Raw genomic sequence first — 92,193 nt, 5'->3', positions numbered from 1 at the left:
ATGAAAAGAACATTTCAACCAAATAGAAGAAAAAGATCAAAGAAACATGGATTTAGAAATAGAATGAAAACAACAAGCGGTAGAAGAGTGTTAAAAGCTAGAAGACGTAAAGGTAGAAAAAACTTATCTGCGTAATCTTAAAAATAGGGATATCTTATGCAAAAAAAATATAGGATAAAAAAAAATAAAGAATATAAAAATCTATATAAAAGATCTAAAAGGTACTACAATAGAGATTTTATTCTACTTAAAGCAAAAAGTACAAACAATTATCCTAGATTTGGATTTGTTATAACTAAAAAATTTGGTAAAGCAAATAAAAGAAATAAAATTAGAAGAAGAATTAAGGAGATAATAAGATATAATTTAAATGTTTTTGAAAAAAATACAGATTATATTTTTACTCCGAAATATCATGCAATAGATTTAGATTATAGCAAATTAGAATCCTCATTAAAACATATAGTAGAATTGAGCAAGAAAATACAATGAATAAACTAATGATATTTATAATCGGTTTATATAGAAAATATATTTCTCCGATTTTAGGACGAGGAAAGTGTAGATTTACACCAACTTGTTCACAATATGCAATAGAATCATATAAAAAATACAATTTTTTTAAAGCTACATTTATGACTATATGGAGGATAATAAGATGCAACCCATTCAATAAAGGCGGGCATGATCCCGTAAAATAGGAGGACAGATGGAGTTTCTATCTAGTATATTAGGACAGTTTTTCAAATTTGTATATGAATCTGCTGAATCAATGGGTATAGGTGGAGGTAGTTTTTCTACTTATGCTGTATCAATTATTATAATGGGACTAGTATATAAACTTATTACTATTCCAATGACAATTCAATCAGCAAGAAGTTCAAAAAAACAAAGAGAAATGCAGCCTGAACTTGATAAAATTAAACAGAAATATGGATATGATCAACAAATCTATCAAAAAAAATTACAAGAGTTTCAAAAAGAGAATAATATGATGCAAGGCTGTGGGGGTACATGTCTTACACTTATACTACAAATGGTAATAATTTTCGCTTTATATAGAGTTATTCAAGGACCAGAAAAATATTTAACAGGATTTAGTAATATAAATAGAGCATTTTTATGGATTCCCGACTTATCATTAGCGGATCCAACAGGATTTGCATTACCTTTAATTAACTCAGTGTCACAACTAGGTTATCAATTCTTAAATAGAACACCTGCACAATCTCAAAATCAAGTAGGTGGTATGCAGACTATGTTATTTATACTACCAATTATGTTTTTCTTCGTATTTAGAACATTTCCAGCTGGTTTAGTGTTATACTGGTCAGTAGGTAATATAATTGAGATCACAATAAGAGGTGGTATAAGATTATTTAATCTTTTAAAAGTTGCAAGGAGCTAATATGAAATCAATAATAAAATCAGCTAAGACAGTTGATGAAGCTATTGAAATAGGATTAAAAGAAATAGGTCTTACAAGACACGAAGCAGAAATTGAAGTAATTCAAGAGCCTACAAAAGGAATTTTTGGAATTTTCGGTGGAAATGATGCTCTCGTAAAAATTAAAGAAAAAACAAAAATGAAAATCGATATTGATGAAATTTTTGAAGATAGCAAATTGAAATTTGATAATATATCTGTAGAAACTATAGAAGACGATGATATTAAATACGAGGACTTTTATCTTGAATATGATTTAGACGATGAAGATGAAGATAGTGAAGATGAGATAGAAGAGTTAACACCTCATCTCGAAACTGATAATGTGATTAAATCAGATGAATTAGATGAAGATTTCAAGGAATATGAAGAAAAATCCAATGAATATCAAGAAAAATTTGAAGAAGATTTTGAAAATGAATCAAAAGAAGTTGAAAAAGATAAAGAAATAGAAACATATTCTTCAGATAAAGAGGACCTTATAAATACTAGAGATTTAGATTTCTCAGGAGACGCAAATATTGTTGAAGATGAAGATGATATTGAAGAAACAGCTAAAAAAATCAAGAATAATTTAGAAGATATTTTGGTGAAGATGCATATAGATAGTAAAGTATCTTATGAAACTGAAAAAGATAATATAATTAAATTGAATTTGACAGATATTTCTGAAAATGATACTGGAATAGTTATTGGTAGTAAAGGTGAGACATTAAATGCTATTCAATATATATTAAGTTTATTGACAAATAAAAACACTAATAAATATTACAGAGTAACATTGAATGTTGCAAATTACAGGGATAGAAAGAAAAAAACAATTGAAATGAATGCTCAAAAAATAGCATATAAAGTATTAAAGACTAAAAAATCTATAGCATTAAGACCAATGAATTCTTACGAAAGAAGAATCGTACACTATTCTTTACAAAACTATAAAGGAATTGAAACAGTTTCTATAGGGAAATTTCCTAATAGAAAAGTAGTTATAAAATATCAAGAAAAATAAGAGAAGAACTTACCCCCATTATGGATGCTAGCTTTGCATTTTTGGGGGTTTTTAATTAAGAAAAAGAGGAACTTATGGCTGAAAAAACAATTGCAGCTATATCAACAGCTGTGGGTGAAGCAGGAATAGGTATTGTTAGGATGTCCGGTGAAAAATCATTTGATATAGCAAAAAAAGTATTTAAAAATGGAAAAAAGCAAAATATTGAAAAGTTTGAAAACAAAAAATTAAATTATGGCTATATATATGATTCTGATGAAATGGTAGATGAGGTTTTAATAGCGTTTATGAAGGGACCTCATACATATACAAGAGAAGATATCGTAGAGATATATTGTCACGGTGGATATATAGCTGTTAAAAAGGTTCTTGATTTATTAATAAAAAGAGGTGCGTATATTGCAGAAAGAGGAGAATTTACAAAGCGTGCATTCTTAAATGGACGTTTGGATTTATCTCAAGCCGAAGCTGTTATTGATTTAATAGATGCAAGAACAGATAAAGCATATGAGGCTTCCTTATTGCAGTTAAAAGGTAGCGTTGCTTCAAAAGTGAAAGAAATAAAAACAAAGATGTTAGAACTAATGGCGAGAGTTGAGTTTAGTATAAATTTTATGGAAGATTATGAAGATGATTTACCTCTCGAACCTTTATATGAAAAGGCGAATACTTTAATAGATTTATTAAACACCTTAATAGAGTCAGCAAATCAGGGAAAAATTCTAAAAGATGGTATAAAAACAGCTATAATTGGTAAACCAAATGTTGGAAAATCTTCTTTATTAAATGCCTTACTTAAAGAAAATAGAGCTATCGTAACAGATATAGCAGGTACTACACGTGATACAATAGAAGAATCAATTGATCTAGGTGGAGTTTCTATTAATATTATTGACACTGCTGGTATACGAAGTACCGAAGATGTTGTGGAATCAATAGGTGTAGAAAAATCAATTAAAATAGCTAATGAATCAGATTTAGTTATTGCTATTTTTGACTTATCTAAGCCATTTGATGATGAAGATGAGAAAATAATAGAATTGCTTAATAACAAAAAATCAATAATTTTATTAAACAAGGAAGATTTAGATATTAAAGCAGATAGAAAAATTATTTTAGATGCCTTTCCAAACAATAAAATCATAGATATGTCTATATTAAATGATAAAGGCATAAAAGAACTTGAAGATGAAATATTAAATCTATTTTTTGATGGTGAAATTCAAGTTAAAAATACGACTTTGATTACAAATATTAGGCATAGAGATCTACTAATTAAAGCAAGAGATAATATTGTTTCTGCAATAAATGATGTAAAAATGAATATTCCTTTAGATGCAATAGAGATTGATCTGAGAAATGCATTTACACAACTTGGGGAAATAACTGGTGAAACCATTGGAGAAGATGTTTTAGACAAAATATTTAAGGATTTTTGTATTGGAAAATAAATAAGTTAAATATTTAACTAAGTTTTATAAGGGAGATAAAATGGAAATCAAAAAATATAAAGCTGCAGAGGTTGACGTAGTAGTCATCGGTGCGGGTCATTCTGGAATAGAAGCTGCCCTTGCAGCTGCTAGAATGGGCAAAAAAACAATAATGGCAAGCATAAGCTTGGACTCTATAGCTGATCTTCCGTGCAATCCTAATATAGGAGGAACCGGAAAAGGACACTTAGTGCGAGAGATAGATGCACTTGGTGGTGAAATGGCATTAAATATTGATAAAGCATCGATTCAGTCAAAAATGTTAAATACTTCTAAAGGACCAGCAATTCACTCTCTCAGAGTACAAGCAGATAAAAGACTTTATCATGAAGAAATGAAAAAAGTTTTAGAGGCAGAACCAAATTTACAATTAATTGAAACTGAAATAAAGGATATAATAGTAGAAGGTGGAGAAGTAAAAGGTGTAATATCAGTTACTGGAGCTGCATACTATTCAAAAGCAGTAATTGTATGTACGGGGACATATCTTAATGGGCTCATTTTAATGGGAGAATTACAATATTCGTCAGGTCCACATGGCATGAAACCTGCCCTACATCTGTCTTCAAACCTTGAGAAACTAGGATTTAATCTAAGAAGATTTAAGACTGGTACACCTGCTAGAGTTCATAAAAGATCACTAAATCTATCGGTAATGGTGCCACAATATGGAGATGAAAATCCAGTACCGTTTTCATTTATGAATATAGATAAAGATTTTAATTATAAACAAGAATTATGCTATCAAACATATACAACTCCAGAAACACATGAAATTATAAGAAGAGAGTTGCACAAATCACCTATGTATTCAGGGATAATTGAAGGGGTTGGTGGAGATACTGTCCATCTATTGAAGATAAAGTTGTTAGATTCGCAGATAAAGATCAACATATTGTATTTATTGAACCTGAAGGAAAAAAAACAAATGAAATGTATGTTCAAGGCGTATCATCCACTTTACCTGTAGAAGTACAACAAGAATTTTACAAAACAATAGTAGGGCTTGAAAATGTAGAATTTATGCGTCCAGCACATGGAATAGAATATGATTGTTTAGACGCAACAACATTGAAAACAAACCTTGAAAGTCTTCATATTAAAAATTTATTCTTTGCTGGACAAATAAATGGTACATCAGGATATGAAGAAGCAGCAGCACAAGGATTAATGGCTGGTATAAACGCAGTTAGAAATATAGATAATAAAGATCCATTTGTTTTAGATAGATCGGAAGCATATATTGGTGTATTAATTGACGATTTAGTTACAAAAGAGCAAAACGAACCGTATAGAATGATGACTTCAAGAGCAGAATATAGATTAACATTAAGACAAGATAACGCTGATTTAAGATTAACTCAAAAAGGTTATGATTTAGGATTAGTTTCTAAAGAACGATATGATATTATGTTAGAGAAGAAAAATGTTATTGAAAGAGAAATTGAAAGATTAAACGGAATTATAATTACACCAACGGAAGAATCTAATAAAATTTTAAGAAATTTTGGTACAGCAGAAATCAAGACCGCTATTTCGCTGCGTGAGCTCATTAGAAGACCCGAGCTAACATATGATATGCTTGAGATACTTGATCCTCTCAGAGAGCCAATAAAGGCTCCATACAAGTTAGAAATCCAAACTCAGATAAAATATGAGGGATATATCAAAAAACAGAACCAGCAAATTGAGCAATTTAAGAAAATGGAAAATAAAAAATTAGATATTATAAAGGACTATAGAGAAATTGATGGTTTAAAACATGAAGCAATGGAAAAGTTAAATTTAAAGCGTCCAGATTCAGTCGGACAAGCATCTAGAATGCCAGGAGTAACACCAGCAGATATAAATGTAATATTAATTCACTTAGAAGTATTAAGAAGGAAGCAAAATGGAGTACAATAATCTTTTTATTAAAGAAGGCTATAACTTAAATCAAAAACAACAGAATAATTTTGAAAAATTTTATAAACTCTTAAAAGAATGGAACTATAAAATTGATATAACTAAAATTGTAGAACCAGAAGAAGTTTTTATAAAACACTTCTTAGACAGTTTACTTATTACAAAATCAGGAGTTATAGAAAAAAATCAAACTATTATTGATGTTGGAACAGGAGGAGGATTCCCTGGTATTCCCTTAAAATTATTTAATGACAGTCTTTCATTTGTGTTACTAGATAGCTTAAAGAAAAGAATTAATTTTTTAGATGAAGCAGTACAACAACTAGAATTAAAAGATGTAGTACCATTACATGGAAGGGCTGAAGAAATTGCTAGAAAAGATGGAATGAGAGAAGCTTTTGATATAGCTACATCAAGGGCAGTGGCTCCCCTACAGACTTTATTAGAATACTGTCTACCTTTTGTTAAAGTCGGAGGCTACTTTATTGCTATGAAAGGTCCAAACTACAAAGAGGAACTTAAACTTTCTAAAGGAGCTATTAAAATATTAGGAGGTCATTTAGAAAAAGTATTAGAGTATGAATTACCTAATGACTTTGGGGCGAGATCATTGATTATTGTAAAAAAAATCAAAGCCACACCTAATAGATATCCCAGAGCTGGTGGGAAACCAAAATCAAAACCATTAACATAAATAAAAAGCGTCGTAATGTGTGTAAAAACATATTATGGCGTATTTTTTTGGTTCAACAATATCTGTTGGGGGCTAATTAATTGAAATTAGCCTCCCTACTTTTTTGTAACATATTTCACACTTAATTTAATAAATTTTAAAAATAAGTCAATTTTATACGTTTTTAGGCATGGCAAACAAGTCTAAATGGTTATTAAATTTTTAATAGATTATCCCATTAACAATCTTCTTGTCCTAAATACGTCAAAGTTTCGATATCCATATCCTATTCTCTTTAAGACTTTTGTTTTATTATTGTGACCTTCAACATATCCATTTGTATGCTTGAAATCAAAGCTATTGCATATTGGATCAAACCAATTTGTAAATGCTCTTATACAAGCGTTAAATGACTCTAATCATTTAAGTTTTATATGTTCTATCCAAGCTTTAAGCTTTACCCTAAAATTAATTGAATTATTAGTTTTTAATACATAATTGTAAAATGATTCTTTTATTAAGTAGGCATCTTTTATTTTTTCATTTATTTCAAGCATTAAAGATACCTTTGTTATGTCTTTATTGTTATTTAACTTTGAAAAGGGCTTGGTTAAAAGACTTTTACTTCTCTTAAAGTAGATTCTATTTGTTTTTTTCATTGTATTTTGTTGTTGTTTTCGAACATTTTCAAATCCCCATAAGACTTGTCTTATGAAATGATACCTATCTATCACATGAATACTTTTAGGAGATATTAACTTAATCATTCTCCTAACTGTAAATTCTGAAACATGATATTTTTTATAAATATCTTTAATTGTTAAAACTTTTCCAGTTTCAAAAAGAATACTTTGCTTTAATCTAGATGTCATTTGATTCTTTTTTACTTACAAAATTAGGTTTTATTACAAACACTTTTATATTTACGAATTTCATGATATCATTTAATTGCACTTATACACCTCCTAGTTGGTTTCGTTGACTTAATTATAGGATTTTTGGTGGATAAGTGCAATTTTTTTTACAAAAAAATACCTGTTGAAGGAAATCCCCCAACAGATATTGTTGAACCTAAACAATTCAAAATCCTATATTTATCAAAGAATCTAAAAAAATTAAAACAAGAATTGATACACAGGATGATGAAATTACATATTCTTAATAAGGGAGGTTAAATGTAAGTTTATCACTTATTAGTTTTATATAAAAAATTACAGAGGAGAAAATATGGAATTAGTATTACCACAAAATTATATAGAAATTGAACAAGAAGAGATGATGTATTTAGATGGGGGATTAAGCTTATACAAATGGGTTGTAAGTGGTCCAATAAATATAGCTTTTAATGGTTTACTTGGTGGTGGAACGATTAGCTTAATAAAAGGTTATATAGCAAAAAAAGGGAGAACTGTTGTAACAAGAGAGATTTTTAAAGTTGTTTCAAAATGGCTTGGAATAAGAGCAGCTAATTATATATCAGGAACTATAGTTGGAAACTTGTTAAAATATGCAGGTTGGATGAGTGTAGGGGATGTTGTAACTAATTTGTGGGACAGATATGATGTTAATCCAAATAATAATAGAATAAATGCGTTATGGTGAGATATATGAAAATATTTGAAAAAGTATTGTTTTTGTCATTTATCTTACTCTTAGTTGTATCATCTTTCACATTTTTATTTTATAAAAGCCTTGATTTACAAACTAGAAAGATTTTGTTATTAACAAATATAGTATTTGCGATATTATTTTTTATATCTTTGTTAATATTTGAATTGAAAAAAAGATAACGTTTTAAGTATACTTATATATTAAAACTATCATTTAACTTAGATAATTTATAACAAAATCAAAGTACTATAGAGAGATTACAAATTAATATCCATATCTGATTTAGATTTATAAATGATAATTTGATTAATTTAAGTTTTATTCAAATGCGTGGAATAATAAATTATTTTGCTGATGCATATTCAGCATGGCAAAGGGGCAGTAACGAAAATTCTAATGTTTTGTTAAGAGACTATTATCCTAAGAAGACAGATTTATCTAAAATATTTATCAATAAGCTGATTAAAAACTTAATGGAGCTTAATACTAGACCTAGAAAAATATCTAGAATATCAAACTCCATTTTAATTTATTTATGCACGAACTTAGTTTGGTTTAGGTGTCACAATATTATTTGCAATTCATCATTAATAAAAGTTATTAAGGATGTGTCTGATAAATATTACTATCTTATATTGTTTCATATGAAACATTTTCACTTACTCTACAGACACCGAATTTTTTGTTTCATATGAAACAATCGTATATATTTTTGATGAAATGTGTATGTAGAATTTTTTGTTTCATATGAAACTTTAAATACTATTAAAAATATACTTAAAAATATGATATAATTTTTACGAGGTGTTTATGAGAATTATATCAATTTTTAATCAAAAAGGTGGTGTTGGAAAAACAACAACAGTTGTAAATTTAGCAGCAGCACTTGGGAAAAAGAACAAAAAAGTATTAGTAATAAATCTAGACCCACAAGGTAATAGTAGTTCGGGGCTTGGAATAAATAAAATGGAGTTAGATTATACTATATATGATATTTTATTAGAAGAAGAAAAGTTTGTTCCATTAGAAACGTCAGCTAAAAATGTTGAAATTTTACCATCAAACACAGAATTATCTGGATTTGAAATAGAAGCGGTAGGAATTGAACAAAGAGAGAAATTATTAAAAAAAGCAATAAAAAATTATGAGGAGTATGATTTTGTGTTAATAGATTGTCCCCCATCATTAGGATTGCTAAGTATCAATTCACTTATGGCTAGTCACTCGGTACTAATACCTATTCAAAGTGAATACTATGCACTTGAGGGGGTATCTCAGTTAGTAAAAACAATAGAATTAGTTAAAAATAGCTTAAATCCAAACTTAGAGATAGAAGGTGTAGTTATATCAATGTTTGACGGAAGAAACAACTTATCGTTGGATGTTGTTGAGGAGGTAAAAAAATATTTCAAGAATAAAGTGTTTAAGACCATAATTCCTAGAAATATAAGATTGGCGGAAGCACCATCACATGGTTTATCAGTATTGGATTATGATGAAAAATCTAAGGGTGCTGTAGCATATAAGAAATTAGCTAATGAATTAATTAAAAGGATAAGATAATGAGCAAAAGAAAAGGACTAGGACGTGGATTAGGTGCATTAATACCAGATAATCCTAAAAAGGAAGAAAAATTAAATTCGAAGTCAACCAAAAAAGAAAAGCAAACAAATGATGTAGATTTAGAGTTAGTTCAAAACATACTTTTATCAAAAATAGTTCCAAGTGATGATAATCCCAGAAAAAACTTTGATGAAGAAGCATTAAATAGTCTAGCAGAATCCATAAAAATGTATGGAATAATTCAGCCATTAGTTTTGGTAAAAAAAGAAGAGGATAAATATGAAATTGTCGCTGGTGAAAGAAGATATAGAGCGGCAAAGGTATTAAAATTAAAGGAAGTTCCAGCAATAATAAAAGATTTATCTACAAAAGACAAAGATATGATTTCTATGGTTGAAAATATTCAAAGAGAAGATTTAAACCCATATGAAGAAGCTCAGGCATATAGTAATATTATGAATGAATATTCATTAACACAAAGTGAATTAAGTGAAGTTTTAGGAAAAAGTAGGACGTACATTGCAAATATTGTGAGATTATTAACACTTGATGATTTCACAATAAGAGAACTAGAAAATGGTAATATCACGTCATCACAGGGACGAGCACTTTTAACAATATCGGATATTTTTGAAAGAAAAAAATACTTAGATATGTTGATAAAAAAAGAAATAACTGTTAATGAAATTGAAAAAAAATCAAAAAATAAGCAAAAAAACACAAATAAAAAAGATGTATTTGTAAGGGATATAGAAGAAAGACTTAAAGAAGCGTTGGGAACTAGAGTTTTAGTTAAAAAAACTAAAAATAAATGGAAAGTAAATATTGAATTTACATCAGATGATGAAATTGAGTATTTTTTAGATAATTATAAAACGGGAGAATATAATGGATAGTATGCTTTTGTTAATTTTATTAGTTATGACTCTAATAATTTTATTATGTGTATATAAACAGCTTAAAACAAATGATAGGATAAATAGATTAAGTAATAAATATGAAAAAAATAATAGAATTAGACAGAATTATTCATTCAATTCTGAAAATTCAATAGATTCGAGTGATTTTAATATGCTTCTAAGTAGACTAGAAAAAGTTGAAAGAAGTAAACACACACAAAACAGTACTATGAATAAAAATGTATTAGTTAATGAAATTCAAAGTAATTTAGGCGATATAGATGGAAAACTATCTAATGAAATTTTTAAGGTCGATAATAGGCTTGGTAAAAGGATAGATGAAGTAGAAAATTTCTTAGAATCAATCAATAAATCGACAAATTCAAAAATTGATAAATATTATACAGATATTCTTGATGAACTAAATTCAAATGTAAAAGAAATAAAAGATGAGTATAAAAAATTAATAAATAATTTAAATAAAACAAATGTAGCTCAACTTGAAGCTTTTATTAAGGAAAGCGAGGATAAGAGAGAGCGATTGGAAAATGATTTAGAAACTAAGGTAAAAAGAATCGGTGATAAACTAGCATTTACAATACAAAAAATATTTCTTCACAGATATAATGCTCTCGACAATCAAGTTGGAAATCTATCATTTACAATAGTTTTACTTGATCAACTCAATAGTGGTATAATGTTCACGTGTATAAATGGTAGAGAAAGTTCATATACATATTCTAAGATGATAGTTAATGGAAAATCAGATTATGAATTTTCACCAGAAGAAAAAGTTGCGATTGAAAAAGCGATAAAAAATAGGAGGGAAAATGAGATTAGCGATAGTTGATGAATTAAGAGGAAAATTACAAGGTACACATAAAAAAATAGTATTACCGGAAGGTGAAGATATTAGAGTTTTAGAAGCGGCATTTAAGTTAAAAACTGAAGGAATTGTAACCCCAATTTTATTAGGGAATAAAGAAAAAGTTAAAAAGATAGCAAAAGATAATAATATCAATATTGACGATATAGAAATTCTTAATCCTTCAACACATGATAAATTTGAATCATATGTCGATCATTTTGTAGAAATAAGAAAAGGTAAAAATTCAAAAGAAGAAGCTTTAGAAATTATTAAGGATGTAAATTATTTCGGTACAATGATGGTTGAATTAGGTGATGCAGATGGTATGGTATCTGGAGCTATTCACACAACAGGAGATACAGTTAGACCAGCATTACAAATAATTAAAACAAAGCCCGGAGTTTCTAGAACATCTGGAGCTATGATTTTGTTAGGAGATAGAGCTCATAAATATTTATTCGCAGATATTGCAATTAATCCTACATTGGATGCACAACAGTTAGCAGAAGTGGCTGTAGTTTCAGGAAAGACGGCAGAAGTTTTTGGAATTAATCCAAAGATAGCTTTATTATCATTTTCAACAAATGGTTCTGCTAAGACACCAGAATCATTAAAAGTGGCAGAAGCAACAAAAATAGCGAAAGAAATAGCAAAAAAAGAAGAGTTAAACTATAAAATTGATGGTGAAATGCAATTTGACACAGCGATTAAACCGGAAGTTGCTGAGCTTAAATTCCCTGATTCTGAAGTGGCTGGTAGAGCAAATACATTTATATTTCCAGATTTACAATCCGGAAATATTGGGTACAAAATTGCTCAAAGATTAGGTAATTTAGTAGCTGTTGGACCAATTTTACAAGGATTAAACAAGCCTGTTAACGACTTATCTAGAGGTTGTGTAGCTGAAGATATTTATATTACAGCATTAGTTACAGCAGCTCAATCATTATAAAAAGCATTAAAGCTCCCCTAACTAGGGGAGTTATTTTTAAGGAGAAAATATGATAGGTATTATTGGAGCTATGCCCAAAGAAGTTGAAGCAATAAAAAATAAAATGAACAATATAAATACAAAAGTTTTATTTAATCATGAATTTATTTTTGGGGAAATAAAAAATAAAAAGGTAGTTGTTTGTAAAAGTGGAGTAGGAAAAGTCAATGCTAGCGTAACTGCTACTATAATGATAGTAACCTTTAATCCTCAAATTATTGTTAATATAGGAACGGCAGGAGGTCTTGTTGAAAAACAAAATACTCTTGATATTGTGATTTCAAAGGATATTATTCAACATGATTATGACACTTCATATATAGATGGTGAATTAGGTATTGGGATAAGGTCAAGCTCAGACTATCAGTTAAGAAAAATAGTAGAAGAAGCATTTATAGAAAGTGGTTTATCAGCAGATATATATATCGGAGATATTATAAGTGGGGATTTATTTGTAGGAGAAACTGAAAAGATTGTAGAATTGAAAAAGAAGTTTCCAACTGCTATAGCTTGTGAAATGGAAGCAGGGGCAATAGCACAAACCTGTGAAAAATTAGGTGTTCCCTTTATAGTTGTAAGATCATTGTCAGATATAGTTTTTAATGATAATAGTGGAATAGATTTTATGAAGAATGTAGAAATTACTTCAAAAAGAAGTGCTGAAATGGTTAAAAATTTGATTGTAAAGATAAAATAAAAATAGTGCTGATAAAATATATTATCAGCACTATTTTTGTTTTTATTCTATACTTCCATCTTCTTGTGCGATTTTATCTTCTAAATTTTTAATATAATCAGGTTTTTCAGTTAAGTTATAATCTCCATTATAAATATCCATAAATTGAGCACCTGTTATAGTCTCTTTTTCTAGTAAATATTTTGAGATTTCATGAAGTTTATCAATATTTTCTTTTAAAAGTTGATGAGCTTTAGCATGAGCTTCAGCAATAATAGCCATGACTTTACTATCAATTTTATTTTCTGTACCTGATGCAGCGTAAGATTGAGTCGCAGAACCCTTTAGGTATCTTGATGATGATGCTTCAAGTAATACAAAGTCAAATTCATCTTCCATACCATATGTTGCTACCATTGCACGAGCAATTTTTGTTGCTCTTTCTATATCGTTTGATGCACCAGTAGTTTTTATATTAAATACAATTTCTTCAGCAGTTCTACCACCAGTTAAAATTACAAGTTCCTGGAACAAGTCGTCCCTTGATTGTAAGAATTTCTCTTCTTCTTCAACTTGCATAGTATATCCTAAGGCACCAGAAGTACGAGGTATGATAGTTATTTTAGTTACTGGAGCAGTATTTGTTTGAGCTGCAGCAGCAATTGCGTGTCCAACTTCATGGTAAGCAATAATTTCTTTTTCTTTTTGAGTGATAACCATATTTTTTCTTTTGTGTCCAGCAATTACTACTTCAACAGCTTCGATTAAATCTTCTTCTGTTACTATACTTCTGCCTTCTTTTACAGCCCTTAAAGCACCTTCATTTATAATATTTGCAAGTTCGGCACCTGATGCACCAGCGGTCATTTTTGCAACTGTTTTAAGATTTACATCATCATCTATTTTAATTTTTTTAGAATGAACTCTTAAAATAGCTTCTCTACCAGTGATATCTGGTAATTCCACTCTAACTTGCCTATCAAATCTACCAGGTCTTGTAAGAGCAGGATCTAAAATTTCAGGTCTATTAGTTGCAGCTAATATTATTACACCATTAGTAGCATCAAAACCGTCCATTTCATTTAGCAATTGGTTAAGAGTTTGTTCTCTCTCATCATTTCCGCTATAACCGGAGGTATCTCTTCTTTTACCAATAGCATCTATTTCATCTATAAATACGATACATGGAGCTTTTTCATTAGCTTGTTTAAATAAATCTCTAACTTTTGAAGCCCCAAGACCTACAAACATCTCTACAAATTCTGATCCTGAAATTGAAAAGAAAGGTACATTCGCCTCTCCAGCAACAGCTTTTGCAATAAGTGTTTTACCAGTTCCTGGCGGTCCAATCAACAGTACCCCCTTAGGTGTAACAGCACCAATATCAGAATATTTTTTTGGGTTGTGTAAAAAGTCGACAATTTCTTCTAATGATTCTTTCGCCTCGTCTTGCCCAGCAACATCCTTAAAAGTTGCTGAATTTTGAGCTTTAATATATTTTTTCGCATTTGATTTACCAAAACTTAGAGAATTTCCTGACCCACCCATCATATTTCGTGTTAGAAATCTTATTCCAAAGAACATTATAGCCATTGGAATTACCCATTGTAATAAAAATATAATTAATGGATTGGTTGGTTCTACTATTTTAGTAGAAAATTTTGAATTGGCAGATAACAATCTATTTGTAATATCTGGATCTGGCCATCTACCAGATTTATAATTTTCTACATTATCCTTATTTTTTTCTTTCACCTTAAATGTTATCTGGTGTGGTTCCATCTGAACCTCGGTAACTTTACCTTCTTTAAGCATGCTTACAAATTGACTATATTTTACTTCTGTAACAGAGCTATTTCTTATCATAGGTGAAATAACTAGGTTAAAGATTAAAAATATAGCTCCTGCAATTGCATACCAGAACCACAATGGTCTTTTACCGTTCTCATCGTTCTTAAATGACATATTTTTCCCCTTACTTTATAGATTAAAACCATTATATTAAACAAATATATTCAAATAATGTACTTTATATATTATATACCAAATTTAAATAATATTAAAAATATAATTTTTATTGTTTTACAACAAACATTTATTGTAATATACTATAGTATATTGACAGGGGGAAATATGAAAAATATAAATGAAAAAATAGTTTTCGTAGGTGCTAGTAGAACGCCAGTGGGATCTTTTTTGGGAGATCTAAAGACACTAAGAATACAAGAATTGGGTGTAATTGCACTGGATGAAACAATCAAGAGATCAAAATTAAACAAAGAAGATATAGATGAAGTTATAGTTGGAAATGTAATCGGCTCACAAACATCAAGTAACGTGGCAAAAATAATAGCTCTAGACGCAAATTTACCTACTGAAACTACTGCTATGACGGTAAATAGAGTCTGTGGTTCTGGGATGCAATCAATAATAAATGGATCCTCCGATATATTATTAGGTAAAAGAAAAGTAGTTGCTGCAGGTGGAGTAGAATCTCTTTCAAGAGCTCCATATCAATTACCAGAAGAAGCAAGATTTCAAGGATTAAAATTAGGAGATATAAATTTTATCGATACAAATCTTGAAATGCATAGATCACTTTCTGGAGATAACTCAGATATTACACATATGGCAGACACAACAAAAAATTTAATTAAAAAATATAATATTACAAGAGAGCAACAAGATAAGTTTGCTTTTGAAAGTCATAAAAAAGCAAGTGCTTCATTTGAATCTGGAAGATTGAGTAAAGAAATAGTGCCAGTTAAAATAAAACAAAAAAGAGGAGAAGATTTAGTTATTAATAGAGATGGAGATATTAGATTTGATATCTCTTTAGAAAAACTTTCTACTTTAAGACCGGCATTTGAAAAAGATGGCTCAATTACTGCAGGTAATGCATGTAGTCTAAATGATGGAGCGGCATTTACTATATTGACAAGTGAATCTTATGCAAAAGAAAAAAAATTAGAAATATTAGGTACACTACTAGATTATGAAATAGTAGGCGTTGATCCGATAGATATGGGGTTGGCTCCTTTTAAGGCGATAAAAAAATTACTAAAAAGTAATAATTTAGATCTAGAAAAAGATATAGATTTATTAGAAATAAATGAAGCTTTTGCTGGACAAACACTAGCTTGTATAAAAGAGTTAGGAATTGATATGGATACCGAATTTTATAAAAATAAATTTAATGTAAATGGTGGGGCTATAGCTATTGGACATCCACTTGGGATGTCAGGTACAAGATTAGTTGTGACGGCTCTTTACGAATTTAAGAATAGACCAAATGCAAGATATGCCATAGTTTCTGCATGCATTGGTGGAGGTCAAGCTATAGCATTATTATTAGAAAATGGAAATCTTATAAAGTAGGAGTTAAAATGTTTGATAAATTTAAGGGATTTTATCGTTTATCTATAGAAGAAAGAAGAGAAATTTTAAGAAATGAAAATATTGATTTAAATCTAGAAGAGATAGAACTTTCGAGTGAAAATGCAAATGTAATGATAGAAAATTACATTTTTAATTATGATTTGCCGTTGGGAATAGCTTTCAATTTTGAAATTGATGGAGAGAAGATATTGATACCAATGGCAGTCGAGGAGCCTTCTGTTATAGCAGCAGCTAGCAATGGAGCAAAAATATTAGAAAATATTACTACTGAATTAAAGCAAAAAGCTGTTGTTGGTCAGGTGGTAATTGCAAATGTCAAAAATTTTGATAAAACTTTTGAAAAGATAAAAGAGTTAAAAAAATATTTTTTTAATTTAGCTAATAAACATTTTACATCAATGATAAAAAGAGGTGGAGGAATAAAGGATATTTGGTTTAAATCTTTCAAAAAAGAAGGATATATAACTATATATGTTTCTGTAGATACTTGTGATGCAATGGGAGCAAATAGTATCAATACTTTTTTAGAAATTTTAGGTGAAAAAATTTTTGAAAAATTTGATAATAAACCTATTCTAAAAATCCTGTCAAACAATGCAAAAAAATCTGTAGTTAAAGCTTTTACTAAAACTCCAGTTGAAAAACTAGATAAAGATAAAAATATTGCTATAGAGATTGCAAAGAGAATAGAAGAAGCTACAAATTACGCAAACGTCGACCCTTATAGAGCTGTAACTCATAACAAGGGAATAATGAATGGAGTGGACGCTGTTTGTTTAGCAACAGGAAATGACTGGAGAGCTTTAGAAGCCTCTGTACATGCTTTTGCCTCTAGAAATGGACAATATAGGTCATTAACTAGCTGGAAGTATGATAGTAAAACAGAAATGCTAATAGGAGAAATAGAAATTCCGATGCCAGTTGCAACAGTTGGAGGAACACTCTCAGTGAACAATGCATCTAATTGGTCATTAAAATTGATGAAAAATCCAGAAGCTAAAAAATTAGCAAAGATAATGGCAAGTGTTGGTCTTGTTCAAAATTTTGCGGCTCTAAGAGCTTTAGTAACAGACGGTATTCAAAAAGGTCATATGTCGCTTCATGCAAGAAGTGTAGCCAAGCAAGTTGGGGCTAATGAAAATGAAATAGATGAAGTCGTAAATAGACTTAAAAAATCTGTGAAAATAAACGAAAAAAATGCTGAAAAAATTTTAGAAGATATAAGAGGTGAAGATGAACGAAATTAAAGTCGGTATTGATAAAATAAATTTATATATACCTAAAAACTTTGTTGATTTAGCTAAACTAGCCAGACACAGAGGAATCGATCCGGATAAATGGACAAAAGGTATAGGACAAAATAAAATGTCGGTCATTAGTTCAAATGAAGATATAGTGTCAATGGGGATTAATGCATCAAAAAATTTTTTAACAGATGAAGATAAAAAAGAAATTACTCAGATAATTTTTGCTACAGAATCTTCTTTTGATTATTCAAAGGCTGCGGCGACGTACTTGCAAGAATATTTAAATTTGGATGAATTTGTGAGATTTATGAAGTGAAACAAGCCTGCTATTCTGCAACAGCTGCTATTCAAATAGCCTGTGACTACGTAAGATTGAGGCTGGAAAAAAAGTCTTGATTATATCCTCAGATATTTCAAAATATGGAGCCAAATCTTCTGGAGAAGTTACTCAGGGAGCTGGTAGCATTGCAATATTGATTTCTGCAAATCCAAAAATATTAGAAGTGGATAAAGATTCAGTTTCAATTACATTGAATGAATATGATTTTTGGAGACCAGAGAGGGAAAGTTATCCTTTTGTTGATTCAAAATTTTCAGTAGAACTTTATATTAACGTATTTAAAAAATTAGTAAATAAAAAACTTTTATATAATAGACAAGAAATAGAAGAGTTGGAAGGCATATTATTTCATTTGCCATTCTCAAAAATGGGAAAAAAAGCCCTCATTAGTTTAGAAAATGATATTAAAGACGATAAAATAAAAATTCTTTTTAAAAAATGGTATCGACATTACGAACATAGTAAAAAGCTCAGTCAAGAAATAGGTAATTTGTACACTGGTTCATTATATTTATCACTCATATCATCTATAGTACACGATAACATAGATAATGGAAGTAAAATTGGATTCTTTAGCTATGGCTCTGGATGTGTAGCTGAACTATTTACAGGAAAATTAGTAGATGGATATAAAAAGAATATTGATTCAGAAGCTATATTTGATAGAATTGAAAATAGAGTTGAAGTTTCTATTGAAGATTATGATAGAAATTATTTTAATGAAGGTTTAGAAATAGAACTTCGTAAAGGGGATTACGGTTATAAGAGTAAAGATAGTAAAAGAAAATACTTTAGTTTTTAAAAAATAATTTAACAGAAGCGAGCAAAGGTTCGTCTCAATATTTTTTGTTATAGTACTATAATTTTTCCTTATTTTAAGCTTTATTAAAAAAAATAATATAAAGTTTAGAAAATAATGTGTTTTATCATATTAATAATTCTAAAATATAAATTTTATCAAAAGATTGCATAAACAAAAAAAGGAACAAATACAAATAAGGTATTATAGATAATTTCTATAATATACTTATTTTTTTGTACTTTAGTAATTTAAAATATATAATAGAATATATATAAAACAAGATATTAATTGAAAGGAAAATTATGGAAAAGAAAATAATTGACACAATACGAGTTTTATCAGCTGAAATGGTATTAAAAGCAAACTCTGGTCATCAAGGTACTCCAATTGGTGCTGCTCCAATGGGATTTGCACTATATAATGATATTATGAAATACAATCCCAAAAATTCAAAATGGTTTAACAGAGATAGATTTATTTTATCAGCTGGACATGCTTCAGCACTTCAATATTCATTGCTTCATTTATTTGGATTTGATGTAACAATGGATGATATTAAAGATTTTAGGCAACTAAACTCAAGAACACCAGGACACCCAGAATACGGAGACACTGATGGAGTAGAGGTGACGACAGGACCATTGGGACAAGGTATTGCCAATGCAGTAGGATTTGCTATGGCAGAAAAGCATTTGGCTGCAAAATATAATACAGAAGATATCAAAATAATTGATCATTTTACATATGTAATAACGGGTGATGGATGTTTAATGGAGGGTGTTTCAAATGAAGCGTCATCGTTAGCAGGTACATTGGGACTTGGTAAATTAATCATGCTATATGACTCAAATAGAATAACTATTGACGGTACAACAGATATTGCCTTTTCAGAAAATGTAGCAAAAAGATACGAAGCGTTAGGATGGCAAGTAATCGATGTAGAAGATGCGAATGATCTCTGATTCAATTAGACAGGCTATTGAAGAAGCGAAAAAGGAAACAGAAAAACCTACAATAATTGAAATCCATTCAACAATTGGATATGCTTCAAACAAAGCAAATACATCAGAAGTTCATGGTAATCCATTAAAATCTGAAGATATAGAGGATATGAAAAAAACTTTAGGTTATAATGTTAAAGATATGTTTACGGTAGATGAAGATGTAAAAGAATATTTAAGAGATATAATTTCAGAGCATGAAAAATTAGAAGAAGAATGGATTAAATTACTTGAAAAATATAGAGAAAAATATTCCGAAAAATATAAATCATTAATAAATTCAATAAATAATACACAAGATTTATCATTTTTAGATAAAGATGACTTTTATAAATTTGATAAGGAAATGGCAACACGAGCTTCATCAGGAATAGTACTAAATAAAATTGCTAATGAATATGATTCTTTATTTGGTGGATTTGCAGATTTAGCAGGATCAAATAATACGACACTTGAGGGGGAAACATTTTTTTCAAAAGAAAATCCTTCAGGAAAGAATATTCATTATGGAATTAGAGAACATGCAATGGCAGCAATGGCAAATGGTATAAGCTTACATGGAGGACTATTACCATATACAGGTACATTTTTATCGTTTGCAGATTATATGAAACCATCCCTAAGATTATCAGCATTGATGCATCAAAAAGTAGCATATATATTCACACATGATAGTATTGGTTTAGGTGAAGATGGACCAACTCACCAAGCTGTAGATCAATTACCTATGCTTAGAGCGATCCCAAATAGTATCACATTAAGACCAGCTGATGCAAGAGAAACAGCAGCGTCATGGGCATATATTTTAGAGTCAAACTCTAGACCGGTCAATTTAATTTTAACAAGACAAGCTGTACCAAACTTTGAAAATACAGGAAAGAATCTATACAAAGGTGCATATGTACTTAAAGATTTTGGAAACAATCCAGAAATAATATTAATGGGTTCAGGTTCAGAAGTTCAGCTAGCATATGGAGTAGCCGAAAAATTATTCGAAGAAGGAAAATCAGCAAGAGTTGTTTCTGTACCGTCAATCGAACTTTTTGAAGAACAATCAGTTGAATATAAGGAATCAGTATTACCTTCAAATGTGAAAAATAGAGTTGCCATAGAGGCTTCATCAGAAAAATCATGGTATAAATATATTGGAATGGATGGACTACTGATTGGAATGGAAACATTTGGTAAATCAGCACCAGCCGAAGTTACATTCAAATATTTTGGCTTTACGGTAGAAGATATATTAGAAAAAGTAAAAAATAAATTTTAGGAAAAGAAATAGAGAAATAAAATGAGAATGCGATATAAAGCTTTTGCTATGCCTGAACTTAAAGAAAATGATTTAGTTTTTTTTGAACCGGAGGAAAACAAAGGTCAATGGAGTAAAATATTTAAGAATAACAATCCAATACATCTTGAAATAGGGGCTGGATTTGGCAAGTTTATTTTAACAAAAGCTGAAAGGAATCAGAATATAAACTATATCGGAGTAGAATTAGATGAAAAAGTCTTAGTATATGCTGCAAGAGATTTTAAGGAATCAGGCTTAAAAAATATAATAGGGATTAGAAATAAGGCTGAGAATTTAACTAAATACTTTGAAAAAGGAGAAATAAAAAAAATATATTTAAATTTTTCAAATCCATGGCCAAAAAGAAGCCAACATAAAAGAAGATTAACACATCCTCAGTTATTAAATGTTTATAAGAAAATTATCCCAATAGAGGCAGAAATAGTTTTTAAGACAGATCAGAGAACATTCTTTGATGATTCAATTAAATATTTTGAGAGGAATGGTTTTAAAATTCTAGATTTATCATACGATTTAGGTGTAGATGATATTGAAGACCATATTGTTACAGAATATGAAGAAAAATGGAGAGAAAATGGAGATACAATTCATTATTTAAGAGCAAAATTGATTGACGATGCTCAAAGTGAAGTGTTGGAAATTTATAGAAAGTAAAGAAAAAAGCATCTGAGTATAAACTGACGCAAGTTTTTGTTTGTATAATAAAGAATGTAAATATAGCATAACAAAGGGAATGTATATTTACAAATATGTGTTTTTGTAGTAAACTATAGCAAGAAAATTAATATATTATTTTAGAGAGGAGTAAAAATGACTGACAATAAAAAAATAAATAAAAAATTTATTTTAAATACCATCAAGAAATTTACAATTAGTGCCTTAGTTGGTGCAATGTTAATTAATTCAAGTGCATTCACGGTAAATGCCCAAGAATCAAGGGGGGGGTAGATAGACAAGCTACCCAAGGTGGAGAAAACACCAATCAAGGTGATACTGACGTACCAGTACAAAAACCTGATGGAGATGGAAAAGTAGTTTTTGAAAAAGACGGATTTAGATTTGAATTAATAGATGATGTTGAAGCAAATAAAAAAGAGAGATATAACGGGGAATATGTTAGTGAATATCGTCATAAGAGATTGAATATAAGTTATACAGGTGCTGAAAATATTGAAAACGCTACATTAAAATTATCACTTCCTAGAGAAGTATCTAATAAAAAAGAAAATGAAAGTCACTCAAATAATATTGACTTTAGATTGAATAATGTTGAAGATACTAAATCTTATACTAAAGAAAATAATCAGTATATTGAAATAAATCTTAAAAATATAACTTCCAATTATAGCCGTTCAATTCCTTTGGAGTTTAAAACAGATTCATTTGCTAAATTAGTTGAGAACCTAAGAGTAACACTAAGCACGGCAGATGATAAACTTATAGACACTAAAATGCAAGTGGAACAAAAAGGACTGCTTAAATTAACAGAAGCAGATTTAATTAATACTAAACTAGATTTTTATTCTGTAACGAAGAATAAGGGAACAAGAACACTTGGATATCAAGATTTTAATCCAGAAAATCCTACTATAGAAGAACGTAATAATTTTCGTTTAGATTTCAATTCAAGATTTAGAGGTAAAGATGCTCATAAAGGACCGGCATATGTATCTAATATAAGTCCAGAAATAAGATTTCCTTCTGAATTGAAGGAAGTTACAATAGAAGATTTAACATCGAAATATAATACAAAAAAAATAAATGCAACAACATACAATGTAGAATTTTCTAATAAAATAGTTCATAAAAACGATTCTTCAGAATATGAATTAGAATTATTTATCCAAGATATTAAGCACTCAGCAACGGATCCATTAGTTGAAAATCCAGAGCAATTTGTTGATAAGAATATTTTTTTTAATCATCACGCTCCTCCAATTAACAAACAAAAAACACTTAGCATGTCAGCATCGATTTTTGGAGAAACTATAAACTATGAAGATAAATTTTATTGGAAATTCAGAAATACAGGTCTAAAAGAAAACAATAGTATTGGACTCTCTAGAAATTACGCTTATAATGAAATATCATTTCCATCTATAGAAAAACTAAAAAAAGAATATAAAAAAAATCCAGAGATACTATCAGATAGATTCTATGATGAAACAATCATTACTAAAGGTATAAATAATGAACTTACATTTACTGAGATTAAAAGAAAAATTACCATGCCTACAGATAGTGAAAATAAACCACTATTCAAGATAAAAAGTATATCTTTTGTTAACGATGCTAAAGAAAAAATTAAAGATAAAGATATTATTGTAAAAATAAATGATACAGTATTAAATAAATCTACTGAAAAAGAAGCCTTTTATAAAAACACATTGAGTGACGATGTATCGAGTTATACTATTGACATAAAATTTGCAGAACCTATAAATTTAGCTAAATCTGAAAAATGGGAATTTTTTAAATATATTAGAGTGGATTATGATGTAGTCGACATAGATAAAGCTGAACAATTCTTTGAAGATACTACACAAGAATATCCTGTTCAAAAGCAAATGAATTCTCGATTAGAAGTATATAATAACGACAAAAAAAAGCTTTCCGAGACTAGAAAAATAGAACGACATTTAAAAATAAAACCGGGAATTTTACGTGATTTAAGAGCGGCATCGTCCAGTTACAATTATGGTACAACTAGTAAATTATCATTTGATCAGTTGAATCAAACTATACGAATTTCTAAAGATACTTTAAATGTTGATTTTGTACAGACAAGCAGTTTCCTTAATATTAAAGATAAAGAACATTATAAAGGTGAATATAATATTGGTAAAGTAACCATGAAAGCAGAAGTAACACCAGGTATTGAAATTGACTATTCTGAATTCAAGGATGTTGAAGGATTTTCATACGAGAAAACTATTGAAGGTGATAAAACTGTATACACCGCTACATTAACTAATGTAAATGTATATAAAGCGTTTGCTAATGATGATGTTGATGGTAATTTAGTAGGTAAAATTTTAAGAGCACCTATCACTGCTACAGAAGGTGTTTTCAAGGGTAAAAAAGTTTCAACGGTAAATATAAGTATGAAATATAGCGTATTTGTAGAAGATACACCTGAAAAACTTCAAGTTCCCGATACACTAAAAAAAGGTAGCGAATCATCTCTGACATTTACGGGGCAAATTATAATGCCACAAGGACTAAGTGTAGAGCATTCATTCTCGACATCACAAGATGAAAACTACAAAAATACTGATACTGTAGGTTCGGTACTTCACAATGAAGATGTCTATCTAAAAGCATCATTTATTAACCTAGATGGTACAGTACAAGAAAATAAAGGATTTATATTCTTCTTACCAAGAAAAAATGGATATACATTCACTGGCTCTCAGACAAATAAGCATGATGTGTATTTGAAAGAATTGCCACAAAACGATAACTACAATGTGTACTATACAACAGATACACTAAGTGAAAATAGTACGCATGATAACACTACATGGACACAAGTTACCAAGCAAAATGGTGCTGTTAATTTACAAAATATTACAGCAGTTAAACTAGAGCGTAAAAGCCCACTTCCAGCATATACAGTTGATGATATTAAACTTAAAGTATCAACACCTAATGAAGACATTGGATATGATGTAGACTTTAAGTCATATGTAAGCTTGTATGATACAAAAACAAAAGTGGTATCAGCTCCAAATGTATCTACATTTAAGATTGCACCATTAAAAGCAGTTACAACTAATGTTTCGATACCTCAGGGAGAAAATGTAACTGAAGATCCATCACTACCAGAAGGTAAACAAAGAGTAACTGAAGGTCGTGATGGTAATATCCAAACAACAAAACACTACAAACAAAGAAATGGTGTAATAGTTGATGAAGATAATCCAGTGAGAGTAGATGAACCAGTAAGAAGAGATCCAGTTGCTAAAGAAATAGTAAAAGGTACAGGAGTATTACCAACACTTGCCGTAAAAGAAGACTATGTAAATGATGCTACAAACAAAGTAAGTGTAAAAGTTGATGATGCAAATACTCAAAAAACAAGCGTTAAATTCTATAACGAGGCTGGTCAAGTAGTTGACAAAGAAATAAACGCCCTACAATTAAAATATGGGACAACTCTTGATGAATTAAAACAAATGCTTTATGCAAATGATAAAAACACTGGAGATATCGATTTATCACGTGTGACACATACATTTAAGGATGATAACAATCCATTTACTGACAATAAAGCAACAAAAGTTGGAAGTGGATATAGCGTGACATTTAAGATTGTTGATGAGCATATGACCGATAAATTCACAGAACTAACCGTACCATTTGAAGTACTAGAAGCAGATAGAGTATTCTTACCAAAAGAAGATATAGAATTTAATCAAAAAAATGAAACCACTGAAAGAAATCAAGATGGTAATTTAATAACTTATGTAGGTAACATTGAAACCACAAAAAACCCAATCGACTTTAATACAACTTATCAACCAAAAGAAGATTTAACATTTGGTGAAAAGAAGGTATTAGTAGAAGGGAAAACAGGGACTGAAACAATTAAATACCAATACGATGTAAACCCACAAGATGGTTCACTAAGCAATAAGAGAGAACAATCACGTGAAACAGAAGAAAAAGCTAGAGATAAAGTATTTGGTGTAGGTAATGTAGAAAACAAAACTGAAGCAATACCAATGCAAACTATCTACAAAAAGCTATACAAACAAGACGGTACACTAGCAGATGGTATTACTAAAGACGAACTTCCAGAAGACTTAGCATTTGGACAAAGCTATGTGAAAAATGCAGGAAGTGAAGGAACAAAGAAACTTAAAGTAACTTATGACGTAAATCCAAAAACTGGTGAAACTACAAATCCTAGAGAAGAAGTAGTAAGTGAAACTACAAATCATAGAATAGAGTATGTAAACAATCGTCAAATGATTAATGAAACTGACAACTTCTCAACACGCTATGAAGCAGATGATACACTTGACTTCAAACAAGAAAAAACAAAGACTGAAGGTAAAAACCGTATTAACAAATACTATGAAATATATCTAATGGATGATAAAGGTAGTGTATTTAAGCCTGAAGAATCACCAAATAAAAAAGATATAGACGGACTATTCTGAAGTTAAGAAGATTACAATTGAAAATCAAGCTTTAGAACAAAAAGTAGTTGGTGTAGGTAATGTAGAAAATAAAACTGAAGCAATACCAATGCAAACTATCTACAAAAAGCTATACAAACAAGATGGTACACTAGCAGATGGCATTACTAAAGACGAACTTCCAGAAGACTTAGCATTTGGACAAAGCTATGTGAAAAATGAAGGAAGTGAAGGAACAAAGAAAATTAAAGTAACTTATGAAGTAAATCCAAAAACTGGTGAAACTACAAATCCTAGAGAAGAAGTAATAAGTGAAACTACAAATCATAGAATAGAGTATGTAAATAATCGTCAAATGATTAATGAAACTGACAACTTTACAACACGCTATGAAGCAGATGATACACTAGACTTCAAACAAGAAAAAACAAAGACTGAAGGTAAAAACCGTATTAACAAATACTATGAAATATATCTAATGGATGATAAAGGTAGTGTATTTAAGCTTGAAGAATCACCAAATAAAAAAGATATAGACGGACTATCTGAAGTTAAGAAGATTACAATTGAAAATCAAGCTTTAGAAGAAAAAGTAGTTGGTGTAGGTAACATTGAAACCACAAAAAACCCAATCGACTTTAATACAACTTATCAACCAAAAGAAGATTTAGCATTTGGTGAAAAGAAGGTATTAGCAGAAGGGGAACTAGGTACTGAAACAATTAAATATCAATATGATGTAAATCCACAAGATGGTTCACTAAGCAATAAGAGAGAACAATTACGTGAAACAGAAGAAGCTAAAGATAAAGTAATTGGTGTAGGTGCTAAAAAGGTAGAAGAAGTCACACTAAATCACGGACATCAAGAAACTACCGATAATCTATTAGCTAAGGGAGAAAGAAAAGTAATCCAAACTGGTAAAAATGGACTTGTAAAATACACATATAAATATGTGGTAGATCCAAGTACAGGGAAATTTACTGGAAGAGAAGTTCTTGAAAGAGAAGTGTTAGAACAAGCACAAGATGAAGTAGTTGCAGTTGGAACATTTGAATCAAGTAAGGAACAACCAGAAACTCAGGAAACACTTCCTGAAGCTCCTATAGAATCTAAAGGAGAAGGTAATCCACAAAAAGAAACATCAAAAGAAACATCAAAAGAAACATCAAAAGAAACATCAAAAGAATTAAAACCTTCAAAACCAGAAAACCCAGGTACTGGAGATGTAGGAATAGCAGGATCAGTAATAGTTATGGTAGCGGCTGCTGCGGCATATCTAGGACTTAGAAAAAGAAAATAGTTTAAGATAAAGAAGTTGCTTGAGAGTAGATAAAATCTATTCTTAGCAACTTTTTGCTTTTTATATTTTTAGTATTATGGAGAAGAATTTAAGAGTTATCAACATTTAAAATTAGAAATAGAAGAATATATAAAGTGGTACAAAGTATACTTATTAAAATCTATAAATTCATTAATTATTAATTTTTCCAACAATATATAAAGAATTTACCTTACTTTTTGTAAATTTCAATATATTATTATGACTATCTTTATCGTTGTTTAAGACGATTAGAAAATCATTATCCTTAGTTTTTATGATATCAATACCAGCAAGTATAAAAAATAAATTAGGTTGAATATTTTTGCTATTTGTCATCATAAGATAAAGTGAAAAAAGAAGGAAGAAGTATGCTATAATGGACATTCCCATGAACTCGCTTATGACATATATGGTGCTGACATTTGATATTAAAAAAGAAACGGGATCACCATTAAAAACGCTTATCTTATCCCTACTAAAATCACTTTGTTGATATTGATCTTGTTCTAAATACTTATGTTTAAGATAATTTCTCTTAATACTTTTTATAAATGAAAATGCTAAAATACATATAAACATTCCGATAGATAAAGTTATTAAAATCTTAACATTAATACCATAATCTGAATTTTCTAAAAGATTTTTAAGTGTAAAGAGAATAATAGATGGAAACATTGCAGTGATAAAATATGATAATTTGAAGGCGATACTAGTTTTTCTAAACATTATTTTCCTTTCGAGCTATTTTCTAGCTGGGTTTTATTGTATATTATTTGATTATATCACAAAGTACTACATAATTTAATATATTAATAATCAGTTATGTCTGCATTGCTTTTTATAATTCGCTAGCAAATAAAAATAAAAAAATTAAGTAAAACTATTTGAATAAATGTAAAAATCAGTTTATAATTTAATATAATATATGTAAATAAATTAAATTAGACATTGGAGAGTAAAACTTATGAAAGATTATAAAGTTTTGTTATATTATAAATACCAAAATATTGAAAATCCAGAACAATTTAGACAAGAGCATCTTAAGTTTTGTAACAAAATTGGATTAAAAGGAAGAATAATAGTAGGATATGAAGGGATAAATGGTACTGTTTCAGGTACTATTGAACAAACTGAAAAGTACAAGGATTATGTACATTCTCTAGAAGGTTTTGAAGATCTATGGTTCAAAGAGGATGAAACTGATAATTATACACATCCAAGGATGTCAATAAAGTTTAGAAAAGAGATTGTTTCATTAAGTTTAGAAGATGATTTTTCTCCAAATGAAACTACGGGTAAATACTTAGATCCTAAGGAATTTAAGGAAGCAATTCTTGATAAAGATACAGTTGTATTAGATACAAGAAATGACTATGAGTATGATCTTGGACATTTTAAGGGTGCGATTAGGCCGGATATCAAAAATTTTAGGGAATTACCGGAATGGATAAAAGAAAATGAAGAAATATTTAAGGACAAAAAAGTTGCAATGTATTGTACTGGTGGAGTTCGATGTGAAAAATTCTCAGGATGGATGTTAAGATTTGGTATTTCAGATAAAGTTGGCCAACTACATGGTGGTATCGATACTTATGGTAAGGACCCTGAAGTAAAGGGAGAATTATGGGAAGGAAGCATGTATGTGTTTGATGACAGGATTTCTGTACCAATAAATCATGTAAACCCAACAATAATTGGTAGAGATCATTATGATGGTACACCTTGCGAAAGATATAGAAATTGTGCGAATCCAGAGTGTAATAAACAAATATTTATGAGCGAAGAAAACGAACATAAATATCTTAGAGCATGTAGAGAGGAATGTAGAAAACATCCAAAAAATAGATATGTCAAAGAAAATAATTTAAGTGAAGAGGAATGGGAAAACAAATTAAATGCAATAGGTGAAAGTCTATCAGAATATTCACATAAATAAAACAAATATAAAATTGACAAGTGTTATCATTACTGGTAACACTTGTTCTAATATATAGTGTTCTAATATATAATTAAGTAGAAAGGAATAATAATGAAATTAATTTGCTATAAAAAATGTTCAACCTGTAAGAACATAGAGAAAAAGTTCAATGAACGAGGAATTTCTTATGAATATAGGGAAATTGATAAAGAAAATCCCACAGCTCAAGAGATTGAAAAATGGCATCAAGAATCAGGACTAGATATTAAGAAGTTCTTTAATACAAGTGGAGTAATTTACAGAGAAAAAAAATTAAAAGATAAATTAGATAAGATGAGCCTACAAGATAAATATGACATTCTAGCAACAGATGGAATGCTCGTAAAACGTCCAATTCTTTTAGATGGCAATAAAATACTAGTTGGACCACAAGTTAAAAATTTGTTGAAAGAGGAATAAAATGGGATTGGTAAAAGCGAAAATAATAAAAATGATTTATCCAGGTTACTCAATAGGAATCGGAGAAAATGGAAAAGAATATAGATTTAAAGGTGGAATAAAAGGACAGGAAGTTCTTTTGAATGGTGGTAAAAAGAAAGCGGGATACCATAAAGCTAAGTTAGTTCAAATTCTTCAAAAATCTCCTCTTGAAATTAATAATTTTTGTGAAAATCCAAATAATTGTAGTGGTTGTAAATTTCAAAATGTAGAATATGATAAAGAGTTAGAAATAAAAACTGAAATGATCCAAGACTTATATAAAGATATAAATTGGAACTTAGAAATAAAGATGAATCCATCCCCATTAGTAAATGACTATAGAAACAAAATGGAGTATACATTTGGTGATGAATACAAAGGTGGCCCATTAGTTTTAGGATTGCATAAAGTTGGAAAATTTTATGAAATAGTTGAAGATGGTGGTTGTAAAATAGCACCCCCCGATTTTAATAGAATAAGAACTTATACACAGGAATTTTTTAGAGAAAAGGGAATATCTCACTTTCATAAAACAAGACAAGATGGAATATTAAAGTTTTTCGTTATAAGATACTCTTTTTACCAAAATGCATTTATGCTAAATCTTGTAACCCCCACTACTACAGTATTGACAGAGGAAATATTTAACGAATTTATAGATGGATTTTACAAAATTAATTTAGATGGTAAAATATCATCTTTTTACCATACGATATCAAATTCAACCTCTGATGCAATAAAACCAGAGAAGATTATAAAAATCTGGGGAGAGGATCATCTAACAGAAAAAATAAATAACTTAATATTTAATATAAGTCCATTTTCCTTTTTCAGCCAAATCCTAAGGGAGCTGAAAATTTATATAATAAAGCATTAGAATTTGCAGGAAATATAAATGATAAAATTGTTTATGACCTTTACTGTGGAACTGGAACAATTTCTCAAATTTTTGCTAAAAATGCAAAAAAAGTAATTGGAGTAGAAATTATTGAAGAAGCTGTGAAAAAGGCTAAAGAAAATGCAGAAATTAACTCGTTAGATAATGTTGAGTTTAGAGCTAATGATGTTTTGGCAGAAATAAATAATCTTAAAGATAGCTCTGATATAGTTGTACTCAATCCACCAAGAGCAGGGATACATCATGATGCCATACATCAAATTTGTGATATGAACGCAAAAACTATAGTATATATATCTTGTAATCCAGCAACTCAGGTGGATGATCTAAAATTGTTTATAGAGAGGGGATATAAAATTAAAAAAATAGAATGTTTTGATCAATTTCCTAGGACTTTGCATGTGGAGACGGTAGCACTTTTGTCCAAACTTGATGTCGATAAGCACATAAGTGTTGAAATTGAGTTGGATGAGATGGATTTGACAAGTGCGGAGAGTAAAGCAACATATGCTCAAATCAAAGAATATGTTTGGAATAAATTTTAATTAAAAGTTTCAACATTATATATTGAACAGATAAAAAGGAAATGTGGAATAGAATTACGAGAACATTACAACAAGTCAAAAAAGGAGAAACAAATTATTCCACAGTGTACACCTGAAAAAGAAGAAGCCATCATGGATGCTTTGAGACACTTCAAAATGATTTAATAGAAAAGAATGACAGCATATGACTTTCTGCATTTATTACATTCCTACTTGGTATTGGAACGGCGTTGTTTTATATCATTATGGTGTTCTGCTTATTTTGGGCGTTAGCTTCTTTTATTGCAAGTTTAAGAGTAAGTTAACATATTTTTAGAAGTGTAAGTTGAATGATTGGTAAAATAGCAGGTATATATCTCTAAGTGTTATAATATATTATTAAGATGAAATATATTAGTTATTTAAAGATAAGAGAAACGAACGGGCAGAGGGGAGAAATTAAAACAAAATTATATTAAAAGAACACGCTAATTATGAAACTGGGATTTGTTATGAATCCCAGTTTAATTTTTATAATTGGATTAATAGAATTATTAAACTATACAATAAAATCAATTTAAAGAAAAATAAATATTAGATAATCTTAGACGATAGAAATTAAAAACTCTATTGTCTATTTTTATACTCAAAAGTTGGAGGGTATGATGATGAGGAAAAAATTCTATATTAGGTCAAATAAAAAGCTTTAAGATAGATGACAAAACTAAGTCAAATAAGAAAGACCATAGCAAAGATACAGAGAGATAAATATCGGCAGTCTTCGGACTGCCTTTATTTTTTTGGTATGACGGGCATGTTATCAATCTGTGGTGAAAGTCCACTAAGGGCGTAGTTGCCAACGAACCTCACAGTAATTCCCAAGGTTTGCACCGTGAGATGCAGGCGAGAAGAAGGGATAGCAAAATTGTAGCCTGACGAACAGAAACCTAATACTAAGGCTTGCACGGTGGACAAGCGAACCAAAAGTCGTGAAGTCCAAAAGGCAACCGTAAACCATGCAAGTAGATTAGGCAGGTAGACAAGGAAAGATTGATGGCTTATCCCGTGAGGTCTCACTAGCGAATAAGTAGTAACAACGAATAGTGAGAAGTCAGCAAAAGCCATAGTAGTATTGAAGCCTTTGTAATCGAGGTGGAGCGAAGGGCTGAATAATTCAAAGTCAAATGGACTTGCAAAAGTCTGTATCCATATCCGACGAGAAAATCGTACCAAAGACGTAACGGCGGAAAATTTTCACAGGAGTTAGGAGTAAGAGGATACAGAGCATAACAAAGAAAGGAGACAATCCAAATGTCAGAACTGCTAGAACAAATACTCAGTAGAGAAAACATGTTTGCAGCATTAAACAAAGTGAAAGCAAACAAAGGAGCAGGAGGAATAGATGGAATATCCACCGAAGAAATAGACCAACATCTCAAAAACAACTGGGTAGAAATTAGAGACAAAATTCGAAGAAGAAAGTATAAACCAAAACCGGTCAGAAAGGGTAGAAATACCAAAACCAAATGGAGGTGTACGCAATCTAGGAATACCAACAGTAGTAGACAGAGTAATAGAACAAGCAATTGCACAAGTTCTAACACCAATAGCAGAACCACACTTTAGTGATAAAAGTTACGGTTTTAGACCAAATCGCAAAGCACAACAAGCGATAGTGAAACTTCTTGAATACTTTAACGACGGATACAGCTATATTGTAGACATAGACCTAGAGAAATTCTTTGATAACGTCCCACAAGACAAACTTATGACCTTGGTTCATAACCTCATAAATGACCCAAACACAGAATCCTTAATTAGGAAATATCTTAATGCGGGAGTAATGATAAAAGGAAATTATGAAGAAACACCCAAGGGAACACCACAAGGAGGAAATCTATCGCCCCTTCTAAGTAACATAATGCTAAACGAATTAGACAAAGAACTAGAAGCAAGAGGACTACACTTTGTAAGATATGCAGACGACTGCATAATAGCCGTAGGAAGTAGCGCAGCAGCTAACAGAGTAATGGCAACAGTAACAAAGTGGATAGAAAAGAAACTAGGACTAAAAGTAAATGCAACAAAATCCAAAGTTACAAAACCAATAAAACTAAAATATTTAGGATATGGTTTTTGGAAAGACAAAGCAGGATGGAAAGCAAGACCACACAAAGAATCAATCCGAAGGTTTCAAAGAAAGTTGAAACAGTTGACAAAGAGGAGTTGGTCAGTACCAATGACCTATAGAATCAACAGACTGAACCAAGTAATTAGAGGGTGGATAAACTATTTTAGACTAGGAGATATGAAGACGGTCCTTAGAAAGATAGATGAACGACTTAGAACAAGAATGAGAATAGTCATATGGAAGCAGTGGAAGACGAGTGGGAAACGCCTATGGGGACTTCGAAAGTTAGGAGTTCCGATGTGGATGGCAAAACAGTCAGTAGGATTTGGAGACCACTATCAAGCGGTTGCCAAAACCACAGGACTACATCACATAAACAAAGAAATCCTCGCAAAGCGAGGACTTCAAAGTTGTTTGGATTATTATTTGAATTAAACCGCTGTATGCCGAACGGCACGTACAGTGGTGTGAGAGGGGCTACATGTTAGCTCCTACTCAATCTTTTTTTTTAAAGTGATATATCAATTGATTGAAAATAACCTATAGTTAATGTTATAACAAATTTGTATGTAATAACAAACATAAGTATTTTTTAAATGTATATATGTACGAGATTAGCTATCAAAAAAATAATCTTGGAGGTTATATGGAATTAAGTTATAAAAGGTTATTTAAAAAACTTATTGATTTAGATATGCAACATAATGAGCTTATGGAAAAAGCAAATGTAAGTAGGAGTACATTTTATAAATTAAAGAATGGTGAGAATGTAACTACCGATGTTTTGCTCAGAATTTGTGATGCATTGGATTGCGACATATCAGAAATTATGGAGTGTATTAAAAATGATTGAAATAATAAATGGAGAATGCATAGAAGAATTGAGGAAGTTAGACTCATCTACGGTTGATTTAATTATTACAAATCCTCCATATAATATTGCGAATTTCATGAACGGGAGAGATACAAATCTACAAAAAATGCGTTCTAATTTTTTGGTGCTGCTGGTTGGGATGATTTAGATTTTAATGATTGGAAAGACCATATGAGATTATTTTTTAAAGAATCAAGTAGGATACTTAAGAATGGTGTTTCCATGATAGTTTTTATGTCAATATTAAGGGTTGAAACTCTTGTTGAAATAGCAAATGAGGGTCTGTAAATAATTTTGTGTATCAACCTATTTCCTGATATTAAAGGGTATGGGTTGATACATTTTTTGTATCAATAGATATTCATTTCTTAAGAAATGAAGCTTAACTTAATTTTACACATTATTAATACACTGTCAAATTTTGTTAAAAATTTGCAGATATTTTTTACTATTGCTTTCTATTTTTTTTATTATATCCTCCCTTCAAAATATATTGATAATTGTGATAACACCTTATCCCAACCTCTTATTCTACTAGTCCACTTAGCTGAAGCATCTGCCATAGCTAGATAAAGACTTTTTTGTAATGCATAATCATTTGGAAATATTGCTTTATTTTTAGTTACTTTTCTTAACTGTCTATTAAAGTTTTCCATAGCATTTGTTGTGTATATCATCTTTCTAATACCTTCAGGATACTTAAAATATGTTGATAATTCAGCCCAATTATTTCTCCATGAAGATACACATGTAGGATATTTCTTACCCCACTTATCTTCAAATACATCTAAATTGGTTAGTGCTAAATCTTCTGTAGGTGCTTTGTATATTGACTTTAAGTCCTTCATCAACTCTCTAATATCTTTGTATGATACATATTTAGTAGAGTTTCTTATTTGATGTATTATACATTTTTGTATTTCCGCTTTTGGATAGACTGCTTCTATTGCTTGAGTAAATCCTGGTAGATTGTCTGTTGAGAAGATTAATACATCTTCTAGCCCACGTTCTTTTAATTGATTTAATACTAAAAGCCAATATTTACTTGATTCATTTTCTCCTACCCACATACCAAGTATTTCCTTAAAGCCTTCTAAATTGTATCCTAAAGCTATGTAAACAGCTTTTTTAACTACAATATTATTTTCTCTAACATGATAGTGGATTGCATCTAAAAACACCATTGGATAGACTTTATCTAGTGGTCTGTTTTGCCACTCTTCTATTGTTGGAAGTATCTTGTTAGTTATTTTACTTACCATAGTTTCTGATAATCCAAAACCATAAATTTCTTTAATATGAGCTGATATGTCTCTAGTAGTCATACCTTTTGCATACATTGATATTATTTGATTCTCTATATTTGATATGTCTTTTTCATATTTTTTAAGTACTTGTGGTTCAAATGAAGCATATCTATCTCTTGGAATATTAAGATCTATATTTCCATATGAAGATTTAACAGTCTTTTTACTTGATCCATTTCTAGTGTTTAGTGATAGTGGAGCTTGTCCATATTCATAGTCTAGATGCTCATCAAGTTCAGATTTAAGCATTTGTTCTATTGCATCACCTAAAAGGTCTTTAAGTGCATTTTGTAAATCCTGAGCAGTTTCTGGTTGATATTCTTCTAGTAACATTTTAGTTATTTTATTTAGTCTTGTTTCTGGTCTTTTTCTTGGCATAAAAATTCCTCCTAATTAGTTTTTCTTTACCCTAATCAGTAGGTTTCTATACACAAAATTTTACACAGTCTCGCAAATGAATTTGGTTTTTATTATAAAACCACTGGAATTTGGTACAAAACAAATCCAATGCCTAGAAATATGAATTTACATTTTGTTAATTCAAATGAGTGCTGGATATATTTTACTTATAAAACAAAAACAGGAACATTCAATAATAAAGGTAAATTGGTTCTAGACTATATTGAAACATCTATCACGACTGCTAGGGAAAAGAAATTAGGTAAACATCCAACACAAAAGCCAATTATATTATTCGAACATTTTATAAGATTGCTTTCAAATGAGGGCGATTTAGTAGTAGATCCATTTCTAGGAAGCGGTTCTTCTGCAATTGCAAGCTATAGATTAAATAGAAATTTTATCGGTGTTGAATTAGAAGAAAAATATGCTAAATTAGCGAATATGAGGGTAGAAGATGAAAAGACAAGTTATTGATTTGTTTTCTGGAGTTGGTGGACTATCTAAAGAATTTTTCTACTCAGGATTTGAAATTGTTTTAGCAAATGAAGTTGACTATTCCATAGCTAATTCTTATAAAAAAATCATCCTAAAGTGAAAATGATTAATGAAGATATTTCAAAATTAGATATTGATGATATTTTTAATGAGTATAAAAATATAGACGTAATTGTTGGGGGACCACCTTGTCAAGGATTTTCTCAAAAAGGGAAAAGAAAAATAATGGATGATCCACGTAATTATTTATTTAAATATTTTTTTGAGGTAGTTAGTGTTGTTAGACCGAAGTATTTTTTGCTAGAAAATGTACCCAACATATTAACTGCAAATAACGGACATTTTAAAGACGAAATTTATAGCTTATGTTCCAGTAATGGTTACACGTTATGATGATAGCCTAGTAAGGAAGATTATCCAGAATGTTAGTGTTTATGATGACCACTTTGTAATATGCTTTAAATCTGGAATTGAAATGGAAGTATGATTTAATACTAATATAAACCGTCAATTAAGAGTTAGGTTCTCTTGATTGGCGGTTTTTGCATTGACTTTTACATGATTTATACATTTGATATTATCAAAAATGTTGTTTATAAGGTTATTGATAAGGAGTTGACCACATGAGTGATGTAATAAGCTGTTAGATGAAGCTATTAAAGAAACCGAAAACTTGTACGAAGGAGAAGTCTTTATTTTTAAGGATTTGTTTAAAGGATATGTATGGAACAGGATACCGAGAAAGGACTGTACTAATGTCTTAGTAGATGTTTTTGAGATATTTTAAATAATATAAAAAAACACTTGAATAAATGCTCATATAACTATTGACACAAGAAAAAAACAATAATATAATAAATATACAACATATGAATGATTGTCCAAGTATTCAGATGAAATGATTTAAAAAGAGGTGATAATATGACTAAAAAATTTAATTCAATTGAAAGATGTGACTGCAATGTAATTCATGAGGATATTGTAAATCAAGTTAGAGATAAAATGCCTCAAGAAGAAAGCATTTATGATCTAGCAGAATTATTTAAAGTATTTGGAGATTCAACACGAATCAGGATATTATGGGCTTTACATGAAGCTGAAATGTGTGTTTGTGATATCGCTGTATTACTTAACATGACACAATCAGCAATTTCCCATCAGCTGAGAGTCTTAAAACAAGCTAATTTAGTGAAAAACAGAAAAGAAGGCAAAGTAGTATATTATTCATTAGTTGATGATCATGTAAGAGAAATATTTGACCAAGGTCTAATTCATATCAACGAGAAGTAGTAATGAGGTAGAATAGAATATTTTTTGAAGATATTTGGGCATATATTTAAGTCTTCATTTCAAATGAGCAATGTTTCAAGAAAATTTGAAAAAGACTTGTAGTATTCAAAATAAAATTACAAATAATATTTAGGAGTATTTAATAATGAAAAAGAAATTTATACTTGAAGGTTTAGATTGTGCAAATTGCGCGGCAAAAATGGAAAAGGCTATTAATGAGTTTGATGGAGTGAAAGAAGCTACTGTTAACTTTATGACCACAAAACTCGTTATTGATGGTGAGGATGAAAAAATGCCAACAATAATAGCAAAGGCCAAAAAATAGTTAAAAAAATCGAACCCGATACATCTATAAAAAAGGCTTAAAGGAGGCTATTTAGTATGACAAAACGACTATGGCGAATAATTATTGGTGCAGCCGTGTTAGCTACAGCAGTATTGCTTAGTTTAAATAACGAATGGTTACAGATTGCTCTCTTTATAATAAGTTACATTATTGTAGGTGGAGATGTTGTAAAAAGAGCTGTAAAAAATATTTTTAAAGGTCAAGTTTTCGATGAAAGTTTTTTAATGAGTATTGCAACAATTGGTGCATTTTTTATTGGTGAGTATCCTGAAGGTGTTGCAGTTATGCTGTTTTATCAAGTTGGAGAACTGTTTCAAAGCTATGCAGTTGGAAAGTCGAGAAAGTCAATTGCAAGCCTTATGGATATTCGACCAGATTATGCAAATGTTAAAAAAGGTGATGAACTTGTCAAGATTGACCCAGATGAAGTACAAATTGGAGATATTATTGTAATTAAAGCAGGAGAAAAAATTCCTCTTGATGGCAAGGTAATTGAGGGAAGTTCAATGATTGATACATCGGCACTAACAGGCGAATCTGTTCCTCGTGAAGTAGAAGTTGGAAGTGATATCCTAAGTGGGTGCATCAACATTAATGGGGTTATTACAGCAGAGGTTACCAAGGAATTTGGAGAATCTACTGTAAGTAAAATTCTTGATTTAGTTGAAAATGCAAGTAGTAAAAAATCCAATTCAGAACAATTTATTACGAAGTTTGCGAGATATTATACACCGGTTGTGGTTATAATTGCAGTTTTTCTAGCTATTATACCGCCTCTTGTTATAGACGGGGCGACTTTTAGTGATTGGATATATAGAGCACTAGCATTCCTTGTGGTATCCTGTCCGTGTGCTTTAGTTATTTCAATTCCTTTGAGTTTCTTCGGTGGAATAGGTGGAGCCTCAAAAAAAGGTGTTTTAGTCAAGGGTAGTAATTATTTAGAGGCATTAGCAGAAACTGAAATTGTTGTTTTTGATAAAACTGGAACACTAACGAAAGGTGTATTTAATGTACAGGAAATTCATCCAGAAGGAGTTTCCAAAGAAGAGCTACTAGAATTAACTGCACATGCGGAAAGCTATTCCAATCATCCGATTTCACTTTCACTGAAACGTTCATATAGCAAAGAAATAGACAATGGACGTATTTCAGATGTAGAAGAGATATCAGGTCATGGTGTTATTGCAACAGTAGATGGCAAAAAGGTTATGGCAGGAAATATCAAACATATGAAAATGATGGATATCCCTTATTTCAAGGGAGAGCTGATTGGTACTATTGTACATGTTGCTGTTAATAACAAATATATAGGTTACATTGTAATTGCCGATGAGGTAAAGGAAGATTCAGCACAAGCAATCAAGGAACTTAAGGCAGCTAATATTAAACAAGCAGTTATGTTGACAGGTGATAATAAAAGTATTGGTTCAAAAGTTGCTAAAGAGCTTGGTCTTGATAAGGTTTATGCAGAACTGTTGCCAGCAGACAAAGTTGAAAAACTAGAAGAATTATTTTCGCAAAAATCTAAAAAAGGTAAACTTGCCTTTGTTGGTGACGGAATCAATGATGCACCTGTATTAGCTCGTGCAGACATTGGAATAGCAATGGGTGGTTTAGGTTCTGATGCGGCCATTGAAGCTGCTGATGTTGTAATTATGACTGATGAGCCATCGAAAATTGCTACTGCAATGAAGATTTCTAAAAAGACACTAAAAATTGCACATCAAAACATAGTATTTGCAATTGGAATAAAAATAATTGTTCTTATTTTGAGTGCTTTTGGAATAACTACTATGTGGGCAGCTATATTTGCAGATGTAGGTGTAACTATCATCGCAGTATTAAATGCTTTTAGAGCTTTGAATGTAAAGAATCTATAAACTATTTTTCCTATTCAGCCCTTGAATGATACCGATAATTGACGATACAATCAAAGGGGTATTTTTTAATTTAAAAACTATAAATGAAAATTGGTTGGGATTTACCTTGAATTAAATGGTTTTAAAGATATGGAGGTTATTTAATTGAAAGTTATTGATGAATGTTGCTGTGAATGTATCACACAAAATTTAAATAGAACAAAGGAGAGTTGCCCTGTCTGTAATAATTAAGGAGTAACAGTTAGTAGGATAACTGTTGAACACTTGGTGACAGATGATTATCGTAATGCCGTTGATGGAAATCAATATAAGATATGCATGAATGAGGACTGCGACGTTATTTACTATAACTTAGATAAAGAAATAAAATTCTTAAAAGACCAAGTTAGGGTTCCTATCTGGTTTAAGAAAGATGCAAATCCTAAGTATGCTTGTTATTGCAGCAAAGTCACAGAAGATCAGGTAATTGAAGCAGTTGTAAAGCATGGTGCGAAAACCGTTAAAGAAGTAAATGCCATAACTGGAGCAATGAAAAATTCGCTTTGTAAGGAAAACAATCCTTTGGGGGTATGTTGTCATAAGATTATTCAGGAAGCCATTGATAAGGGATTAACCATGAAATGATTTGAGTTGATATGTTCTCACGAACAGACAAAACCGTTGATATCTTCCCACAAACGAGAGCCAATGTTGGATATGTTTCCAACTACGAGTGTGGATATGTTTCCCTTAACCATAGGGGTTGAGAACGCAGTTTTGATAGCTATCAAGGCAACTCGAAACATGTTGAAGCCCTAACCCTGCTATCGCGCGATTAGCAAAGCTAATCGATGCGAAGCAGAGGTACCAAAGGCATTAGTTTTTCTTAGCCAATCGCTACGCTCTTGGAGAAAAACTGAATAGGCCATCACGTGTGCCCTGTGGGCATGCCAGACTTTCCCAAAGAGAAGCGAGTGAATAACGAACTTCAATTGGTGAAAGCTACGGCTGAGGCTCTAGTATTGATGACAAGGGAATAGAGGGTTAGAGGCTCTGTAAAGTTTGAAATCAATAGGTTTATGAATTTTGAACTAAATAATCATATTATTAATTTTTTTTATTAAAAGGCTAAGCAGCATTAAAAATAGTAAATGAGATGATTCAATATTAGATAAATAATCTTTGTTCGATCTAATCTTATGTATATACAATCTTCGTAGTTTGAGTGGATATCTATTATCATACTTGACAAAATTTGATAATTTAAGTAGAGTTATAAATAATACTTAAAAGAAAGGTTGGAAAATTGTGAAATTATTTCTTCAAATGTCTCCATTGGCAACTGCCAAGGCAGAATGTGTGTGTGCAATCACTTTTGATTGACTATAAAAATTAAATATTTTGAAAGGAGAAATAATGGAAACAATAGTATCTGCTTTATTAGTTTTTGTTTCTACATCAATTGATTACTTAGTTGTTTTGACTATTTTATTTGCCAGTCAAGGCAAAGAAGGTTTAAAATCAATTTATGCAGGACAGTATTTAGGTACAGCACTGCTTGTACTGATTAGTCTTATTGCCGCTTATTTTTTAAATTTTATTCCACAAGATTGGATTATAGGTCTCCTTGGACTAATTCCACTAGGTCTTGGTATAAGAGCAATTTTTGTGGATGAAGATATTGATGAAGAAGACATTGAGGGAAAAATTACCGGAAAGGGATCAAAAATCTTAGCATTTACAAGTTTAACAGTGGCTATGGGTGGAGATAATTTAGGAATTTATATTCCCTATTTTATAGGAAAGAGTTTGATTGAAATTAGTCTAAGTTTAATAATATTTGCGTTAGGGATTTTTATTCTATGTAAATTATCTCAAAGTTTAGCCTCAATTTCTACTATCGAAGATGTGGTGGAAAAGTACGAAAAAATAATTGTTCCAGTCGTGTTTATTGGGCTAGGATTTTATATGTTGATTGAAAATGGAACGATTAATTATTTCATATCCCTAATTACAAGTTAATAGTCTATTTTTATATTTCAGACCTATTAAAGGAAATCTTTAGTAGGTCTTTTTTTGGTATGACGGGCATGTCATCAATCTGTGGTGAAAGTCCACTAAGGGCGTAGTTGCCAACGAACCTCACAGTAATTCCCAAGGTTTGCACCGTGAGATGCAGGCGAGAAGAAGGGATAGCAAAATTGTAGCCTGACGAACAGAAACCTAATACTAAGGCTTGCACGGTGGACAAGCGGACCAAAAGTCGTGAAGTCCAAAAGGCAACCGTAAACCATGCAAGTAGATTAGGCAGGTAGACAAGGAAAGATTGATGGCTTATCCCGTGAGGTCTCACTAGCGAATAAGTAGTAACAACGAATAGTGAGAAGTCAGCAAAAGCCATAGTAGTATTGAAGCCTTTGTAATAGAGGTGGAGCGAAGGGCTGAATAATTCAAAGTCAAATGGACTTGCAAAAGTCTGTATCCATATCCGACGAGAAAATCGTACCAAAGACGTAACGGCGGAAAATTTTCACAGGAGTTAGGAGTAAGAGGATACAGAGCATAACAAAGAAAGGAGACAATCCAAATGTCAGAACTGCTAGAACAAATACTCAGTAGAGAAAACATGTTTGCAGCATTAAACAAAGTGAAAGCAAACAAAGGAGCAGGAGGAATAGATGGAATATCCACCGAAGAAATAGACCAACATCTCAAAAACAACTGGGTAGAAATTAGAGACAAAATTCGAAGAAGAAAGTATAAACCAAAACCGGTCAGAAGGGTAGAAATACCAAAACCAAATGGAGGTGTACGCAATCTAGGAATACCAACAGTAGTAGACAGAGTAATAGAACAAGCAATTGCACAAGTTCTAACACCAATAGCAGAACCACACTTTAGTGATAAAAGTTACGGTTTTAGACCAAATCGCAAAGCACAACAAGCGATAGTGAAACTTCTTGAATACTTTAACGACGGATACAGCTATATTGTAGACATAGACCTAGAGAAATTCTTTGATAACGTCCCACAAGACAAACTTATGACCTTGGTTCATAACCTCATAAATGACCCAAACACAGAATCCTTAATTAGGAAATATCTTAATGCGGGAGTAATGATAAAAGGAAATTATGAAGAAACACCCAAGGGAACACCACAAGGAGGAAATCTATCGCCCCTTCTAAGTAACATAATGCTAAACGAATTAGACAAAGAACTAGAAGCAAGAGGACTACACTTTGTAAGATATGCAGACGACTGCATAATAGCCGTAGGAAGTAGCGCAGCAGCTAACAGAGTAATGGCAACAGTAACAAAGTGGATAGAAAAGAAACTAGGACTAAAAGTAAATGCAACAAAATCCAAAGTTACAAAACCAATAAAACTAAAATATTTAGGATATGGTTTTTGGAAAGACAAAGCAGGATGGAAAGCAAGACCACACAAAGAATCAATCCGAAGGTTTCAAAGAAAGTTGAAACAGTTGACAAAGAGGAGTTGGTCAGTACCAATGACCTATAGAATCAACAGACTGAACCAAGTAATTAGAGGGTGGATAAACTATTTTAGACTAGGAGATATGAAGACGGTCCTTAGAAAGATAGATGAACGACTTAGAACAAGAATGAGAATAGTCATATGGAAGCAGTGGAAGACGAGTGGGAAACGCCTATGGGGACTTCGAAAGTTAGGAGTTCCGATGTGGATGGCAAAACAGTTAGTAGGATTTGGAGACCACTATCAAGCGGTTGCCAAAACCACAGGACTACATCACATAAACAAAGAAATCCTCGCAAAGCGAGGACTTCAAAGTTGTTTGGATTATTATTTGAATTAAACCGCTGTATGCCGAACGGCACGTACAGTGGTGTGAGAGGGGCTACATGTTAGCTCCTACTCGATTTTACTTAAAATTCTCTTATCTGTCCAAAGAAATATGAGAAGGAAGAATTATGTATGATGTTAAAAATAAGTGTTATTTCCTTGCCAGTGATATGGGAGGTAAATTATGCGAATAGAAAGACTGAACAAGAAAAAAGAAGTTCTATTTGAAGAACACTCAAAAGACTATGTAATAGCAAAACAAAAAATAATAAATAAATTTCGATAAATCTCGTCTACTATATTTATAGTATTTTATTTATACAGATGATAATTATATATTATAAGTAAATTTAGATTTAGAGATAATTTAAAACATAAGAAATATACTTATGGATATATTCTCACACACGACGCTTACTTAAAATATTAAAATTTATCCATACTAACCATTCAAGCCATGTGAAGACGGTGGTATTATTGTCAAGAAAATAGAGTAACAAGCTATAAAACTGTCGAAATAGGTGGCTTTTAGGATTTTAAAAGAAATCAGTTCTATAATAAATTAAAAATCGTGTTGGTAGAAAAATCGTCTACTTCTACCAACACGATTTTACAAAGAGCCAGTACTTACATCTCTTTTTTTCTGTAAAACTATTGTATCTTGATACTTTAAGGAGTTTCAATCATTCGATATGTTAACCGTTATTTTTTGGATTTAAATTTAATAAAATAGCATTAATGGATACGATGACTGTTGACACAGACATTAGAATTGCTCCTAATGCAGGGCTTAATGTGATACCAATAGGAGCCAAAATTCCTGCAGCTAGAGGGATAGCTATAAAGTTATAACCAGCTCCCCAAAATAGGTTTTGTTTCATTTTACGAGTTGTTTTGTGTGCTAATTCAATGAATGATTCAATATCTCCTGGATCGGATTGAGTCAATATGACATCAGCTGAATCCAATGCAACTTGAGTTCCAGCACCTACAGCTATACCAACATCTGCTAAAGCAAGAGAAGGAGCATCATTTACACCATCACCTACCATGATAACTTTCTTTCCTTCATCTTTAAGTGTTTTAACTAACTCATATTTGTCTTGTGGAGATTGATTTGATCTATATTCAATACCTAAATCTTCTGCCGCGCCTTGAGCCGCTTTTTCATTATCACCTGTTGCCATAATTGGTTGAATATTGTTCTTTTTAAGAGCTTTAATTAACTCTTTACTCGTTGGTTTTAATTCGTCCCCTAAAGCTACAGCACCAATGGCATCATCGTTTTCTACTAAGACACTAAGAGTTGCTCCTTTTGGAATATCCATATCAAGATTACGTCCATAGGCTTTTTGACTGATTAATTGGTAACGGTGCCCACCTGCTTTACCCTCTACTCCAGCACCGGAAATCACATCAATCGAATCAAAAGATTCTGGACGTATGTCTTGCTCCTTAGCGAAACGTATAATTGATTGAGCAATCGGGTGGCTAGATCCTCCTTCAATACCTGCCAGTAAGGCAATGATTTCCTCTTTATTATATTTGTTATTAAAAAGTTCAACGTCTAATACTTTAAACTCACCAGTTGTTAAAGTACCTGTTTTATCTAAAATCATCACATCTGCATCTGGAGTTATTTCTAAGGCTTGGCGGTCTTTCACTAGTAACCCACGACTGGCTCCTAAGCTTGTGCTACGGGCGGTGACCAATGGAATAGCCAGACCTAATGCGTGTGGACAAGCTATAACTAATGTCGTGATAGTAAAGATAACTGCTGTTGGGATATCTCCAATAACCATCCACACTACAAAAGCTATTAGTGCGACAATGATCGCAATATAGAAGAGCCATCCTGCAACCTTTTGAGCAATATTTTCTGCTCTGGAAGGCTGACTTTGAGCTTGGTTGATTAAATTCTGAACTTGAGAGATGAAGGATTGATCACCTGTTTCATTCACTTTAATATAAAGAACCCCTTCTCCATTTGTTGAGCCTCCGATTACTTTATCGCCAGGACCTTTTTTAACTGTTTTTGATTCTCCAGTCAAAAGAGCTTCATTTACACGTGATTCGCCACGTTCGATAGTTCCGTCTGCTGGCACATTTTCTCCGGCTTGAACACGAATTAAATCACCTACCTGTAAGTCAGCAACTGGACGTGTTTCAATTGAATCGTCTTCTAACACAACGTGAGCATCTTTTGGTACCAACTTAGCCAATTCTGTTTGTGCGTCTCCTGCTTCTCCAATAGCTTTCATCTCAATCCAGTGACCTAATAACATGATTAATAGTAATGAAGCAAATTCAAAGAAAAAATCCATAATTTGTTCACCTGTTACGTAGCTTGCTATTACAGTATAAATACTATATAAATATGAAACACTTAAACCTAAAGAAACGAGAGCCATCATTCCAGGTTCTTTTTGTTTAAATTCGTCAACTGCCCCTTGATAGAATGGACGTCCACCATAAATAATTAATATAGTAGATAAAATAGCTACTACAATATCAGAATATGGAAAAGTAAACTGGAATGGTAGGTCAAACCCAGCCATAGGGGATAAGAGCATAATAACGATTCCTAGTGGCAATGATTTTAAGAAAAGTTCCTTAAAGTTTCCGTGATGATGGTGGTCATGCCCACTGTGCCCGCTGTGATCATGACCAGCATGATGGTCGTGATGTTGATTCTTATGGTCTCCATGTTCTTCCGTGCTTACGTGCTTATGTTTTGAATAATCCATGTCGCCATGATTATGGTGACTGTGGGATAAATGTTTGTTGTTATTGTTCATTTTAAATTCCCCCTTATTCTTAATGATGATGTAAATGACACTCGCATTGTCCTTTTGGACAATTGCAATCCACTTCTTCTACTGCGAAAGATTTTTTCATCTCTAATATTTTTTCTAGTCAATCTATATCATCGAAGCTTAAAACATGATATTCAATGATGCTTCCTATAACATTTCCGACTTTCTTATTGCAAATACGGTTAAAAATATCTTCTGCATAACTCCTTACGGCTTCTGTCTCTTCAATATTGGCAGTGTAAATAAACTTTCTACCTTCTTGCTCTGTATTTAGTACGCCTTTTTCAACTAATCGACCTAAGATCGTTTTAATAGTGGATTGTGTCCAGTCCATTTTTTCTTGCAATACGAAAATGACTTTTTTACTAGTTACTCGATCATTTGCCCAAACTACACGCATGACTTCCCATTCAGCATCTGTGATATTAGTATTATATACTATTACACCCATTGTCTTTCCCTCCTTATTGTTTACAAATGTAGACTTAATACTCAAGATAAGTTTACCATTGTAAACGAATTATGTCAAGTCTTTTTAATAAATGTAAGCAACACTTATAGCTTTTTATCTCTCCACTTCTATCCCATAATAATTTTCATAGTTTTTCCTATATTGAACAAGGTCAGAAAATTGTTCTTTATTTAAAGAATACTCTTGCATAAAGGCTCATTGAATTAGGGATTTTAGAAAACTGATTTAAAGAATCTTTAGGTGGCAAGTAGAAAGGCAAAAGGACAGGTTACTATCCCGAAAAGGATAAGAGAACTTTTGAATTTAGAAAATGGAGATTATGTTACTTTTGTAGTCAATAAAGATAGAGTTGAAATTCAAAATTCCAAAGTTTTTATTGAAGAAAACATTGGGAAATAAAGGTGGTGAAATGACGCATATGACGATAGATGAAATAAAGAAGTTAATTCAAGTCGGAGAGTAGATAGATGTCGAGTTTAAAGAATCCAAAAATGCTTTAACCAAAGATGTCTTTGATACAGTATGCTCTTTCAATAATAGAAATGGTGGATATATTTTACTTGGTGTAAATGATAAAAGAGAGATTGTTGGTGTTAGTAAAGAGAAAGTTGATAAAGTGATTAAGGAATTTACTACGGCAATCAATAATCCGCAAAAGATGTATCCGCCACTTTATTTGCTTCCTGAAGTCTTTGATATAGACGAGAAAAAAGTAATTTACATCCGAGTTCCGGAAGGCTATCAGGTGTGCAGACATAATGGAAGAATTTGGGATAGGTCTTATGAGGGAGACATCAATATAACAGACCATTCCGAACTTGTATATAAGCTATACGCAAGAAAGCAAGGAAGCTATTTTGTTAATAAAGTATATCCGAATCTTGATATTGATTTTCTTGATGTTTCTGTCATTGATAAAGCTAAGAAAATGGCTATTTTCCGAAATGAAAATCATGTTTGGGAGAATATGAGCAATGAAGAACTTCTTAGAAGTGCCAATTTGATACTGACTGATCCGGAAACAAAGCGTGAGGGAATTACATTAGCAGCTATTCTGTTATTTGGAAAAGACAACTCTATTATGTCCGTTCTTCCACAGCACAAAACTGATGCTATATTCAGAGTTGAAAACAAGGATAGATATGATGATAGAGATGTTGTCATAACAAATCTGATTGATAGTTATGATAGGCTTATTGAGTTTGGGCAAAAGCATTTGAATGATTTATTTGTATTGGACGGAATGGTCAATGTCAATGCAAGAGATAGGATACTTAGAGAGATAGTTTCCAATACATTGGCTCATAGGGATTATTCAAGTGGGTATCCTGCAAAGATGATTATTGATGATGAGAAAATTACTGTTGAAAACAGCAACTTGGCTCATGGTATGGGAGAATTAGACTTTCAGAAATTTGAGCCATTTCCTAAAAATCCTGCTATATCAAAGGTATTTAGAGAAATAGGTCTTGCTGATGAATTAGGCTCAGGAATGAGAAATACCTACAAGTATACACAGCTTTATTCAGGACAAAATCCGCTATTTGAGGAAGCAGATGTATTCAGAACGATTATTCCTTTGAAGAAGATAGCGACGCAAAAGGTGGGTGGAGGGAATGTCCCTCACGATGTCCCTCAGGGCAGAGATGAACTGATTGAATTTATAAAAGCACAAGTAAGATTAAATAATAAAATTACAAGACAGGCTATTGCAGAAGGTGCAGGGGTAAGTGTAAAGACGATACAAAGAACTTTGAAAAAAATAGATAATTTGCAATATGTAGGTAGTGGAAATAATGGTCATTGGAAACTTAACGAGTAAAAGTAAGTTGCAGAACCATGATTTTTAGTAGGTAATTGATTTTTAAAAGTACCATGCAATAAGGTTTTGTAGCAGAAAAATTAAGTTGCAGTAAGTTGCAATACACAGAATCAAAAGGTGATTAGAGTAAAATCTAACCACCTTTTTTGGTATGACGGGCATGTCATCAATCTGTGGTGAAAGTCCACTAAGGGCGTAGTTGCCAGCGAACCTCACAGTAATTCCCAAGGCTTGCACCGTGAGATGCAGGCGAGAAGAAGGGATAGCAAAATTGTAGCCTAACGAACAGAAACCTAATACTAAGGCTTGCACGGTGGACAAGCGGACCAAAAGTCGTGAAGTCCAAAAGGCAACTGTAAACCATGCAAGTAGATTAGGCAGGTAGACAAGGAAAGATTGATGGCTTATCCCGTGAGGTCTCACTAGCGAATAAGTAGTAACAACGAATAGTGAGAAGTCAGCAAAAGCCATAGTAGTATTGAAGCCTTTGTAATAAAGGTGGAGCGAAGGGCTGAATAATTCAAAGTCAAATGGACTTGCAAAAGTCTGTATCCATATCCGACGAGAAAATCGTACCAAAGACATAACGGCGGAAAATTTTCACAGGAGTTAGGAGTAAGAGGATACAGAGCATAACAAAGAAAGGAGACAATCCAAATGTCAGAACTGCTAGAACAAATACTCAGTAGAGAAAACATGTTTGCAGCATTAAACAAAGTGAAAGCAAACAAAGGAGCAGGAGGAATAGATGGAATATCCACCGAAGAAATAGACCAACATCTCAAAAACAACTGGGTAGAAATTAGAGACAAAATTCGAAGAAGAAAGTATAAACCAAAACCGGTCAGAAGGGTAGAAATACCAAAACCAAATGGAGGTGTACGCAATCTAGGAATACCAACAGTAGTAGACAGAGTAATAGAACAAGCAATTGCACAAGTTCTAACACCAATAGCAGAACCACACTTTAGTGATAAAAGTTACGGTTTTAGACCAAATCGCAAAGCACAATAAGCGATAGTGAAACTTCTTGAATACTTTAACGACGGATACAGCTATATTGTAGACATAGACCTAGAGAAATTCTTTGATAACGTCCCACAAGACAAACTCATGACCTTGGTTCATAACCTCATAAATGCCCCAGACACAGAATCCCTAATTAGGAAATATCTTAATGCGGGAGTAATGATAAAAGGAAATTATGAAGAAACACCCAAGGGAACACCACAAGGAGGAAATCTATCGCCCCTTCTAAGTAACATAATGCTAAACGAATTAGACAAAGAACTAGAAGCAAGAGGACTACACTTTGTAAGATATGCAGACGACTGCATAATAGCCGTAGGAAGTAGCGCAGCAGCTAACAGAGTAATGGCAACAGTAACAAAGTGGATAGAAAAGAAACTAGGACTAAAAGTAAATGCAACAAAATCCAAAGTTACAAAACCAATAAAACTAAAATATTTAGGATATGGTTTTTGGAAAGACAAAGCAGGATGGAAAGCAAGACCACACAAAGAATCAATCCGAAGGTTTCAAAGAAAGTTGAAACAGTTGACAAAGAGGAGTTGGTCAGTACCAATGACCTATAGAATCAACAGATTGAACCAAGTAATTAGAGGGTGGATAAACTATTTTAGACTAGGAGATATGAAGACGGTCCTTAGAAAGATAGATGAACGACTTAGAACAAGAATGAGAATAGTCATATGGAAGCAGTGGAAGACGAGTGGGAAACGCCTATGGGGACTTCGAAAGTTAGGAGTTCCGATGTGGATGGCAAAACAGTCAGTAGGATTTGGAGACCACTATCAAGCGGTTGCCAAAACCACAGGACTACATCACATAAACAAAGAAATCCTCGCAAAGCGAGGACTTCAAAGTTGTTTGGATTATTATTTGAATTAAACCGCTGTATGCCGAACGGCACGTACAGTGGTGTGAGAGGAGCCACATGTTAGCTCCTACTCAATCCTACATATTTTTATTTTGGTAGAAGAAGTTGAATTAAATGTCTAGCCAAAACTGTACCTTTAGTATCATTGTCTTCTCGTGTTTTCATAAATTGAATATGAGCAGTAGATGGATGACATTTGAATGAAGGTACTAAGATTTTCATCAGTTTTTCACTTTTGGTAATATAATCTATTGCCAAATTTAGAGTTGATTTTATAGGATGTATTTTTGTAATTACCATACTAATCACCAGAACTTTCATTTGATTTATTAAGAAGTAGGGAATGGATATGGCATATCTCTCTTGATAATTTTTCTATCTGTTTATTCATTGATTCGATTTCATTTTTGTAAATAACACCAAGTTGTATTAGTAGTTTTGTAAGCTGGTTTATATTATTTGTTGCATTTGAAAGTAGCCATTGTAAGTTTCTAAATGGCTCTAAATCTACAACATAAATTTCTTTTTCTAATACACATTTCCTAAGAAAGTGGGGCATAGTTTTGCAATTTGTAAGCTTCATTTTCTTTTCAAAAGCTTCTTTTTCTTCATCTGTTTAATATATTTTTAGTTGATTATTTCTTTTTCTATTATTCATAGTATATCTCCTTATCATAAATTATTGGGGTCTTAGGGTTCTCACTAACAAGGAAAATTGATAAAAAAAGAAGCAGTCCATAAAGGTTCTGCTTCATCAATTTTTCGTAAGTGTCCGTACACTTACTGTGCTTGATATTAAAGTTATAAGCGTTAAGCGTTTATTAGGTTTTATTAATTATACCGCATTTAAAGAAATCAATTAAGAAGTATAAGCAAAGCTATTGACAATGATTATCAGAGTTGATACAATAATACCGACAACAATGTCGGTTTGGAGGTTATTTAAGAAATGAAAATGGAAGCTGATGAAAGAAAAAAACAGATTAGACAAGCAGCTATGAAAGTCTTTTTGGACAAAGAGTTTAGAAATACAGTTATGAATGACATAATGGAAGCTACTGGGCTTTCTAGAGGTGGGTTGTATCATCATTATGGTTCTACCTATGAAATCTTATATGATATTATGGTAGAAGGTAATTTAAATAGAAGTGATATTATTCAAAAATTAATTTATGATGAAGATTTAATATTAAGTCCGAAGTTGTTTTCGAGAATGATTATAGACAAGATACTTGCGGATAGTGATTATGTAAAGCTTTATGTTATGTTTTTATGTGAGTTAAAAGAAAATGATAATCTGAAAGAACTATATGTGAAAATAAAAAAAGAGTCCATACAAGTATTTAAAGAATTGTTTTCTAAATTGTTTAACGAGGTACCTTCTGATGATACATTTGAATTTATGATTAATATTATAAATTCTGGATTAATGGCTTGCGAAATTTTGAATGCACGTGAGAATTTTACAAAAAATAAGATATATCTAACTGAAATGATAGAGACTTATTTTACAAATATTATGTAAAAAGATGATGAAAGGAGTTAAATTTATGGATTTATTAAAAAAATACATTAAGAGAAATAAAATACCATATTTTATTTCTGTGTTATTTGCAATACTTGGAGTAATTTCAAATCTTTTTGTATATATTATTCTAAGTAAGGTGATTATATCATTGATTGATGGTAGCCAAGATTTTTATTATTATATAAATAAAATTTTCTTTATACTTTTATGTCTTATAATCAAAGAAGTGTTTATGTTTTTGTCAACAATGATCTCTCATAAAACAGCCTATAAAATAATACGAGATATAAGAAAAAGCCTTATGGAAAAATTATTTAATATGCCATTAGGAGATATATTGAATGAATCTACTGGTAAGTTAAAAGACATAATTGTAAATCAAGTTGATAATACTGAAACAACATTAGCTCATATGATACCTGAGATGACAGCTAATTTAGTCGGACCTATAATATTATTTGTTTACATGTTAATTTTAGATTATAGACTAAGTTTAATATCTTTAATTCCATTAGTTATTGGTGGATTTTTTATGACGGGTCCCATGAAAAGAATGAAGGTAAAGTTTCCACAAGCAGTTAAAATTAGCCAAGATATGAATAATTCTGTAGTTGAATATATAAATGGAATAGAAGTTATTAAAACATTTAATCAAGGCGAAAAATCTTATAGAAAATACAGGGACAATGTGTATAAAAAGGCGAATTATTATTACAATTGGATGGGAGAAAATACAAGAGACTATGCGATAAGCATGTCTATTGCTCCAGTTGGTATTTTGACAATTATACCATTTGGTTTATATTTCTGTATGAATGGTTCACTAGATGGTGGTGTATTTTTAACATTGATAATCCTTTCTTTTGGGACTATCCAAAATATTATGAGAGTAATGACTTTTGAAGATGATATTGGAAGAATGTCAACTATTTTCGAAGAGATTAAAAATATACTTTCTGCGAGAGAATTATCTCATAAAAATGAAAATTTGGATATAAAAAATTATAATATAGAGATGAAAAACGTAGATTTTTCTTATGAAGAAGATAAGCAAGTCCTAAATAATATAAATATAAATATAGAAGAAGGAAGTGTGAATGCTTTAGTAGGCGAATCGGGTTCGGGAAAGTCGACTATTGCAAAACTAATTTCAGGCTTTTGGGACGTAGATAGTGGTTCTATAAGTATAGGAAATGTAAATATTAAAGATATATCCCTTGAAAAGCTATCTACTATTATTTCCTATGTATCACAAGATAATTTTCTTTTTGATATGTCAATTAAAGATAACATCAGGATAGGAAATAAAAATTCTAGTGATGAGGAAATAATTGAAGTATGTAAGAAATCAGCCTGCCATGATTTCATAATGAAGTTATCAGATGGATATAATACAAGAGTAGGAGAGGCTGGTAAATATTTATCTGGAGGAGAAAGGCAAAGAATATCAATTGCAAGAGCTATGATAAAGAATGCTCCAATAGTTATTTTAGATGAGGCTACCTCTTATATCAATCCTGAAAATGAGGCTTTGATTCAAGATGCAATATCAGAACTTGTCAAAGGAAAAACTCTAATTATAATTGCCCATCGTTTAAAGACAATAACAGATGTAGATAATATATTTTTAATTAAAAATGGAGAACTTTCATGTAAAGGAAATCATGAAGAACTTTCGAATAAATCAAAAAATTATCATGATCTATGGGTAACTGCATTGAAAGGAGAAAAAGATGCTTAGTGTTTTTAAAAAAATATGGAATTTTTCTAATGAAGAACAAGTGTATATAAAAAAATCAATCTTTGCTAATTTTTTTGGTTCTATTTTTAATGCTTTACAATTTGCAGCAATTTATTATGCGATTTTCGGGATAGTAAATAAGGATATAAGTTACAAAACAATTGGAATATCAAGTTTACTTTTATTAATTAGTATAGCTGGAGTAATTATTTCAAAAAATTTCTCTATGCTCAAACAAACACATGCTGGATATTTTATGGCTGGACACAAGAGAATTGAATTAGGTGAAAAAATAAAAAAAGTTCCAATGGGATTCTTCTCAAGTCTAAGTTTAGGAAATTTAACAACTATTGCGACTACTAACTTAGATAATGTAGAAACTTGGGTTCCAACTTTGTATATTATGGTTTTCGGTGGCATGCTTAATGCTATTGTTTTTATCTTATCCTTATTTTTGTTTTCTTATAAGGTAGGTATTGTAGCAATAGTTGGGTCTATTGTATTTTTATTGATTGTTGCTCGTATGCAAAAAAGGTCCAGTAAAAATGCAGATAAGATTCATGAGATTCAGGTATTGCTTACTAAAGAAGTCTTATCAACATTGCAAGGAATGCAAATTATAAAATCATACAATCTGAGAGGAAGTAATAATAAAAAACTTGACAAAAGCTTTGATGGTGCTAGTAAATATTCTTTTGATTTAGAAAAAACTATAATGCCATATAGTTTATTAGCTAAAATCATAATAGCTATAACAATTTGTTTGATGTTGTTTATATCAATAAAATTATATTTTGTTGAAAACGGTCAAGTAGTCAATACTATTATGATACTTATAGCAATTTTTGTAATATTTGACGGGCTTATAGAATCTGGATTTGCTATGTCAATGCTAAGAATGGTTGAGAATGCAATAGATTCCTATTCCTATGTAAATGATATGGAAGATATGCAAGAAGGAGAAGTTTCAGAGACTATAAAAAATCACAATATAGCATTTAAAAATGTTTCTTTCTCTTATGATGATAGACCAATTTTAAAAAATGTATCAGCAGAGATAAAAGAAAATACCATGACTGCCATTGTCGGCCCATCTGGATTTGGTAAGACTACATTTTGTAATCTCATAGCGAGATTTTGGGATGTAAATTCTGGTGAAATTTTAATAGGTGGAAAAAATATTAAGGACTATAAGATAGAAAATCTTATGAATTCAATTTCCATGGTATTTCAAGACGTCTATCTCTTTGAAGATACAATTGAAAACAATATAAAATTTGGAAAACAAAATGCGAGCCATGAAGAAGTTGTAGAAGCTGCAAAAAAAGCAAGATGTCATGAATTTATAGAAGCTTTACCAGAAGGATATGACACTATCATCGGAGAAGGTGGAGCAAGTCTATCAGGCGGAGAAAAACAAAGAATCTCCATAGCCAGAGCTATGCTAAAAGATGCAGATATAATTATCTTTGATGAAGCAACTGCAAATATAGACCCAGAAAATGAAGATAAGCTTAAAGAAGCAATAGAATCATTAACAAAAAATAAGACAGTAATAATGATTGCCCATAGACTAAAGACAATAAGAAATGCTGACCAGATTTTAGTCTTAAAAGATGGAGAAATAGTAGAATGTGGAAATCATGAAGAACTGATTAAAAATAATGGACTTTATTCTGACCTCATAAATGCAAAAGCTAAGGCAGAATCATGGAAATTAAATAATTGATGGAAAGAAATATTAAAGTCTTTGAACAGGAAAATTCAGATTAGAGGATTTATGCCTAATAGCATAAGTCCTCATTTTTTATGTTCAAATTAATCATTGAAACTCAAAAATACTATAGAAAAATAAACAAATTGGTTACCAAAGAGGGCAAATTTCACTTTATAAAGTGAGGTGGTATTTTCTCATCTTTCTATAAAATCCAAACACTTTGAAGTGTAAATATTATTGACTTTGCTTAGGTGAGATTAATATATTTCAAATTTAATTCACTTATCAAGGTAAAAAAATAACTTACATAGGAGGTTAAAATGCAAGTAATAAAGATTTATAGTATGAAAGTTGCTATGTTATGTAGATTTTATGATCTTAAATTAATTAATTATAAGGAATATACAAAAATCATGAATAGGTTAGAAAATGATTATAAGAAGATGGATAAAAAGTAGTTAATCTTGTGATATAATAACACTGTAGAAAGATACAAAATGGGAAGGAGGTAAAATGAATACTAAAGTAAAATTAATAAAAGCTTCAAATACAGGAGTTAGAAATAGAAATGCACTACATTTAGATTTAAAACGAGTTGCAGCATATTGTCGAGTAAGTACAGATAGTAAAGACCAACTTGAATCATATAAATCTCAAGTTGATTATTATACGAATCTAATAAAAAATAATAAGAACTGGACTTTGGCTGGTATATATGCAGATGAAGCGACAACAGGAACAACTGCTAGTAAGAGAGCTGATTTCATGAGACTAATTAGTGATTGCCAAAATGGAGATATAGACATGATAATTACTAAATCTATATCAAGATTTGCCAGAAACACATTAGATACTTTAAAATATGTAAGGCTTCTAAAGGAAAACAATGTTGGTGTAGTATTTGAAGAAGAAAATATAGATACTTTGACAATGGATGGAGAGCTATTACTAACAATATTAAGTTCAGTAGCTCAACAAGAAGTAGAAAATACCTCAGCCCATGTAAAAAAAGGACTGAAAATGAAAATGGAAAAAGGGGAACTTATTGGTTTTCAAGGTTGTCTTGGATACGATTATGACCCTACAACAAAAAGTATCTCTATAAATGAAGAAGAAGCTAAAATTGTTAGATATATCTTTAAAAGATATTTAGAGGGCAATGGCGGCTCAGTCATTGGCAGGGAACTAGAAGAGCAAGGATATCTCACCCCGAGAGGTAAAACAAAATGGTCTGATACTACAGTGTTGGGAATAATTAAAAATGAAAAGTATATTGGCGATATACTTATGGGAAAAACTTTTACAGTTGATTCCATAACAAAAAGAAGACTAGCAAACTTTGGTGAATCTGATAAATACCACATTGAAAATCATCACGAGCCAATTATATCAAAAGAAGATTTTGAAAAGGCACAAGAGATTAGACTCAGGAGAGCACAAAATAGAAACACCATTGCTAATAAGGATAGAAAAAGAGAGAAACTATCAAGGCAATATGCTTTTTCAAGTATGCTGGAATGTGGATTTTGTGGGGAAATACTTTCAAGAAGAACCTGGCACACCAGTTCTATTTACAAAAAAATTAACTGGTAATGTGTAAGGTCAACTAAAAAAGGTAAAAAATATTGTCCCCATTCAAAGGGAATACAAGAAGCAGCAATAGAAAAAGCATTTGTTGAAAGCTATAGGCAATTATGCCATGCAGGTTCAACAGTAATAGATGACTTTTTAAAAATTGTAGAAGAAGAAATAAATGATAATACTTTAGTTAAAGATTTGAAAAAGTTAGAAAACCAATTAAACAGAATCATTAGTCAAGAAAGAAAGTTAGTTGATTCTCATTTAGAAGATAGTATAGACGAAGAAGTTTATGCTAAAAAGTATAAAAAACTTACAAAGCAAAAAGAAGAATTACTCGATGAAAAGAAAACACTAGAGCTAACGATAAAAGATGAAAACTCTATTAAAGAAAGACTAAAGCAATTTAAAAAAGTCTTAGAAAACAAAGAAATTATAGAGGAATTTAACAGAACCGTATTTGAAATCATAGTTGATAAAGTCGTGGTGGGAAGAATTGACAAAGATGGAACAGTCCATCCATATGACTTAACATTCTATTTCAAAACAGGAGTTAAAGATAGTCAAGATTCTAATAACTTTAAAGATAAAAGAAAAAATGCCAAAGACAATAACAATAATAAATTGTGCTCCTACAAGAATGACGAGGATAAAAAATTATGTCCCTAATCAAAAGACAACGCATGTGGAGGCTATAGTATTGATGACAAGAATAGCTTAGAATTTGTGGAGATTTTATTATAAAGAAAAAATTTGAGCTGTTAAAGAAGGAGGTAATTAGTGAATTTTCCAATAAATAAAATATATTATATAACAATTATTACTTTTGCTATTGTTTTAAGTTATTACTTATTTGCTGGGAAAAATAAATTCCCCAAATTATGGGGAGGAAGAAGAGGGTATTTATCAAAGCTTGATAAATATGATTGGCAAGAAACTTTTAGGAGAGATAAGGTCTATTTAGCTTTATCTATACCATATTTAATAGTGTTTGTCTTATTATCAAATTATTTTGGAGATTATTTAGGAAAAATAGGCTTGGTTATATTTGTTATTCTTTCAATAATTATTTCTATATGGCGTGGACCGGTTAAGAAGAAATTATAGACTAAAAATAACATAAAGATATATCAGCTTTATAAGATGATTCCTTTTGTGCTTTATATGTTACATAATAAAGCACAAAAGGAAGTGTTTTTTTATGAACAAGACTAAAATAAATAATATTATAAAAAAAAATAATGGAATAATTACAGCTTCTGAAGTAGCAGATGAAAATATAGATTCATGGTATCTTACAGATATGGTTCGAAAAAGAAAAAGACAAGAAAGCTTGTCTCTGATAAAATAGAAAGAATATATGAATTTTGGGGAAATAGGGCTAGTAAAATGGTAAAAAACTATAATGATGAACTATATAACTATTTTAATGATCTAGGGTTAATAAATGATGGTGAGATTAATAACTAATAATCATTATTTGACATACTTATTTACCATTTGTTAATTCTAGTCTATAAATTTTGTCTAAATAAAATGAAATCATGCTTAGGTAAGCAGAGAATGAAAGCTTGAAAGAAAGATTAAAAGAGATGAAAGTATTTCTTTAAAAAAAGATATTAAGATTAATAGTTTGATAATGTTCTATTAAGAAAATTAATTTAAGGGAGATAAAGATGGAGCACGATTGTGGTTTTAGAAAAGAAAATAAGAGGTTTAGATTTAGAGCTGCAGCAATTATAGTTGAAGAAAAGTGTGTCTTGTTTGCAGGAAATGAAGTTGATGACTATTACTACTCTATAGGTGGAGGAGTTCATTTAGGAAAAACATCGGAAGAAGCTGTAAAAAGGGAGGTATTTGAGGAAACTGGAGTTGAGTACGAGGTAGACTATCTTGCCGTGATACACGAGAATTTTTTTGTTGGGAGTTCTGAATTAAAAGGTGTCGATTGCCATGAGATTGCCCTTTATTACATGATGAAACCAAAGGGCAATAAGAATCTTAATAGCCAGAGCCTTACTAAGGGTGGAGTAAAAGAATCTATGCACTGGATACCGATTGATGAGCTTGAAAAATATAATGCCTATCCTTCATTTATGAAAGAATACCTTCAATCTAATCATATCGGAGTTCGTCATATCATGACCGATGAAAGGTATTAAAAATAAATATATAAATTTAATTGATATCGATGAGGTGAATTATAGAATATACTTTTGAAAAGCTAAACAAACATAATTTTAATAAGTATTTTGATTATTTATTATCAGCTACCGAATTGGAAGCAGAACTTATGTGTTCATCAGATATAAATAAAGAAGAACTTTATGAAAGATTAGATGATGAATTAACACAAAGAAGTACTTCAATATTGGCTATTTATGAAGATAAAGTTGTTGGAAGAATAGAATATCATTTTTATTCTTGTTTTCAAGATGGATATAGAATATGCTATGTTGATTGGTTATATGTATTACCAGAGAATAGAAATAAAGGAATAGCAAAAAAATTATTTAATGAAATGACCAGAGATTGTGTTAAACGTAATATTGATGAAATTAGATTAATAGAATCCATAAATAAAAGTTCAAATCACTTTTATGAAAGTTTTAAAGGTGTAAAAATGCTAGGAGTACCGTTTTTTATACATTATTTACATAACCCTGGAGAGTGAAGTCTTAGGGTTTATTTTTGTATAAGAACAAATATTTTTGAGGAAGAAGAGCTTTAGGAAAAAGTGGTTATTGCAAAAATTGAAAATACCACTCAACATGGTGCAATTAAGGGAAAAACTCAAACCACCTTAACCAATTTCTACAACCTTGATGCCATTATCGCCGTTGGCTATAGAGTAAACTCAAAAAAAGCTACTAAATTCAAAGAGAAGGACTTCGTTTATAATAAAGAACATGCAGATTATGCGGTAAACTTTATCTAATGTCTATCCCATACAAAAGGTACATGGGCAGGTAAGCCATTTAAATTACTCCCTTGGCAAGAACTTATGAAATTAACACTAGAACAAAAAATAGCTCATGGAGGTCATCCTGTACTTAGATGGAATATGGATAACATATTTATCAGGACAGATCCTGCAGGAAATATAAAGGCTGATAAAGAAAAATCCACAGAAAAGATTGATGGTGCGATTGCAACAATCATGGCACTGGATAGAGCGATCAGGTGTGGAAATACAAATACAGAGAGCGTGTATGACAGCAGAGGGATTTTGTTTATGTAAGTATATGTTTTTGAAATATGGATAAGAAAGAGATATTCTTATTTCAGAAAATCGAACTTTTCTGAAATAAACGGGGAACAAATATGATGAAACAAACTATAAAATGTTTCCCAATAATAAAAGATGACTAAATGAAGGTTTAGGGAATTGATGCCTTAAACTTAATAAAAATAAAAGTTTAGAGCATGAAAATCTTTGTTTTTATGCGTTATTTTTAGTTTTATAATGCACAGAAGAAAGTACTGAGTATAAATAATTGCCTAAGCCCTTAACAATCGCCTAAAAGTATGCTGTGATTAGGTGAAAGAGAGAGTTTATATATGTAGGTAATTGTTTTTGAAATATGGATGAGGAAAAGTTGTTCTTATTTCAGAAAAACTTGATTTTCTGAAATAAGAATAGTATAATCTTAGTAGTATTTCAAAAAGGAGAGATGATAGATGAAAAAGGAAAGAGCAGGAACTTTAAAAAAACAATTGTCAGGGGACATGGCATATTTTTCTTTTTATCCTTCAAAATTACCTCCAAATCCACCAATAGAAGTTGATAGTGATATTACAGAGAAATTAATAAACGCTCATAAAGTACTAGCCATACTTGATGATAGAGCAACAAACATTCCAAATATTGATTTGTTTATTTCTATGTATGTCCAAAAAGAGGCTCTTCTTTCATCACAAATTGAAGGTACGCAGGCAACATTAGAAGATATTTTTAATCCTAATATTGATGAAAATATCAATGCAGATGTGGACGATGTTGTTAACTATATCAAAGCTACCAAATATGCAATAAAAAAATTGGAAACATTACCTTTATGCAATAAGTTGCTTTTGGAAACTCATAAAGAATTACTATCTGGAGTAAGGGGAAAAGAAAATAATCCCGGAGAGTTTAGACAAAGTCAAAACTGGATAGGTGGAGCAGGTTCTACTATAAAAACGGCAAGGTATATACCACCAGATGTTTTATCCATGAAAGAGTCTTTGTCTGATTTAGAAAAATATATGAATGCAGAGGATGAGTTAGATGATTTAATCAGAATCGCACTTATTCATTATCAGTTTGAATCTATACATCCATTTTTAGATGGAAATGGACGCATTGGAAGATTACTGATTGTGTTATACTTACTGGAGAAAAAAGTTATAAAAACGCCATCTTTATACTTATCATTTTATTTAAAGGAGCACCGTATTGAATATTACGATAGAATGTCGGCAATTCGAGAAACAGGAGATTATGAACAATGGATAAAATTTTTTCTGGAAGGAATCTACGCAAGTGGAGAATCAGCTATAGAAACTGCAAATGAGTTAATTTTATTAAGGAATACAAATATAAAAAAAATAGAGGATGAGAAATATACAAAAAGAACATTGGAGACAATGATGAAGGTATTTCATTACTTGGAAGCACATCCTATTATAGAAATCGGAAAAACTGCAGAAGATTTATCTATAGCATACAATACTGTTTCTTCAGCTGTAAGCAGGTTTGGAAAACTTGGAATTCTTCATTTAGTAAAAAAACAGGGAAGGAATAAAGTATACAGTTACAAAGAATATATTGATATATTAAGAAATGGAACAGAAGTTTTAATATAGCTAATACTTACAAAGCAAGTGAAAGCATCTACTAATTACAGCAGGTGCTTTTTTGATACAGAAAATTAGGAGGGATGTGTATGGGTGTATTAAGTGGATTATTCAAAAGTCGTGATAAGCCAACACCAAAATGTTACCCAAAATGACGGTCAAAGTGACGGTCAAAGTGTCGGTCAAAATGTCGGTCAAAAACTAAGACCAGATGATAGACGTAAACAAATAGTAAAAATTATTGAAACAAATTCTAAAATAACTGCCAATGATTTGTCAAAAGAGTTTAAAGTTTCTGAAAGAACTATTGAAAGAGATTTAAAAGTTCTCACAGATGAAAAAACAATCGAGTATATAGGCAGTGCTAAAGATGGATATTGGAAAGTAAACAAATAAAGTAAATAGGAAATTAAATACCCCCGAAAATAATACGATATTCGGGAGAAATACTTTGAGTGAGAGGGAAATCTTTCGCTCTTTTTTATTTATGGAGGTATTAATGAACTTAGTAATAGCAGAAAAGCCAAATGTAACAGCTACAATTACAAAAGAAATAGTAGAAAACTCTGGAGAAAATATTGCAAGTCATATTATTGATGCAATTGATATTGACTTAATTCTCTGTGGTCATCAACATCTTGAAATCTTAGGTGTGGATTATAAAGGTACAAAAGTTATTGAATCATCATTTTTGGGTGGAAAATATGCAGAAATAGACATTAATTAAAATCGAGAAGATTAAAAAGATATTTACTTATTAAGTATATTTAATTATAATTTTAAAAGGGGGAAAAATGGATTTTGCTATATATGAGTTTCCTTTTGGTTTTTTAAAAATTGGCTATAAAGGAAATACTTTACTATTGCTAAGAAGAGCTGAGAATAAAACAGATTGTGGGGTAAAAACGGAATTTACCGATCGTGTTTATAGAGAAATAAAGGAATATCTAAATGGCGAAAGAACTAGATTTGATTTTTCATATGAACTAGAAGGAACGGATTTTCAGAAAAAAGTTTGGAAAGAGCTTACACGCATTCCTTATGGTGAAACACGTACATATAAAGAGATTGCTATTGCAATAGGCAATAAAAATGCCAGTCGTGCAGTAGGAATGGCAAATAATAAAAATTCATTTATGATTGTTGTGCCTTGTCATAGAGTAATTGGATCAAATGGGAAACTTGTTGGTTATGCAGGTGGTATGGATATGAAAAAAGAACTCTTGGATTTGGAGCAGAAGATTAAAGAAGGAAAATGTGAATAATAAACAAGTTATAGAATCCTTAAAAAAAAGAGATTGAAGAAGTTAATTGTCCGTTAACGGATGAATTAATAAAAGGAGGATATAAACAGAAATCAGGAGGGTATATAGATTACGCAAAAGAAAGCGGTGTGACAAATCCTACACAATATTGGCACCTAATAGAATCCTGGTCTAATCGTTCAGATATAGATGCAAAATTCAATAAAAATATACAATGTGGAGAATTAATATTTTGGATGGCAGAAGTTTCTAAAGCGGTGAACTATGATAAACTTGAATAATTAAAGGATGAAATATTAGAAAAGTATATTAATAATAGATCTGATGGAAATAAAAAAATACAAGAAGTATGTTTTGATGAAATAGTCAAAAAGGTTGAAAACAATACTTTGAAGTAAAGTATTAAAAATTAAAAATAAAATAAGAAATAAAAAAGCTTTTTATATAAAGTATTGTTAAAAAATTTAAAGAAGAGGTATTAAAATGTCAAATTCACCAAATAAAAATAATGAAAGAGCTCAAAAAGCGGAACTTCACAGAAGGATATGGGCGATTGCAGATGATGTAAGAGGTGCTGTGGATGGCTGGGATTTCAAACAGTATATACTAGGTATACTATTTTATAGATTCATCTCTGAAAATATTACAGACTTCTTTAATAATGCAGAGCATGAAGTTGGTAATGAAGACTTTAATTATGCTGATATAACAGACGAACTAGCAGAAGAATACTTTAGAGAAAATACTGTAGAAGACAAAGGTTTCTTTATACTGCCAAGTCAACTATTTCAAAATGTAGTTAAAACTGCTTATGATAACGAAAATTTAAATACAGATTTAGCAAATATATTCAAGGAAATTGAAGGAAGTGCGATAGGTCATCGCTCTGAAAATGATATAAAAGGATTATTTGATGATATTGATACAACAAGTAATAGACTTGGTGGAACTGTTAAAGAGAAAAATAAAAGATTAGCAGATATCTTAAAAGGAATAGAAAGCATTAATTTCTCAAAATTTGAAGATAATGAGATAGATGCTTTTGGTGATGCATATGAATATTTAATATCAAATTATGCAAGTAATGCAGGGAAATCAGGCGGGGAATTTTTCACTCCACAAACAGTTTCAAAACTACTTGCTAGAATAGTTATGGATGGTCAAAAGACTATAAATAAGGTGTATGACCCTACTTGCGGTAGCGGAAGTCTATTGCTCCAAATGAAAAAACATTTTGATGAACATATAATCGAAGAAGGATTTTTTGGTCAAGAAATAAATATGACAAACTTTAACCTTGCTCGTATGAATATGTTTTTACACAATGTAAACTATGATAAATTTTCCATTATTAGGGGAGATACACTATTAAATCCGGGCCTTCTTGATGAAAAATCATTTGATGCAATAGTGTCTAATCCACCTTATTCCATAAAATGGATTGGTGATGGAAATCCAACCTTAATCAATGATGAAAGATTTGCACCAGCTGGAAGATTAGCTCCTAAGTCTTATGCTGACTACGCCTTTATAATGCACTCATTGCATTATTTATCAAGTAAGGGAAGGGCAGCAATAGTATGCTTCCCAGGAATATTTTATAGAAAGGGTGCAGAAAAAGCTATAAGAGAATATCTTGTAAATAATAACTTTATAGACTGTGTAATCCAATTACCAGAAAATCTTTTCTTTGGTACATCTATCGCAACATGTATATTAGTACTAGCAAAAAATAAGACAGAAAACAAAATATTGTTTATAGATGCAAGTCAAGAATTTAAGAAAGAAACAAATAATAATATACTTGAAGAAAAGAATATAAATAAAATCGTTGAAGAGTTTAGAAATAGAGAAGGATTGGAATATTTCTCAAGATATGTAGATAAAGACGAAATTGCAGAAAATGACTATAATCTATCAGTATCAACGTATGTAGAAAAAGAAGATACAAGAGAAAAAATTGACATCAAGGTATTAAATCAAGAAATAGAAGAAACAGTTAAAAAGATAGAAGAACTAAGAACATCTATAAATGAAATTGTGAAAGAGCTAGAAGATGAATAATCAAAATATAAACTTCTTAATTTATAGATTACCAGACGAAGAAGTAAGCGTAGATATTTTAGTTAAAAATGAGAATATATGGATTAATCAAAAAGGAATGGCTGAGCTTTTTGGTATAGATAAATCTGGAATAACTAGGCATTTAAAAAATATATTTTTAGAAGGTGAATTAGACGAGAAAGTGGTATGTGCAAATTTTGCACACACCACTGAACATGGTGCAATTAAAGGGAAAACTCAAATTTCAAATACTAAATATTATAATTTAGATGCTATAATTTCTGTAGGTTATAGAGTTAATTCTTATAAGGCTACAAAATTTAGAATGTGGGCGACATCTGTTCTAAAAGAGTATATAAAAAAGGGCTTTGTTTTAGATGATGAAAGATTGAAACAAGGTCAAGATGTATTTGGAAAAGATTATTTTAAGGAACTTCTTGAAAGAGTACGCTCAATAAGAGCTAGCGAAAGAAGGATTTGGCAACAAATAACGGATATATTTGCAGAATGTAGCATCGACTATAACAAAAACTCTCAAATTACAAAAGATTTTTATGCTATGGTCCAAAATAAATTTCATTATGCAATAACTGGAAAGACAGCAGCCGAAATAGTAGAAAGTTCAGCTGACCATAAAAAAACAAATATGGGTTTAACAACTTGGAAAAATTCCCCAGATGGTAGAATCTTAAAATCAGATGTAACAGTAGCAAAAAATTACTTGAATGAAAAAGAAATAAGAAGATTAGAAAGATCGGTAAGTGGATTTTTTGATTATGTGGAAGATTTAATAGAAGATGAAAACACCTTTACAATGGAAGATTTTGCTGAAAGTATTAATGCATTCCTAAATTTTAGGAGATATAAAATCTTAAAAGATAAAGGAAAAATTAGCAAAAAAAGAGCTGATGAAAAAGCAAAATTAGAATATGATAAATTTAATAAAATACAAAAAATAGTTTCTGATTTTGATAAGGGAACTATGAAAGGTTCATTTATGGAGGAAGACGATGAGTGAAATGGATGAGCTATTAGATGGTGAAAAAGTTGAGTGGAAGAAGTTGTGGGAAGTGACAATTTGGGATAAAAAATTTATAGGAGTTGAAAAGTACAAACAAGAAAAAACTATTAAGTATCATTATTATCTATCAGGAGAATTAAAGAAATTAGCTTCAGATAATGGTCGAGTTAAAATATTAACGACAAATAAGACCAATCTTTATGCTAATGAAGATGATGTTAGAGATAATATAAGTGAAGGAGAAATTGTATGTATTCCTTGGGGAGGAAATGCAATAGTACAATATTACAAAGGTAAATTTATTACTGGAGATAATAGAATTGCAACATCATATGATACTAATAAATTAGATAATAGGTTTTTATATTATAGCTTATTAAGTAGGTTAAATCTAATTAGTGGATTATATAGAGGTTCAGGAATAAAACACCCTGATATGTATAGTGTTTTAGATATAGAAATCCCAATCCCACCACTAAAAACTCAAGAAAAAATCGTAAAAACACTTGACAAATTTACAAATTATATTACAGAATTACAGGCAGAATTACAGGCAAGAGGTAAACAATACGAGTACTACAGGGACGAGTTATTGAGTGAAGAAAATTTGACGATAATGTCTGAGAAGATTTTCTTTCAAAACAATTTAGAGTTAAAAAATTATAAAATACAAGATTTATGCATTAGACAAAAAGGAATAAACATTACAGCTAAATCTATGAAAGAGCTTGATAATGAAAATTCTTCAGTAAAAGTTTTTGCTGGTGGACAAACTACTGCAAGATTAGAAGTTAAAGACATTGGAAAAGAAAATGTTATTTATAACCCTAGTGTAATTGTAAAGTCAAGAGGTAATATAGATTTTGAATATTATGATAAACCATTTACGCATAAAAACGAATTATGGTCATATTCAACAAACAATGAAAACCTAAATATTAAATTTTTATATTACACATTAAAAAGCAATTTACAATATTTTAGAGATAGAACTATATCAGGTAAATTACCACAAATATCAACAGGAGTTACTGATAATTATAAAATTTTATTACCATCAATAAACATACAAAACAAAATTGTACAAATACTAGATAAATTCCAAAATCTAGTATCTCAAACACAAGGTCTTCTACCAGAAGAAATAGAACAAAGACAAAAACAATATGAATATTATCGTGAAAAACTCTTGACATTTGATATAGATAGCGACACAATCACTAGACAGACAGACAGACAGACAGACAGACAGACAGACAGACAGACAGACAGACAGACAGACAGACAGACAGACAGATAATATCTGATGCTTACTTTGCAATATTAAAAGAATCAGCAAATATTGTTGGAGTTAAATTATTTGGTAATGTAGATAGAAAATCATTATATAAGGTTGCACAATATTCTAGTCAAAGAGTGTCAGCAGAATCGTTGAACGCAGAGAAATATGTGGGAGTTGAAAATCTATTAAAAGACAAATTAGGCAAAGTGGATTCTAATTATGTTCCTAAAACAGGGAATTTAGTTGCTTTTAAAAAAGGGGATACTCTTATAGGGAATATAAGACCATATTTAAGAAAGATTTGGATGGCAGATATTAATGGAGGAACAAACGGTGATGTATTGGTAATTTCTATAAAAGAGGATTTTAAAAATAACATTGTTCCAAGATTTTTATATCACATATTGGCTAATGAATCATTCTTCGAATATGATATCAAATTTTCTAAAGGAGCAAAAATGCCAAGGGGCGATAAAAATAAAATTATGGAATATGATTTTTTTCTACCATCTATATCGGTTCAAGAATATGTTGTTGCCATTCTTGATAGGTTCGATGCTTTAATAAATGATATTTCTCAAGGATTACCAAAAGAAATAGAACTCAGACAAAAGCAGTATGAATATTACCGTGATAAACTTTTAGATTTTAATTAATAAAAGGAGAGCTTATGCCAGAACGAACCTCTACTTATAGTACAATCGCTGAAATGACTGATGGTATCATATTATCAAGATTTGAAAAAGATCCATTAGTCAGAGAGACAGCATATCAATCAGAAGCAGAACTTGAGAGACAATTGATTGAGAATTTAGTGTCTCAAGGCTATAAGACAATATTTTTTAAGTCAAATGAACAAATGTATGAAAATCTTAGAGAAAATATTGAAGCATTAAACAAGGTGTCATTCACAGATAAAGAGTGGGAAAGATTTAAGTTAGAATATCTTGATGCACCAAATGATGGAATGATTGAAAAGACGAGAAAAATTCAAGAAAATCATATTTATGATTTTACTTTTGACGATGGCCATTTAAAGAATATTAAAATTATAGATAAGAAAGATTTACATAATAACTCTCTTCAAGTTACAAGTCAAGTTGTGGGAGAAAGAAAGAATCGTTATGATGTTACTATCCTTGTTAATGGACTTCCTTTAGTCCACATTGAACTAAAAAGAAGGGGAGTAAAGTTACAAGAAGCTTTTAATCAAATTCACAGATATAGCAGAGAGAGTTTTAATAGTGATAATTCCTTATATAAGTATGTTCAAATATTTGTAATTTCAAATGGCACTTATACTAGATACTTCGCTAATACGACTGCAGCTAATAAAAACCACTATGAATTTACTTCTGAATGGGCTGATGCTCGTAATAAAACTATAGTGGATTTAGAAGATTTTACAAAGACATTTTTTGAAAAGCGTACTCTTTTAGAAGTCTTAACCAAGTACTGTGTATTTGATACAAATGATACACTGCTTATCTTAAGACCATATCAAATTGCAGCCACAGAGAGAATCCTTTGGAAAATTAAATCAAGTTACCAATCAAAAAGAGCAGGGACTCCTCATGCTGGTGGATATATTTGGCATACTACAGGTACAGGAAAAACACTTACATCATTTAAGGCTGCAAGAATTGCAACAGAATTGCAATTTATTGATAAGGTATTTTTTGTAGTTGATAGGAAAGACCTAGACTATCAAACTATGAATGAATATAAGAAGTTTCAAGAAGATAGTGTAAATGGTAGCAAAGATACTAAAGAACTAAAAAAAGCTATAGAAAAAGAAGATGGTAGAATAGTAGTAACTACTATTCAAAAGCTAAATGAATTTGTAAAAAGAAATCCAAAACATCCAATATATGATAAACATTGTGTGCTCATCTATGATGAATGTCACAAATCTCAATTTGGAGAGGCACAGAATAATATAAGAAAATCATTTAAGAAATATTATCAATTTGGATTTACAGGTACTCCAATATTTGCAGAAAATTCTATTAAAGGCGATACTACAGCAGGCATATTCGGACAAGAATTACATAGTTATGTAATTACTGATGCAATTAGAGATGGTAAAGTTTTAAAATTTAAAGTTGACTACAATAATATTGTTCCTAAATATAAAAATGCTGAGCAAGAAAATGATGAAGAAGAATTGGCGAGATTAGACAAAAAACTCCTAATTCATCCAGAAAGAATTAGTGAAATAACCAAACATATACTTAAAGTATTTAATGCCAAGACTCGTCGTAATGAATACTATGACTTGAAAGATAGAAGATTAAATGGTTTTAATGCAATGTTTGCAGTTCAAAATATAGAATCAGCAAAATTATATTATGAAGAGTTTCAAAGACAACAAAGTTCTTTACCTGAAGAAAATAGACTAAAGATTGCAACAATATATAGTTATGCAGCAAACGAAGAAAAGAATATTATTGGTGAAATTCAGGATGAAAACTTTGAGCCATCAGCATTAAATTTAACATCCAAAGAGTTTTTAGAAAGAGCTATTAAAGATTATAATAAATATTTCAAAACTAACTATTCAATAGAAGGAAATGAATTTCAAAACTACTATAAAGATTTATCTAGACGAGTTAGAGATAGAGAAGTAGATTTATTAATAGTCGTAGGTATGTTTTTAACTGGATTTGATGCTCCTACATTAAATACTTTATTTGTAGATAAAAATCTAAGATATCACGGTCTTATACAAGCATTTTCAAGAACTAATCGTATACTCAATAAGGTTAAAACTTTTGGTAATATAGTATGCTTTAGAGATTTAGAAGAAGCTACAAAAGATGCAATTAGAACTTTTGGTGATGAGAATAATGTTAATATAATCCTAGAGAAAGCTTACGAGGATTATATCGATGGATATACAGATGAAGAAACAGATAAGTATCATAAGGGGTTTATTGAAATTTGTGAAGAGATTATTGAAAAGTTTCCAGAACCAACTGAAATTTATTTAGAAGCTGATAAAAAAGAATTTGCAAAAATGTTTGGTCAAGTTTTAAGATACGATAATATATTAAGAAATTATGATCAATATCAAGAATTTGAACCTATAATTTCTGACAGACAAATGCAAGATATGAAGAGTGTATATGTAGATATAAGAGAACAGTCGATTAATCAGAAAGATAACGGTGACGGTATACAGATAGACTTTTCAGATATTGAATTTGAGATAGATTTATTAAAAACTGACGAAATAAATCTAGACTATATATTACAACTAATCTTAGAAAAGAGTAAAGATAATGAAGACAAAGAAACAATTAAAGTCGATGTTCGTAGAGCTCTTAAATCAAGTTTAGAAAATAGATATAAGGAAGATTTAGTAATAAAATATATAGATACAACTAACTTAAATGACCTCAAAAATAACGATGAAATAACTGATTCATTCTATAAATTTGCTAGAGGAGAGAAGAAAAAGAAATAAATTCATTAACAGAAGTAGAGAATTTAAAAGATGGAGCTCATAGATTTATAGAAAATGCAATACAAAAAGGTCAAATAGAAAATGTAGGAAAAGAATTAGACGATCTACTACCACCAGTTTCTCGTATAGGTGGAGGAAGACAAGCTAAAAAACAAACTGTATTAGAAAAAATCAGAAAGATTGTAGAAGTTTTTGTTGGTATTTAATATCAATAAGCTCTTTAAAATATTAAAGCAAAAGATAAGATAAAAAGTTGATTTTTAGGTCCAACTTTTTGGGATCACCTTATTATAATAGTTCCTTTTTCTTATGTATATTAATTATTCTGTTTATTGAAAATATTGATATATCTAACTTATACTTAGAAAGTGTTAGCAAAAATGGAGAGTAAAAGGAGCATTAATTATGAAAAAATGGTAATCAGATTTATTTTCTGATTACCATATTTTTATTTCTATGCCGAGTATAAAAAGTTTGATTGGTAAGAGAAAAAATTTTAGAGTTCAAAGGATAAGCTTAATTGTATCAAAATCGGTACTAAACTAGAGATAATCAATGCTAATAGAAGATATTTTTTTTAGTCATATAATTAAAATATTATTGCGTTTTAAAACAAACGAAAAAACAAACGAAAAAATTTGCGTTTGATATTGCATTTGTTTTTTTTATATAATTTAAGCAATGAATTTTAATATGGAGGTTAGAAATGAGGGAAAGCAATCAATTAGAATTTAAAGAAAAAGTTACAAATACATTTTTAAAAACTGTAGTAGCTTTTTCTAATTATTATGGTGAAAAAATTGTTTTTGGTGTTAATGATTTTGGTGAAAGTATTGGAATAAAAAATATATTTACTTTAAATGTTAGTCCAGGGATAGAAACTCCATATTTTTATAAATCAAAAACTTTTAGAAGAAGAGAACAAGGAACTTGCAAGTTCAGAAATTTCAGATATAACAGAGTTCGGAAAGAATAAAGTTTTAAATATTATTGAAAGTTTAATTGAAAGTGGTTATGTAAGAAGAATTGGTCGAGGGAGAGGTACAAGATATACAACAAATATATAGGAAGGATGCAATATATATTACAATTTATGATAAAACGTATTTAATAAGAAAACAAAATTTATGGAGGATAAAAGCATGGACTACAGAACAATTGGCGATAAAGTATATATCCGAATGGACAAAGGTGATGAGATTATAGGATGTATTTTAGATGTCTGCAAGAAAGAAAAAATTATGTCTGCTATTTTCAGTGGTATTGGCGGATTAGGTGAGGCGAAAATACAGACCCTAATACCAGAAACTAACGAGTTTGAGACGAGAAAAATTAGCGGTTTGCTTGAACTTATATCTATGACCGGAAATATTATTTCCGATGAAGGTGGAGAAATCTATCACCATACACACGCCATGGTTTCGTATAAAAAGGATGGAAATCACTACGTTGCAGGAGGTCATATTAAATCACTTACTGTTTCCTATACTGCAGAAGTTGAGTTAAGACCGGTTGTAGGTGGGGAGATTAAAAGAAAATATGATCCAGAAACAGGTACCGGATTTTGGAACTTTGAAGATTGATTATAAAATGATAAATTGTATATTTCAGATAACTTAAATAAAAGAAGAAGACATTATCAGTAGGCTAGCTCGTTTTCATATAGAATTTGAAAGTATCCACCCATTTATAGATGGAAATGGAAGGACTGGAAGATTATTAATCAATTTAGAGCTAATGAAAGCGGATTATCCGCCTATAGATATAAAGTTTACTGATAGGTTGAAATATTATGAAGCCTTTGATGAGTATCATAATAAAAAAAGCGTAGAAGCAATGGCCGATATGTTCACCAGATATGTGAATGATAGGCTTGAATTGTACTTATTTATTTTAGGGGACTAATGATTAATCCTTTGAATGTGTAACATTTTACCCATACCTCCTGCTATTATGTTTATATAAGATAATTGAGGAGGGAAATATGATAGATGTAAAAAATAAATTATATACAGAGCAAGAAATAGAAAAAGTGATTTCTTTAATAGAAGAATCTAGATTTGAATATCCAAAAATAGCAGAGGTCGTAGATAAAATAGTTGAAGATTCCACACCAAACTTCTGGGATATTATTTTCCATAAAACAAGTTCAGTAAACTTGGTAAAAAAAGCACATGAAATAAGATATTCAGCTATGCTAGCTTGGTTAGCAAATCCAAATGAAAATCATAAGCTGGCTAATATGTTTGTACGAGAACTATTGACTAGAAAATTTGAAGATAAGCCAAAGGAACTTGCAAAAATAAATAAATATTTTTCCGATAGCAATAATCAATCAATAAGTGTTTTTAATGAATTTGAAGATATAGATGTTTACTATAAAAATGAAGAAAATAATGCTCATATCGCCATAGAGGTCAAGCAATATGCTTTAGAGCATAATAAAAGTAATAAAGAATTTTCTCAACTTAAAGCATATAAAAAAGTAGTTGATAGGGAGGCTGCTTCCATTAATAAAAATAATTCATGCAAATATTTCCTATTTTTAACCCCGTTGGGAGAAAAAGCTTCTGAAGGAAATGAAGCATGGATAAGTGTAGATTATACAGATGTTGTTTTTGTTTTAGACAAAATGGTAGCAGCAAATCATGACCTAGATTTTGTGAAAATTGTAAAAGATTTCAAGCAAGAACTTGAAAGAACAAGTATGAACTTAGATTTCGATGCTCTAAAAGTCGACTTGCAAGAATTCAAAAAAGAAGATAGAGAATTATTAAAAAATTTCAGTAGAAATCTAGAGAAAAATATTGATTTAAGTAAAGATTTTAATAAAATTTTATTTGAGAATGGATTAAATATAGAAAAAATGAGAGAGAGTTTGAATTTAATAAGTAATTCATTATACACACAAGACCATTCAGAAAATACAGAAGTTCAAGAATTTATACTTAGAATAATAGAACATTTTACAAATCAAAATGATCCTCAAATAGCTACAATCTATGAGGTGAATTCTAAATTTGAATCGGACTTTATCTTTGATAAAGTTTCAACTACAAGAGGAAAAGGACAAGGTCTTAAGTTTTTCTATGATTATGGAGAAGATAGCTACTGGACATACTTCTCAGGTGACTCAAAAGGTGTAGTTCCAAATGATGGTTTTGGAGTCTTTAGAAATAAAGATTTAATTTATAAGGTAAAAATAGATAAGACAAAGGTTGAAAGTGCTAACAAGAACTTTAAAAATTATATAAATGATTTCACCCTAGCCTTGATTGAATTATCAGATTACGTAAAAGAAGACCTAAAAAACAACTAATAAAAGAGGGAATCTCCTCTTTTAGCTATATTATAAGGAGAAACTGTGCAAAGACTTACAACCTTATATGTCTTAAAAGTTTTAGAAAAATATTCCACGGGTAAAAAATTAAATCGTGACACTATTTTAGACTACTTAAAAAAAGAATATGATATTGATATTAATCGAAAGACCCTATACAATCATATCCTTGACCTTCAAACTTTAGGTTTTATAGATGATAATGAACAGGTCATAGGCAATAGTGTCTTAAGTGATGAGGACAGGAGATACCTCATAGATGCGGCTATATATGATAGCCAGATTCCTATAGAAGCTTCCAAAAGGATTATAGATAGGCTCATGGCTGATCTGAGTCAAGAAAATAGGAGCATGTATAAACATCATATAAACTATGACAAAGCCAAGCATTCTAAAAATGAAGATACCTATAAGCATATAAAAATCATTGAAGAGGCTATAGCTCAAAAAAGAAAAATAAAAATTAAAGTGTTTAAAATTAATAGGCATAAAGAATATGTAAAGCACTATGAAACGGTCTTAAGTCCTTATTTTATAACTATATCAAATGGCCACTATTATCTAATTTGTTCAGAGGATAGGTCTGACCATTTTGAAAATCGTAGGATTGATAGGATTATGGATGTTGAAATTCTGGCTGAGAAAGCTGTATCCTATGAAGAGGCCATAGAAAGTGAAAAAGGGTTCAATCAGGGTGATTTTATAAGTAAAAAACTTTACATGATGACAGGTAAAAATGAGATGATTGTTATCAGACTAAAGGAAGATTACTTGAAATATATTATAGACGGTATAGGTATGAATTTTGACTTAATCAATAATCCTGAAAATCCGGATGATGTGGTAGATATAGCCTTTCATATGGGCCAACAATCATTTTTCTACTTTGCTATCCAATATGGATATCTTTTAGAAGTAGTGAATCCACAAAGTTTGAGAGATAAACTTAAAAACTTTACTGAACATTTTATAAAAAAATATATGACTTCTTAGGACGGGTAATTATTTACCCGTCTTTATTAAGTCAATTTGACTATTTAATAATAATAAAATAAAATAATTTTAGAAAAGCCTTTCAAAAAAATATAAAAAGTATATGTAAATAATTTAAGAAAGGTTAAAAATAGATAATTTGAATAAAACTTTAATGAGATTAGTTTGTATGAAAGCTTGAAAATAGAAGGTGGACTGCTTGGCATGACATGGTTAACATGGGCTCTTGTTGGGAAAGTATTTGCTGGAGGTGTAACACTAGAGGGGCAGCGGGAGTAGTTGTAGGAACTTACTATGGATTAAAATGGCTTTTGGACTAATTATCCAGAATATTCATCTATAAGTTTTAGCTGTATATGGGGATTATATTATTAGAATGGAGGGTACATTTATGAAAGAGATATCATCATTAGTAAAAAAAGTATTTTCTGGAGGACTTATTCTAGGTGCAATAGGTGCTTTATGCTATATATTGTTTAGATAAAATTTTTTGATTTTATGTAACTTATAAATTTTAGTACTGAGATAGCTCAAAAGTTGAATTAAAAAAAGTAATCCTAAAGATTGAACTGAACCCGTAAACACGGAATAATTTAATATTTTAAGCGGAGTGTGATCTGTATATAACAGGAGACATTCCGTTTAAGGGTCTGTAAATAATTTTGTGTATCAACCTATTTCCTGATATTAAAGGGTATCTATTGATACATTTTTTGTATCAATAGATATTCATTTCTTAAGAAATGAAGCTTAACTTAATTTTACACATTATTAATACACTGTCAAATTTTGTTAAAAATTTGCAGATATTTTTTACTATTGCTTTCTATTTTTTTTATTATATCCTCCCTTCAAAATATATTGATAATTGTGATAACACCTTATCCCAACCTCTTATTCTACTAGTCCACTTAGCTGAAGCATCTGCCATAGCTAGATAAAGACTTTTTTGTAATGCATAATCATTTGGAAATATTGCTTTATTTTTAGTTACTTTTCTTAACTTTATATTAAAGTTTTCCATAGCATTTGTTGTGTATATCATCTTTCTAATACCTTCAGGATACTTAAAATATGTTGATAATTCAGCCCAATTATTTCTCCATGAAGATACACATGTAGGATATTTCTTACCCCACTTATCTTCAAATACATCTAAATTGGTTAGTGCTAAATCTTCTGTAGGTGCTTTGTATATTGACTTTAAGTCCTTCATCAACTCTCTAATATTTTTGTATGATACATATTTAGTAGAGTTTCTTATTTGATGTATTATACATTTTTGTATTTCTGCTTTTGGATAGACTGCTTCTATTGCTTGAGTAAATCCTGCTAGATTGTCTGTTGAGAAGATTAATACATCTTCTAGCCCACGTTCTTTTAATTGATTTAATACTAAAAGCCAATATTTACTTGATTCATTTTCTCCAACCCACATACCAAGTATTTCCTTAAAGCCTTCTAAATTGTATCCTAAAGCTATGTAAACAGCTTTTTTAACTACAATATTATTTTCTCTAACATGATAGTGGATTGCATCTAAAAACACCATTGGATAGACTTTATCTAGTGGTCTGTTTTACCACTCTTCTATTGTTGGAAGTATCTTGTTAGTTATTTTACTTACCATAGTTTCTGATAATCCAAAACCATAAATTTCTTTAATATGAGCTGATATGTCTCTAGTAGTCATACCTTTTGCATACATTGATATTATTTGATTCTCTATATTTGATATGTCTTTTTCATATTTTTTAAGTACTTGTGGTTCAAATGAAGCATATCTATCTCTTGGAATATTAAGATCTATATTTCCATATGAAGATTTAACAGTCTTTTTACTTGATCCATTTCTAGTGTTTAGTGATAGTGGAGCTTGTCCATATTCATAGTCTAGATGCTCATCAAGTTCAGATTTAAGCATTTGTTCCATTGCATCACCTAAAAGGTCTTTAAGTGCATTTTGTAAATCCTGAGCAGTTTCTGGTTGATATTCTTCTAGTAACATTTTAGTTATTTTATTTAGTCTTGTTTCTGGTCTTTTTCTTGGCATAAAAATTCCTCCTAATTAGTTTTTATTTACCCTAATCAGGAGGTTTCTATACACAAAATTTTACACAGTCTCCCGTTTAATTTTGTTTTAATCCTATCTTCATTGTACTATTTAATATATTTTTCTATTTTGCTTTTTAATTCATCATAATTTTTAAAATCTTCTACATAGTACATTTCTTGTTTTAATATTCCAAAAAAATTTTCCATAGGTGAATTATCTAGACAATTTCCTTTTCTTGACATACTTTGCTTAATATTCATTTTTTCTAACTTTTTAGTCCAAGTATTATGTTGGTAATGAAATCCTTGATTTGAGTGTATAGTTATATTTTTAATGTCTTTATTTTCTGATAATGCTTTTTTAGCATTGTATTAGTTAATTTTATTGTTGGGTGATTACTTAGTGTGTAGCTGATTATCTCACTGTTGTATAGGTCTAATATTGGCGATAAGTAAAGTTTTTCTTCTTGACCTTTAATTCTAAATTCTGTTATATCTGTTAACCATAACCTATTTGGTTTACTTGCTTAAAATTGTCTGTTTACTACATTGGTTTCTACTTTTCCTATTTGTCCTTTGTATGATGAGTATTTTCTTGATCTAGTCTTAAATTTAGAACATAGCAAGGATTCTTCTCTCATTATTCTTAAAACTCTTTTATGATTAATGTTAAAGCCTTTATTTTTTAATACAATAGTTACTCTTCTATATCCATATCTACCTTTTGAGCCTTCTACTATGGTTTTAATTTCATATTTAACTTCTTTGTCTTTATCTACTGGATATTCTAATTTTATTTTCCATTCATAGTATGATATTTTTGGTAATTTAGCTATACTTAGTCATTCATTTACTCTACTTTGTGGATGTTCTTTTAGAAGTTTGAGGATTATCTTTGTCTTTTCCTTGCTTCTGCTTCCTCTTCTAGTAACAAGGCTTGTAGCTTTTTTTCGTAAGCTATTTTCATTTTGAGTAGTCTATTTTCTTCTCTTAATCTTATTAACTCTTCTCTTTCAGATTCATTTATTGCTTTGTTAAACTTAGATTTATCATATGATTTTTTCATGTCCTTCTTAGGCCTTTCTTCTGCTATCTTCTAGCCCAGATAGACCACGTTCATGATATGCTTTTTCCCATCTGTATACCATGGATTTGTTTACAAGGTTGAAGTACTCTGAAGTATCTCTAAGCGTAGTATTATTGATTTTCCTATATTGTATTACAGATAACTTAAATTCACTAGTGAATCTATTGTTTTTTAAATTTTTAGATAAATTATCAAAGCCTCCTGCTTTGTATTTATTTACCCACTCTTCTAAAGTGCTTCTAGGAATATCGTGTTTTTTAGCTACTCTTTCTAGACCACCTGATTTAACTGATAAGTATTCTAGCACTAATTTTATTTTAAATTCTTTTGTGTATTTTGGCATACAAAAACCCCTCCATCCGTATTCCGAATTTTGGGGTTCAGTTCAAATTGTTATATAGTATCTTTATTTTTTCGATTTGTATATATTTTTTATTTTATAGACTCGTATATTTTCTTAGAGTTTCTTAATCCTACTCTATATTTTTTATTTATATTTTTAATTTCTATAAATTCAGTATCTAAGTTATGTTTTTTTTTCTAAATTGTTTTCGATTATTATTTTTGTTAATTTATCAGCTAGTTTTTTTTTATCTCTATAAATTAATATTATAATAATTATTGACAATATAATTGATATATTATAAAAGATATTATTCAAAACAATGCTCCTTAATATCTTCAATTCCCGATAATGTTGATATTACACCTAATAAACCTGTAAATACACCTTGCAATTTTTCTGATACAGTTGTTGCTCCTATTAATAATTTTGTAGTTACCCAAACTCCACCTAGACATACAATATAATTTTTAATTTTAACTAATTGAGTCGCTGGTACAGCTACTGTAAGTAATAATTGTCCTATAGTTAATATTTTTTTTGTAGTTTTTTCATATTATATTCCTTTCTTTTTTTATACGATTTTTATATGATTTCTTCTTGTAATATTTTTACCCTTTTAATATATTTTTAAAACATTTGTTTCAATATTTTTATTTTAGTATTCTCTACTTTGTCATTATATTTATATCAATTTGACAGATATAGATATAATTAACTAGATCTTGGTAAAAAAGAAAGTAATACTAAAAATGATTGTTAAAGACGAAATTAATGAACTAATTAATGAGAAAGCTTCATCACTTGATGCGGCGGAAGAAACTATCTATGAAAAACTAGAAATAGATTGAGGTTATGAGACAGGGACGGGATTAAAAATTTGAGAATGTCCTATAACTAGTTGGATTTGTCGATACTACAAAAAAATAGAACCTAGTATTTTGAATAGTTTGGGATATCGTACATTTGAAAAGAAGTAGCAAAAAACTAAAAAGTTTTTAAAATCAACGGTTACAGAAGATGAAAAACTGTAACTGTCTAGTATTGTCACATATGTTTGACAATACTAGAAAAGTCAAAAAAAATAAATTAAAAGTGTATTGCAAAACTAATTATTAATATATATAATTATTAAAAACGATATAGTTAACTATATAAAGGAGTTTGTGTTGAATAAGTTGGACATTAAACAAATATATTTGATTGCAATATGTGTTTATATATTTTTAATTATTTATTATGCACTTATACCAATGGATAAATTAACAAAATATTATAATTTGGCGGCTAGATTTCAAAATAACTATGAACAATATGATTGGAATGAGACTGTAAGGAGACAGAAAATATATAATATATCGTCTGTAGTCTATTTAAGTTTATTCTTATTCTTATCAAATAAAATTGGAGAAGTAATTGCTTTTTATGGAGTATTAGGTTTTTTTGTATTATCAATACTGTTTGCAATCTGGATAGGACCTGTAAAAAAGAAGTAATAAATTTATTGAAGGATGTAGTGTTAAAAAAGTAAATGTTTTAAAAGGAGGAATCATGTTATTAGATTATTTTGATGGGAATCTTAGTTTTTATGGAGTAGTATCTAGAATTATGGGGATGGCCAATGTAGGAAGTTATGCGTATAATTTCTTTTCTAACTTTGTCTCCAATGTTATCACATTAGTACTTTTATTAAACTTTGTAAGTGTTTTTATAGTTTTTTTATTATCTTATATTGGATTAGGAATTCCATTCAGGTACAATAATAGACAATTTAAAAATAGGAAATCAAAACACAACATATGAAGAAATAGTATCAGTATGTAAGATGGTAGGTATTCACGATACTATCGAGAGACTTCAAAATAAATATCTGTCATTTATAGAAGAAAAAGGTGGTAATTTATCGGGTGTAGAAAAACGAAGACTTGCAATAGTAAGAGCTTTATTATCGGATTCAGATATCTATATATTTGATGAGGCAACATCAAATCTTGATTCATTTAGTGAAAAAATCATACAAAATTTAATATTTAATAAAATAAAAGATAAAACAGTAATCATAATAGCCCATAGAATTTCAACAATTATAAATTGTGACAGAATATGCGTATTAAAAAATGGAGAAATAAAGGAAATAGGGTCACATAGTAATTTAATAAAAAACTAAAGAGAATATTTTAATATGGTAAAAATTCAGCATCATTTAATCTTAAATGAAAATGAAGAAAATAAAACAAATAAAAATAATGTAGAGGAAAACGATGATGAAGTAATTACATATGAATAGGAAAGTAGGTGATATAAGTTTAGGATATATTGATTTTAGAAAATAAAGTAGGAAGGTCACCAATTTTATAAGTTGCATAAAGAACATAAAATAAAATTAAAAATAGGAGGACAATATGAAATTAGTATTACCTAAAAATTATGTTGAAATAGAACAAGAAGAAATGGTGTATTTGGATAGAGGACTTAGTATTCCAACATGGTCAGTAACTGGCACTATAACAGCAGCTGTTTATGCATTTTTAGCCGCTATTGGTGGGGCGGTTGCGTCAGGAGGATTGAAAGTAGTTCTTGGATCTATGGGAATGAGAAATGTACTGGCAGCAGGAATTGTTAAGGCGTTAGGAGTTGTGGGAATAAAAATTGGAAACACACTAGCTGCTACTTGGTTAAAAACTATTGTGAGTGGTGGAGTTTCGGGACTGGCAAGTAATATAGCAACAGAATTAGATAAAAGGGATGGTAAACATGATAGATGGGTTAAGGTATTCTAACTTAATTATTGGCTTAATATCTTTAATAATTAGTTATATTATATTAAAACTATTTAAGAAGAATAAGATTATTATTAACGTGTCCGTTATTATTTTATTAATTGTTATTTCTTTACTAATAGATCTTAATGAAACAATGCAAGTGATTTTTGGATTTATTTTTGGAGCTACTCTTATAAGTACTTTAGATTTATTTAATAAATAATATTTTTATTAGTGAATTTAATAGTAATATAAAGTTACAGGTTAAACATTTCTAACTTGTAACTTTAATTTTAATAGTTTTACTATATTAACTTATTGCATAATACTTTAATATATAATTTTTTTCATAAAATTTTAGTATAATATTTAACAAAATAAAAAGTTAAAATTAAAAATATTATAAAGGAAAATTCAGAAATAAAATTTTGGGCATTAGTTTCTAAAACGGGTTCCAGTGCTAAGGATGCTTTTATATTATTGCCATCATGGGCTAAAATAGGAACATTAGGTCTTGGAACTGCAGTTATTTATGCATTAGGAACATTAGATATTTTTTAATATGGTTAAAATTCAGAATTATAAAATCGATGAAACTCAAAAAGAAAGTATAATTGAAAATGATTCTGAAATAATAACATACTTGTAAAAGTATCACATATTTTATGATATATGTATCATAAAGAACAATACTAACCAAGGAGGACAATATGGAATTAGTATTACCTAAAAATTATGTTGAAATAGAACAAGAAGAGATGATGTATTTGGATGGAGGTTTTTATATAAGCGATAGTACGGTTAAAAGAATAGGATTTGCAATTGGAGTTACAGGATACACAAGTGTTGCTGCTGCAGCAACATCTATTAAATTGGGGGCAGTACTTATAGCAGCAAAATTGTCTGCAATGCCAGGAGGAAATATTATCGCCTTATTAGGAGGAGCATACATTGCAGCAAATGCAAGTAATATAGCACCAGCGTTTGTAAGCGCTTTAGTAAGAGGAAAAGGGCTCGATATTGGAGTAGACTGGTGGTATGCATTACCAGTGCTTTCTTTTTCAGCAAGATAAATAACGAAGAGGAGTTTAAATGGTAAACGATTATTCTTATATTGATGAAAATAACAATAATCCTATAAATTTTATGTACTATATATTAGTTTCTATATTAGGGATTATAAAATCAATAAATTCCATATATATAATAATTTTATTTTTATTAGTTGCTTTTAATTTTATTTACTCATTGACTATTAATAACTATAAAATAATCCCAACAAAAAAGGTTGGGATTATATTGTATTATTATAGAATAGCATTAAAATTATCATATTATATTTTAATAGTCCAAGTATTAAAAATCAATAATAGTTTTAGTAATATATTATTACTATTCGTAATATTTATGGCATATATTTTTATAGAAAAAATTATAGAAAAAATATATTTAAATTATAAAAATATGATATTTTATAATTTTTCAGATGAAGAAATTGCTATGAAATATAAGAAAAAAGCAAACAAAATTTTTAATAGGTACTTAAACAAGGATTAATACTTAATTTATGGTGGTGTTGATGGAAAAGTTTAAAAATTTAGATACATTTGGATTATCATTTATTCTATTTTTATTATTATTTTTGATTATAAAAAACAAAGATTGATTTAATAAAGTATTATTTATATTATTAACTACAATTATAATATTGATTATACTATTAAAAACTATTTTAGAAATAAAAATTTAATAATGATAAATTGGTAAGGATTGTTTAGTATCGCTACTAAGGAAAAATTGAATCTTTAGTAGTGATTTGTGTATTAAGTATAATATATTTGAGGTAATTATGAGAAAAATAGAAATGAAATAAAACAAAAAACTAAAACTGAAAGATGTTATAAATAAACCATTAAATAGTATTGAATTGAGTAATGAGGAATTAATGGACTTACATAGAAACTATTATAGTATTGTTAAAATTCAGAATTATAGTATCGAGAATATTGATAAAGAAATTATTGATGATAATGATTCTGAAATAATAACATACTTGTAAAAGGGTCACAAATTTTATGATAAATATCATAAAGAACAATACTAATCAAGGAGGAAAATATGGAATTAGTATTACCACAAAATTATGTGGAGATAGAACAAGAAGAGATGATGTATTTGGATGGAGGATGGAGAGTTACAGTTAATAGAACTACTATAAATAAAGCTCTAAGTTATGCAGGTAAAGGGTGGACTGCAATAAAAGGACTAAATAAGTTATCTAGAGGGCAACTTGCAAAATACTTTATATCAAATTCATTAGCATTGGCAAAAGGAGTTTTAGCAAATGGAACTTTAGGATCATGGGCTGTTGCATCATTAGGGTTTGCTTTATCAGGTGCTTTAGTTGCTGTAGCAGGGACACTGGCTATAGTATACGCAACTAACACTTCTTTTACAATAGGGTTTTAAATTTGGATAGTATTATATATGAAGTAGTTTCATTTTTATTTATTTTTATAATATTGCTTCTTTTTTATATTATCAAAAATATTAATATTATATTAGGAAAAATAATATTAATCAGTATTCAAATTATTATTCTATTAGTCTCTATTATTTATATTAAAAATAATAAAATTTTAGACTTAGGGACAATAATGATGTACTTAATAAATCAAGTAATTGTATTATATTTATTTTATATTTTAAAAAATAATAATAGATATATTAATATATATAAAGAATTACAAAAGAGGCCCTATTTAAATGTGTGGATTACAGACTTTAATAATGTCAGTGATTATTACGAATATCAAATAGTAGAATTTATTAAAGATACTAGAAAAATAGTAAAAGTACTTGATTATAAAAACATCTGTTTTTTTCTGTATTCTGAAGAAAAGGAATATATAGAATATAGTATAATATCTTTTGGTAGATATGAAATAAAAGAATTTGATTTTAAAACAATAGAAGTAGTTGAAAAAAATATGTATGATAAAGGAGTAGTATTCAAATTTAGGAAACAACTTCATTTATAAAAATAATATAAAACTTAAGGTAGTGTTATGAAATTTCTAAAAATATTCCTTAGCATTATCTTAAGTATTTGTGAGGGATTATGAAAAAATAGACACAAAAAACAATAAAAAATTAGTACTAAAAAAGGTGCTTACAAAAAAATTTCTAATATTAATTCTGAAAAACTTGATTTGGAAATAAATAAATTCTTAAGTAGACTATGATTGTTAAACGTTCAAGTATATGGTCCTTTAATTGTAGGAGATAAGGGGATTAAAATTTCAGATGAGGGATATATTAATTCTGATTATGATTTGTATATACAAACTCATGACTATAAGCAATTCGAAAAAAATTTAATGTATTAGATGAAGTATAGGATTTGTTTGATAAAAAATGGAGAGATAAAAGAGTTAGGAAGTCATGACGAATTAATGGCTCTACATCAAAATTATTTTAATATGGTTAAAATTCAGAATTATAAAATAAAGAAAGTATAATTAAAAATGATTGTGAAGGAATAACGTACATGTAAGAATATCACATATTTTATGATATATATATCATAAAGAACAATACTAACCAAGGAGGAAAATATGGAATTAGTATTACCACAAAATTATGTGGAGATAGAACAAGAAGAGATGATGTATTTGGATGGTGGTAGAGATATTTCATGGAGCTGGAATCCTTTAAATTTTGGTGTGCAGTTTTAGTTTATGAATGATTTTTTTAAGAAAATCTTCTACAGTAATTTAATTCAGAATTTTACAATATTGATAATAAGTATAATATATTTTAATTTTTACTATGTCAAAGGTAGTGAACAGATATCATATTTGATACTAGTATATTTAATATACTTTATCTTTTTATTATTCGAATTTTATAATTATGAAAAAATTCATATCCAAAGTGTAAATAAAGGATATAATTTATTAACCTTTATTGTAGTATTACTATATATGTTAGGTGGGATTGATTTACTCAAGAAAGATATAGCAATATTTGCAACAATCGTAGTTATTTTATTAAATTTTTCTAGATATATAATTTTGCTATTATATACAAAGAAAAAAGGTGTTAAATTTATTGATAAAGATATGGAATTTGATAATGAATCAGTAAAGTTAAATACTTATGAAATTACTATTTTAATTATTGGATTTTTATTTTTGATTATCAATCTATCTACAAGGATTCAAATTTTAATTAGCATAGCATTAATAACTCTTTATTTTATAATGTATCATAAAAGAATAAATAATTTTAAATTTATCTTAATCCTGGTACAAATTTTGATTGTATTAGGATATTTTGGAATAAGTGGTATATTAAATTATTCTATTTATGGATTAATGTTTATGCTTTTATTTAGAAGAAAGTAAGTAAGGACTATAATAAGTAATTAGGATAGATTATTTTTAATATTTCTATCCTAATTATTTATTAAAACAATATAATTTGAAGTGAAATGTGGCTAAGATTGAAATAAAAAAAATTAAAAATAATAAATGTAATTTAGTGAAATTTAGAAAATATTGATTTAACTAATTTAGATATAGAAATAAACAAATTTTTGAACTTAATAAAAATTTTAGATGAAACTCATAAAGAAAGTATAATTGAAAATGATTGTGAAGTAATAACGTACATGTAAGAATATCACATATTTTATGATATATGTCTTATAAAGAACAATACTAACCAAGGAGGAAAATATGGAATTAGTATTACCACAAAATTATGTGGTGATTGAACAAGAAGAAATGATGTATTTAGATGGTGGAGATGCACAAAATTTTTCGAAAAATATAAATGGAGCTCTAACTAAAATGGGAATAAGTTATGCAAACAGGATGATGGCGGGAATTCCTTCAAACACTGCGTTAGCTTCAATGACATGGCAACAAGCAGCTATATTTTTCCCAGCTTTTACTGCAAAAATATCTGCATTAACGGTAAATCCAATCATAATAGGAATTTCTGTATTAGTTTCAGGAGTTGGTCTATGGGCAATTTGGAATAAAAGGTTATTTTATTAATGAAAAGTAAATTTAAATCTTTAATTTTTTCCATAACATTTTTAATAATCATACTTGGACTTTTGTCTAAGTATGATTTGATATTGGGTATTTTTATATTTATTTTTATGATATTCAGTTTATATTACATACAGTCATTGGTTGAAATAGCTATATATTTAGCAATTAATAAAAAAATTAAGTATATAATAGTGTATCCATTTATATATGACGGAAAAATACGATTTGCTCCTATAAAGCTACTATATAAGAATGAAGTATATTTTAATAAACTCGCTGGAAATTTACTTACATATATAGATGATAAATTAGAGAAAAAAACACTTGAATTAATATTAATTGAATATATTTCTAAGATTATTGCTGCTTTAGTAACAGCGATTTTATTAAGAAGCATGAATTTTATAGTTTTTATGGAGTTAATTGTTTTTGTGTTTGGGATAAATTTATCTAGTATAATATACGAAGACATAACATATAATTCGATATTAGTTACTTATCGTAATAATGAAATTATTGAAAAGCTTCTTACATTCTTTTATATAAATGAAAACAATTATTCTATGATAGTTAAATTTTTAAAAAACAAAGACTTAAATGTAGAATATTTAATAGATATATTAATTTCCTTGCATAGAAATGCATTTGTCGAAGAAGTAGATTTAATTGATATAAATTATATTGATAATATAATAAAAACAATCTTAAATTGTGAGAATAAAATCACACTTATTCAAGATATTAAGATAAAAAATATATATTACTTAATCGGTTTTTTAGGAAAAAAATACAATAATATATCATATATGAATTACAGTTATGATAATATTCAGAGCGAAATAAATCAAATTATGAATATTGAGAGTGGCACTATTTTTGAATTAAAAAAAACAAAAAATATTTTATATAATTTTCAAAACTTCCTTTTAAATAGAGAAAATTTTAAGCAAATTGAAAAATATATTTTTTATTATAGCAATTCTGTTTTTCAAAAAGAACGCAAATTCAATAAAATTATAGAAGATATTTATTATTAATAGGAGAAAAATTGAATAAAATAATTATCAGAAGAAACAAAAAATTAGTATTAAAGAAAGTAATTGTACAATAATTTTATGAGAGATCATATCAAAATATTGATAGAGATATAAACAATTTTATTAAAAGAATCCAAACATTAATCATACAAACTTTCGGGTCGTTAGTTATACATAATAAAGGAACTATTATTAGTAAAGAGTAAATAAAGACCATGTACTTTATGATATATGGGAGAAACAAGAACTCATTTAAACAACAGAAGGAAATGTTGTCTACTATGGATTTATTGAAAAGTTAGTTAATATGTAGGAATAATATGAAAAGAGAAGCTATAAAAAATAGATTAGGATACTATTTATAGTAAACATATTACTGACTGTTCTATATTTTTTGTTGAAGGAATACCTAAATTGATAATATTTTTAATTTTAATTTCAATACTAAATATTTTATATGCTATAATATTTGTTCTATTAACTAACAAGAACGAATAAATTGTCATTATAATTACCTAAAGTAGGTTAATTTGATTGTAATTTATGAAAAAATGAAAGAGTTGTACACACTAAGTAAATGAAATGCTGAATTAAAGACTTATTCTAAGGTTATCGTTAAAAGTGGTAGATTGGAATAAGTCTTAATTTTTAGGAGAAATAAGTTTAAGAGTAAACTTATCCATAGGCAAGAGTTGACACTAGAAAATGAATGACAAAAAATATAAAAACTTATAAAATGTAGATTTGATGTAGCAGTAAAGGTACCGTATCTTATGCGAGTGACTTCCCTAAATAGGACGTCAGTTACAAAAAAATTGTCAGAGATACTTCGAATTATATTGAGGTGTTTTTTTATGTAAAGTAAACTTGACATTATTGAAGATGTAAGTTATATTATATGTAAAGTGAACTTTCCGTTCTAGGAGGAGATATAATGTGAGAAATAGGCTTGAAGAAATTAGAAAAGAAAAAGGAATAACTCAAGAAGAACTTGCAAATGCTCTTGAAGTATCAAGACAGACGATTGGCTCTTTGGAAAATGGAAGATATAATCCATCAATAAAGTTGGCGTTTAAGATTGCTAGGTTCTTTAATATATCAATTGAAGAAGTATTTATTTACGAGGAGAATAAAGATGAAAAATAATAAAGTTTGGTATTTAGTATGTTTTATAGGAATTATTGGTTGGATTAGTCCGTTCTCTTTTAATTTTAATGAAGTCACTGAAATTGTTTTAATTTTTGTTTCTGCAATTTGTTTATCAGTTTCATACATTCAAATTATGCATCATAAGATGATGGAAAAAGATCAAAATTACAAAATCAGTGTAAATGATGAAAGAAATGAAAAAATTAGAGATAAGACAAAATCAGCTTTTGCAGAGATATTGATGCATTTAATGGGAATAATTTCAGTTATTTGCATTTCTATAAAAGCATATTTACCAGCCGTTCTTTCTGGTGCTTCTGTTGTATTTTCTCCCTTAATTATGTTTTTTATCTATAGGTATTATGAGAAAAAATATTAAGAATAATTCTTAATAGGCAATTATTGAAACCCTATATATTTATAAGTCTTGACCTATCCGTTGAGTACATTATTATCCTTCAATCAAAGGATTTAGAGCAGTTCTAAGTGGGACACATAAAAAAACTAGGACTATCTCAATAAATAGTAACGCAGACGAAAGTAAAACACCCAAAACAATGATATTTTTACCAAACCTTGCACCTAATGAGTACAAAGGCCGAAGTAAATTATGGAACAACGTAGAACTAAATGAAAAAGTAATCAATGCCCAACTTACAAGAAAGGATATAAGTACGGAAGATTTAGAACAAATAAGACAAGAGTCAAAAGAAATAAAAGATAAAATTGATGATACAGAAGAAAGATTAAGATAACTAAAAAACCAAGAAAAGAAGATATTAAAACAAGACATAATAAAAAGAAGAAAAGAAAGAAATAATAGGCTAATAACAAGAGGAACAATCTTAGAAAGCCTTATTGGAAAACCTGAAGAACTAACAGATGAAGAAATAAAAATTCTACTAGAAAACCAACAAAGACAAGAGAATTCAAAGAAACACTTAGAATAATAAAGCAAAATAGAAAAATATTAACATAGATATTATATAATAATATATCAGGAAAAGGTAATCAAAAATATGGAAAGTATTGACATTCAAACGAAATTATGTTTAACTATAGTTGACCAAAGAAAGATGATATAATGAGACTGTGTAAAATTTTGTGTATAGAAACCTCCTGATTAGGGTAAATAAAAACTAATTAGGAGGAATTTTTATGCCAAGAAGAAGACCAGAAACAAGACTAAATAAAATAACTAAAATGTTACTAGAAGAATATCAACCAGAAACTGCTCAGGATTTACAAAATGCACTTAAAGACCTTTTGGGTGATGCAATGGAACAAATGCTTAAATCTGAACTTGATGAGCATCTAGACTATGAATATGGACAAGCTCCACTATCACTAAACACTAGAAATGGATCAAGTAAAAAGACTGTTAAATCTTCATATGGAAATATAGATCTTAATATCCCAAGAGATAGATATGCTTCATTTGAACCACAAGTACTTAAAAAATATGAAAAAGACATATCAAATATAGAGAATCAAATAATATCAATGTATGCTAAAGGTATGACTACTAGAGACATATCAGCTCATATTAAAGAAATTTATGGTTTTGGATTATCAGAAACTATGGTAAGTAAAATAACTAACAAGATACTTCCAACAATAGAAGAGTGGCAAAACAGACCACTAGATAAAGTCTATCCAATGGTGTTTTTAGATGCAATCCACTATCATGTTAGAGAAAATAATATTGTAGTTAAAAAAGCTGTTTACATAGCTTTAGGATACAATTTAGAAGGCTTTAAGGAAATACTTGGTATGTGGGTTGGAGAAAATGAATCAAGTAAATATTGGCTTTTAGTATTAAATCAATTAAAAGAACGTGGGCTAGAAGATGTATTAATCTTCTCAACAGACAATCTAGCAGGATTTACTCAAGCAATAGAAGCAGTCTATCCAAAAGCAGAAATACAAAAATGTATAATACATCAAATAAGAAACTCTACTAAATATGTATCATACAAAGATATTAGAGAGTTGATGAAGGACTTAAAGTCAATATACAAAGCACCTACAGAAGATTTAGCACTAACCAATTTAGATGTATTTGAAGATAAGTGGGGTAAGAAATATCCTACATGTGTATCTTCATGGAGAAATAATTGGGCTGAATTATCAACATATTTTAAGTATCCTGAAGGTATTAGAAAGATGATATACACAACAAATGCTATGGAAAACTTTAATAGACAGTTAAGAAAAGTAACTAAAAATAAAGCAATATTTCCAAATGATTATGCATTACAAAAAAGTCTTTATCTAGCTATGGCAGATGCTTCAGCTAAGTGGACTAGTAGAATAAGAGGTTGGGATAAGGTGTTATCACAATTATCAATATATTTTGAAGGGAGGATATAATAAAAAAAATAGAAAGCAATAGTAAAAAATATCTGCAAATTTTTAACAAAATTTGACAGTGTATTAATAATGTGTAAAATTAAGTTAAGATTCATTTCTTAAGAAATGAATATCTATTGATACAAAAAATGTATCAACCCATACCCTTTAATATCAGGAAATAGGTTGATACACAAAATTATTTACAGACCCGATATAATGGAAATTAGAATCGAGAAATATCGTAAATCTCTAGGTTTATCGAAATATAGACTTGAGAAAAAAGTAGGTATATCAAGGACGAGCATAAACAAATTAGAGACTGGGAAAACAATTACGAGTCTTAAAACTGCTAACGATATAGCAAAAGTTTTCGATTCTTTAATTCCTGCTATTATTGGGACATATTTGTTAGTTAAAGATTATATAGCAGCAGCAA

The 92,193-nt window shown here is 29.7% G+C and carries 90 protein-coding genes and 19 pseudogenes (1 of these 109 cut by a window edge); 93 read left to right on the top strand and 16 right to left on the bottom strand.

Annotated features, from left to right (window positions below):
* From rpmH to rsmG, 9 genes and pseudogenes are all read left to right on the top strand, one after another.
* Positions 1 to 135 (top strand): 50S ribosomal protein L34, encoded by a 135-nt coding sequence (gene rpmH, locus AC4KN9_RS07335; RefSeq protein WP_491017971.1) that lies wholly within the window; start codon positions 1 to 3, stop codon positions 133 to 135.
* Between the two features lie 21 nt (positions 136 to 156).
* Positions 157 to 492 (top strand): ribonuclease P protein component, encoded by a 336-nt coding sequence (rnpA, locus tag AC4KN9_RS07330; RefSeq protein ID WP_491017907.1) that lies wholly within the window; start codon positions 157 to 159, stop codon positions 490 to 492.
* A complete protein-coding gene (gene yidD / locus AC4KN9_RS07325; protein ID WP_491017906.1) occupies positions 489 to 701 on the top strand; it encodes a membrane protein insertion efficiency factor YidD in 213 nt (70 codons plus the stop codon). Before rnpA ends, yidD begins: the two co-directional genes overlap by 4 nt.
* A gap of 8 nt (positions 702 to 709) precedes the next feature.
* Complete coding sequence (locus tag AC4KN9_RS07320; protein WP_491017905.1) at positions 710 to 1,408, top strand: YidC/Oxa1 family membrane protein insertase; 699 nt, start codon at positions 710 to 712, stop codon at positions 1,406 to 1,408.
* A 1-nt stretch (position 1,409) separates the two neighbouring features.
* The gene (gene jag / locus AC4KN9_RS07315) at positions 1,410 to 2,456 is read left to right on the top strand and encodes an RNA-binding cell elongation regulator Jag/EloR (RefSeq protein ID WP_491017904.1); all 1,047 of its coding nucleotides are present in this window, start codon (positions 1,410 to 1,412) and stop codon (positions 2,454 to 2,456) included.
* Between the two features lie 74 nt (positions 2,457 to 2,530).
* The gene (gene mnmE, locus AC4KN9_RS07310) at positions 2,531 to 3,907 is read left to right on the top strand and encodes a tRNA uridine-5-carboxymethylaminomethyl(34) synthesis GTPase MnmE (protein WP_491017903.1); all 1,377 of its coding nucleotides are present in this window, start codon (positions 2,531 to 2,533) and stop codon (positions 3,905 to 3,907) included.
* A gap of 40 nt (positions 3,908 to 3,947) precedes the next feature.
* Positions 3,948 to 5,098: pseudogene (locus AC4KN9_RS07305) on the top strand (FAD-dependent oxidoreductase); the annotation flags it as partial.
* Between the two features lie 18 nt (positions 5,099 to 5,116).
* Complete coding sequence (locus AC4KN9_RS07300) at positions 5,117 to 5,851, top strand: MnmG/GidA family protein (protein ID WP_491017970.1); 735 nt, start codon at positions 5,117 to 5,119, stop codon at positions 5,849 to 5,851.
* Entirely contained in the window at positions 5,838 to 6,545 is a 708-nt protein-coding gene (gene rsmG / locus AC4KN9_RS07295; RefSeq protein ID WP_491017902.1) for a 16S rRNA (guanine(527)-N(7))-methyltransferase RsmG, read from the top strand. Before AC4KN9_RS07300 ends, rsmG begins: the two co-directional genes overlap by 14 nt.
* 209 nt (positions 6,546 to 6,754) lie before the next feature.
* Here the strand turns inward: rsmG and AC4KN9_RS07290 are convergent.
* Positions 6,755 to 7,291: pseudogene (locus tag AC4KN9_RS07290) on the bottom strand (transposase).
* A 460-nt stretch (positions 7,292 to 7,751) separates the two neighbouring features.
* Here AC4KN9_RS07290 and AC4KN9_RS07285 point away from each other — a divergent pair.
* The 7 genes and pseudogenes from AC4KN9_RS07285 to AC4KN9_RS07255 all read left to right on the top strand — a co-directional run bounded on the left by AC4KN9_RS07285 (position 7,752) and on the right by AC4KN9_RS07255 (position 13,153).
* A complete protein-coding gene (locus AC4KN9_RS07285) occupies positions 7,752 to 8,126 on the top strand; it encodes a hypothetical protein (RefSeq protein ID WP_491017901.1) in 375 nt (124 codons plus the stop codon).
* Positions 8,127 to 8,479: 353 nt separating this feature from the next.
* Positions 8,480 to 8,694: pseudogene (locus AC4KN9_RS07280) on the top strand (transposase); the annotation flags it as partial.
* A gap of 251 nt (positions 8,695 to 8,945) precedes the next feature.
* On the top strand, positions 8,946 to 9,698 hold the full coding sequence (locus AC4KN9_RS07275) for a ParA family protein (RefSeq protein ID WP_491017900.1): 753 nt from the start codon (positions 8,946 to 8,948) through the stop codon (positions 9,696 to 9,698).
* Entirely contained in the window at positions 9,698 to 10,594 is an 897-nt protein-coding gene (locus AC4KN9_RS07270; RefSeq protein ID WP_491017899.1) for a ParB/RepB/Spo0J family partition protein, read from the top strand. The genes AC4KN9_RS07275 and AC4KN9_RS07270 overlap by 1 nt, the downstream gene beginning before the upstream one ends.
* Positions 10,587 to 11,447 (top strand): DUF4446 family protein, encoded by an 861-nt coding sequence (locus AC4KN9_RS07265; RefSeq protein WP_491017898.1) that lies wholly within the window; start codon positions 10,587 to 10,589, stop codon positions 11,445 to 11,447. The genes AC4KN9_RS07270 and AC4KN9_RS07265 overlap by 8 nt, the downstream gene beginning before the upstream one ends.
* Positions 11,428 to 12,417: a phosphate acetyltransferase gene (gene pta, locus AC4KN9_RS07260; RefSeq protein WP_491017897.1), complete on the top strand. Its 990-nt coding sequence runs from the start codon at positions 11,428 to 11,430 to the stop codon at positions 12,415 to 12,417. Before AC4KN9_RS07265 ends, pta begins: the two co-directional genes overlap by 20 nt.
* A gap of 49 nt (positions 12,418 to 12,466) precedes the next feature.
* On the top strand, positions 12,467 to 13,153 hold the full coding sequence (locus tag AC4KN9_RS07255) for a 5'-methylthioadenosine/adenosylhomocysteine nucleosidase (protein ID WP_491017896.1): 687 nt from the start codon (positions 12,467 to 12,469) through the stop codon (positions 13,151 to 13,153).
* A 42-nt stretch (positions 13,154 to 13,195) separates the two neighbouring features.
* Here AC4KN9_RS07255 and ftsH read toward each other — a convergent pair whose 3' ends face one another.
* Complete coding sequence (gene ftsH, locus AC4KN9_RS07250; protein ID WP_491017895.1) at positions 13,196 to 15,097, bottom strand: ATP-dependent zinc metalloprotease FtsH; 1,902 nt, start codon at positions 15,095 to 15,097, stop codon at positions 13,196 to 13,198.
* 168 nt (positions 15,098 to 15,265) lie between these two features.
* Between ftsH and AC4KN9_RS07245 the strand changes: the two genes are divergently transcribed.
* The 11 genes and pseudogenes from AC4KN9_RS07245 to AC4KN9_RS07195 all read left to right on the top strand — a co-directional run.
* Complete coding sequence (locus tag AC4KN9_RS07245; RefSeq protein WP_491017894.1) at positions 15,266 to 16,510, top strand: thiolase family protein; 1,245 nt, start codon at positions 15,266 to 15,268, stop codon at positions 16,508 to 16,510.
* An 8-nt stretch (positions 16,511 to 16,518) separates the two neighbouring features.
* The gene (locus AC4KN9_RS07240) at positions 16,519 to 17,778 is read left to right on the top strand and encodes a hydroxymethylglutaryl-CoA reductase, degradative (RefSeq protein ID WP_491017893.1); all 1,260 of its coding nucleotides are present in this window, start codon (positions 16,519 to 16,521) and stop codon (positions 17,776 to 17,778) included.
* Positions 17,765 to 18,094, top strand: coding sequence for a hypothetical protein (locus tag AC4KN9_RS07235; protein ID WP_491017892.1), 330 nt, complete (start codon positions 17,765 to 17,767; stop codon positions 18,092 to 18,094). The genes AC4KN9_RS07240 and AC4KN9_RS07235 overlap by 14 nt, the downstream gene beginning before the upstream one ends.
* Before the next feature lie 76 nt (positions 18,095 to 18,170).
* The gene (locus AC4KN9_RS07230) at positions 18,171 to 18,920 is read left to right on the top strand and encodes a hydroxymethylglutaryl-CoA synthase (protein WP_491017891.1); all 750 of its coding nucleotides are present in this window, start codon (positions 18,171 to 18,173) and stop codon (positions 18,918 to 18,920) included.
* 302 nt (positions 18,921 to 19,222) lie between these two features.
* Positions 19,223 to 19,882, top strand: coding sequence for a thiamine pyrophosphate-binding protein (locus tag AC4KN9_RS07225; protein WP_491017890.1), 660 nt, complete (start codon positions 19,223 to 19,225; stop codon positions 19,880 to 19,882).
* Complete coding sequence (locus AC4KN9_RS07220) at positions 19,872 to 21,191, top strand: transketolase-like TK C-terminal-containing protein (RefSeq protein WP_491017889.1); 1,320 nt, start codon at positions 19,872 to 19,874, stop codon at positions 21,189 to 21,191. The genes AC4KN9_RS07225 and AC4KN9_RS07220 overlap by 11 nt, the downstream gene beginning before the upstream one ends.
* Positions 21,192 to 21,212: 21 nt before the next feature.
* Positions 21,213 to 21,887, top strand: coding sequence for a tRNA (guanosine(46)-N7)-methyltransferase TrmB (gene trmB, locus AC4KN9_RS07215; protein ID WP_491017888.1), 675 nt, complete (start codon positions 21,213 to 21,215; stop codon positions 21,885 to 21,887).
* A 156-nt stretch (positions 21,888 to 22,043) separates the two neighbouring features.
* Positions 22,044 to 22,181 (top strand): hypothetical protein, encoded by a 138-nt coding sequence (locus AC4KN9_RS07210; protein WP_491017887.1) that lies wholly within the window; start codon positions 22,044 to 22,046, stop codon positions 22,179 to 22,181.
* Between the two features lie 191 nt (positions 22,182 to 22,372).
* Positions 22,373 to 26,401, top strand: coding sequence for a G5 domain-containing protein (locus AC4KN9_RS07205; protein WP_491017886.1), 4,029 nt, complete (start codon positions 22,373 to 22,375; stop codon positions 26,399 to 26,401).
* A gap of 88 nt (positions 26,402 to 26,489) precedes the next feature.
* The gene (locus AC4KN9_RS07200) at positions 26,490 to 27,683 is read left to right on the top strand and encodes a G5 domain-containing protein (protein ID WP_491017885.1); all 1,194 of its coding nucleotides are present in this window, start codon (positions 26,490 to 26,492) and stop codon (positions 27,681 to 27,683) included.
* A 78-nt stretch (positions 27,684 to 27,761) separates the two neighbouring features.
* Positions 27,762 to 27,884, top strand: a pseudogene (locus AC4KN9_RS07195) (hypothetical protein); the annotation flags it as partial.
* On the opposite strand, the gene AC4KN9_RS07190 reads toward AC4KN9_RS07195, so the two are convergent.
* Complete coding sequence (locus AC4KN9_RS07190; protein ID WP_491017884.1) at positions 27,855 to 28,430, bottom strand: KwaA family protein; 576 nt, start codon at positions 28,428 to 28,430, stop codon at positions 27,855 to 27,857. The pseudogene AC4KN9_RS07195 and the gene AC4KN9_RS07190 overlap by 30 nt on opposite strands.
* Before the next feature lie 238 nt (positions 28,431 to 28,668).
* On the opposite strand from AC4KN9_RS07190, the gene trhO reads away from it, so the two are divergent.
* The 8 genes and pseudogenes from trhO (at position 28,669) to AC4KN9_RS07150 (ending at position 34,508) form a co-directional block, all read left to right on the top strand.
* Positions 28,669 to 29,640, top strand: a complete 972-nt coding sequence (gene trhO, locus AC4KN9_RS07185; RefSeq protein ID WP_491017883.1) for an oxygen-dependent tRNA uridine(34) hydroxylase TrhO — start codon at positions 28,669 to 28,671, stop codon at positions 29,638 to 29,640.
* Positions 29,641 to 29,733: 93 nt separating this feature from the next.
* Entirely contained in the window at positions 29,734 to 30,081 is a 348-nt protein-coding gene (locus tag AC4KN9_RS07180) for an ArsC/Spx/MgsR family protein (protein ID WP_491017882.1), read from the top strand.
* A 1-nt stretch (position 30,082) separates the two neighbouring features.
* Positions 30,083 to 30,979, top strand: coding sequence for a class I SAM-dependent RNA methyltransferase (locus tag AC4KN9_RS07175; protein ID WP_491017881.1), 897 nt, complete (start codon positions 30,083 to 30,085; stop codon positions 30,977 to 30,979).
* A complete protein-coding gene (locus AC4KN9_RS07170; RefSeq protein WP_491017969.1) occupies positions 30,922 to 31,545 on the top strand; it encodes a class I SAM-dependent RNA methyltransferase in 624 nt (207 codons plus the stop codon). The genes AC4KN9_RS07175 and AC4KN9_RS07170 overlap by 58 nt, the downstream gene beginning before the upstream one ends.
* Positions 31,546 to 32,199: 654 nt before the next feature.
* Positions 32,200 to 32,292: pseudogene (locus AC4KN9_RS07165) on the top strand (DNA-binding protein); the annotation flags it as partial.
* Between the two features lie 543 nt (positions 32,293 to 32,835).
* Complete coding sequence (locus AC4KN9_RS07160; RefSeq protein WP_491017880.1) at positions 32,836 to 33,150, top strand: hypothetical protein; 315 nt, start codon at positions 32,836 to 32,838, stop codon at positions 33,148 to 33,150.
* Entirely contained in the window at positions 33,038 to 34,090 is a 1,053-nt protein-coding gene (gene ltrA, locus AC4KN9_RS07155; protein WP_491017968.1) for a group II intron reverse transcriptase/maturase, read from the top strand. Before AC4KN9_RS07160 ends, ltrA (AC4KN9_RS07155) begins: the two co-directional genes overlap by 113 nt.
* 211 nt (positions 34,091 to 34,301) lie before the next feature.
* A complete protein-coding gene (locus AC4KN9_RS07150) occupies positions 34,302 to 34,508 on the top strand; it encodes a helix-turn-helix domain-containing protein (protein WP_138159674.1) in 207 nt (68 codons plus the stop codon).
* Between the two features lie 491 nt (positions 34,509 to 34,999).
* Here the strand turns inward: AC4KN9_RS07150 and AC4KN9_RS07145 are convergent, their stop codons facing one another.
* Positions 35,000 to 36,169: an IS256 family transposase gene (locus AC4KN9_RS07145; protein WP_491017967.1), complete on the bottom strand. Its 1,170-nt coding sequence runs from the start codon at positions 36,167 to 36,169 to the stop codon at positions 35,000 to 35,002.
* 93 nt (positions 36,170 to 36,262) lie between these two features.
* On the opposite strand from AC4KN9_RS07145, the gene AC4KN9_RS07140 reads away from it, so the two are divergent.
* From AC4KN9_RS07140 to ltrA (AC4KN9_RS07100), 9 genes and pseudogenes are all read left to right on the top strand, one after another.
* On the top strand, positions 36,263 to 36,712 hold the full coding sequence (locus AC4KN9_RS07140; RefSeq protein WP_491017966.1) for a DNA-methyltransferase: 450 nt from the start codon (positions 36,263 to 36,265) through the stop codon (positions 36,710 to 36,712).
* A pseudogene (locus AC4KN9_RS07135) lies at positions 36,693 to 37,126 on the top strand (DNA cytosine methyltransferase). Before AC4KN9_RS07140 ends, AC4KN9_RS07135 begins: the two are co-directional and overlap by 20 nt.
* Before the next feature lie 247 nt (positions 37,127 to 37,373).
* A complete protein-coding gene (locus AC4KN9_RS07130; protein WP_094754402.1) occupies positions 37,374 to 37,520 on the top strand; it encodes a DUF1413 domain-containing protein in 147 nt (48 codons plus the stop codon).
* 134 nt (positions 37,521 to 37,654) lie between these two features.
* On the top strand, positions 37,655 to 38,023 hold the full coding sequence (locus AC4KN9_RS07125) for an ArsR/SmtB family transcription factor (RefSeq protein ID WP_491017879.1): 369 nt from the start codon (positions 37,655 to 37,657) through the stop codon (positions 38,021 to 38,023).
* Positions 38,024 to 38,168: 145 nt separating this feature from the next.
* Positions 38,169 to 38,348 (top strand): cation transporter, encoded by a 180-nt coding sequence (locus AC4KN9_RS07120; protein WP_491017878.1) that lies wholly within the window; start codon positions 38,169 to 38,171, stop codon positions 38,346 to 38,348.
* A gap of 56 nt (positions 38,349 to 38,404) precedes the next feature.
* A complete protein-coding gene (locus AC4KN9_RS07115; protein ID WP_491017877.1) occupies positions 38,405 to 40,249 on the top strand; it encodes a heavy metal translocating P-type ATPase in 1,845 nt (614 codons plus the stop codon).
* A gap of 144 nt (positions 40,250 to 40,393) precedes the next feature.
* Positions 40,394 to 40,873: pseudogene (locus AC4KN9_RS07110) on the top strand (Csac_0668 family 2Fe-2S cluster-binding (seleno)protein).
* A 771-nt stretch (positions 40,874 to 41,644) separates the two neighbouring features.
* Entirely contained in the window at positions 41,645 to 42,250 is a 606-nt protein-coding gene (locus AC4KN9_RS07105) for a cadmium resistance transporter (RefSeq protein ID WP_491017876.1), read from the top strand.
* Positions 42,251 to 42,815: 565 nt separating this feature from the next.
* Complete coding sequence (ltrA, locus tag AC4KN9_RS07100) at positions 42,816 to 44,069, top strand: group II intron reverse transcriptase/maturase (protein ID WP_491017875.1); 1,254 nt, start codon at positions 42,816 to 42,818, stop codon at positions 44,067 to 44,069.
* A 682-nt stretch (positions 44,070 to 44,751) separates the two neighbouring features.
* On the opposite strand, the gene AC4KN9_RS07095 is transcribed toward ltrA (AC4KN9_RS07100), so the two are convergent.
* The 3 genes and pseudogenes from AC4KN9_RS07095 to AC4KN9_RS07085 form a co-directional block, all read right to left on the bottom strand.
* Positions 44,752 to 46,854, bottom strand: a complete 2,103-nt coding sequence (locus AC4KN9_RS07095; RefSeq protein ID WP_491017874.1) for a heavy metal translocating P-type ATPase — start codon at positions 46,852 to 46,854, stop codon at positions 44,752 to 44,754.
* Positions 46,855 to 46,873: 19 nt separating this feature from the next.
* Positions 46,874 to 47,323: pseudogene (locus AC4KN9_RS07090) on the bottom strand (CopY/TcrY family copper transport repressor).
* Positions 47,324 to 47,437: 114 nt separating this feature from the next.
* Positions 47,438 to 47,533: pseudogene (locus AC4KN9_RS07085) on the bottom strand (relaxase); the annotation flags it as partial.
* A 51-nt stretch (positions 47,534 to 47,584) separates the two neighbouring features.
* On the opposite strand from AC4KN9_RS07085, the gene AC4KN9_RS07080 reads away from it, so the two are divergent.
* The 4 genes from AC4KN9_RS07080 (at position 47,585) to AC4KN9_RS07065 (ending at position 51,077) form a co-directional block, all read left to right on the top strand.
* Positions 47,585 to 47,743, top strand: coding sequence for an AbrB/MazE/SpoVT family DNA-binding domain-containing protein (locus tag AC4KN9_RS07080; RefSeq protein ID WP_491017873.1), 159 nt, complete (start codon positions 47,585 to 47,587; stop codon positions 47,741 to 47,743).
* A 64-nt stretch (positions 47,744 to 47,807) separates the two neighbouring features.
* Positions 47,808 to 49,166 carry an AlbA family DNA-binding domain-containing protein gene (locus tag AC4KN9_RS07075; protein ID WP_491017965.1) on the top strand — a complete coding sequence of 453 codons (1,359 nt, stop codon included), beginning with the start codon at positions 47,808 to 47,810 and terminating at the stop codon, positions 49,164 to 49,166.
* A 657-nt stretch (positions 49,167 to 49,823) separates the two neighbouring features.
* The gene (locus AC4KN9_RS07070) at positions 49,824 to 50,180 is read left to right on the top strand and encodes a hypothetical protein (RefSeq protein ID WP_491017872.1); all 357 of its coding nucleotides are present in this window, start codon (positions 49,824 to 49,826) and stop codon (positions 50,178 to 50,180) included.
* A 6-nt stretch (positions 50,181 to 50,186) separates the two neighbouring features.
* Positions 50,187 to 51,077: a reverse transcriptase domain-containing protein gene (locus tag AC4KN9_RS07065; RefSeq protein ID WP_491017871.1), complete on the top strand. Its 891-nt coding sequence runs from the start codon at positions 50,187 to 50,189 to the stop codon at positions 51,075 to 51,077.
* An 82-nt stretch (positions 51,078 to 51,159) separates the two neighbouring features.
* Here AC4KN9_RS07065 and AC4KN9_RS07060 read toward each other — a convergent pair.
* Both AC4KN9_RS07060 and AC4KN9_RS07055 read right to left on the bottom strand, forming a co-directional pair.
* A pseudogene (locus tag AC4KN9_RS07060) lies at positions 51,160 to 51,366 on the bottom strand (relaxase/mobilization nuclease domain-containing protein); the annotation flags it as partial.
* 1 nt (position 51,367) lies between these two features.
* Positions 51,368 to 51,724 (bottom strand): annotated as a pseudogene (locus AC4KN9_RS07055) (plasmid mobilization protein).
* Between the two features lie 291 nt (positions 51,725 to 52,015).
* On the opposite strand from AC4KN9_RS07055, the gene AC4KN9_RS07050 reads away from it, so the two are divergent.
* The 28 genes and pseudogenes from AC4KN9_RS07050 (at position 52,016) to AC4KN9_RS06915 (ending at position 75,903) form a co-directional block, all read left to right on the top strand.
* The gene (locus AC4KN9_RS07050) at positions 52,016 to 52,591 is read left to right on the top strand and encodes a TetR/AcrR family transcriptional regulator (protein ID WP_491017870.1); all 576 of its coding nucleotides are present in this window, start codon (positions 52,016 to 52,018) and stop codon (positions 52,589 to 52,591) included.
* A gap of 25 nt (positions 52,592 to 52,616) precedes the next feature.
* A complete protein-coding gene (locus AC4KN9_RS07045) occupies positions 52,617 to 54,335 on the top strand; it encodes an ABC transporter ATP-binding protein (RefSeq protein ID WP_491017869.1) in 1,719 nt (572 codons plus the stop codon).
* Complete coding sequence (locus AC4KN9_RS07040) at positions 54,328 to 56,064, top strand: ABC transporter ATP-binding protein (protein WP_491017868.1); 1,737 nt, start codon at positions 54,328 to 54,330, stop codon at positions 56,062 to 56,064. The genes AC4KN9_RS07045 and AC4KN9_RS07040 overlap by 8 nt, the downstream gene beginning before the upstream one ends.
* A gap of 308 nt (positions 56,065 to 56,372) precedes the next feature.
* The gene (locus tag AC4KN9_RS07035) at positions 56,373 to 56,510 is read left to right on the top strand and encodes a hypothetical protein (protein ID WP_491017867.1); all 138 of its coding nucleotides are present in this window, start codon (positions 56,373 to 56,375) and stop codon (positions 56,508 to 56,510) included.
* Between the two features lie 55 nt (positions 56,511 to 56,565).
* Positions 56,566 to 58,299, top strand: a pseudogene (locus AC4KN9_RS07030) (recombinase family protein).
* A gap of 111 nt (positions 58,300 to 58,410) precedes the next feature.
* Positions 58,411 to 58,737, top strand: a complete 327-nt coding sequence (locus AC4KN9_RS07025; RefSeq protein ID WP_491017866.1) for a hypothetical protein — start codon at positions 58,411 to 58,413, stop codon at positions 58,735 to 58,737.
* A gap of 94 nt (positions 58,738 to 58,831) precedes the next feature.
* A complete protein-coding gene (locus AC4KN9_RS07020; RefSeq protein ID WP_491017865.1) occupies positions 58,832 to 58,981 on the top strand; it encodes a hypothetical protein in 150 nt (49 codons plus the stop codon).
* Between the two features lie 325 nt (positions 58,982 to 59,306).
* Positions 59,307 to 59,792 (top strand): NUDIX hydrolase, encoded by a 486-nt coding sequence (locus tag AC4KN9_RS07015; RefSeq protein ID WP_491017864.1) that lies wholly within the window; start codon positions 59,307 to 59,309, stop codon positions 59,790 to 59,792.
* A 131-nt stretch (positions 59,793 to 59,923) separates the two neighbouring features.
* Positions 59,924 to 60,304 (top strand): GNAT family N-acetyltransferase, encoded by a 381-nt coding sequence (locus AC4KN9_RS07010; RefSeq protein ID WP_491017863.1) that lies wholly within the window; start codon positions 59,924 to 59,926, stop codon positions 60,302 to 60,304.
* A 63-nt stretch (positions 60,305 to 60,367) separates the two neighbouring features.
* Positions 60,368 to 60,568 (top strand): RhuM family protein, encoded by a 201-nt coding sequence (rhuM, locus tag AC4KN9_RS07005; protein ID WP_491017862.1) that lies wholly within the window; start codon positions 60,368 to 60,370, stop codon positions 60,566 to 60,568.
* 66 nt (positions 60,569 to 60,634) lie between these two features.
* A complete protein-coding gene (locus tag AC4KN9_RS07000; protein ID WP_491017861.1) occupies positions 60,635 to 60,871 on the top strand; it encodes a terminase TerL endonuclease subunit in 237 nt (78 codons plus the stop codon).
* Between the two features lie 440 nt (positions 60,872 to 61,311).
* Positions 61,312 to 62,478: a Fic family protein gene (locus AC4KN9_RS06995; protein ID WP_491017860.1), complete on the top strand. Its 1,167-nt coding sequence runs from the start codon at positions 61,312 to 61,314 to the stop codon at positions 62,476 to 62,478.
* A 111-nt stretch (positions 62,479 to 62,589) separates the two neighbouring features.
* Complete coding sequence (locus tag AC4KN9_RS06990) at positions 62,590 to 62,865, top strand: HTH domain-containing protein (protein ID WP_491017859.1); 276 nt, start codon at positions 62,590 to 62,592, stop codon at positions 62,863 to 62,865.
* Positions 62,866 to 62,968: 103 nt separating this feature from the next.
* A complete protein-coding gene (locus AC4KN9_RS06985; protein ID WP_491017858.1) occupies positions 62,969 to 63,196 on the top strand; it encodes a hypothetical protein in 228 nt (75 codons plus the stop codon).
* 67 nt (positions 63,197 to 63,263) lie between these two features.
* On the top strand, positions 63,264 to 63,734 hold the full coding sequence (locus AC4KN9_RS06980; protein WP_491017857.1) for a methylated-DNA--[protein]-cysteine S-methyltransferase: 471 nt from the start codon (positions 63,264 to 63,266) through the stop codon (positions 63,732 to 63,734).
* Between the two features lie 128 nt (positions 63,735 to 63,862).
* Positions 63,863 to 64,015 carry a hypothetical protein gene (locus tag AC4KN9_RS06975; RefSeq protein WP_491017856.1) on the top strand — a complete coding sequence of 51 codons (153 nt, stop codon included), beginning with the start codon at positions 63,863 to 63,865 and terminating at the stop codon, positions 64,013 to 64,015.
* 202 nt (positions 64,016 to 64,217) lie between these two features.
* Positions 64,218 to 65,798 carry a type I restriction-modification system subunit M gene (locus AC4KN9_RS06970; RefSeq protein WP_491017855.1) on the top strand — a complete coding sequence of 527 codons (1,581 nt, stop codon included), beginning with the start codon at positions 64,218 to 64,220 and terminating at the stop codon, positions 65,796 to 65,798.
* Positions 65,791 to 66,816 (top strand): virulence RhuM family protein, encoded by a 1,026-nt coding sequence (locus AC4KN9_RS06965; protein ID WP_491017854.1) that lies wholly within the window; start codon positions 65,791 to 65,793, stop codon positions 66,814 to 66,816. Before AC4KN9_RS06970 ends, AC4KN9_RS06965 begins: the two co-directional genes overlap by 8 nt.
* The gene (locus AC4KN9_RS06960) at positions 66,809 to 68,119 is read left to right on the top strand and encodes a restriction endonuclease subunit S (protein WP_491017853.1); all 1,311 of its coding nucleotides are present in this window, start codon (positions 66,809 to 66,811) and stop codon (positions 68,117 to 68,119) included. Before AC4KN9_RS06965 ends, AC4KN9_RS06960 begins: the two co-directional genes overlap by 8 nt.
* A gap of 131 nt (positions 68,120 to 68,250) precedes the next feature.
* Positions 68,251 to 68,757 (top strand): restriction endonuclease subunit S, encoded by a 507-nt coding sequence (locus AC4KN9_RS06955; RefSeq protein WP_491017852.1) that lies wholly within the window; start codon positions 68,251 to 68,253, stop codon positions 68,755 to 68,757.
* Positions 68,758 to 68,771: 14 nt separating this feature from the next.
* Positions 68,772 to 71,776: pseudogene (locus AC4KN9_RS06950) on the top strand (type I restriction endonuclease subunit R).
* 500 nt (positions 71,777 to 72,276) lie between these two features.
* The gene (locus AC4KN9_RS06945; RefSeq protein ID WP_491017851.1) at positions 72,277 to 72,546 is read left to right on the top strand and encodes an AlbA family DNA-binding domain-containing protein; all 270 of its coding nucleotides are present in this window, start codon (positions 72,277 to 72,279) and stop codon (positions 72,544 to 72,546) included.
* A complete protein-coding gene (locus AC4KN9_RS06940) occupies positions 72,464 to 72,637 on the top strand; it encodes a helix-turn-helix domain-containing protein (RefSeq protein WP_491017964.1) in 174 nt (57 codons plus the stop codon). The genes AC4KN9_RS06945 and AC4KN9_RS06940 overlap by 83 nt, the downstream gene beginning before the upstream one ends.
* 75 nt (positions 72,638 to 72,712) lie before the next feature.
* Entirely contained in the window at positions 72,713 to 73,153 is a 441-nt protein-coding gene (locus tag AC4KN9_RS06935) for a PPC domain-containing DNA-binding protein (protein WP_491017850.1), read from the top strand.
* 37 nt (positions 73,154 to 73,190) lie between these two features.
* Positions 73,191 to 73,295 (top strand): annotated as a pseudogene (locus AC4KN9_RS06930) (Fic family protein); the annotation flags it as partial.
* Positions 73,296 to 73,307: 12 nt separating this feature from the next.
* Entirely contained in the window at positions 73,308 to 73,475 is a 168-nt protein-coding gene (locus AC4KN9_RS06925; RefSeq protein ID WP_491017849.1) for a hypothetical protein, read from the top strand.
* 79 nt (positions 73,476 to 73,554) lie between these two features.
* Positions 73,555 to 74,889, top strand: a complete 1,335-nt coding sequence (locus AC4KN9_RS06920; RefSeq protein ID WP_491017848.1) for a PD-(D/E)XK nuclease family protein — start codon at positions 73,555 to 73,557, stop codon at positions 74,887 to 74,889.
* A gap of 45 nt (positions 74,890 to 74,934) precedes the next feature.
* Positions 74,935 to 75,903 carry a helix-turn-helix transcriptional regulator gene (locus tag AC4KN9_RS06915; RefSeq protein ID WP_491017847.1) on the top strand — a complete coding sequence of 323 codons (969 nt, stop codon included), beginning with the start codon at positions 74,935 to 74,937 and terminating at the stop codon, positions 75,901 to 75,903.
* Between the two features lie 838 nt (positions 75,904 to 76,741).
* On the opposite strand, the pseudogene AC4KN9_RS06910 reads toward AC4KN9_RS06915, so the two are convergent.
* From AC4KN9_RS06910 to AC4KN9_RS06880, 7 genes and pseudogenes are all read right to left on the bottom strand, one after another.
* A pseudogene (locus AC4KN9_RS06910) lies at positions 76,742 to 77,911 on the bottom strand (IS256 family transposase).
* Positions 77,912 to 78,063: 152 nt separating this feature from the next.
* The gene (locus AC4KN9_RS06905; protein WP_491017846.1) at positions 78,064 to 78,219 is read right to left on the bottom strand and encodes an IS3 family transposase; all 156 of its coding nucleotides are present in this window, start codon (positions 78,217 to 78,219) and stop codon (positions 78,064 to 78,066) included.
* Positions 78,220 to 78,281: 62 nt separating this feature from the next.
* A pseudogene (locus AC4KN9_RS06900) lies at positions 78,282 to 78,470 on the bottom strand (DDE-type integrase/transposase/recombinase); the annotation flags it as partial.
* 15 nt (positions 78,471 to 78,485) lie between these two features.
* A complete protein-coding gene (locus AC4KN9_RS06895) occupies positions 78,486 to 78,755 on the bottom strand; it encodes an IS3 family transposase (protein ID WP_491017963.1) in 270 nt (89 codons plus the stop codon).
* 92 nt (positions 78,756 to 78,847) lie between these two features.
* Positions 78,848 to 79,024 carry a hypothetical protein gene (locus tag AC4KN9_RS06890; RefSeq protein WP_491017845.1) on the bottom strand — a complete coding sequence of 59 codons (177 nt, stop codon included), beginning with the start codon at positions 79,022 to 79,024 and terminating at the stop codon, positions 78,848 to 78,850.
* A gap of 7 nt (positions 79,025 to 79,031) precedes the next feature.
* Positions 79,032 to 79,388, bottom strand: a complete 357-nt coding sequence (locus tag AC4KN9_RS06885) for a transposase (RefSeq protein ID WP_491017844.1) — start codon at positions 79,386 to 79,388, stop codon at positions 79,032 to 79,034.
* 183 nt (positions 79,389 to 79,571) lie between these two features.
* On the bottom strand, positions 79,572 to 79,706 hold the full coding sequence (locus tag AC4KN9_RS06880) for a hypothetical protein (protein WP_491017843.1): 135 nt from the start codon (positions 79,704 to 79,706) through the stop codon (positions 79,572 to 79,574).
* An 851-nt stretch (positions 79,707 to 80,557) separates the two neighbouring features.
* Between AC4KN9_RS06880 and AC4KN9_RS06875 the strand changes: the two genes are divergently transcribed.
* The 17 genes and pseudogenes from AC4KN9_RS06875 to AC4KN9_RS06795 all read left to right on the top strand — a co-directional run.
* The gene (locus AC4KN9_RS06875) at positions 80,558 to 80,884 is read left to right on the top strand and encodes a hypothetical protein (protein ID WP_491017842.1); all 327 of its coding nucleotides are present in this window, start codon (positions 80,558 to 80,560) and stop codon (positions 80,882 to 80,884) included.
* 329 nt (positions 80,885 to 81,213) lie between these two features.
* Positions 81,214 to 81,555: an ATP-binding cassette domain-containing protein gene (locus AC4KN9_RS06870; RefSeq protein WP_491017841.1), complete on the top strand. Its 342-nt coding sequence runs from the start codon at positions 81,214 to 81,216 to the stop codon at positions 81,553 to 81,555.
* A gap of 235 nt (positions 81,556 to 81,790) precedes the next feature.
* A complete protein-coding gene (locus tag AC4KN9_RS06865; protein WP_491017840.1) occupies positions 81,791 to 82,168 on the top strand; it encodes a hypothetical protein in 378 nt (125 codons plus the stop codon).
* Positions 82,143 to 82,373 carry a hypothetical protein gene (locus AC4KN9_RS06860; protein WP_491017839.1) on the top strand — a complete coding sequence of 77 codons (231 nt, stop codon included), beginning with the start codon at positions 82,143 to 82,145 and terminating at the stop codon, positions 82,371 to 82,373. The genes AC4KN9_RS06865 and AC4KN9_RS06860 overlap by 26 nt, the downstream gene beginning before the upstream one ends.
* A gap of 487 nt (positions 82,374 to 82,860) precedes the next feature.
* Complete coding sequence (locus AC4KN9_RS06855) at positions 82,861 to 83,223, top strand: hypothetical protein (protein ID WP_491017972.1); 363 nt, start codon at positions 82,861 to 82,863, stop codon at positions 83,221 to 83,223.
* Positions 83,224 to 83,242: 19 nt separating this feature from the next.
* The gene (locus tag AC4KN9_RS06850; protein WP_491017838.1) at positions 83,243 to 83,707 is read left to right on the top strand and encodes a hypothetical protein; all 465 of its coding nucleotides are present in this window, start codon (positions 83,243 to 83,245) and stop codon (positions 83,705 to 83,707) included.
* 561 nt (positions 83,708 to 84,268) lie between these two features.
* A complete protein-coding gene (locus tag AC4KN9_RS06845) occupies positions 84,269 to 84,619 on the top strand; it encodes a hypothetical protein (RefSeq protein ID WP_491017837.1) in 351 nt (116 codons plus the stop codon).
* A 188-nt stretch (positions 84,620 to 84,807) separates the two neighbouring features.
* Positions 84,808 to 85,191, top strand: a complete 384-nt coding sequence (locus AC4KN9_RS06840) for a hypothetical protein (protein WP_491017836.1) — start codon at positions 84,808 to 84,810, stop codon at positions 85,189 to 85,191.
* A 945-nt stretch (positions 85,192 to 86,136) separates the two neighbouring features.
* The gene (locus AC4KN9_RS06835; protein WP_491017835.1) at positions 86,137 to 86,559 is read left to right on the top strand and encodes a hypothetical protein; all 423 of its coding nucleotides are present in this window, start codon (positions 86,137 to 86,139) and stop codon (positions 86,557 to 86,559) included.
* 333 nt (positions 86,560 to 86,892) lie between these two features.
* Positions 86,893 to 86,961 (top strand): annotated as a pseudogene (locus AC4KN9_RS06830) (SPH_0227 family bacteriocin-like peptide); the annotation flags it as partial.
* Between the two features lie 254 nt (positions 86,962 to 87,215).
* Positions 87,216 to 88,253, top strand: coding sequence for a hypothetical protein (locus AC4KN9_RS06825; protein ID WP_491017834.1), 1,038 nt, complete (start codon positions 87,216 to 87,218; stop codon positions 88,251 to 88,253).
* A gap of 936 nt (positions 88,254 to 89,189) precedes the next feature.
* Positions 89,190 to 89,399: a helix-turn-helix transcriptional regulator gene (locus AC4KN9_RS06820; RefSeq protein WP_491017833.1), complete on the top strand. Its 210-nt coding sequence runs from the start codon at positions 89,190 to 89,192 to the stop codon at positions 89,397 to 89,399.
* On the top strand, positions 89,389 to 89,781 hold the full coding sequence (locus AC4KN9_RS06815) for a DUF2178 domain-containing protein (protein ID WP_491017832.1): 393 nt from the start codon (positions 89,389 to 89,391) through the stop codon (positions 89,779 to 89,781). The genes AC4KN9_RS06820 and AC4KN9_RS06815 overlap by 11 nt, the downstream gene beginning before the upstream one ends.
* A gap of 178 nt (positions 89,782 to 89,959) precedes the next feature.
* A pseudogene (locus AC4KN9_RS06810) lies at positions 89,960 to 90,007 on the top strand (hypothetical protein); the annotation flags it as partial.
* A gap of 63 nt (positions 90,008 to 90,070) precedes the next feature.
* Positions 90,071 to 90,381 (top strand): annotated as a pseudogene (locus tag AC4KN9_RS06805) (DUF3847 domain-containing protein).
* Positions 90,382 to 90,605: 224 nt separating this feature from the next.
* The gene (locus AC4KN9_RS06800) at positions 90,606 to 91,775 is read left to right on the top strand and encodes an IS256 family transposase (protein WP_491017962.1); all 1,170 of its coding nucleotides are present in this window, start codon (positions 90,606 to 90,608) and stop codon (positions 91,773 to 91,775) included.
* A 165-nt stretch (positions 91,776 to 91,940) separates the two neighbouring features.
* Positions 91,941 to 92,193 carry the 5' portion of a helix-turn-helix transcriptional regulator gene (locus AC4KN9_RS06795; RefSeq protein ID WP_491017831.1) on the top strand. The gene runs 14 nt beyond the window's last position, so the window shows 253 of its 267 coding nt (coding positions 1-253); its start codon is at positions 91,941 to 91,943; its stop codon lies off the right edge, out of view.

The organism is Helcococcus sp. SA-HE-C1 (assembly GCF_985670335.1).
The sequence above is the reverse complement of the archived record's forward strand: the minus strand, read 5'-3'. Positions and strand labels throughout refer to the sequence as shown.

Coding starts and splice junctions, on each gene's coding strand:
- rpmH (WP_491017971.1), top strand. CDS start 1: ATGAAAAGAACATTTCAACCAAATAGAAGAAAAAGATCAAAGAAACAT.
- rnpA (WP_491017907.1), top strand. CDS start 157: ATGCAAAAAAAATATAGGATAAAAAAAAATAAAGAATATAAAAATCTA.
- yidD (WP_491017906.1), top strand. CDS start 489: ATGAATAAACTAATGATATTTATAATCGGTTTATATAGAAAATATATT.
- AC4KN9_RS07320 (WP_491017905.1), top strand. CDS start 710: ATGGAGTTTCTATCTAGTATATTAGGACAGTTTTTCAAATTTGTATAT.
- jag (WP_491017904.1), top strand. CDS start 1,410: ATGAAATCAATAATAAAATCAGCTAAGACAGTTGATGAAGCTATTGAA.
- mnmE (WP_491017903.1), top strand. CDS start 2,531: ATGGCTGAAAAAACAATTGCAGCTATATCAACAGCTGTGGGTGAAGCA.
- AC4KN9_RS07300 (WP_491017970.1), top strand. CDS start 5,117: ATGGCTGGTATAAACGCAGTTAGAAATATAGATAATAAAGATCCATTT.
- rsmG (WP_491017902.1), top strand. CDS start 5,838: ATGGAGTACAATAATCTTTTTATTAAAGAAGGCTATAACTTAAATCAA.
- AC4KN9_RS07285 (WP_491017901.1), top strand. CDS start 7,752: ATGGAATTAGTATTACCACAAAATTATATAGAAATTGAACAAGAAGAG.
- AC4KN9_RS07275 (WP_491017900.1), top strand. CDS start 8,946: ATGAGAATTATATCAATTTTTAATCAAAAAGGTGGTGTTGGAAAAACA.
- AC4KN9_RS07270 (WP_491017899.1), top strand. CDS start 9,698: ATGAGCAAAAGAAAAGGACTAGGACGTGGATTAGGTGCATTAATACCA.
- AC4KN9_RS07265 (WP_491017898.1), top strand. CDS start 10,587: ATGGATAGTATGCTTTTGTTAATTTTATTAGTTATGACTCTAATAATT.
- pta (WP_491017897.1), top strand. CDS start 11,428: ATGAGATTAGCGATAGTTGATGAATTAAGAGGAAAATTACAAGGTACA.
- AC4KN9_RS07255 (WP_491017896.1), top strand. CDS start 12,467: ATGATAGGTATTATTGGAGCTATGCCCAAAGAAGTTGAAGCAATAAAA.
- ftsH (WP_491017895.1), bottom strand. CDS start 15,097: ATGTCATTTAAGAACGATGAGAACGGTAAAAGACCATTGTGGTTCTGG.
- AC4KN9_RS07245 (WP_491017894.1), top strand. CDS start 15,266: ATGAAAAATATAAATGAAAAAATAGTTTTCGTAGGTGCTAGTAGAACG.
- AC4KN9_RS07240 (WP_491017893.1), top strand. CDS start 16,519: ATGTTTGATAAATTTAAGGGATTTTATCGTTTATCTATAGAAGAAAGA.
- AC4KN9_RS07235 (WP_491017892.1), top strand. CDS start 17,765: ATGAACGAAATTAAAGTCGGTATTGATAAAATAAATTTATATATACCT.
- AC4KN9_RS07225 (WP_491017890.1), top strand. CDS start 19,223: ATGGAAAAGAAAATAATTGACACAATACGAGTTTTATCAGCTGAAATG.
- AC4KN9_RS07220 (WP_491017889.1), top strand. CDS start 19,872: ATGATCTCTGATTCAATTAGACAGGCTATTGAAGAAGCGAAAAAGGAA.
- trmB (WP_491017888.1), top strand. CDS start 21,213: ATGAGAATGCGATATAAAGCTTTTGCTATGCCTGAACTTAAAGAAAAT.
- AC4KN9_RS07210 (WP_491017887.1), top strand. CDS start 22,044: ATGACTGACAATAAAAAAATAAATAAAAAATTTATTTTAAATACCATC.
- AC4KN9_RS07200 (WP_491017885.1), top strand. CDS start 26,490: ATGCAAACTATCTACAAAAAGCTATACAAACAAGATGGTACACTAGCA.
- AC4KN9_RS07190 (WP_491017884.1), bottom strand. CDS start 28,430: ATGTTTAGAAAAACTAGTATCGCCTTCAAATTATCATATTTTATCACT.
- trhO (WP_491017883.1), top strand. CDS start 28,669: ATGAAAGATTATAAAGTTTTGTTATATTATAAATACCAAAATATTGAA.
- AC4KN9_RS07180 (WP_491017882.1), top strand. CDS start 29,734: ATGAAATTAATTTGCTATAAAAAATGTTCAACCTGTAAGAACATAGAG.
- AC4KN9_RS07175 (WP_491017881.1), top strand. CDS start 30,083: ATGGGATTGGTAAAAGCGAAAATAATAAAAATGATTTATCCAGGTTAC.
- AC4KN9_RS07160 (WP_491017880.1), top strand. CDS start 32,836: ATGTCAGAACTGCTAGAACAAATACTCAGTAGAGAAAACATGTTTGCA.
- AC4KN9_RS07150 (WP_138159674.1), top strand. CDS start 34,302: ATGGAATTAAGTTATAAAAGGTTATTTAAAAAACTTATTGATTTAGAT.
- AC4KN9_RS07145 (WP_491017967.1), bottom strand. CDS start 36,169: ATGTTACTAGAAGAATATCAACCAGAAACTGCTCAGGATTTACAAAAT.
- AC4KN9_RS07125 (WP_491017879.1), top strand. CDS start 37,655: ATGACTAAAAAATTTAATTCAATTGAAAGATGTGACTGCAATGTAATT.
- AC4KN9_RS07120 (WP_491017878.1), top strand. CDS start 38,169: ATGAAAAAGAAATTTATACTTGAAGGTTTAGATTGTGCAAATTGCGCG.
- AC4KN9_RS07115 (WP_491017877.1), top strand. CDS start 38,405: ATGACAAAACGACTATGGCGAATAATTATTGGTGCAGCCGTGTTAGCT.
- AC4KN9_RS07105 (WP_491017876.1), top strand. CDS start 41,645: ATGGAAACAATAGTATCTGCTTTATTAGTTTTTGTTTCTACATCAATT.
- ltrA (WP_491017875.1), top strand. CDS start 42,816: ATGTCAGAACTGCTAGAACAAATACTCAGTAGAGAAAACATGTTTGCA.
- AC4KN9_RS07095 (WP_491017874.1), bottom strand. CDS start 46,854: ATGAACAATAACAACAAACATTTATCCCACAGTCACCATAATCATGGC.
- AC4KN9_RS07070 (WP_491017872.1), top strand. CDS start 49,824: ATGTCAGAACTGCTAGAACAAATACTCAGTAGAGAAAACATGTTTGCA.
- AC4KN9_RS07050 (WP_491017870.1), top strand. CDS start 52,016: ATGAAAATGGAAGCTGATGAAAGAAAAAAACAGATTAGACAAGCAGCT.
- AC4KN9_RS07045 (WP_491017869.1), top strand. CDS start 52,617: ATGGATTTATTAAAAAAATACATTAAGAGAAATAAAATACCATATTTT.
- AC4KN9_RS07040 (WP_491017868.1), top strand. CDS start 54,328: ATGCTTAGTGTTTTTAAAAAAATATGGAATTTTTCTAATGAAGAACAA.
- AC4KN9_RS07035 (WP_491017867.1), top strand. CDS start 56,373: ATGCAAGTAATAAAGATTTATAGTATGAAAGTTGCTATGTTATGTAGA.
- AC4KN9_RS07020 (WP_491017865.1), top strand. CDS start 58,832: ATGAACAAGACTAAAATAAATAATATTATAAAAAAAAATAATGGAATA.
- AC4KN9_RS07015 (WP_491017864.1), top strand. CDS start 59,307: ATGGAGCACGATTGTGGTTTTAGAAAAGAAAATAAGAGGTTTAGATTT.
- AC4KN9_RS07010 (WP_491017863.1), top strand. CDS start 59,924: ATGTGTTCATCAGATATAAATAAAGAAGAACTTTATGAAAGATTAGAT.
- AC4KN9_RS07000 (WP_491017861.1), top strand. CDS start 60,635: ATGAAATTAACACTAGAACAAAAAATAGCTCATGGAGGTCATCCTGTA.
- AC4KN9_RS06995 (WP_491017860.1), top strand. CDS start 61,312: ATGAAAAAGGAAAGAGCAGGAACTTTAAAAAAACAATTGTCAGGGGAC.
- AC4KN9_RS06985 (WP_491017858.1), top strand. CDS start 62,969: ATGAACTTAGTAATAGCAGAAAAGCCAAATGTAACAGCTACAATTACA.
- AC4KN9_RS06980 (WP_491017857.1), top strand. CDS start 63,264: ATGGATTTTGCTATATATGAGTTTCCTTTTGGTTTTTTAAAAATTGGC.
- AC4KN9_RS06970 (WP_491017855.1), top strand. CDS start 64,218: ATGTCAAATTCACCAAATAAAAATAATGAAAGAGCTCAAAAAGCGGAA.
- AC4KN9_RS06965 (WP_491017854.1), top strand. CDS start 65,791: ATGAATAATCAAAATATAAACTTCTTAATTTATAGATTACCAGACGAA.
- AC4KN9_RS06960 (WP_491017853.1), top strand. CDS start 66,809: ATGAGTGAAATGGATGAGCTATTAGATGGTGAAAAAGTTGAGTGGAAG.
- AC4KN9_RS06945 (WP_491017851.1), top strand. CDS start 72,277: ATGAGGGAAAGCAATCAATTAGAATTTAAAGAAAAAGTTACAAATACA.
- AC4KN9_RS06935 (WP_491017850.1), top strand. CDS start 72,713: ATGGACTACAGAACAATTGGCGATAAAGTATATATCCGAATGGACAAA.
- AC4KN9_RS06925 (WP_491017849.1), top strand. CDS start 73,308: ATGAAAGCGGATTATCCGCCTATAGATATAAAGTTTACTGATAGGTTG.
- AC4KN9_RS06920 (WP_491017848.1), top strand. CDS start 73,555: ATGATAGATGTAAAAAATAAATTATATACAGAGCAAGAAATAGAAAAA.
- AC4KN9_RS06905 (WP_491017846.1), bottom strand. CDS start 78,219: ATGAATATTAAGCAAAGTATGTCAAGAAAAGGAAATTGTCTAGATAAT.
- AC4KN9_RS06890 (WP_491017845.1), bottom strand. CDS start 79,024: ATGAAAAAATCATATGATAAATCTAAGTTTAACAAAGCAATAAATGAA.
- AC4KN9_RS06885 (WP_491017844.1), bottom strand. CDS start 79,388: ATGCCAAAATACACAAAAGAATTTAAAATAAAATTAGTGCTAGAATAC.
- AC4KN9_RS06870 (WP_491017841.1), top strand. CDS start 81,214: ATGGTAGGTATTCACGATACTATCGAGAGACTTCAAAATAAATATCTG.
- AC4KN9_RS06865 (WP_491017840.1), top strand. CDS start 81,791: ATGAAATTAGTATTACCTAAAAATTATGTTGAAATAGAACAAGAAGAA.
- AC4KN9_RS06860 (WP_491017839.1), top strand. CDS start 82,143: ATGATAGATGGGTTAAGGTATTCTAACTTAATTATTGGCTTAATATCT.
- AC4KN9_RS06855 (WP_491017972.1), top strand. CDS start 82,861: ATGGAATTAGTATTACCTAAAAATTATGTTGAAATAGAACAAGAAGAG.
- AC4KN9_RS06850 (WP_491017838.1), top strand. CDS start 83,243: ATGGTAAACGATTATTCTTATATTGATGAAAATAACAATAATCCTATA.
- AC4KN9_RS06845 (WP_491017837.1), top strand. CDS start 84,269: ATGGAATTAGTATTACCACAAAATTATGTGGAGATAGAACAAGAAGAG.
- AC4KN9_RS06840 (WP_491017836.1), top strand. CDS start 84,808: ATGATGTACTTAATAAATCAAGTAATTGTATTATATTTATTTTATATT.
- AC4KN9_RS06835 (WP_491017835.1), top strand. CDS start 86,137: ATGTTAGGTGGGATTGATTTACTCAAGAAAGATATAGCAATATTTGCA.
- AC4KN9_RS06825 (WP_491017834.1), top strand. CDS start 87,216: ATGAAAAGTAAATTTAAATCTTTAATTTTTTCCATAACATTTTTAATA.
- AC4KN9_RS06815 (WP_491017832.1), top strand. CDS start 89,389: ATGAAAAATAATAAAGTTTGGTATTTAGTATGTTTTATAGGAATTATT.
- AC4KN9_RS06800 (WP_491017962.1), top strand. CDS start 90,606: ATGTTACTAGAAGAATATCAACCAGAAACTGCTCAGGATTTACAAAAT.